The sequence below is a fragment of the Capnocytophaga sp. oral taxon 902 genome (assembly GCF_013394735.1).
GTDB lineage: Bacteria > Bacteroidota > Bacteroidia > Flavobacteriales > Flavobacteriaceae > Capnocytophaga > Capnocytophaga ochracea.
The window spans coordinates 1,521,883-1,637,225 of the sequence record NZ_CP058261.1 but is presented as its reverse complement, the minus strand read 5'-3'; the positions used below and the strand labels follow the sequence as shown (position 1 = coordinate 1,637,225).

Annotated in this window: 91 protein-coding genes, 1 tRNA gene and 5 pseudogenes (2 of these 97 only partly in view); 65 read left to right on the top strand and 32 right to left on the bottom strand. The window is 41.3% G+C overall.

Annotated elements, in window-relative coordinates; all coding sequences use genetic code 11:
* From rimO to HW278_RS06900, 22 genes and pseudogenes are all read left to right on the top strand, one after another.
* Positions 1–1,154, top strand: the 3' portion of a protein-coding gene (rimO, locus tag HW278_RS07000; protein ID WP_178977376.1) for a 30S ribosomal protein S12 methylthiotransferase RimO. The gene continues 148 nt to the left of window position 1, outside the view; 1,154 of the gene's 1,302 nt are visible here — the last part of the coding sequence; the start codon falls outside the window, past its left edge; its stop codon occupies positions 1,152–1,154.
* Between the two features lie 62 nt (positions 1,155–1,216).
* The gene (locus HW278_RS06995; protein WP_178977375.1) at positions 1,217–2,764 is read left to right on the top strand and encodes a type I restriction-modification system subunit M; all 1,548 of its coding nucleotides are present in this window, start codon (positions 1,217–1,219) and stop codon (positions 2,762–2,764) included.
* Between the two features lie 9 nt (positions 2,765–2,773).
* Entirely contained in the window at positions 2,774–3,799 is a 1,026-nt protein-coding gene (locus HW278_RS06990; protein WP_178977374.1) for a virulence RhuM family protein, read from the top strand.
* Positions 3,800–3,801: 2 nt separating this feature from the next.
* Entirely contained in the window at positions 3,802–4,992 is a 1,191-nt protein-coding gene (locus HW278_RS06985) for a restriction endonuclease subunit S (RefSeq protein WP_178977373.1), read from the top strand.
* A gap of 131 nt (positions 4,993–5,123) precedes the next feature.
* Positions 5,124–8,228, top strand: coding sequence for a type I restriction endonuclease subunit R (locus HW278_RS06980; protein WP_178977372.1), 3,105 nt, complete (start codon positions 5,124–5,126; stop codon positions 8,226–8,228).
* Between the two features lie 51 nt (positions 8,229–8,279).
* Positions 8,280–8,846, top strand: a complete 567-nt coding sequence (gene pth, locus HW278_RS06975; RefSeq protein ID WP_016478424.1) for an aminoacyl-tRNA hydrolase — start codon at positions 8,280–8,282, stop codon at positions 8,844–8,846.
* Between the two features lie 16 nt (positions 8,847–8,862).
* The gene (locus HW278_RS06970) at positions 8,863–9,321 is read left to right on the top strand and encodes a CopD family protein (RefSeq protein WP_178977371.1); all 459 of its coding nucleotides are present in this window, start codon (positions 8,863–8,865) and stop codon (positions 9,319–9,321) included.
* Positions 9,322–10,096: 775 nt separating this feature from the next.
* A complete protein-coding gene (locus HW278_RS06965; RefSeq protein ID WP_178977370.1) occupies positions 10,097–13,381 on the top strand; it encodes a SusC/RagA family TonB-linked outer membrane protein in 3,285 nt (1,094 codons plus the stop codon).
* Between the two features lie 12 nt (positions 13,382–13,393).
* Positions 13,394–15,142 carry a RagB/SusD family nutrient uptake outer membrane protein gene (locus tag HW278_RS06960; protein WP_178977369.1) on the top strand — a complete coding sequence of 583 codons (1,749 nt, stop codon included), beginning with the start codon at positions 13,394–13,396 and terminating at the stop codon, positions 15,140–15,142.
* Positions 15,143–15,282: 140 nt separating this feature from the next.
* Positions 15,283–18,036 carry a SusC/RagA family TonB-linked outer membrane protein gene (locus tag HW278_RS06955; RefSeq protein WP_048745699.1) on the top strand — a complete coding sequence of 918 codons (2,754 nt, stop codon included), beginning with the start codon at positions 15,283–15,285 and terminating at the stop codon, positions 18,034–18,036.
* A gap of 4 nt (positions 18,037–18,040) precedes the next feature.
* Positions 18,041–19,741: a RagB/SusD family nutrient uptake outer membrane protein gene (locus HW278_RS06950; RefSeq protein WP_048745697.1), complete on the top strand. Its 1,701-nt coding sequence runs from the start codon at positions 18,041–18,043 to the stop codon at positions 19,739–19,741.
* Positions 19,742–19,873: 132 nt separating this feature from the next.
* Positions 19,874–21,430 (top strand): DUF1735 domain-containing protein, encoded by a 1,557-nt coding sequence (locus HW278_RS06945; protein ID WP_048745718.1) that lies wholly within the window; start codon positions 19,874–19,876, stop codon positions 21,428–21,430.
* Between the two features lie 32 nt (positions 21,431–21,462).
* Positions 21,463–22,251: a glycoside hydrolase family 16 protein gene (locus tag HW278_RS06940; protein WP_009411015.1), complete on the top strand. Its 789-nt coding sequence runs from the start codon at positions 21,463–21,465 to the stop codon at positions 22,249–22,251.
* Complete coding sequence (galA, locus tag HW278_RS06935) at positions 22,252–24,708, top strand: beta-galactosidase GalA (protein ID WP_178977368.1); 2,457 nt, start codon at positions 22,252–22,254, stop codon at positions 24,706–24,708.
* 713 nt (positions 24,709–25,421) lie between these two features.
* The gene (locus HW278_RS06930; RefSeq protein ID WP_178977367.1) at positions 25,422–25,910 is read left to right on the top strand and encodes a hypothetical protein; all 489 of its coding nucleotides are present in this window, start codon (positions 25,422–25,424) and stop codon (positions 25,908–25,910) included.
* Positions 25,911–26,111: 201 nt separating this feature from the next.
* Entirely contained in the window at positions 26,112–26,501 is a 390-nt protein-coding gene (locus HW278_RS06925) for a hypothetical protein (protein WP_178977366.1), read from the top strand.
* Between the two features lie 93 nt (positions 26,502–26,594).
* The gene (locus HW278_RS06920) at positions 26,595–28,007 is read left to right on the top strand and encodes a cellulase family glycosylhydrolase (protein ID WP_178977365.1); all 1,413 of its coding nucleotides are present in this window, start codon (positions 26,595–26,597) and stop codon (positions 28,005–28,007) included.
* 146 nt (positions 28,008–28,153) lie between these two features.
* Positions 28,154–30,466: a beta-glucosidase BglX gene (bglX, locus tag HW278_RS06915; RefSeq protein WP_178977364.1), complete on the top strand. Its 2,313-nt coding sequence runs from the start codon at positions 28,154–28,156 to the stop codon at positions 30,464–30,466.
* Positions 30,467–30,490: 24 nt separating this feature from the next.
* On the top strand, positions 30,491–33,550 hold the full coding sequence (locus HW278_RS06910) for a glycoside hydrolase family 2 TIM barrel-domain containing protein (protein WP_178977363.1): 3,060 nt from the start codon (positions 30,491–30,493) through the stop codon (positions 33,548–33,550).
* A gap of 513 nt (positions 33,551–34,063) precedes the next feature.
* Positions 34,064–34,187 (top strand): annotated as a pseudogene (locus HW278_RS12895) (phosphinothricin acetyltransferase).
* Positions 34,188–34,320: 133 nt separating this feature from the next.
* Complete coding sequence (locus HW278_RS06905; protein ID WP_178977362.1) at positions 34,321–38,364, top strand: two-component regulator propeller domain-containing protein; 4,044 nt, start codon at positions 34,321–34,323, stop codon at positions 38,362–38,364.
* 52 nt (positions 38,365–38,416) lie between these two features.
* Entirely contained in the window at positions 38,417–38,815 is a 399-nt protein-coding gene (locus HW278_RS06900; RefSeq protein WP_178977361.1) for a transposase, read from the top strand.
* A 149-nt stretch (positions 38,816–38,964) separates the two neighbouring features.
* On the opposite strand, the gene HW278_RS06895 is transcribed toward HW278_RS06900, so the two are convergent.
* From HW278_RS06895 to HW278_RS12550, 5 genes are all read right to left on the bottom strand, one after another.
* Positions 38,965–40,512 carry a DUF4301 family protein gene (locus HW278_RS06895; RefSeq protein WP_009410612.1) on the bottom strand — a complete coding sequence of 516 codons (1,548 nt, stop codon included), beginning with the start codon at positions 40,510–40,512 and terminating at the stop codon, positions 38,965–38,967.
* A 382-nt stretch (positions 40,513–40,894) separates the two neighbouring features.
* On the bottom strand, positions 40,895–41,086 hold the full coding sequence (locus tag HW278_RS06890; RefSeq protein WP_106096018.1) for a hypothetical protein: 192 nt from the start codon (positions 41,084–41,086) through the stop codon (positions 40,895–40,897).
* Between the two features lie 145 nt (positions 41,087–41,231).
* Positions 41,232–41,363: a hypothetical protein gene (locus tag HW278_RS06885; RefSeq protein ID WP_009419051.1), complete on the bottom strand. Its 132-nt coding sequence runs from the start codon at positions 41,361–41,363 to the stop codon at positions 41,232–41,234.
* 27 nt (positions 41,364–41,390) lie between these two features.
* Entirely contained in the window at positions 41,391–41,513 is a 123-nt protein-coding gene (locus HW278_RS12555; RefSeq protein WP_255493548.1) for a hypothetical protein, read from the bottom strand.
* 71 nt (positions 41,514–41,584) lie between these two features.
* Positions 41,585–41,710, bottom strand: coding sequence for a hypothetical protein (locus tag HW278_RS12550; protein WP_255493547.1), 126 nt, complete (start codon positions 41,708–41,710; stop codon positions 41,585–41,587).
* Positions 41,711–42,307: 597 nt separating this feature from the next.
* Here HW278_RS12550 and HW278_RS12545 point away from each other — a divergent pair.
* The 5 genes and pseudogenes from HW278_RS12545 to HW278_RS06865 all read left to right on the top strand — a co-directional run bounded on the left by HW278_RS12545 (position 42,308) and on the right by HW278_RS06865 (position 48,270).
* A complete protein-coding gene (locus HW278_RS12545) occupies positions 42,308–42,421 on the top strand; it encodes a phosphinothricin acetyltransferase (protein WP_255493546.1) in 114 nt (37 codons plus the stop codon).
* Positions 42,422–42,815: 394 nt separating this feature from the next.
* Entirely contained in the window at positions 42,816–43,499 is a 684-nt protein-coding gene (locus HW278_RS06880; RefSeq protein ID WP_178977360.1) for a hypothetical protein, read from the top strand.
* A gap of 33 nt (positions 43,500–43,532) precedes the next feature.
* On the top strand, positions 43,533–44,387 hold the full coding sequence (locus HW278_RS06875) for a prephenate dehydratase (protein WP_178977359.1): 855 nt from the start codon (positions 43,533–43,535) through the stop codon (positions 44,385–44,387).
* A gap of 124 nt (positions 44,388–44,511) precedes the next feature.
* Complete coding sequence (locus tag HW278_RS06870) at positions 44,512–46,725, top strand: S9 family peptidase (RefSeq protein WP_178977358.1); 2,214 nt, start codon at positions 44,512–44,514, stop codon at positions 46,723–46,725.
* A 115-nt stretch (positions 46,726–46,840) separates the two neighbouring features.
* Positions 46,841–48,270: pseudogene (locus HW278_RS06865) on the top strand (peptide MFS transporter).
* A 521-nt stretch (positions 48,271–48,791) separates the two neighbouring features.
* On the opposite strand, the gene HW278_RS06860 reads toward HW278_RS06865, so the two are convergent.
* The 4 genes from HW278_RS06860 to hutH form a co-directional block, all read right to left on the bottom strand.
* Positions 48,792–49,145, bottom strand: coding sequence for a transposase (locus tag HW278_RS06860; protein ID WP_255493545.1), 354 nt, complete (start codon positions 49,143–49,145; stop codon positions 48,792–48,794).
* Between the two features lie 52 nt (positions 49,146–49,197).
* The gene (gene fabG / locus HW278_RS06855; protein ID WP_002674825.1) at positions 49,198–49,932 is read right to left on the bottom strand and encodes a 3-oxoacyl-ACP reductase FabG; all 735 of its coding nucleotides are present in this window, start codon (positions 49,930–49,932) and stop codon (positions 49,198–49,200) included.
* Positions 49,933–50,105: 173 nt separating this feature from the next.
* Positions 50,106–50,465 (bottom strand): four helix bundle protein, encoded by a 360-nt coding sequence (locus HW278_RS06850; protein WP_002674823.1) that lies wholly within the window; start codon positions 50,463–50,465, stop codon positions 50,106–50,108.
* Between the two features lie 173 nt (positions 50,466–50,638).
* Positions 50,639–52,153: a histidine ammonia-lyase gene (gene hutH / locus HW278_RS06845; RefSeq protein ID WP_178977357.1), complete on the bottom strand. Its 1,515-nt coding sequence runs from the start codon at positions 52,151–52,153 to the stop codon at positions 50,639–50,641.
* A gap of 1,088 nt (positions 52,154–53,241) precedes the next feature.
* Here hutH and HW278_RS06840 point away from each other — a divergent pair.
* The 10 genes from HW278_RS06840 to HW278_RS06795 all read left to right on the top strand — a co-directional run bounded on the left by HW278_RS06840 (position 53,242) and on the right by HW278_RS06795 (position 64,863).
* Positions 53,242–56,085 (top strand): triple tyrosine motif-containing protein, encoded by a 2,844-nt coding sequence (locus tag HW278_RS06840; protein WP_178977356.1) that lies wholly within the window; start codon positions 53,242–53,244, stop codon positions 56,083–56,085.
* 130 nt (positions 56,086–56,215) lie between these two features.
* Positions 56,216–56,692 carry a hypothetical protein gene (locus HW278_RS06835; protein ID WP_111971945.1) on the top strand — a complete coding sequence of 159 codons (477 nt, stop codon included), beginning with the start codon at positions 56,216–56,218 and terminating at the stop codon, positions 56,690–56,692.
* Between the two features lie 36 nt (positions 56,693–56,728).
* Positions 56,729–58,600, top strand: coding sequence for a tRNA uridine-5-carboxymethylaminomethyl(34) synthesis enzyme MnmG (gene mnmG, locus HW278_RS06830; RefSeq protein ID WP_178977355.1), 1,872 nt, complete (start codon positions 56,729–56,731; stop codon positions 58,598–58,600).
* A 224-nt stretch (positions 58,601–58,824) separates the two neighbouring features.
* Entirely contained in the window at positions 58,825–59,067 is a 243-nt protein-coding gene (locus tag HW278_RS06825) for a ferrous iron transport protein A (protein ID WP_178958191.1), read from the top strand.
* A gap of 40 nt (positions 59,068–59,107) precedes the next feature.
* The gene (gene feoB / locus HW278_RS06820; RefSeq protein ID WP_178977354.1) at positions 59,108–61,105 is read left to right on the top strand and encodes a ferrous iron transporter B; all 1,998 of its coding nucleotides are present in this window, start codon (positions 59,108–59,110) and stop codon (positions 61,103–61,105) included.
* 70 nt (positions 61,106–61,175) lie between these two features.
* Positions 61,176–61,931 (top strand): patatin-like phospholipase family protein, encoded by a 756-nt coding sequence (locus HW278_RS06815; protein ID WP_009410826.1) that lies wholly within the window; start codon positions 61,176–61,178, stop codon positions 61,929–61,931.
* Between the two features lie 48 nt (positions 61,932–61,979).
* Positions 61,980–62,579: a MotA/TolQ/ExbB proton channel family protein gene (locus HW278_RS06810; protein WP_009419083.1), complete on the top strand. Its 600-nt coding sequence runs from the start codon at positions 61,980–61,982 to the stop codon at positions 62,577–62,579.
* Positions 62,576–62,923, top strand: a complete 348-nt coding sequence (locus HW278_RS06805; protein WP_002674860.1) for a DUF2149 domain-containing protein — start codon at positions 62,576–62,578, stop codon at positions 62,921–62,923. The genes HW278_RS06810 and HW278_RS06805 overlap by 4 nt, the downstream gene beginning before the upstream one ends.
* 22 nt (positions 62,924–62,945) lie before the next feature.
* The gene (locus HW278_RS06800) at positions 62,946–64,100 is read left to right on the top strand and encodes a serine hydrolase domain-containing protein (RefSeq protein WP_016478481.1); all 1,155 of its coding nucleotides are present in this window, start codon (positions 62,946–62,948) and stop codon (positions 64,098–64,100) included.
* 43 nt (positions 64,101–64,143) lie between these two features.
* On the top strand, positions 64,144–64,863 hold the full coding sequence (locus HW278_RS06795; RefSeq protein WP_002674865.1) for a 3'-5' exonuclease: 720 nt from the start codon (positions 64,144–64,146) through the stop codon (positions 64,861–64,863).
* Between the two features lie 9 nt (positions 64,864–64,872).
* Here the strand turns inward: HW278_RS06795 and tsaB are convergent, their stop codons facing one another.
* The 7 genes from tsaB to HW278_RS06760 all read right to left on the bottom strand — a co-directional run bounded on the left by tsaB (position 64,873) and on the right by HW278_RS06760 (position 70,578).
* Positions 64,873–65,508 (bottom strand): tRNA (adenosine(37)-N6)-threonylcarbamoyltransferase complex dimerization subunit type 1 TsaB, encoded by a 636-nt coding sequence (gene tsaB / locus HW278_RS06790; RefSeq protein WP_178977353.1) that lies wholly within the window; start codon positions 65,506–65,508, stop codon positions 64,873–64,875.
* Positions 65,509–65,559: 51 nt separating this feature from the next.
* Entirely contained in the window at positions 65,560–66,237 is a 678-nt protein-coding gene (gene rsmI / locus HW278_RS06785) for a 16S rRNA (cytidine(1402)-2'-O)-methyltransferase (protein ID WP_009410831.1), read from the bottom strand.
* The gene (locus HW278_RS06780) at positions 66,237–67,109 is read right to left on the bottom strand and encodes a hypothetical protein (protein ID WP_178977352.1); all 873 of its coding nucleotides are present in this window, start codon (positions 67,107–67,109) and stop codon (positions 66,237–66,239) included. Before HW278_RS06780 ends, rsmI begins: the two co-directional genes overlap by 1 nt.
* Positions 67,110–67,228: 119 nt before the next feature.
* A complete protein-coding gene (locus HW278_RS06775) occupies positions 67,229–68,119 on the bottom strand; it encodes a fructose bisphosphate aldolase (RefSeq protein ID WP_002674876.1) in 891 nt (296 codons plus the stop codon).
* A gap of 978 nt (positions 68,120–69,097) precedes the next feature.
* Positions 69,098–69,646 carry an AAA family ATPase gene (locus HW278_RS06770; protein ID WP_178977351.1) on the bottom strand — a complete coding sequence of 183 codons (549 nt, stop codon included), beginning with the start codon at positions 69,644–69,646 and terminating at the stop codon, positions 69,098–69,100.
* Complete coding sequence (gene pnuC, locus HW278_RS06765; RefSeq protein ID WP_178977350.1) at positions 69,610–70,281, bottom strand: nicotinamide riboside transporter PnuC; 672 nt, start codon at positions 70,279–70,281, stop codon at positions 69,610–69,612. Before pnuC ends, HW278_RS06770 begins: the two co-directional genes overlap by 37 nt.
* Positions 70,282–70,317: 36 nt before the next feature.
* On the bottom strand, positions 70,318–70,578 hold the full coding sequence (locus HW278_RS06760; protein ID WP_002674885.1) for a thiamine-binding protein: 261 nt from the start codon (positions 70,576–70,578) through the stop codon (positions 70,318–70,320).
* A gap of 253 nt (positions 70,579–70,831) precedes the next feature.
* Between HW278_RS06760 and polA the strand changes: the two genes are divergently transcribed.
* From polA to HW278_RS06740, 4 genes are read left to right on the top strand one after another with little or no spacing between them, the layout of a single operon-like run.
* On the top strand, positions 70,832–73,630 hold the full coding sequence (gene polA / locus HW278_RS06755; protein WP_178977349.1) for a DNA polymerase I: 2,799 nt from the start codon (positions 70,832–70,834) through the stop codon (positions 73,628–73,630).
* A 13-nt stretch (positions 73,631–73,643) separates the two neighbouring features.
* Positions 73,644–74,480: an EcoRI family type II restriction endonuclease gene (locus HW278_RS06750; protein WP_002676698.1), complete on the top strand. Its 837-nt coding sequence runs from the start codon at positions 73,644–73,646 to the stop codon at positions 74,478–74,480.
* A 4-nt stretch (positions 74,481–74,484) separates the two neighbouring features.
* Positions 74,485–75,450: an adenine-specific methyltransferase EcoRI family protein gene (locus HW278_RS06745; protein WP_002674891.1), complete on the top strand. Its 966-nt coding sequence runs from the start codon at positions 74,485–74,487 to the stop codon at positions 75,448–75,450.
* A 17-nt stretch (positions 75,451–75,467) separates the two neighbouring features.
* Positions 75,468–75,986, top strand: coding sequence for a methyltransferase (locus tag HW278_RS06740; RefSeq protein ID WP_178977348.1), 519 nt, complete (start codon positions 75,468–75,470; stop codon positions 75,984–75,986).
* Between the two features lie 217 nt (positions 75,987–76,203).
* On the opposite strand, the gene HW278_RS06735 is transcribed toward HW278_RS06740, so the two are convergent.
* From HW278_RS06735 to HW278_RS06710, 6 genes are all read right to left on the bottom strand, one after another.
* Positions 76,204–77,283, bottom strand: a complete 1,080-nt coding sequence (locus HW278_RS06735) for an HlyD family secretion protein (RefSeq protein ID WP_178977347.1) — start codon at positions 77,281–77,283, stop codon at positions 76,204–76,206.
* 236 nt (positions 77,284–77,519) lie between these two features.
* Positions 77,520–77,939: an ATP-binding cassette domain-containing protein gene (locus HW278_RS06730; protein ID WP_255493543.1), complete on the bottom strand. Its 420-nt coding sequence runs from the start codon at positions 77,937–77,939 to the stop codon at positions 77,520–77,522.
* On the bottom strand, positions 77,920–78,828 hold the full coding sequence (locus HW278_RS06725; RefSeq protein ID WP_178977346.1) for an ABC transporter permease: 909 nt from the start codon (positions 78,826–78,828) through the stop codon (positions 77,920–77,922). Before HW278_RS06725 ends, HW278_RS06730 begins: the two co-directional genes overlap by 20 nt.
* Before the next feature lie 62 nt (positions 78,829–78,890).
* A complete protein-coding gene (locus tag HW278_RS06720) occupies positions 78,891–79,706 on the bottom strand; it encodes a carboxypeptidase-like regulatory domain-containing protein (protein WP_178977345.1) in 816 nt (271 codons plus the stop codon).
* Between the two features lie 49 nt (positions 79,707–79,755).
* Positions 79,756–80,826 (bottom strand): hypothetical protein, encoded by a 1,071-nt coding sequence (locus HW278_RS06715; RefSeq protein WP_178977344.1) that lies wholly within the window; start codon positions 80,824–80,826, stop codon positions 79,756–79,758.
* Between the two features lie 54 nt (positions 80,827–80,880).
* Positions 80,881–81,114, bottom strand: a complete 234-nt coding sequence (locus tag HW278_RS06710) for a bacteriocin (RefSeq protein ID WP_220389371.1) — start codon at positions 81,112–81,114, stop codon at positions 80,881–80,883.
* 217 nt (positions 81,115–81,331) lie between these two features.
* Here HW278_RS06710 and HW278_RS06705 point away from each other — a divergent pair, with 217 nt between their 5' ends.
* The 4 genes from HW278_RS06705 (at position 81,332) to HW278_RS06690 (ending at position 84,657) form a co-directional block, all read left to right on the top strand.
* Positions 81,332–81,679, top strand: coding sequence for a transposase (locus HW278_RS06705; RefSeq protein WP_255493542.1), 348 nt, complete (start codon positions 81,332–81,334; stop codon positions 81,677–81,679).
* Positions 81,680–81,777: 98 nt separating this feature from the next.
* Positions 81,778–82,023 carry a hypothetical protein gene (locus tag HW278_RS06700; protein ID WP_178977341.1) on the top strand — a complete coding sequence of 82 codons (246 nt, stop codon included), beginning with the start codon at positions 81,778–81,780 and terminating at the stop codon, positions 82,021–82,023.
* A gap of 9 nt (positions 82,024–82,032) precedes the next feature.
* The gene (locus tag HW278_RS06695; RefSeq protein ID WP_157466295.1) at positions 82,033–82,491 is read left to right on the top strand and encodes an integrase core domain-containing protein; all 459 of its coding nucleotides are present in this window, start codon (positions 82,033–82,035) and stop codon (positions 82,489–82,491) included.
* 99 nt (positions 82,492–82,590) lie between these two features.
* Complete coding sequence (locus HW278_RS06690) at positions 82,591–84,657, top strand: beta-galactosidase (protein ID WP_178977340.1); 2,067 nt, start codon at positions 82,591–82,593, stop codon at positions 84,655–84,657.
* Between the two features lie 70 nt (positions 84,658–84,727).
* On the opposite strand, the gene HW278_RS06685 is transcribed toward HW278_RS06690, so the two are convergent.
* From HW278_RS06685 to HW278_RS06675, 3 genes are read right to left on the bottom strand one after another with little or no spacing between them, the layout of a single operon-like run.
* A complete protein-coding gene (locus HW278_RS06685) occupies positions 84,728–85,060 on the bottom strand; it encodes a MerR family transcriptional regulator (protein WP_009411004.1) in 333 nt (110 codons plus the stop codon).
* Between the two features lie 15 nt (positions 85,061–85,075).
* Positions 85,076–85,855: a DUF695 domain-containing protein gene (locus HW278_RS06680; protein ID WP_178977339.1), complete on the bottom strand. Its 780-nt coding sequence runs from the start codon at positions 85,853–85,855 to the stop codon at positions 85,076–85,078.
* Between the two features lie 36 nt (positions 85,856–85,891).
* Complete coding sequence (locus HW278_RS06675) at positions 85,892–86,866, bottom strand: M23 family metallopeptidase (protein ID WP_002675822.1); 975 nt, start codon at positions 86,864–86,866, stop codon at positions 85,892–85,894.
* Positions 86,867–86,995: 129 nt separating this feature from the next.
* Here HW278_RS06675 and HW278_RS06670 point away from each other — a divergent pair, with 129 nt between their 5' ends.
* A complete protein-coding gene (locus tag HW278_RS06670) occupies positions 86,996–87,238 on the top strand; it encodes a twin-arginine translocase TatA/TatE family subunit (RefSeq protein WP_178977338.1) in 243 nt (80 codons plus the stop codon).
* Between the two features lie 426 nt (positions 87,239–87,664).
* Here HW278_RS06670 and HW278_RS06665 read toward each other — a convergent pair whose 3' ends face one another.
* From HW278_RS06665 to HW278_RS06655, 3 genes are all read right to left on the bottom strand, one after another.
* Positions 87,665–88,585, bottom strand: a complete 921-nt coding sequence (locus HW278_RS06665) for an acyl transferase (protein ID WP_178977337.1) — start codon at positions 88,583–88,585, stop codon at positions 87,665–87,667.
* Positions 88,586–88,787: 202 nt separating this feature from the next.
* Positions 88,788–89,300, bottom strand: a complete 513-nt coding sequence (locus tag HW278_RS06660) for a DnaJ domain-containing protein (protein WP_053581452.1) — start codon at positions 89,298–89,300, stop codon at positions 88,788–88,790.
* Positions 89,300–89,707, bottom strand: a complete 408-nt coding sequence (locus HW278_RS06655) for a hypothetical protein (RefSeq protein WP_178977336.1) — start codon at positions 89,705–89,707, stop codon at positions 89,300–89,302. Before HW278_RS06655 ends, HW278_RS06660 begins: the two co-directional genes overlap by 1 nt.
* A gap of 757 nt (positions 89,708–90,464) precedes the next feature.
* Between HW278_RS06655 and HW278_RS06650 the strand changes: the two genes are divergently transcribed.
* From HW278_RS06650 to HW278_RS06620, 7 genes and pseudogenes are all read left to right on the top strand, one after another.
* Entirely contained in the window at positions 90,465–91,184 is a 720-nt protein-coding gene (locus tag HW278_RS06650) for a tRNA1(Val) (adenine(37)-N6)-methyltransferase (RefSeq protein ID WP_178977335.1), read from the top strand.
* A gap of 285 nt (positions 91,185–91,469) precedes the next feature.
* Positions 91,470–92,492 carry a hypothetical protein gene (locus HW278_RS06645; protein ID WP_178977334.1) on the top strand — a complete coding sequence of 341 codons (1,023 nt, stop codon included), beginning with the start codon at positions 91,470–91,472 and terminating at the stop codon, positions 92,490–92,492.
* 45 nt (positions 92,493–92,537) lie between these two features.
* On the top strand, positions 92,538–93,686 hold the full coding sequence (locus tag HW278_RS06640) for a hypothetical protein (RefSeq protein WP_178977333.1): 1,149 nt from the start codon (positions 92,538–92,540) through the stop codon (positions 93,684–93,686).
* An 86-nt stretch (positions 93,687–93,772) separates the two neighbouring features.
* On the top strand, positions 93,773–94,042 hold the full coding sequence (locus HW278_RS06635; RefSeq protein ID WP_178977332.1) for a glutaredoxin-2 domain protein: 270 nt from the start codon (positions 93,773–93,775) through the stop codon (positions 94,040–94,042).
* Positions 94,039–94,474, top strand: a pseudogene (locus HW278_RS06630) (PIN domain-containing protein). Before HW278_RS06635 ends, HW278_RS06630 begins: the two are co-directional and overlap by 4 nt.
* 229 nt (positions 94,475–94,703) lie before the next feature.
* Entirely contained in the window at positions 94,704–95,663 is a 960-nt protein-coding gene (locus tag HW278_RS06625; protein WP_255493530.1) for an IS30 family transposase, read from the top strand.
* A 110-nt stretch (positions 95,664–95,773) separates the two neighbouring features.
* Positions 95,774–99,669, top strand: a pseudogene (locus HW278_RS06620) (DEAD/DEAH box helicase).
* Between the two features lie 105 nt (positions 99,670–99,774).
* Here the strand turns inward: HW278_RS06620 and rplT are convergent.
* The 4 genes from rplT to thrS form a co-directional block, all read right to left on the bottom strand.
* The gene (rplT, locus tag HW278_RS06615) at positions 99,775–100,119 is read right to left on the bottom strand and encodes a 50S ribosomal protein L20 (RefSeq protein WP_002674637.1); all 345 of its coding nucleotides are present in this window, start codon (positions 100,117–100,119) and stop codon (positions 99,775–99,777) included.
* Positions 100,120–100,218: 99 nt separating this feature from the next.
* Positions 100,219–100,416: a 50S ribosomal protein L35 gene (gene rpmI / locus HW278_RS06610; protein ID WP_002674635.1), complete on the bottom strand. Its 198-nt coding sequence runs from the start codon at positions 100,414–100,416 to the stop codon at positions 100,219–100,221.
* 120 nt (positions 100,417–100,536) lie between these two features.
* Positions 100,537–101,034 carry a translation initiation factor IF-3 gene (gene infC, locus HW278_RS06605; RefSeq protein WP_106096058.1) on the bottom strand — a complete coding sequence of 166 codons (498 nt, stop codon included), beginning with the start codon at positions 101,032–101,034 and terminating at the stop codon, positions 100,537–100,539.
* A 91-nt stretch (positions 101,035–101,125) separates the two neighbouring features.
* On the bottom strand, positions 101,126–103,069 hold the full coding sequence (gene thrS, locus HW278_RS06600; RefSeq protein ID WP_178977331.1) for a threonine--tRNA ligase: 1,944 nt from the start codon (positions 103,067–103,069) through the stop codon (positions 101,126–101,128).
* Positions 103,070–103,346: 277 nt separating this feature from the next.
* On the opposite strand from thrS, the gene HW278_RS06595 reads away from it, so the two are divergent.
* From HW278_RS06595 to HW278_RS06545, 12 genes and pseudogenes are all read left to right on the top strand, one after another.
* Entirely contained in the window at positions 103,347–104,573 is a 1,227-nt protein-coding gene (locus HW278_RS06595) for an IS4 family transposase (RefSeq protein ID WP_178977050.1), read from the top strand.
* Between the two features lie 464 nt (positions 104,574–105,037).
* Positions 105,038–105,180 (top strand): annotated as a pseudogene (locus tag HW278_RS12535) (phosphinothricin acetyltransferase).
* 242 nt (positions 105,181–105,422) lie between these two features.
* A tRNA-Leu gene (locus HW278_RS06590) sits at positions 105,423–105,504 on the top strand.
* A 171-nt stretch (positions 105,505–105,675) separates the two neighbouring features.
* The gene (locus HW278_RS06585; RefSeq protein WP_178977330.1) at positions 105,676–106,953 is read left to right on the top strand and encodes a Na+/H+ antiporter NhaC family protein; all 1,278 of its coding nucleotides are present in this window, start codon (positions 105,676–105,678) and stop codon (positions 106,951–106,953) included.
* Between the two features lie 226 nt (positions 106,954–107,179).
* Positions 107,180–109,144 carry an alpha amylase C-terminal domain-containing protein gene (locus HW278_RS06580; RefSeq protein ID WP_178977329.1) on the top strand — a complete coding sequence of 655 codons (1,965 nt, stop codon included), beginning with the start codon at positions 107,180–107,182 and terminating at the stop codon, positions 109,142–109,144.
* A 75-nt stretch (positions 109,145–109,219) separates the two neighbouring features.
* Positions 109,220–109,597 carry a four helix bundle protein gene (locus HW278_RS06575; protein ID WP_009420544.1) on the top strand — a complete coding sequence of 126 codons (378 nt, stop codon included), beginning with the start codon at positions 109,220–109,222 and terminating at the stop codon, positions 109,595–109,597.
* A 61-nt stretch (positions 109,598–109,658) separates the two neighbouring features.
* Positions 109,659–111,614 carry a glycogen debranching enzyme N-terminal domain-containing protein gene (locus HW278_RS06570; protein WP_178977328.1) on the top strand — a complete coding sequence of 652 codons (1,956 nt, stop codon included), beginning with the start codon at positions 109,659–109,661 and terminating at the stop codon, positions 111,612–111,614.
* A 117-nt stretch (positions 111,615–111,731) separates the two neighbouring features.
* Entirely contained in the window at positions 111,732–111,986 is a 255-nt protein-coding gene (locus HW278_RS06565) for a DUF4377 domain-containing protein (RefSeq protein ID WP_255493536.1), read from the top strand.
* 55 nt (positions 111,987–112,041) lie between these two features.
* Positions 112,042–113,331, top strand: a complete 1,290-nt coding sequence (locus tag HW278_RS06560) for a glycosyltransferase family 4 protein (RefSeq protein ID WP_015782205.1) — start codon at positions 112,042–112,044, stop codon at positions 113,329–113,331.
* 11 nt (positions 113,332–113,342) lie between these two features.
* Positions 113,343–114,593, top strand: coding sequence for a glycoside hydrolase family 57 protein (locus HW278_RS06555; RefSeq protein WP_178977326.1), 1,251 nt, complete (start codon positions 113,343–113,345; stop codon positions 114,591–114,593).
* A gap of 184 nt (positions 114,594–114,777) precedes the next feature.
* Complete coding sequence (locus HW278_RS06550) at positions 114,778–115,008, top strand: hypothetical protein (RefSeq protein WP_178977325.1); 231 nt, start codon at positions 114,778–114,780, stop codon at positions 115,006–115,008.
* 97 nt (positions 115,009–115,105) lie between these two features.
* A protein-coding gene (locus HW278_RS06545; protein WP_178977324.1) for a hypothetical protein crosses the window boundary here: on the top strand, positions 115,106–115,343 show its beginning. It continues 386 nt past the right edge of the window; only the first 238 of its 624 coding nucleotides appear in the window; the start codon lies at positions 115,106–115,108; the stop codon falls past the right edge of the window.

The following is a 115,343-nucleotide window of genomic DNA, read 5'->3' as shown; positions in this document are numbered from 1 at the left end:
TTAACACTTGTGGGTTTATCAACAATGCCAAAGAGGAGAGTATCAACACTATTTTGGACTATGTACAACAGAAAGAAGCCGGATTGGTAGATAAGGTGTTTGTAATGGGGTGTCTCTCTGAACGCTATAAACCCGATTTGGAGAAAGAAATCCCTGATGTAGACCAATACTTCGGTACCAGTGAGCTACCTGCCCTCTTGAAAGTACTCGGCGCCGACTATAAACACGAGCTCATAGGCGAGCGCCTCACTACTACCCCTAAGAACTACGCCTATCTGAAAATATCGGAAGGTTGCGATCGCCCTTGTAGCTTTTGTGCAATTCCGCTAATGCGCGGGGCGCACCTATCGACCCCTATTGAAGCTCTCGTAACCGAAGCGGAGAAGCTGGCTGCCAAAGGGGTGAAAGAACTTATACTCATCGCCCAAGATATTACTTACTACGGTCTCGACCTCTACAAGAAACGCGCCCTTGCCGACCTACTGCGTGTCCTTGTGAAAGTCGAAGGCATCGAGTGGATACGCATACACTATGCATTCCCTACCGGCTTCCCGATGGACGTATTGGAGGTGATGAAGACTGAACCTAAAATCTGCAACTATTTAGACATTCCGCTTCAACATATTTCTGACTCTATCCTCGCAAGTATGAAGCGCGGTACTACTCAAGCGAAGACTACTAAACTGCTGAAAAAGTTCCGCGAAGCAATACCCGAAATGGCTATACGCACTACCCTTATTGTGGGGTACCCAGGAGAAACGGAAGAAGACTTCCAGAAACTAAAAGACTTTGTAAAAGAAATGCGCTTCGACCGTTTGGGTTGTTTTACTTACAGTCACGAGGAAAATACTACCGCCTATGCGCTCGAAGACGATGTGCCGGAAGAAGTAAAGCTTGCACGTGCTAACGAGATTATGGAGATACAATCGCAAATATCGTGGGAGCTCAACCAAGAGAAACTAGGGAAGAGTTTTCGTTGCCTTATCGACCGCAAAGAGGGCAACTACTTTGTAGGTCGCACCGAATACGACTCGCCCGATGTAGACAACGAGGTGCTTATCGATGCTAAAAAACACTATGTAAAGATAGGTGATTTTACAGATGTAAAGATTATTGATGCTACCGATTACGATTTGTATGGAGAGCCGTGCTAATCAACAAATCAGCTAATTCGCAAATTATTATTACCTTTGCACCTATGAAAATAGGTAATATAATGACAAGTATCAAGCAAAGAGAAGAAATACAAGCCACAATTTGGAAAATAGCCAACGAAGTACGCGGAGCAGTAGATGGGTGGGACTTTAAACAGTTTGTGTTAGGAACCCTCTTTTACCGCTTTATCAGTGAGAATTTCACGAACTACATTGAAGCAGGCGACGAGAGTGTGCATTATGCCCAGATGCGTGATGAAGAAATTTCTCCCGAAATAAAAGACGATGCTACCAAAACCAAAGGCTACTTCATCTATCCCAGTCAGCTGTTTACGAATATAGCCAAAAATGCGAATAGCAATTCCAATCTCAATACCGATTTAGCCACTATCTTCTCAGCTATCGAAAGCTCTGCCAATGGCTACCCCTCTGAGACTGACATCAAAGGACTGTTTGCCGACTTCGATACTACCTCCAACCGCCTTGGCAATACCGTTGAGGAAAAAAACAAACGACTTGCGGCTGTGATTAACGGAGTGGCAGGACTTAGTTTTGGCGATTTCGAAAACCACCAAATCGACCTCTTTGGCGATGCTTATGAGTTCCTCATCTCTAACTATGCTGCCAATGCAGGCAAATCGGGCGGGGAGTTCTTTACCCCTCAGAATGTATCAAAACTCATTGCGCAGTTGGCATTGTTAGGACAAACTTCAGTAAATAAGATTTACGACCCTGCTTGTGGGTCGGGCTCTCTGCTACTACAAGCTAAAAAACACTTCGATGACTACCAGATAGAAGAAGGCTTTTTTGGGCAAGAAATCAATCATACTACCTACAACTTGGCGCGTATGAATATGTTCTTGCACAATATCAACTACGATAAATTCAATATTGCCTTAGGCGATACGCTTATCAACCCTTGTTTTGGTGATGAAAAACCTTTTGATGCCATCGTTTCCAATCCTCCTTATTCGGTGAACTGGATAGGTAGCGACGACCCTACCCTTATCAACGACGACCGTTTTGCACCAGCAGGTGTATTAGCCCCAAAATCTAAAGCCGACTTTGCCTTTGTATTGCATTCCCTCAGCTACCTTTCGGCTAAAGGGCGTGCCGCTATTGTCTGCTTCCCCGGTATCTTTTACCGCGGAGGCGCCGAGCAGAAAATACGCAAATACCTCATCGATAACAACTATGTAGAAACCGTTATCGCCCTACCGCCCAACCTCTTCTACGGCACCAGCATTGCCGTGAATATATTGGTGCTTTCCAAACACAAACCCGATACCCGAACCCAATTTATAGATGCCAGTGGTGAGGACTTTTTTAAGAAAGAAACTAATAACAACGTACTTACTGATGACCATATAGCGCGTATTGTTAGCATTTTTGCTGACAAAGAGGCAGTACCTTACACCGCTGTGCAGGTAGACAACCAGCAGATAGCCGAAAATGACTACAATCTATCCGTTAGTTCGTATGTAGAAGCGAAGGACACCCGTGAGGTGATAGATATTCAGCAACTCAACGCCGAAGTAGCGCAAACCGTAGTGCGGATTAATGAGCTGAGGGCGGATATAGAGGAGATTATTAGAGAAATAGAAAACTAATTGATAAATATGGAAGCGCAAAAAGAAGAAATCATACTTTATCAGCGTGAAGATGGTGCTGTACAAATAGATGTAAGGGTAGAGGGGGAGACTGTTTGGCTCACACAAGAACAGATGGCCACATTGTTTGGAAAGGGACGCACCACTATAACAGAGCATATCTCTCATATTTTTGAGGAAGGAGAATTGGATGAAAAAGTGGTATGTCGGAATTTCCGACATACCACTCAACACGGTGCTATAGAAGGAAAAACTCAAGAAAGAGAAGTAAAATATTACAATTTAGAGGTGGTTATTTCTGTGGGTTATCGTGTTCGTTCTGTACAAGGAACACGCTTTAGACAATGGGCTACTGAGAGGTTAAAAGAATACATTGTAAAAGGTTTTACAATGGATGATGAACGACTAAAAGGCAATGGAGGAGGAAATTACTGGAAAGAGCTTCTCAATAGAATACGTGATATCCGCTCAAGTGAAAAGGCGCTATACCGTCAAGTGCTCGATTTGTATGCTACCAGTAGGGATTACAACCCTAAAAGTGAAATAACCCTTACTTTTTTTAAAATAGTACAAAACAAACTGCATTATGCCTGTAGCGAGCAAACATCGGCTGAACTGATCTATAGCAGAGCAGATAGTACTAAGGATTTTATGGGGCTTACGACTTTTAAAGGAGCTTTGCCTACCCTAAACGAGGCTAAAATAGCAAAGAATTATCTTACAGAAGAAGAACTATTCCGCTTAAACCGTCTTGTTTCTGCCTTTTTTGATTTAGCAGAGCTTAAAGCACAAACACAAAGCCCCATGTATATGCAAGATTGGGTAGATGAATTAGATAAATTTTCAGCCAATTACGGCAAAGGAGTATTGAAAGGAGCAGGGACTATTAGCCACGAACAGGCGGAGCAGAAAGCAATACAAGAATACCGAGCTTATGAAGCCCGCACACTATCGCCTATAGAACAATCCTATTTAGAGAGTTTAAAAGCATTGGAGAAAAACACAGCTAAGCTATTGAAAACAAAACACAAATAACAATGACACAAGAACCAAAAATATTCCCTTATATAGCCCGCCTCCTACAAGGCGCTGAAGTGGTATGGAAACCGCTGGGAGAGGTAGCGGAATTGAAGAGAGGTACTACTATAACTAAGAAAACCTCAAATGAAGGAATATATCCTGTTATTTCTGGGGGACAACAACCAGCATACTATATTGATCAATTCAATCGAGACGGAGAAACAATCACAGTTGCTGGTTCGGGAGCTTATGCAGGTTTTGTAATGTATTGGAATGAGCCTATTTTTGTAGGAGATGCCTTTTCAGTTAAAGCAGATGAAAAGCAAGTCTTACCTCGCTTTATATATCACTTTTTATTAAGTATCCAAGAAAAGATACATGATTTAAAGTCAGGAGGAGGTGTGCCTCATGTATATGCAAAAGATGTAGCTCGTTTTGTTATCCCTCTTCCTCCTCTTTCTGTTCAGCAAGAGATTGTTCGTATTTTGGACAAGTTCACCCAGCTGGAGGCGGAGCTGGAGGCGGAGCTGGAGGCGGAGCTGGACTGCCGCAAGCGGCAGTATGAATACTATCGCAATAAGTTGTTGACTTTCAATGAGATAGGGGGGGGTACTGAGATAGTTTGGAAAACGCTGGGAGAAGTAGGCACTTTTATACGGGGCAATGGATTACAGAAGAAAGATTTTGTAGAAACAGGTATAGGCTGTATTCATTACGGGCAAATCTATACTTATTATGGCATAAAAGCCTCTGAAACTATTTCGTACGTAACAGAAGACTTGGCTAAAAGCTTAAGAAAAGCCTCTCATAATGATTTGATTATTGCAGGAGTAAGTGAGAATATAGAAGATGTTTGTAAATGTGTTGTTTGGGAAGGAGAAGAGGATATTTGCGTAAGTGGTGATACCTTTATTTTTAAAACAGACCAAAATCCTCATTACATAGGACATCTATTGAGAATGGATAATTTTTTAAACTATAAAAGGAAGAATGCTATTGGTGCAAAAGTAACCCGACTACAAGCGGGAAGTTTGCCTAAATATACTATTCCTCTCCCCCCATTAGAAGAGCAACAACGTATCGCCAACATTCTCGATAAGTTCGATACTTTGGTCAATTCTATCAGCGAGGGGCTGCCTAAAGAAATAGCCCTACGCAGAAAACAATACGAGTATTATAGGGAGAAATTATTGTCGTTCCCCTCGTAGGGGTCAATGGTAATTGATCCTAAATATTGAGGAAGGATTGTTGTTTGAAGGCGAATTGCCTCACATACTCAGCTGCGCCAGCTCGCTGACTTTGCCCTTACAGATAAGATAAAATAAATTATAATCATATTATGACCTACAACACTATCGCCGAAACACAAAACTACATCGTTTTAGACAATTATACTAAGCTCTCTAAAGTGAGTGAAGCACCCGCTACTTACCAAAGCGAGAATGCTTTAGAACGCGAATTTATAGAGGATTTGGTAGAACAAGGCTATGAATACCTGCCACAGCTTACTACCCCCGCAGCACTCTTGAATAATGTGCGCACACAGCTACAAAACCTCAACAGCGTAATCTTTACCGATGCCGAATGGGCACGCTTTGTAGAGGAATATTTAGATGCCCCCAGCGATAACTTGGTAGAAAAATCGCGCAAACTGCACCGCGATTATATCTACGACTTTGTGTTCGACGATGGGCATATACAAAATATCTATTTGGTAGATAAGAAAAATATCATTCGCAATAAGGTACAGGTCATCAACCAGTTCGAACAGAAAGGCTCTCACGCCAATCGTTATGATGTAACGATTTTAGTGAATGGGTTGCCCTTAGTGCAAATCGAACTCAAAAAACGAGGGGTGGCTATCCGTGAGGCGTTCAACCAAGTGCATCGCTATAGCAAAGAGAGTTTCAACAGCGAGAGTTCTCTGTACAAATACCTACAACTCTTTGTCATTTCCAACGGTACCGATACCCGCTATTTTGCTAATACCGTAAAGCGTAATAAAAACAGTTTCGACTTTACGATGAATTGGGCAAAAGCCGATAATACGCTCATCAAAGACCTTAAGGATTTTACCGCTACTTTCTTCCAGAAAAACACTTTATTACAAGTGCTACTCACCTATTCCGTGCTTGATGTAAGCGACACACTATTAGTGATGCGCCCCTACCAAATAGCCGCTACCGAGCGACTGCTCTGGAAGATAAAAAGTGCCTATCAGGCTAAGCACTGGAGCTCTCTTGAGGGAGGTGGTTATATATGGCACACTACAGGTTCGGGCAAAACACTCACTAGCTTTAAGGCTGCCCAATTGGCTACCCAGCTCGATTTTATCGATAAAGTGTTCTTTGTGGTAGACCGCAAAGATTTGGACTATCAAACGATGAAGGAGTACCAACGATTTTCGCCCGACAGTGTAAATGGCTCAGGTAGTACTGCTGGACTCAAACAGAATTTAACTAAGAACGACCATAAAATTATTGTTACTACTATCCAGAAACTCAACAACCTGATGAGGAGTGAAGAGCATTTGCCGGTATACGACCAGCAAGTTGTCTTCATCTTCGATGAGGCACACCGTTCACAATTTGGTGAAGCGCAAAAGAACCTTAAAAAGAAGTTCAAAAAGTACTACCAATTTGGTTTTACAGGCACCCCTATTTTCCCCGACAATGCCTTGGGAAGCGAAACTACTGCCAGCGTGTTTGGTCGCGAACTGCACGCCTACGTAATTACCGATGCCATTCGCGATGAAAAAGTACTGAAATTCAAAGTAGATTACAACGATGTACGTCCACAATTTAAGGGTATAGAAACCGAGCAAGATGAAGCTAAACTCAGTGCTGCCGAAAACAAACGCCTCTTGCTACACCCCGAACGTATTAGGGAAATATCTACGTACATTTTGCGCAATTTCCGCCTCAAAACCCACAGGAATGAGGGCAGTAATAAGGGCTTCAATGCGATGTTTGCCGTTAGTAGTGTAGAGGCTGCCAAATGCTACTACCAAGAGCTCAACGCCTTGCAAAAAGATAGCGACCGACCGCTTAAGATAGCGACTATCTTTTCTTATACTGCCAATGAAGAACAAAATGCTATAGGCGACATTACCGACGAAACTTTCGAACCTTCCGCTATGGACGTCAGTGCCAAAGAGTTTTTGGAAAAAGTCATTACCGACTATAATGCGATGTTTAAAACAAGTTTTTCATTAGAAAGCAAATCGTTTGAAAACTACTATCGCGATTTGAGTAACCGTGTGAAAAATCAAGAAGTCGACCTGATGATAGTAGTGGGTATGTTCCTCACAGGTTTTGATGCCCCTATGCTCAATACGTTGTTTGTAGACAAAAACTTGCGCTATCACGGACTTTTGCAGGCTTATTCTCGCACTAATCGCATCTACAACAGCACTAAGAGCTTTGGTAATATCGTTACTTTCCGCGATTTAGAAAAAGCTACCATCGATGCTATTACCCTTTTCGGCGATAAGAGCACCAAGAATGTAATCCTCGAAAAAAGCTACCAAGAGTATCTTGAGGGCTTTACTGATATCATTACTGGTAAAGCTTGCCGAGGCTATAACGAAATTGTAAAAGAACTAAAAGAACAATTCCCCGACCCCGATGAAATTCACACTACAGCCGATAAGAAAGCCTTTGTAAAGCTTTTTGGTGAATATTTGCAGGTGGAAAACATCTTGCAAAACTATGATGAATTTGCCCATCTCAAAGCGCTACAAACGATTGATAAAAACGACCCTGAAGCGTTAAAAGCCTTTGCCGAGGAGCATTTCCTAACCGAAGAACAAGTCGCTTCTATGGTACAATTAGAGGTACTCAAAGACCGATTAGTGCAAGATTATAAATCTACTTATAACGATATACGTGATTGGGTGAGCAAGGAACGCGAGAACAAAGAGCAAGAAAAACAGTTAATTGACTGGGAAGAGGTGGTTTTTGAAGTAGATTTGCTCAAATCTCAAGAAATAGACCTCGATTATATCCTCGAACTCATCTTAGAACACCACAAAAAGAACAAAAACAAAGAGGCTTTAGTAGAGGAAGTGCGTCGCATTATCCGTGCCAGCATAGGTAACCGTGCCAAGGAAAGCCTTATAGTAGATTTTATCAACGAAACTAATTTAGATACTATTGACGACAAACCGACTATCATAGCAGCGTTCTTCACTTATGCTCAAGAGAGACAAAAAGCTGAAGCTGCCGAGCTAATCGCAGAAGAAAACCTAAACGAAGAAGCTGCTAAACGATATATACAGCTATCTCTAAAACGTGAATACGCCAGCGAAAATGGCACTGACCTCAATAGCATTTTGCCTAAAATGAGTCCGTTAAATCCACAATATCGAACCAAAAAACAAACTGTCTTTCGCAAAATAGCTGCTTTTGTAGAAAAGTACAAAGGCGTAGGAGGTGAATTGTAATTTTATAATTCACAAATCAGCTAATTTACAAATTATTATTACCTTTGCACTATGAAGAAATATTTAATCGCCTGCCTCGGCAATATAGGGGCTGAATACGCCAACACTCGTCATAATATAGGATTCCTTGTAGCCGACACATTGGTGAAAGACCATAATGCTTCTTTTACGACTCAGAAGCTTGGTGACCTCGCCGAAATTAAAGTGAAAGGGCGTACCTTTATATTGTTGAAACCCTCCACGTATATGAACCTCAGCGGTAAAGCAGTGCGCTACTGGATGGAAAAAGAGAACATTCCTTTGGAAAACCTCTTGGTCATTTGCGATGACCTAAATATCCCGTTTGGCACTATCCGAATCAAAGGCAAAGGTAGCGACGGAGGTCACAACGGACTTAAAGATATACAAGCCCAACTGAACACCCAACAATATGCACGTTTGCGTTTTGGTATTAGCAGTAATTTTGAATCGGGCAAGCAAATAGACTATGTACTCGGTGAGTGGACTCCCGAAGAGCAAACCCTCCTCCCCGAACGCTTAGAAAAATGTGCCGAAGCCGTCCTTTCTTTTGGCTTAGCAGGGCTTAATATCACAATGAACACCTTTAATAACAAGTAACCCCTGACCCCTAACTATGTACACACATCACCTCATTCTCATTCTGCACCTCATTGCTGCCACTATTTGGGTAGGCGGACACTTAGTATTGGCTATCGGCTATTTGCCAAAAGCTCTTAAACGCAAAGATTTCAGCTATATAGGCAATTTCGAGAAGACTTACGAGCCTATCGGAATGCCCTCACTTGCCGTATTAGTTATCACAGGTATTTTGATGGCTTACGACTACAACGCTGGTTTCAGTTCTTGGTTTTCATTCGCTACTCCTATTGAGCGCGTGGTATCGCTGAAACTCACTTGCTTGCTCACCTCTATTTGTTTTGCTATTTCGGCACAAACGCGCGTTTTGCCCAAACTGCGCAAAGGTCAGCTCAACAAGTTGTCTGAAATGGCGGTGCATATTATCTGTGTTACTCTTATAGGGGTAGTAATGGTAGTACTGGGTAGTTTAGTAAGAATAGGAGGAATACAATAATATTAGAGGGCTAACTAATAAACTTCCATTAGCCCTCTTTTCTTTAAGATTTAAACGCGGATTGTTTCTCTTCAAACTTCCCGACTAGTTAAATTCTGCTTTTACCCCTCTTAACTTTCCATTTTCACTCACACCTAAGGTTTTTAGCTGATTCCGATTATAAACCAATTGTCGAAGTCAGTTGTTATGGGTTACACCAGCTCTTTAAGTTGCATTTTTGTATCATAACAAAAAAAATCTCTCTTCTTTATACAGCTTCCTATCAGCTAACCCCACCCACTTTATTCTTATCTTTTGCCTGAATTACCTCTTCCGAACCTCTTCAATTTTCTCCGTCTCCGTTTACTAATCTGTTAATTTTCTAATTCTCTCATTTTCTAATTTGCTAATTTTTTCTCACCCTCGATTGGTTTTAGTAACATTCTAAACTCAATCAGTGTTCATTTAGTATTCAATTAATCTTCGGTTAGTCTCCATTGTAGACCCACTGTAGACCCACTGTAGACCCACTGTAGAGCCACTAAAGACCCACTATTTGTTCATTTATTTTAAAATATGTAATATTGCACTTGTTAAAGAAAAAAGTATTTTGTTATAAACCTTTGATAAACACAATATAACAAATACCTAAACATTTCCTTTACTTTAATATTTCTTACAGTAGATAGAATTTGATAAATAAACGAAAAGAAATGATAACAACCCTTTAACTATAACACCCTACCTTTGCCCCAACGAAATAAGACATTTTCCATATAACTAAAATTCCAAAATTATGGATAGATTACATTCATACAAAACCAGACTACTGATGCTCGCTTGGCTGTTCGGACTATGCGTAGGAGCACAATCCCTGTTTGCCCAAACAGTAAAAGGGAAAGTAGTTGATGAAGACAATATGCCTCTGATGGGTGCTACCGTATTGGAAGCAGGTACTAAAAACGGCGTAACCTCCGATTTCGACGGTAACTTCCAACTCAGCTTGAAGAACGAAAATGCTACCTTAGAAATATCCTTTATGGGATATAAGAGTACCAAAGTACAGGTGCAAAACCGCAACAGCATCACCGTAAAGCTCTTGCCCGAAACCACCGAACTAAAAGAAGTGGTGGTGGTAGGGTATGGTACCCAAAAGAAGGAAACGGTAACAGGTGCTATTTCTTCTGTCAAAGGAAATAAACTCGTAGAAAATGCAGTTGCCAACGTCTCCAATGCGCTAGTTGGGCGTATGCCAGGGATTACTTCCACTCAGTCCAGTGGTGAGCCTGGTAGGAACGCTACTACCATTCGTATTCGTGGGGTGAGTACCTTCAATGCAAGTAGCCAAGAACCTTTGGTGGTAGTAGATGGTATCCAAAGCTCTATGAATGCCGTAAATGCGATGGACCCTTACGAAATTGAAAGTATTAACTTACTGAAAGACGCTTCGGCAACAGCTGTCTATGGTGTGAAAGGTGCTAACGGGGTGGTAGTAGTAACTACCAAAAGAGGTCGCTCTGGCGCTCCTAAGGTGAGTCTTACTTATAACTTTGGTATGAGTCAGCTGGCTACTCAGTTAGACCTGCTCAGTTCTTATGATTATGCGCGTTTCCGCAACGAAGCTATTCGCAATGACAACGACCCAAGTAACTTCGATAAGCTGTTCAGTGAAAGTGGTTTTCACAACGAGTTGTGGAAGTTCAAGAACAATCGCGACTATACGCCTCAAGAGGTGGAAGCGATGAACCTCACTCCTGAACAAAAACAAGCCCTGCTAAATAGCCCTGCGCTGTATTACACCAGTCATAACTATTTCAAAGAGGCTTTTGGCGGGGTATCTCCTCAAACGCAATTCAACCTAAACGTATCAGGGGGAAGTGAGAAAACGCGTTACTTTACTTCTTTGGGGTATTTCTATCAAGGAGGTACTTTCAAAGAAACTAACTACCACAACGCCGATGTAAACTCTAAATACCAGCGTTACAACTTCCGCTCTAACTTCGATTTTGAACTTACCGACCGCACCAACCTCACACTCGACCTCGCTGCTGTATCTTCAAAGGTAGGAGGCATTTTAGGTAGTGAGCAAGACGGCGATGTAAACAGCGAAACAGCCCGCAAAAAGTCGATGTTAGTGCATATCTTGGCGAATACGCCTTTTGCAGGTCCTGGTATTGTAGATGGGCGTTTAATCGATGGATATGTAGATGGTGTAAATCCTTTAGTAGGTAAAGGAGGTACAGGTTATTCGGTGTTGTCTAGCTTGCTCTGGCGACCTTACCTTACTACCTATCAAACCGACTTGAACCTAAACTTAAAACTGAAACACAAACTCGATTATATCACTCAGGGTCTTTCTATTTCGGGTACTTTTTCTTACAACGATTTGTATAGAAAAGGTGTGAAAAGAGAACGCTCTATCCCTTCGTATAGCGTAACTCGCAACCCTAAAAACCCTGCTGAACTACTCTTCTTTGGCGGCAGACTCAAACACACTACCCTTACCGACCGCTTTAAATCAAGCAAGTGGCGTCGCCTCTATTTTGAAGTAGCTACTAACTACGACCGCTCTTTCGGAAAACACAATATCACTGCCTTACTTTTGGCTAACGGACAAAAAACGTATGACCCTGGTTTTGAGTTTAACGTACCTGCTAGTATTATGGGGCTCGCAGGTAGGGTTACTTACGATTACGATCGCCGTTACCTTATTGAAGGTAATATGGGGTATAATGGTACCGAAAATTTCGCTCCTGGCAAACGCTTCGGGTTCTTCCCTGCCTTCTCATTGGGTTGGGTAGTTACGAACGAAAAGTTCTTCCCTAAAAACAATATTGTTACTTACTTAAAGCTCAGAGGTTCTTATGGCGAAGTAGGGAATGACCAAGTAGGTGGTCGCCGTTTTCTATACTTGCCTAGTACTTGGGGCTATGGCTATGAAGGCTATCGCAACGATGGTTATGGTGCAGGAGGTTACTATTTCGGTAGTAGTGATGGTACTACCAAAGACCCTTTCTATACCGGTGCTTGGGAAACTCGTGTAGGGAACCCCAATGTTACTTGGGAACGCGCCAAAAAAAGCAATGCGGGTATCGACCTGAATATGTTTAAAGATAGGCTTACTATCAATACCGATGTATTCCAAGAAAAACGCGACAACATCTTGTGGAACAGAGGTACAGTGCCTGGTATTGTAGGTTCTGACCTTCCTGCGAGCAATATAGGTAAGGTAACCAATAAAGGTTACGAAATACAAGTGCACTGGGGCGACAAGATAGGCGATTTCACTTATGGCATTGGGGGGAATGTATCCTATGCCAAAAACAAAATAGACTACCGCGATGAGCCTAACAACCCTCACCCTTGGATGAATGAAACGGGCTATTCTATCGGGCAGTATAGAGGTTATCTCACCAATGGTTTCTACAACACTTGGCAAGAGGTAATGCAACGCCCTTATTCGCGTTTTGATGGCAATAAAGTGCAACCTGGTGACCTCCGTTATGTAGATGTGAATGGCGATGGCGTTATCGACGAGAAAGACCGCGTGCCTATTGGTTATGCAAACTTCCCTCGCTATACTTTTGGGGCAAACCTCAACGTAGGTTACAAAGGATTTGAAATATCGGTGTTGTTCACCGGTACGGCTCAAGGTTCTATGCCTTTGGATTTCTATACGCGCAACCCTTTCTATATGGGTACAGGGGCTGCTTTCCAACATCAGTATGACGGACGTTGGACTCCTGAGAAAGCTCAAAACGGCATTACCCCTACTTTCCCACGGGCTTCTATGCGCACCGGTGATAATATCAACGGATTGTTTAGCGACTTCTGGTTGCTCTCTACCGACCATATCAAGCTGAAAAACATAGAAGTAAGTTATCTCTTGCAAAAGAAAATGTGGTTGGATAAAGCAGGTATCTCATCGGTGAAACTATCGGTGAGCGGTAACAACCTCTATACGTGGTCTAAAATGCACGATGGTTACGACCCCGAACAACAAGATTCTAACGGCGCTGCCTCTGGATATCTCTACCCTATGACCCGCACTTATAGCGTAGGGCTCAACGTTCAATTTTAAAAAATACAACCAATGAAAAAGCTCATTTATACCACCTTAATCCTTGTCTTTTTCTCACAAGTATTTTCTTGTAAGTTAGAAGACCACTTCCTCGAAAAGAGTTTAGGAAGCGATGTGAATGTCGATTCTATCTTTTCGAGCAAACAGAAATCTCTCTCGGCTATTGCCCAAGCCTATGCGATGAGCCTGCAATCAGGTATTACGTTGCGTTACGACAATGGGCGCATTAGCGGACTGAAAGCGGGAACGCTCTCTCACCTATCGGGAGAAGTGAACGATGTGAAATTCAGTTGGGAAGACACCTATAAAATTCAACGTTCTGGAATGGTAGCCAGCGACTCCGATGGCAAAGCATTGAGTTCCGATGGTTTTGTGTTCAACTACCAATCTATCCGTCAGTGCTATTTGGTGATTGAGAACATCGATAAAGTCCCCGATCTTACTGAGGTACAAAAGAAAGGTATCAAAGCCGAAATGTATACTCTCATCGCCTACCGATATGAGGAGATGTTCAAACGTTATGGCGGGGTTCCTATTATAGAGGGTACACTTTCAGTAGATTCCGACCTGAATATTCCTCGCGCTACTTTGCGCGTTACCTTAGACCACATTATTGCCCTTTGCAACAAAGCTATTCCCGACCTGCCCGATAGCTACAACGCTTCGGAAAAAGGACGTGTAACCAAAGGTATACCAATGTGTATCAAAGCCGAAGCATTGATGTACGCCGCGCGTCCGCTGTTCAATAGCAATACGCCTTATATGAGTTTGGGTGGCAATAACAACCTAATTTGCTTTGGCTCACACGATGCTTCGTTATGGCAACAAGCCATAGAGGCTAATGAGCAAGTGATACGCTGGGCAACTGCCAATGGTTATCAAATCATCAATACGGGCAACCCCTTAGCCGATTACGGTACAGCGGTAGCAACCCCTAACAACCGAGAAGTGCTCCTCGCCTTTAAATCACAAAACTTTATAGAGGCTTACAACCCTCACAGCCAACCAGGAGGAGCAAATTCTATGAGTTACTTGCAACTTACCCAATACTACAAAACTGATGGAACTGACCAAACGTGGACGGGTGAAAACTGGGAAAGCTACGCTACTTATGTGAACAAGTGCAATGAGTTAGAAGCCCGCTTTAAAGCCTCAGCAGCGATTGCAGGACAACAAGCGTGGAACAACCCGAGTTCGCATTATTGGTCAAGTGAGAGTTTGGCAAATGCGTCTACTTGGGAAAAGAGAGCAGGCAGTGAAGGCGCAGGACGCCGTGTAAAATTCTTCTATATGGCTGATACCCGCGATTGGTTTGAATTCCCTTTGTACCGTTTGGCTGAGTTCTATTTGAATCTCGCCGAAGCCTATAACGAAGCAGGCAATCCTGCTCAGGCTTTGCAAAACCTAAACGTTATTCGCTCGCGTGCAGGGCTACCAAATGTTACTGAAACAGGACAAGAGGCTTTGCGCAAACTCATACAAAGAGAGTGGGCGGTAGAGTTCTACGAAGAAAATCACCGTTACTTTGATGTAAAACACTGGAAACTCACCGATATTGCCAATGGTATCATTGGAGGGGAAAAGAAAGGAGTAGTTTTTGAATACGCCCCAGGAAAATCGGAGGGGTGGAATGCGTGGGATTACGCTTCTTATGCTGTGAAGCCTGTCTATACAGGGTATTGGGACAACAGTCAGTACTTAGAGCCTTTCCCTCAATCGGAAGTGAACAAAGGCTACTTGATACAAAACCCTGGTTATTGATATAAATAAAAGAAATTCACCATAAGGTGAAAATTCGTGAGATTATACAATATAAAGGATTTTTATACTGAATACAATTCGTGAGATTCGTGGGAAGCAAAAAAAATATCCTAAACTCACGTGTAATAAAAACAACTGAAATGAAATATAAACATAACATATTATTTTGTAGCCTTGTGGGCTGTATGCTTTGGGCAGGTGCTGTGCAGGCACAAAGCCCTCTGAACGTACCCGAAGAATTGTCTACGCTTTCTACCTCATCAGTAAAAGGAGAACAACTCTTGAAAATGCCCACAACTAACTTTACCAACAGTTTGTTTGGGTTGCTACCTGGACTCACTGTATTGCAAGGCGGAGGAATGGACAATGCCAGCCTAAATATCCGCGGGTTGGGTTCTTACAACTACCCTTCGGTTACCTATTTTATCGATGGTTACCAAAGTGATTTTATACTGCTATCGCCTTCCGAAATCGAGTCGATTACGGTTTTGAAAGATGCGGCTGCCTTAGCACCATTTGGTATGAAAGGAGCGCACGGCATCGTGTGGATTACCACCAAACGCGGTACAGAAGGCAAGCCTGTGGTAGGGGTAGATTTCCAAACAGGCGTACAAATGCCTACGGTACTGAGCAAACCGCTATCGGCTACCGAGTATGCTCAGCTATACAACGAGGCTTACAGTAACGATGCAGGTGCTTGGACGAGCTTTTACAATATTCCTAACGATGTGAAATACAACACCGATTGGTACGACAAAGTGCTCAAAAAGTCGGCTTTGTTTGATAGGCAAGATGTGAGCATACGCGGAGGCTCAGCTACTACTAAGTATTTTGTGCTATTAGGGCACGCCGGCAACAGTGGTTTGTACGCCTCTAAGAACGACGATTCGCATTCCAGCGGAAGGTTCGACCAATATCTCGTAAAGGCAAATTTAGACTTCAGTATGCTCAAAATATTTGAAGGAAATGTAAATATCAACGGACGTATAGAAGACCGTAAATCGCCTAATTACAACGAGTATAAGCTCTGGCAAAACTTGGCGAGCTATCCTAATATCATTTATCCGGCGCAAAACTCCAATGGGTCGTTCCCTGGTACAGCCATCCACCCCGATAACCCTTACGCTTCTATCCGAGCCTTAGGTATCAAAACCCTACACGACCGCACTTTAGGGGCTAATTTCAACCTAAAAGAGAAATTAGACTTCATCACCCCTGGTTTATACATACAACAAGGCGTATCGCTCAGTTCGTGGACACGAGGCACACGCATTGTAAGCAGAGATTACACTCGTATGTTTAATGGGGTAGCACAAACCACCCATCGCGATAGCAACTACAAAGTAAACGACGACTGGGGTACCAACCAATGGAACCGTTTGCAGTTTCTGTTGGGTGCAGGTTATGCCCGTGAGTTTGGACAAAACACTTTCCAAACAGTAGTAAACTACCTTCAATACGTTTATAATATAGACGACAATCTCAACGGAAAAGCGGGTTTGAACAACAACTACGCCTATCAGAACATCGGCGGACGTGTGTTCTACGATTGGAACGAACGCGTATCAGCAGAATTTGGTTTTGCTTTCGGTGGCTCGGATAACTACAAGAAAGGTAATCGCTTTGGTTTTTATCACGCCCTTTCAGCAGCTTATCAGGTTTTCAATGAGCAACACCCTTCGGCGAATGCCAATATCAATCGGTTGAAATTGCGCGCTTCAGTAGGTAGTACTGGTAATGATGTGTACAACGAAGGTCGCTACTTATACGAACGCTATTACGGTTCTTACGGAGGAGGCGGTTTTGCCACAGGAAACGACGACCCGTCGTGGCATAGTGCTATCGGACTAAAATACGTACCTAATGAGCGTATATTTGCCGAAAAAGCCTATAAGTACAACATAGGCGTGGAAGCTAAATTCTTTAACAAATGGGACGTGATGATAGATGCTTTCCTTAACAAACACGAAGGTATTATCACCCCTGATTACAGTATTTCAAGTGTCTTTGGGGCTACCCCTCCCTATAAAAATATAGGAAAGGTAACTAACCGAGGTTTTGAAGTGAGTACACTTTACAGCAATGCAGCAGGAAAACTCACTTATAGTATAGGCGCTAATGCTTCGTATGCTAAAAACAAAATAGACTATATGGCTGAGTACGATGCTAGTAGTGAGAGTTCAGCTCAAACAGGCAGACCTATTGGCACGCGCTTTGGCTATGAAGCTGCTGGCTTTTACGATATAAACGATTTTGACAGCAATGGCAACCTGCTACCTTCACTCCCTAAACCTTCCTTTGGAAACGTTGCCCCTGGTGATGTGAAATACCGCGACTTAAATGGTGACAACCGTATAGACCCTGCCGATAAAACCGAAATAGGCAAAAGCTACCTCCCTACACTCACTTATGCTGGTACGCTCAACCTCGGTTATGAAGGATTTGACCTTGGCGTGCTCGTGCAAGGAGTACAAGGCAGAGAGGTGAATTTATTAGACGATGCGCGCCAAAAAACGGTTGCTTTCGAGAACAACGGCAATGTGTATGCTATCGCCAAAAACCGCTGGGCTTACTATCCTGCACAAGGCATCGATACCCGTAGCAGCGCCCAGTACCCACGTTTGTCGTTATTGAGCAACAACAATAACACCCAGCCTTCCACCTTGTGGATAAAGAAAGCTAATTACCTAAGAGTACGCTATATAGAGTTAGGTTACAGCGTTCCTAAACGAATGCTCGACGAGATAGGCGTTAGCAAATTGCGCATTTACGTAAATGCTGCCAATCCGTTTACTTTCTCATCACTGCTTACCGATTATGACTTAGACCCCGAAGTGTTATCGGGTTACCCTGCCCTCAAATCGGTTACTATGGGTGTGTCTTTAAAGTTTTAAACAAATGAACTACCGAAAATATATCGCTATGTTAAAGAGTAATAAACCGAGCAGAACAATCTTTGCAGTGAGCTGCATTGCGCTGATGAGTACACTCATCGGGTGTAATGTGTTAGACACCAAAGAAGATATTTACGATACCGACGAGCAGATAAAAACCAATTACCAAGTGTTGTACGACTTTGGTTATGCTGCCTATACACGTTTGCAAAACCGCTTTGATGCCATCGATGGCAATCTGTTTGCGGCAGTGAGCGACGAGGCTGAATATACGCTTTCGCCTTCAAACACTCAAGTTTTTAACGAAGGAAGCTGGAATAGCACCAACAACCCCGATAATACGTATGCTTACAACTACGAAGGCATACAAGCGGCTACTTATTTCTTGGAAAAATTCCCTAACTATGCTTCTTTCTTAAAGCAGAACCGCAACCTTATCACTCAAAACGACATCAACAACTACAATCGCGATGTGAAGAGCATAAGGGCTTTGCGCTTTGAAAACCGCGTGTTGCGTGCTTATTTCTATTTCGAACTACTGAAACGCTACGGAGGGGTGCCTCTTGTAAAAACAACGCTTTCCGCCGATAGTAACACGCTTTTGCCTCGCAACACAGTGGACGAGGTAGTGAACTATATCGTGAGTGAAATCGATGCTTCCAAAGATAGCTTGATTACCAATTGGGGAAGAGATTTTGATATTGGCTTAGATGGGCGTATTACCAAAGGTGCTGCCTTAGCCCTCAAATCCAGAGTGTTGCTTTATGCGGCGAGTCCGTTGTACAACCCCACTAACGATGTAAACAAGTGGAAAGCAGCTGCCAGTGCGGCTAATGAGCTTATCAGCTTAAATCTCTACAGCCTTGATAATAGTTACCGCGATTTGTTCCTTGGTGACAGAAGCGCGAAAAGCTCTGAAACCATTTTTGCTATTCGCCAAAGTGCCACCAATGATTTAGAAAGGAAAAACTACCCTATTGGCAGTGCAGGAGGTAATAGTGGCATCACGCCTTCACATAATTTGGTAAGTGCTTATGAGTACAAAGGCACCCCCGACCCTAATGATATATACGCCAATCGCGACCCTCGACTCGGTTATACGATAGTAACCAACAACAGTCAGTGGAATGGACGTACAATAGAAATATACGCAGGTGGCGCTGACAACTACAACGCCAAAAACGCTTCACGCACGGGCTACTACCTCAAAAAGTTTTTGAACGACAACCTCGATTTAGTACAAGACGAGAAAAGACTCCGCTCTTGGATAGTCTTCCGCTTGGCTGAAATTTACCTCAACTATGCCGAGGCGATGAACGAAGCCTACGGACCCGATGCTAACAACGGTTATGCACTCACTGCTAAAGAGGCTATCAATTTGGTGAGAGGCAGAACGGGTGTGGAAATGCCTGCGATTACTACAGCATCAAAAGAGGAGTTCAGAGAAAAAGTAAAACACGAACGCCGTATAGAACTCGCCTTTGAAGAACACCGCTATTGGGATTTGCGCCGTTGGAAAGACGCTACTACCGTGCTCAATGAGCCACTTACTGGAGTGCAAGCTACTAAAAACGGCAATCATTTTAGCTATCAAGTAAAAGAAGTAGAAAAGCGCACTTTTACCGAAAAGATGTACTCCTACCCTATTCCTCACAGCGAAATTAATAAATCTAACGGAATTGTAAAACAAAACCCAGGTTGGTAGTGACAAGTGACGAATGACGAAATACATCAATTTGATAAAATAATTGAATAACAAACCTCACCGCTTTTGCGGATTCCCTCCCCTTCCCTTGGGGGAGGGGGAGAAGGAGGGGGTGAGGACAATCTCTTATATATGAAAACAAAAAACATTACATTATTGCTACTCCTATTCGTAGCCTTCATCGCTTGTAAAAAAGACGATGTATTTGAAGACCCTGGTATAAACAATATCTATATGCCACAAGCCTCCTTGAACAACGGAGGTAATGAATACAATGTGCCTTTCGGCGGAAACTCCGAAAACTACACTTTCGACGAGACTACCAAGAAATTGAAAATAGTGCTCGGCGTGAAGAACTCTGGTCTCTCTACCGATGGCTTTGCTGTAAAAGTAAAAGTTGACGCACAAGCTACTAATGCTTATGTAGAAAAGTACAAAAACGAGGAGAAAAAACCGGCTGTAGTACTACCCGAAGGCTCTTACACATTGCCTGAAAGCGTAAGCGTTGCATCTGGTAAAAGTGAAGAATCGTTTTACTTGGACGTAGATGTGCAAAAGCTCCTTACCGACCACTCCGATTACTACAAGAATCGCATCGCTTTGGCAGTAAGCATTTATGGCAATGAGAGAATCCTCCAAAACAAAGCAACTACTATTGTAGTGATTGACGGGGCGAAGTTTTTGCCTACTCCACCTGAACCTCCTAAGCCTCCTGTGGAAAATATGCTCAAAAAAGACGCTTGGAAGATTCTAAAACAAAGTATAGACGGAAAAATTACAGCCGATGCTAAGATTAATATCGTAGATGGTAATATCCAATACTCATCTGGTAAAGTGGGTGGCAAGTTCAACCACGTGATTTATCAACCGGTAAACGTAGAAAAAGGACAGACTTACACTTACGATATGCACGTGGAAATCAAAGGAAAAGCGTGGGGTTGGATACAAGCGTATGTGAGTGAACACGAACCCGAAGAAGGCAAAGACTTCGGCGATGGCAAGGTATTAGAGCTCCAAAACAACATCACCTCTCCTATGAGTGGTTCATTTGCCGAACTTTCAGCTATCCAAGACCAAAAGACCTATACCGCTGGTAAAACCGGCACACTCTACTTTGTAATAAAGATAGGTAGCTGGGATAATAATTTCGAGGATTTAGCCCTCTCTGATATCGTATTCAAGAAAGATAATAGTCCTAAGCCTCCTAAACCTCCGGTAGAGACTAGCATCAAAAAAGACGCTTGGAAAATACTATTGCAAGGCATCAATGGAGGTCTTTCAGAAAAAGCTGATATCACCATTACCGACGGTAATATTCATTACACTTCGGGCACCGAAGGAAAGATGTTCAACCACGTAATTTATCAGCCTATTGAAGTAAGCGGAGGAGAAACTTATACTTACGATATGACACTCACTGCCAAAGGCAAAGCGTGGGGCTGGATACAAGTGTATATAAGTCAGTGGGAACCTGAAGAAGGCAAAGACTTCAACGACGGTAAGGTGTTTGACCTATCGGGAGAAATCAAAACGCCTAAAAGCGGACTGATGTCGGAATTAGCTTCAGGTGAAAAGACCTATACAGCTACTAAAACAGGTAAATTATACTTTGTGATAAAGATAGGTAGCTGGGATAACAATTACGAAGACTTAACTTTTTCAGATATCTTTATCAAAAAAGCGCCTTAAATGAATATATTAAATAGACAAATAAAAAACATATGAAAAACGCAACAACCTTTAGTTTTATTACAATGTTATTGTGCGGGCTTACAGCCTGTAACAAATCGGGAGGAGACGCTCCTATTGAAGACAACCCTATGCCTGAAACCCCTACTGAATGGGTGTTAGACTTCCAAGACAACTTCGATGGCAATGCCTTAAACACAGATAATTGGGCTGTGTATGACAATGAATACCTCGAAAAAGAAGGTAAACTCAAACCTGAGAATACGCGCCGTACCTATGCCATAGAAGTGAAAGACGGCTTCTTGAATTGCCTTATCGACAAAGATTATAAACGCGAAGGAATGTTTATAACAGGTGGAATAGCTCATAAAAAGAACTACAAATACGGTAAGTTTGAGTTCAGAATACGTATGGACGAAGACCCTCATAAGTCTTCCAGCGGTTTAGGACTTACTTGGCCTGAAAGTGAAAAATGGCCTGACGATGGCGAAAACGACATCTATGAAACAAATCACGAGGACAACGCTTGGAATACCTATATCCATTATGCAGTATCTGGTAAAGACCAACAGTATCAACAGAGCTTCCGCAACTACAGCAAAACCGATTGGCATATTGTAGCAATGGAATGGGCTCCTGAGTACATAAAGATTTACATCGACGGTAAACTTGAATGGACTCTTAAAGACCCTATAGCAATGGCTAAAGCACCTCACCATTTATGCTTTCAAACTGAAAAAGACATTAACAAACCTTTTACCAAACAACTCAAACTACAAGTAGATTGGGTAAAGGTATACAAATATGTACCTAAAAAGTAAATGAGATATCCATACAAGTTTCTTCCCTTTCTCATCGGTATGCTCCTATGGCTTGCTCACCCCATCTATGGGCAAGCCATTAGGGAGCATATATTGTTAGATAACGGTTGGAAATTCAGCTTAGGGCACGCTACCGACCCTACTAAAGATTTGTATTACCGTGTATATAACGACTTCTCAAAAACACTTTCCAAAGGCATTAACTTTTCGAGCATAGACTACGACGATAGCGCGTGGCAAACCGTAGACCTCCCTCACGATTGGGCAGTAACTCTCCCTTTCAGTGAAAAAGGTGATTGGTCACACGGATATAAAGCCTTAGGCAGTACCTTCCCCGAGCATAGTATCGGTTGGTATAGAAAAACCTTTGACCTCAGCAAATCCGAAGCGAGCAAACGCATCGAACTGCAATTCGACGGTATTTTTAGAGACAGTAGGTGTTGGGTAAATGGCATTTATGTAGGGCATCACCTCAGCGGGTATACAGGAATAAAGTACGATATTACGGATTTGGTGTATTTTGGCAAACCAAACGTGATTACCATAAGAGTAGACGCTACCCAAAACGAAGGTTGGTTTTACGAAGGGGCAGGTATCTATCGGCACGTGTGGCTAAACTCTTACAACTCTGTTCACTCTTCCCCCGAAGAGGTTTTCATCTATACCAAAAGCATTGGCAAACAAGCCGAAATGTACGCCGAAGCTACTGTGCATAACCGAGAGACAAGCTCACAAACTTTTCAGGTGGAATGGGCTATTCTTAACCGTGAAAAGAAAGTAATAGCTACTCACAAATCTGCAAATACTACTTTTGCCCCTAACGAAAAAGTAACTGTAAAGAGTAACCTTAACATTCCTAATGCACAGCTTTGGGACACTGAGCACCCCTTTCTGTACACCTTAACAACGAAAATCATTTCCAACGGAAAGACCACCGACCTTATTCACACCCGCTTTGGGGTGCGCACTTTTAGTTATCAACCCGACGGCTTTTACCTCAACGACAAAAAAATGAAAATAAAAGGCGTGTGCGTACATCAAGACCACGCCGGCGTAGGTACTGCACTATTAGACGAATTGCAGTATTATCGTATCGGGTTACTCAAAGCAATGGGTGCCAATGCTTACCGCACTGCTCATCACCCTCATAGCCCTGCCGTGCTACAAGCCTGCGACAGTTTGGGTTTATTAGTAATGGACGAAACCCGACTCTTAAACAGCGGGCGAGAATACCGTCAACAATTTGAAGACCTTATCAGGCGCGACCGCAATCACGCTAGCGTCTTTATGTGGTGTATCGGGAATGAAGAAGAAAAAATACAAAGTACCGAAACTGGAGAGCGCATCGCTCGTACGTTGGTGAGTTTACAACAGCATTTAGACCCTTCACGCGTGAGCACTTATGGCGCCAACGTAGGTAATGAAAATGAAGGCGTGAGTGTTGCCATACCCGTACGAGGCTTCAATTACAACCTCTATGGGCTTACCGATTATGAGAAAGCGCACCCCAATCAACCTATCATCGGTACCGAAGTAGCCAGCACCGTGGGTACTCGAGGGGTGTATCTGCCGGAAATAGTGCTCGACAAAGCCGGGGGGTACAGTGGTCATTTTGTAGCCGATACCCTACGCGCTTACCTGCTCGACCAAGACAAGAGTTACCCCAGTTGGGCATCACAAGCACAGCAATGGTACAGCACGACTGCTAACGACCCTCGTTTTATGGGAGGTTTCGTATGGACGGGCTTCGACTATCGCGGAGAGCCTACCCCCTTTGCGTGGCCTAATATCAGTTCGCATTTTGGGGTAATGGACGTGTGTGGTTTCCCTAAGAACGTGTATTACTACTACAAAGCCCATTGGAGTGAATCGCCTGTATTACACATAGCCCCTCATTGGAATCTGAACCTGCCCCAAAACACTGTGGTAAAAGTGTGGGTATATAGCAATACCGAAGAAGTGGAACTTTTCTTGAACGGAAAGACACTCGGCAAACAAAAAACACCTGCTTTTGGACACTTATATTGGGAAGTACCCTACGAAAAAGGTACGCTGAAAGCGGTAGGCACTAAGAATGGGAAGCGGATTATCTCCGAAATAACTACTACCGAGAAACCTTTTGCGATTGTGCTTTCTCCTCATAAAACACAACTGAAAGCCGGTAAGCAAGATGCCGTAGTAGTGAACGTGAGTGTAGTAGATAAAAAAGGACGTGAAGTACCCAATGCCGATGCCCTTATACAGTTTCAGCTTACAGGAGATGCTCGCATTATAGGAGTAGGGAACGGCGACCCCAGCTCGCACGAGAAAGATACTTTTGCCGAAGGAGAGCGTGTAGAGCGCAAACTTTTCAATGGCAAATGCCAAGTGATTATCCGCTCAGGTGAAAAAGGCGGAAAGGTACAACTACGCGCTACAAGTAACGGACTGAAAGAAGCGGTGGTGAGAATGAATTAAGGTAAAAGGTAAAGCCTGCGAGGGTTCACAGCTGGGTATGTCAGTAAAAAGTAAGTTAAGGTTTGAACGAAGAATAAATAAAGGGAAAAACTGACTTAGAGAGAAAAGAGAGAGAGCATATTGCTGTATTGACAAATATTTTATAACTTTGTGGTGTGAATTAGCAGATTAGGAAATGAGAAAATTAGAAAATGGGTAGTGATAAAAAGGGGGGTTGACAGGTATAACTTGTAGGACAAATCAGGCTGGTTAGGATTTTCGGAAGGAAACGAAGGTTTTCAGAAGGAGGCTAAGAGACTTTTTGATGAAAAAGGGCTATGAGAAGGGTGGGGTTAGCTTATAGAGAGCTTATAGGAAGCTTATACGAATCTTGGACGATTGGTATAGAAAGGGTATATAAGTAGTTGACTCATAGTATAATACAGCGATGCAAAAAATGGTAAAAACGAGGTTTCGAGGCGAAAGAAAGAGGAAGAGGCACTAGGCCTTAGGCCATAGGCACTAGGAGGGAGTATGATGGAAAAGGGAAGTAATAACGAGAGGCGAATGATGAATAACGAGAGTAATGTGGTGAAAACATCTCCCTATATACATACTCGGCTGTTGCCGACAATTCCGAAAGAGGACTTTCTGCCAAAGAGTATTTTTATAATAGAAAATGCTTTGGTGCAGGAATTGAAAAGAATAATAAGTAATCTTAAAAACAATTATATATGAAGACAAAAGCATATTTAGCAATGTTGTTATTGGTGATAACAGCTTGCAGTTGTTCTAAAACAGAAGAGGAAACAATATTTCCTGAGGCTGTAATGGTTAAGAGTTTTGCGACTGTAGCAAATACACCTGAGCATAGTTTTGTGAATTTTGCCCTTACCCAAGATGGTTACCGAGTTGTGCAAAATAAAGAAGCCCTACAAGCGCTCTTTCCTAATACTGACCTCAGTACTATAAAGGAATTTAAGGATATTGATTTCGGTACACAGACTCTTATCATAGGAAGAAAGGGGCTTTCTGAGGTGACACAGGCGAAATGTAGGTTTAGCAAGAAAAACAATAATAGCTACGTGCTTACGGTAGACCTCGACTTACTTGGACTATTTGGACCTGTAGTGTTATACTACGGTGCGATAGTACAAAAACTACCTGAAAACGCTACTGTAACCGTAGAAGTGTTGCCTCTTGAAGTGAACAAAGATATTTAGGCACGAGGTCGTAGCAAGACAGGTGGAAAAATTAGAGAATTAGGAAATTTGGAAATGAGCAAATGAGGGTGTGAGTCACACGGGATTATTAGCAGATTTGTCGGAGGGACTCTGAGAGGCTCACGCGAAGAACCTGCCTGCTTTCTGTACGATTGAATTTCGTAAGACAAATAAAAACACGACTTATAAAAATAAAGCATTATGGAAACAAAAACGTTTTTAGCACTACTGTTATTGGTAATAGTGGGGTGCGGTTGCTCAAAAAAAGAGACTCCTCCACAAGAAGATTGTGGGTGCAATAGTCCTACTGTTTGGACTATTAAAGAATCTCTTGAAGAAGAAATAAGTTATGCAAACAATCAAAATACTTATTATCCTAACACATTTTGGATAGGCAAGGGGTTTCATTTTTTTATAGTTTGCAATGAGGATATTTTTCCTCAAAAAATCAGAGATTTAAAATATAAGGAAGAGGGCACTACTATAAAAGTAAAAATTCAAGGAGAGGTAAAAACTCTTTGTAAAAAATGGATTCACCCAGCAATTTATAGTTATAATCATATTACTTTAACTAAAATAGAAGTGTTATAAAACGACTCTCATAAAACAATAAGTAATAAAAAAGACTATTACATATGAAAACAAAAACGTTTTTAAAACTTGTTACCTATTACTTGATTTAAAATGAACATAACCCTATATAAAACACTAAGAAACGCTTTGTTTTTAATGCTTTGCCTAAGCAGTCCGCTATGTTTGGCACAAGCAAATATAACGGTGAGCAAAACCCACCCGCGCTATTTTGAAAAAAATGGTGCGACGTGGATTCCTATTAGCACCAATTATCTACCATCGCATAATTTTGAAGAGGTAGAAAAGTACTTTAAACACTTTGCCGAGAATGGTGGAAATGCAATGCGCATTTGGATAAGTACTGAGTTCTTAGAAATAGAAGACCAAAGGGAAGGGAAATACAATCCCGAGAAGTTAGTGCGTATAGAACAGTTGCTACAACTTGCAGAAAAGTATCATATTTATATCAAATTCACCCTACATCACTTGCGTACTATCTCTAATAACATCTCACCTGAGGCTTCTTGGTGTAACAGCTATTCACTAGCTACCAAGTTCAAGAATGTAAGCGAGTATGTAAGTACTAAAAAAGGCAAAAAGTCCTACTTAAAACGCCTCAGAGCGATTGCTAAAAAATGCCAAAACCACCCGTATGTATATGGTTGGGAGTTGTGGAACGAAATGGATTCAGCAGTACCCGAAGCAGAGTGGCTACCTTTTACCAAAGAGATGCTCGGTAAGGTGAAAAAGTTATGCCCTGAGCAATTGGTTACCCAAACCTTAGGCAGTATGCACGCCCCTTATATGGACGACTACTACAAGAAGCTGGCAGTAATACCTGACAACGAGTTTTTGAGCATTCACCGTTATTTAGACGAGGGCGACAAGTGGCATCAATACCCGATAGTGAAAGGAGCTGTGAGTGCTTTAGCAACCGATGCCGTAGCTATGGGCTTGACATTTACGAAAAACGACCCCAAGCCTGTTATCATCAATGAGATAGGAGCTGTAAACCCTAACCACGCAGGACCTTCGTCGCTTTATCCGAAAGACACAGAGGGCATTTTGTTACACGATTTTATCTTTGCACCTTTCTTTGGAGGTAGTGCAGGTTCGGGCAATACTTGGCATTGGGATCATTACATAGAGCCTAACCAACTGTGGTATCACTTTGGACGTTTCAAAAACGCTATTGAAGGAATTGACCCCGTGAAAGAAGCGATGCAACCCTTCTATTTCAAAAGAAATGCTGTAGCCTGTTACGGACTAAAAGGCAAAACAAAAACGATATTGTGGTGCAGAGACCTAACTAACAATTGGAAAACAGAGCTACGTGAGGGGCGTCCTGCCCAAATGAAACGAGATTTCGAAATACCACTCAACCTTATAAATATAAAATATACTCATTACAGTGTTTACGACCCTTGGACGGATAAATGGGAACGACATATGCCTATGTATGACGGAAAGGCATTGATTCCAGCCTTCAAGCGTTCGATAGTAGTGGTATTAGAAAACCCATAGCATCTTCCTGTCTTCTTTCCTTAGTTTTCTTATTGCCCTGATAGATGAGCAAAGGGCAAAATTATAAAAACAAAGCAATATGTAATTCTCATTTTAAGGGAAGGTACAGGCAGGAAGGTGTTTTTTATAAAAACGTTAATGTATCTATGAGATATAGCAAACACATCTTTAAAACGCTTATTTCGTTACTTATGATAGGTTGCGCAACACCCGCTATCCTAAAATCTGATAATGAAAAACTCACCCAAAAGAGTTTCAGTGGCGATAAACACATAGAACAGCGTGTAGATTCGGTACTGCGTTTGATGACTCTTGAAGAAAAAATCGGACAAATGACGCAATTCTCAGCCGATTGGTCGGTTACAGGCCCTGTAATGGCTGATAAGTACCAACCTTACCTCGAAAAAGGCTTGGTAGGAAGTATTTTTAACGCTACTTCGGTTGTAGGTATACGAAAATTGCAAAAAATAGCGGTAGAACAAACACGTTTGGGTATTCCTATCCTCTTTGGTCAAGATGTGATACACGGCTATAAAACTATCTTTCCCATTCCGTTAGCTGAATCTTGCTCGTGGGATTTGGCTTTGATGCGCAAAACAGCTGAACTCGCTGCCCGTGAAGCTACTGCCGATGGTATTAACTGGACGTTTGCTCCTATGGTAGATATTACCCGCGATGCTCGTTGGGGACGCGCAATGGAAGGCGCAGGCGAAGACCCTTATTTAGGAAGCCTTATTGCCGAAGCGCGCGTAAAAGGATTTCAAGGGGGAGACAATTGGCAAACGTTGAGTAGCCCTCACACACTTTTAGCTTGTGGTAAACACTTCGCCGGCTATGGAGCTGCCGAATCAGGCAAGGACTATAATACAGCTGAACTCTCTATGCACACCTTGCGCAATGTATATTTACCTCCTTATGAGGCGACCCTAAACGCAGGGGTGGGCAGTATAATGGCTTCTTTGAACGAGATAAACGGAGTGCCTGCCACCGCCTACAAGTGGTTACTTACAGAGGTACTTCGCAAAGAATGGGGTTTTAACGGCTTGTTAGTGAGTGATTACACAGGCATTAACGAGTTGGTGCGACACGGGGTAGCCAAAGATGATAAACAAGCGGCAAACCTCTCAGCCAATGCAGGAATAGAAATGGATATGAATGGGGCAACCTTTATTAAATACCTTAGTGCCTTAGTGAAAGAAGGCAAAGTAACCGAAGCTCAAATTGATAAAGCAGTAAGGCATATATTGGAAATGAAGTTCCTTTTAGGTCTTTTTGATGACCCCTACCGATACTTAGATGAAACCCGTGCCAAAGAAAATACTTTTACTGAGGAATATCTGAAAGTAGCGCGACAAGCTGTTGCTTCCTCAGTAGTACTCTTGAAAAATGAAGCTGAAGTATTACCCATCAAAAAAGATAGCGGTAAAACGATTGCTGTAATAGGGCCTATGATGAACAACACAAGTGATATCAACGGCAGTTGGACGTGCTTAGGTGACGGCAAACAAAGCGTGAGTTTACTCACAGGGCTTACCGAGAAATACAAGGGTACAAACGTAAAACTTCTCTATGCCGAAGGCTGTGGTTTTACAACTATTTCAACAGAACAACTCAAAGAAGCGGTTGCTATAGCTCGCAAAGCTGATAGGGTATTAGTGGCCGTAGGTGAACAGAGCAGCTGGTCAGGAGAATCGGCGGTGCGCACCGATATTCGTTTGCCTCAAGCACAACGCCAATTGCTCGAAGCACTAAAAGCCATAAACAAGCCCATAGCTATCATTACTTTTAGCGAACGACCGCTCGACCTTTCTTGGGAAAACGAGAATGTACAAGCTATTTTGCAAGCGTGGTTTCCTGGTACGCAAGGAGGCTATGGCATTGCCGATGTGATAGCAGGCGATGTAAATCCTTCGGGGCAATTAACGATGTCTTTCCCCCGCAGTGTAGGACAAATCCCTATTTACTACAACTACAAGAGTACAGGGCGACCTGTATATACAAACAATGAAGAAGTAGACCACCGCCCTCATTATAACGCAGGATATTTGGATAGTTCCATTACGCCTCTTTATCCTTTTGGGTATGGACTCAGTTACACTACCTTTGCTATTAATAATGTGCATCTGAATAAAAAAAGTATCAAACGCTATAACGATAGCATTATAGTAAATGCCTCTGTGCAGAATACAGGAACAACCGAGGGCGAAATAGTGGTACAACTCTATACCCGACAGTTAGTAGCAAGTGTTAGCCGCCCCGTAAAGGAATTGAAAGGGTTTCAGAAAATCCCTCTCAAAGCAGGTGAAAGCAAACAAGTCCATTTTGAACTGCCTTCCGAAGCTCTTGCCTTTTACGGCATCAATGGAAAAAAGGACACTGAGCCCAGCGAGTGCTTGCTGTGGGTGGGCTTACATTCTGCCGATAATAATAACGAACAACATTTTACAATAGAAGAATAACAAACCATAAAATAGTAAACGATTATGAGAATACAACGTACCTTATTCTTATCAGTACTTGCCTTGGCGAGTAGCCTCAGCATAGCGCAAACCCACGATTGGGAAAACTTAGCAGTAAGCAGTATCAACACCGAAAAAAGCCATAGCCACTATGAGCCGGCTGGAAAAGTACTTCTCAACGGCAATTGGCAGTTTGCCTACTTCAAGCACCCTTCACAAGTGCCTGCCGATTTCTTTTTGGGCAAAGGCATTACCCAATGGGACGCTATAAAAGTGCCTTCAAATTGGCAACTGCAAAGCAACCGATATGACCCTCCTGTTTTTACCAATATCAAATATCCGTTTGCAATGAACCCTCCTTACACTCCTAAGGACTACAACCCTACGGGAGTGTATAGAACGCAATTCTCTTTGCCCAGCAAATGGAAAGGCGAACAGGTATTTATTCACTTTGCGGGAGTGCAATCGGCGATGGAGTTGTTCATCAATGGTAAGCAAGTGGGCTATCACGAAGATGCAATGCTACCTGCCGAGTTCAACATCACTCCTTACCTAAAAAAAGGCAAAAACGAGCTGTATGTAGAAGTCTTGAACTGGTCGGACGGCAGTTATATAGAAGACCAAGACTTTTGGCGACTCAGCGGTATTTATCGCGATGTATACCTCTTTGCTACCCCCGAGCTGCGTATGCGTGACTTTTCGGTTTATCCTCAGCTCGATGCGCAATACCGCGATGCTACCTTGCAGGTGCAAGTAGAGGTACAGAATTTAGGCGAAAAAGTAAGTGATGCCCTTGTGGTACAAACCACTCTTAAAGACAGCAAAGGCAATGTGATAGGCACTGAAAAAGCCTCTATTGCGGATATTGCTGCGGGAAAAGAAGCTACCGTTAGTGCCCAAATAGCTGTAAAAAATCCGTTGAAATGGACTGCCGAAACCCCTAACCTCTACAAAGTGGAACTCAGTTTGCTCACCGCCAAAGGCAAAGTATTACAATCGTTTACTCAAAATGTAGGGTTCAGGAAAGTTGAACTAACAAACGGATTGCTCCTTGTGAATGGCAAGCCTGTGAAGTTTAAAGGAGTGAACCGCCACGAGTTCGACCCTTATAACGGTCGCACCATCACCCGCCAATCGATGATTGACGATATTATCCTGATGAAAACGCACAACATCAATGCGGTGCGCACCTCTCACTACCCCAATCAGCCTGAGTGGTATACCCTCTGCGACGAATATGGATTATATGTGGTAGACGAAGCTAATATCGAGAGCCACGGATTGTGGGAGAGTGGCTACTATATAGGCGAACGCCCCGAATGGCAAAAGGACATCGTGGAGCGCAATGTGAATATGGTTGCTCGCGACAAGAACCACCCTTGTATTATCTATTGGTCGATGGGGAATGAATCGGGTTGGGGCAAGAACTTTGATGCAGCTTACGAAGCGATAAAAGCCCTCGACCCTCAAAAGCGCCCCGTGCACTACGAATCCAAAAACCCTGCTTATGCAGGCGTGCTCTCGCATTACGATATCATCTCTAATATGTACACCGAGCTCAACCACCTGAACAATCTCTTTACCGAAGACCCTAAACGCCCTGTGATTATTTGCGAATATGCCCATTCTATGGGTAACAGCTTAGGCAACTTCCGCAAGTATTGGGAGCTTTTTGCTACCAATGAGCGCTACCAAGGTGGTTTTACGTGGGACTGGAAAGATCAAGCGTTGCGTTGCAAAGATAAGAACGGCAAAGAGTATTGGAACATCATCAATCATATCGACAAGGCGAATGTGAACGACGGATTGGTTAATGCCACAGGCGTTCCTCAACCGGAAATGCACGAACTGAAAAAGGTATATCAGTATTTCAATGTAAAGGATATTGATATCAACACAGGTTTGGTGCTCATCAGCAATAGCAACTACTTTGTAAATAGCGACGAGGTGTATTTGCAATGGGAACTTATCGAGAATGGCAAGCCTATCGCTAATGGGGTAATCAACGATTTGAATATCGCCTCACAAAGCCAAAGAGCCTTACAAATACCTTTCGAAACAAAATTAGTACAAAACGGCAAGGAATACTTTATGAATTTCCGTTTTAAGAATAAAAAGGCTACTGCTTGGTCTTCAAAAGATTTTGAAGTAGCCAAAGAACAACTCGCTTTTCCTAACCGTGTTGAGAGAGAACTCATCAAGCCCTCCGATAAAAAACTAACCTTTACTGACGAAGCGACAAACTTCACCGTAAAAGGCGACAATTTTACAGTCGTATTCAGCAAAAAAACGGGCGGTTTAAGTCAATTTACGCATAAAGGGAAAAACCTACTTTCAGAAGCGATGGTGCCCTCTTTTTGGCGTGTGCCTACCGATAACGATGAAGGTGGTTTTGAACAATCATATGCCTCAGCTTGGCGCAAAGCGGGATTAAAAGAAGCTGCGGTAACAGCTACCGAAATGAAAGCTACGCCCATAGGGGAAACCCGAGTGAAGATAGTAGCACACAACCGCACTGAAACCAAAGCGGGCAATATCAGCCAACAAGTAACTTACCTCATCAATGGAGACGGACGTATAGATATCAGCACAAATGTGGAAGTACCTGCCTCTGTGCCTCCTTTGGCAAGAGTGGGAATGCTCCTAACACTTGACAAGAGTTTTAACAAAGTGGAATGGTACGGCAAAGGTCCTTATGAAACTTATGCCGATAGAAAAGAATCGGCTTTTGTGGGTATTCACAGCGGTGCAGTAAAGGATATGCACTTCCCTTATGTAATGCCTTCTGAAAACGGCAACCATATCGATACCCGTTGGCTCAAACTCCTTTCGGGTACTACCGAATTGTACATCAGTGCTCCTAAACTCTTTAATTTCAACGTGCAAGACTATTCGGATGACGCGCTGAACCAATCCAAAGAAACCCAAGAACTGCGCCGTGGAGACCACACTTATTTGCACATCGATGAGGCTCAAATGGGTGTAGGAGGAGACGACAGCTGGTCGCCACGTGTACATAAAGAATTTTTGCTCAACCAACCGTATTATCATTACGAATTTAGTATTCAGGTAGGGGGGAAATGAGGAGGCCTTAGGCCTTAGGCCATAGGCACTAGGAAAGCGACGGTCATTATCGTTATATAAAAATTCTCTTAGTTTTGTATAAACACCCCCTTGGCACATACTCCGCTCTCGCGAGGCACATACCCAGCTACGCCAGCTTGCTGGCTATCTTCAAAGGGGAGTGTAGGGACGGAAAAGAGAAATTAGCAAATGGGAGGATTGAGTCGTACGGAAGGAAACGGAAAAGTTCGGAAGAAGGTTAAGGGGGATTTTGGTGAAAAAAGGCTGTAAGGAGGGTGGGGTTAGCTTATAGAGAGCTTATAGGAAGCTTATACGAATCTTGGACGATTGGTATAGGAAGGGTGTATAAGTAGTTGATTTATACTGCAATACAACAGTGCCAAAAATAGTAAAATCGGGGTTTCGAGGCGAAAGAAAGAGGAAGAGGCACTAGGCCTTAGGCCATAGGCAATAGGGGATAACCTCCCCCTTTACACATACCCAGCTGTCGCTGGCTACCTTCAAAGGAGAAAATTGTGGCGAGTCATTTATTCGGTAAGCCCCCGAACCCCCGAAGGGGGACAAGCTGGAAAAAGAGACAAACCTCCCCTTTACACATACCCAGCTGTCGCTGGCTACCTTCAAAGGGGGAATGTAGTGATGAAAAATTGAAAGAAAAGACGAATGAACGAGAGGCGAATGACGAAGGCAGACTTCCTTTAAAGAGGGAATGTAATGAAGGAAAAGGGAATTAGTAAATTAGAAAATTTGGGAATTAGCAAATTTGAAAAATGAGGAGACTACTCTACATAATATGGGTGTTATTTCCTGCGTTGCTCTCAGCGCAGGACTGGGCGTATCTATCCAAAATCACCACCCACAACGGATTGGTAAGCAATGAGGTAACCAGTATGTTACAGGACTCAAAAGGCTTTATATGGATAGGCACTGATGACGGTTTGCACAAGTTTGATGGCTATGATATCACTGTGTATAAACACAATAGCACCCAGAAGAACAGCCTTGCAGGGAACTCTATCAGGTGTTTGTTTGAAGACAGTCAGCACAACCTTTGGATTGGCTTAAAAGGTGAAGGACTCAGCAAACTGAACCTGCGCACGGGTATCTTCACCACCTACAAACATCAAAAAGGCAGTAAAAGCCTTAGCTATAACGATGTAGCGGGCATAGTAGAGGACGAGGCGGGTATGATTTGGATAGCCGTAGACCGTGGTGGACTGGATATGCTCAACCCCAAAACAGGTGTTTTCACTCATTACGACATCCGAGAAAAAGGCACTTCCAAACCTCTGAATAACGCCCTTACGGGTATGGTAGCTACCAATGGCACGCTCATACTCAGTTCGTGGGGTGGCGGGGTGTACTGTTTTAACCGCAAGGAAAAACAATTTGAGCTACACCCTTACTGGCATACAAACGGCACTGATGAGAAGGTATGCAAGCACATTTTCAACCTCTACAAAGACCCAGAAGGCACTGTTTGGGTATCATCGGCTCACGGTGGTTTGTATAGCTTAAATGAAAAAACGAAAAACTACCAACGTTATGCCGTATGCGACGCGACCCATTGCACGCACAATGTGAACGTGCTTTCGGTAGCCGATGACGGTCAGCACAACATTTGGATAGAGACCAACGAGGGCATCAAACTCCTCAACAAAAACACTCACACCATTACCGACTTGCAAAACCCGCAACTCGCTAATGAAAGTGTGAATCACATCTACCGAGATAAAAGCCAACTGATGTGGGTGAGTACTGCCTCAGGGATTTACTATTTTAGCCCTACCCCTACCCAATTCAAATGGGTGAGGTACAAGAATTTTCTTTCAGAAAAACAAGTGCGCGCTATCTTTAAAGACAGCAAAGGCAACCTCTGGATAGGTGGCTTAAACCATATTGATAAACTCAACCCCGACAGAAAGACACTCACTGCTTTTAGCAACCAGTCCTACAACCCCAATACCCAGCTCTATCAGGCTTTTTGTGAAGATGCTGAAGGCAATATTTGGATAGGCAACTACGCCAATTACCTCATTAAGTACAACCCTTCGTCTAATAGTTTTAGTCAAGTGCCCATTCCAGTGGCTACCGGTACGAACTACACCTACCGCAACGTCTATCAAATTACCAAAGATTGGGATAATTCCTTTTGGCTTGCTACCGAGTTGGGGGCAATTAACTACCAGCCCGCTACGGGTGTTTTTACTCCCCTATTCGAAAGTAAAAACATTATCTACCCCGAAGATAAAACCCACGTAATTCACCGCGACCAAGACCTCCTTTTGTGGGTAGGCACCGAAAAAGGCTTGCGTTGTTACACCCGCGACCTAAAACTCAAACACACCTATACAGCCCTAAAAAACAACACACACGCCCTGAGCAACGACTTTATTACGGCTATCCACGAGAGCAAGGACGGCACCTTGTGGATAGGCACTAAAGGAGGGCTACACAAGTTCGACAAGAAAACCGAGCGCTTTGAACTCATTCGCCGTAAAGGCACCGACTATGGCGACCCTATTTTCGGTTTGGCAGAAGACGATAAGGGCAATCTGTGGATGAGTACCCCTTCGGCAGTACTGAAATACACCTCAAAAAGCCAACAGTTCCAAGTGTTCAACGAGTACGACGGATTGCAAAATTCAGGCTTTCAATTAGGGGCTTTTGCACAAGCCAAAGACGGCGAGTTGCTCATTGGAGGAAAAGACGGTTTTAATACTTTCTATCCTCAACAGCTTACTCTTAACCAAACCAAACCCAAAGTAGTAATTTCCGATTTTCAAATATTCAACAAATCGGTACGACCAGAAGAAAGAGGGGTGCTCTCCGAAGTGATAGATGAGACCCAAAGCATTCATCTCAAACATTGGCAATCAGTAATATCATTCCGTTTTTCGGCATTGAACTACCGCGCTTCTTTCAAAAACCAATACGCCTATATGCTCGAAGGTTTCGACAGCGATTGGATTTACGATGCTTCTGAGCGCATCGCTACTTATACAAACCTCAACCCAGGGACTTACATTTTTAAAGTAAAAGCCACTAACAACGACGGGGTGTGGAGCGAAAAACCTACTACGATTAAGATAGTAGTAGCCCCTCCGCTTTGGCGAACAACTTGGGCTTATATCCTCTATGCCTTACTGGGAGTGGGCTTGCTTGTGCTTATTGTGAAGTATTACACCATCAAGGAAAGAGACAAGCAGAACCTGCGTATCTCGCAATTGGAAGCCCAGCGTATGTACGAAATCAACGAGATGAAAACCAACTTTTTCTCTAATATCTCTCACGAGTTCAAAACACCGCTTTCGCTGATTGTAGGTCCGCTAAACCAAATGGTAGATGATGAGAATTCTCCTAAGCAGCACAAAGAGAAATATACAATGATGTTGCGCAACGCCCAAAAACTGATGCGCCTCATCAACCAATTACTCGATTTTAGAAAGTTAGAAAAGAACAAATTAGAGCTGAATTTACAATACGACGATGTAGTGAAATTTGTAAAAGGAGTGAGTGAAACCTTTGCTTATCTGGCTTTAGAAAAACAAATACAATACACTATCAAGAGTACAATGCCCAGCTTGTGGATGCCTTTTGATGCCGATAAATTAGACAAAATTCTCTACAATCTCATCGGGAATGCCTTCCAATACACCCCCGAAAAAGGTGCAATCACGGTGCTCATTGCCACTGTGGTGCAAAATCAGCAGAAGTTTTTGCAAATCAAGATAGCCGATACAGGCATTGGCATCTCCAAAGAAGAACAAAAACAGCTCTTTACCGCTTTCTTGCAAGGCAAACGCCAAAAAGAACTCCACAACGAGGGGGCTGGCTTAGGGCTCGCCTTCACCAAAGACCTCGTCGACCTACACCAAGGACATATAGAGGTAGAAAGTGAAGAAAAACAAGGGGCTACCTTCACGGTATTGTTGCCTATTTTAGATGTGCCACAACTCCACGACGAGGCGTCTATCACCTTGCAACAGATAGACACTACCCAAGCAGTAAAAGAAATAGCTCCGCAAGAAAATGCAACCGACAAGGAAGAGACTATTTTGGTAGTGGAAGACAACGACGATATGCGCGATTATATACAGCACATTCTCAACGAGCATTTCCACGTACTATTGGCACGCGACGGCGAAGAGGGCTTAGAATTGGCTATTACCCATATCCCCGACCTTATCGTATCGGATATTATGATGCCCAAACGCGATGGCATTTCAATGGTAAAAGAACTGCGCGCTAACGAAAAAACAAACCATATCCCTATCATTCTGCTCACTGCCTTAGACAAAGAATCGCAAGTGGTAGAGGGGTACAGTTTGGGTGTGGAAGACTATATCACCAAACCTTTTTCGGCTAAAATACTCAGCAAGCGCATCGAAAATATACTGCTTTCGCGCAAGAAGCTGTGGGAACAGTACAGCTCCTCATCTGACCTAAATGTATACCGCGAAAAACTCATCGGGCAACCTTGGAAAAAAGAGTTTGTAGATAAAGTGAACAACATTGTAATGGAACACCTCAGCGACCCTGAGTTTGGTATCGATGCCCTCGCCGATGCCCTAAATATGAGCACCAACCAACTCTTCAAAAAGGTAAAAGCCATTATGAACACCACCCCTTACAACGTGATTGTACAAATACGTATGACCGCCGCTGCCCAACTGATGAAGCAAGGCAATTTGAATATTTCGGAAGTAGCCTATAAGGTGGGTTACCAAGAGCTATCGAATTTCAGTCGCTCGTTTAAGAAGTTCTACAATGTCTCACCGAGAGAGTATTTGAAAGGGGAAAGTGAAATGTGAAGCGTATATGTCATATCCTGAAATAGGTTTACACTAAAAACCATAAAAAGATATGACAAAAGGAAGGAAAGAAACAGTTCGGTACAGTGATTGCTTTAAGTTGAGTATCGTAGAAGAGATTGAGAGAAACGGATTGAGTATTGAAAACTACCGACGCAAGTACGGCATTGGAGGAAGTACAACGATTCAAAAATGGCTCAAAAAGTATGGTAAAAATCACTTATTAAATAAAATAGTACGCGTGGAAACAATCGATGAAATCAGGGAGCTTCAAGCTCTTAAAAAGGAGTTAAAAGCCCTTAAAGAGGCTTTTGCTGAAACGACTTTAGAGAATAAAGTTTATAAGACTTATTTTCAAATTCTTGGTCAGGAAACAGGAATGGGCGATGAAATAAAAAAAAAGTTAGAATCAGGTGTACTTTCAAAAGGTAGCTTAATGAAAAAAATTTGACTAATAAAACAATAATTAATTATGACAACCTTTTTTAGGACGTGACAAAAAAATAAAAGGTAAAAAGTTATTACACAAAAAGCGTTGGCAAAGGTGGTAGCACGACCTTTGCCAACGCTTTCTTAATAATATCAATTGTTAATAAAGAATTATCCTTGGTGAGTTTTCTTCAATAAATCGTTTACTACTTTTACGGGGTTGAAGGTGATGATAGGTACTTCTACGAAAAGGGTAATCCAGTGAGCCATTGAGCCGTTCCACAAACCAGGGAGTTCCAATGCTTTTAGCGGTCTGCCCATAAAGGTTTTGGAAGTTATAAAGGCTTGGTTAGGATCTACGTACTGTTGTAAATCGAATTTCTCGCCTTTGTAGTTCTTCGTGCCACAAACCAAATCTACGGGGTTAAAGTGAGTAGATTGCTGGAAAATTTCTTTTTGTTTGGCATCTGCCATATTCACCTGTGCAGATTCGATGATTTGTAAACTATAACCTTCACCATCTTTCACCCAGAAAGGACCTCCACCGGGTTCTCCTTCGTTCTTCACCATTCCGCATACGCGTATAGGGCGATTCAGTTGCTCTTTGATGAACTCCATAGCATATTGACGGCGGAATTTATAGAGATAATCGGGAACGGAGATATTGATTTCTTTGAGGAAATCGAGGATATGCTTAATCTCTTTCTTCTTAATCTTATCATTATCTATACGATGTAAGATTTTAAACACTTCGTCTTGTACTTCACATAGTTTTCCGGCGAGCGCTTCTTTGTAAAACACGGTCTCATCGGTATACTTTTTCACTACCACATTATCAATATTCTTGATGAAGATGATGTCGGCATCGATATCGTTGAGGTTGCTGAGTAGCGCTCCGTGCCCCGCAGGGCGAAAGACTAAATTACCTTCTTCGTCGCGGAAAAACTCATTATCTTCGGTTACCGAAATTGTATCAGTACTTGGTTTTTGGTAAGAGAAAGTTACATCGAAAGTAATGTTATAGCGCTCTTCGAGTATAGGTTTGATATGGTTGAGTTCCTTATAAAAAGCTTCGGTATGCTGCTCGGTGATGGTGAAGTGTAGGTGTGCTACTTCCTCATCGGAGGCATAAAGTACTGCTTCGCGGAAGTGCTCTTCAAAAGGAGTGGCGATTTTCTCGGAATGCTTATGGAAAGGTAATAATCCCTTAGGCATATTGCCATAGCCCAACCCTTCTTCATTGAGAAGCGTATTGACGATGATGTGTTTTTGGATATCTTCGTTTAGTGAGGAAAAGTCGGGGTGATTTTTATCAATAGCAGCTTTTAAGATAGGATAAAAGGCAAAGCGTTCGAGACCTTCGAAGAAGGTTTTAACTTCTTTGTTACCTGTTCTATTGACATAAGCTATAAATGACTCACGATCGGGTTCGAAATCGTCTCGGAAAGCGAAAAGAGCTTTAAACATACGGGTAGCCGCACCAGAGGCAGGAACGAATTTGAGGATAGTGTTACCGCGCTTTCGTTTTTGGTAAATAGCAGCGTACTTGGCGGCTTCTTCTTTGCTGAGCGGAATAATACCATCGTCTATCACAGCGGCTTTATACAGTTGTATAGGAGGAATTCCTTGTTTGAATTGCGCTATTTGGGCATCGAGTATTTCTTCGGAGATCCCTTTTTTAATGAGCAATTGGCGGTCTTTTTCTGTTAATTCATTCATAATATAATAGTTTCGTTTAACATTCTAAAACTTACGATTGTTTTAGAGGACAAAGATATAAACAAAAAAAGATAAAAGCAAATAAAAAGCAAAAAAAGTTTTTGGAAGATAAAAGATAAAATTTATGACAGCTGAGTATGTGGCAAATTAGAGAATTAGAGAATTAGAAAATGAGAAAATTAGAAAATGAGAAAATTAGAAAATGAGAGAATTAGGGAATGAGAGAATGAGGAAATGAGAGAATGAGGAAATGAGAGAATGAGGAAATGAGAGAATGAAGAAATGAGAGAATGAGGAAATGAGAGAATGAAGAAATGGAGCGTGAGCTTGTAGCTCACGCTGACGAAGGGACTCGGAGGAGCGAGCTATACGAGCATTCTTATTATTTAGTTTTTGAAATCATAGATTCTTCTGTAGCTATATCGGCTTTTGCGCGGTCTCTTCCTATTTGGAAGCCTATGGTAAGGAGTATTGCTATCGCCCAAATAATAGAGAGCACCAAGCGCCTTTCTTTATTTTTCTCGCGATAAGCACTGGCTAAAAAGATACATAAAAATACAATAACTAACCACATAATATAAGGGTTTAATGAGAGATATAATACAAAAATTCGCCTGTAGCTTTCCCTAATCTATAAATAAAAAAAAAGGATAAGATAACAGCTACAAGGGTTAGTTTTTTGTCACTAAGAATAAGGCGACGGACTGAGGTAAGAAAATTCATAAGTCTTTCTGGATATTCCCTACAAATTCTCCTAAGGCATAAAAAACGCCATATAAGAACCACCATAGTAGAATGGCTAAGAATATCATTTTGGGTATGGATACTGTTTCTGATTCTTTTGTTTTCATATTACAAACGAGTATTAATGTTAATAACTATTGTCCGAACAATCCTTCAAGGAACCCTTGTTTGGCGGAAGCCCAGTTGTTGTACAGATAGGCGATTGCCATTAGTATTAGGAAAGCGCCTATAATTCGGTTGGGTTTTGATTTTTTCATATGCTTATTATTAAAATGCAAATTAAGGAAAATGTTGGGAGAGCCATCACATACAGGCATTATAAAAATCATCAGCGTTGTTTACCTTTTTCATACCCCTCATAAAAAGAGTTTAATAGACTGTCGATGTCTTGTGCTAAGAGAGCAACTAAAAGAGCTATAACTATTACAATTAAGATTTTTGTACGTGTTTTCATAACGTATGTGATTAAAATTCGGTACAAAGGTAGTGAATTATTATTTATAAAACAAAAATAATGATGCCAATAATACTAAAAATGTCAATAATGCCAGAAATACTGATAATTAACTTTGTCAAAGGTCGTAGGTGCGAGCCGCACGGGCTGTTAAATTAGCAGATTAGCAAATGTGGAAATTAGGAAATTAGGAAATTAGAAAATGAATAGTGATAAAAATCATTTTTTGACAGGTCAGACTTGTTGGACAAATTGGATAGGTTAGAGAGAGCGGAAGGAAACGGAGAAGTTCGGAAGAGAGTTAGGAGAAATTTTGGTGAAAAAAGGGTGTAAGGAGGGTGGGGTTAGCTTATAGAGAGCTTATAGGAAGCTTATACGAATCTTGGACGATTGGTATAGAAAGGGTGTGTAAAAAGTTGATTCATAGTATAATACAGCGACACAAAAAACGGTAAAAACGGGGTTTCGAGGCGAAAGAAAAGGGAATAGGTGATAGGCCTTAGGCCATAGGCACTAGGAGGGAGTATGACGGAAAATCAAAAAAAACCTCCCCCTTTACATATACTTTGCTCTCGCGGACTTCCGTCCAAAGGGGGAATGTGGCGAGTCATTTATTTGGTAAGCCCCCGAACCCCCGAAGGGGGACAAGCTGGAAAAGGTGACAAACCTCCTCCCTTATACACACTTTGCTCTCGCGGGGCACATACCTAACTATTGTTGGCTACCTTCAAAAAAGGGGAATTAGTGACGGAAAAAAATAATGAAACATCCCCTAGCCCCCTTCAAAGGGGGAGTGTAGTGACGGGGAAGCGAAAGAAACCTCTTTCCTTACACATACTCCGCTCTAGCAGTGCACATATTCAGCTATTGCTGGCTACCTTCAAAGGGGGAATATGGCGACGGAAAAGGGAAGAAATGACGAGGGACGAATGACGAGAGGATATCTGTTAGGAAGCGTTTTCGTAGAAAAAAGAACTATGCAAACAGGGATTGTGTAGGATATATAACGAATGTTAGAGCTTACAGTGCTGGGGGTGAGAAAATATTTATGGGTGAATTGCTAATTGATAATTATTTTCTATCTTTGCCGAAAATTTACCCATTTATGAATGTAAGATTTACTATACTCACTACCACAATGTTTGCCCTAATGGCTTGTAATAACGGGCAACAGGAAATAGCTGTTGCCGAAGATGCTCTTGCTAACACTCAGAAAGCTGAGGAAGCACGCGATAAGAGCAACGAAAGAAATCCGTTTGGTGCGGGTGGGGCGAATTTTTCTAACAACGTATCGCTACCAGCTACACAGCAAGGAGTAAAGCTCAATCCGCCTCACGGAGAGCCAGGACACCGTTGTGATATAGCCGTGGGGGCTCCGCTACCCAACGACGGCAATGTGATAGCCCAAACGCAAACACAAGCACAGCCTGTGAGCAGTGCCGATGCTAAGCCCGTAGTTTCGGGAGGTATGCCACAAGTGCAACAGGTGCAGGTGGCACAACCTCAGACACAGCAAGGGGTGGCGACGAAGGGACAGAAACTGAATCCGCCTCACGGGCAACCAGGGCACCGTTGTGATATACCGGTGGGCGCTCCGCTGAACAGTAAGCCTGTGAAACAGCAAGCACCAGCTACGCCTAAAACGGTAGAACAACAAATAGTTATCGACCCAAAAATGGCACAACAACACACGGGGACTACTGAACCGGGCTTTTCAGGGAAGCCTAATCCGCCTCACGGGCAACCGGGACACCGCTGTGATATAGCAGTAGGAGCGATATTGCCATAAAAAGAGGCGCAAGGGGTGATTTTTAATATGTAAATGAGTGAAAAAATAGCAATACAGGGTATCAAAGGTTCGTTTCACTATCAGACGGGTGAGAGTTACTTTGGCAAAGATATAGAGGTACTGGAATGTCGTACTTTTGATGCGGTAGTGAAAGCACTGCTGAAAGGCGATGCTAACTGGGGCGTGATGGCTATTGAGAATAGCATTGCAGGAGCAATATTACCTAATTATGCGCTTATAGACCGCCATAACCTGCATATTACAGGGGAGCACTATATGAACATACAGCACCACTTGATGGCACTAGAAGGGCAACGCTTGGAGGATATTACTGAGGTGCATTCGCACTATATGGCACTGTTGCAGTGTAAGGATTTCTTTCACGATTATCCTGATATACGACTGGTAGAATCTCCTGATACAGCTGAGGCAGCACGACAGATACACTTGCAACAACTCAAAGGGGTGGCGGCTATTGCTTCGGCATCGGCTTCTGAGCTCTACGGCTTGCCTATTATTGCGGAAAGCATACAAACCATTAAGCGTAATGCTACCCGCTTTGTGGTACTCAAAACAACTGATGCACACCTGCCCAAAAGAGATATCAATAAGGCAACGCTTAAATTCCAGGTGTATGACAAGAGTGGTAGTTTGGCAACGGTGCTGAACGTGTTACGCGATTACGATATGAATATGACTAAAATACAGTCGTTGCCTGTAATAGAGACTCCTTGGAAATACGCATTCTTTGTAGATGTGGTGTTTGATAGCTATGCCCGATACCAACAAGCGATGCAACTTTTGGATATTATGACAGAAGAGCTAAAAGTATTAGGGGAATATGAAAATCGGTTGAACAGTGAGAGCTATTCAAAATCAATCATATAGAAAATAAATATAAAAAAACAGATTAAAAGATAGCTTCTATATCAAAAATATTGACTAATATTGACCGCGAAATTAATAATCAATGGTTAGAGGTTAATGATAAATGACAAAAGACTAATTAGAAATGGCGAATTATGAATTACAAAAGGTGGCTGTATTTAGACGCAATAGAGTGCACCAATACTTACATACCCAGCTTTTGTTGGCTTTATTTCTTAGCTTTTACTTGTTATCTGCACAGTCTATTTCTTTAGAGAATATCTGGACGCAACACGCTTTTTACCCCGAACGTATGTACAACTTGAAGGCACTGAAGAAAACCCCACAATATACAGTGCTCGAATATAACCGTGACAAACATATTCAGGAAATTAACCTTTACGACTTTGCGACGCTCAGCAAAGTACAAACTCTCTTTGAAACTAATGAAAGGGTGAATAGGATTGAAAGCTATGAGTTTTCTCCTGATGAGAAAAAGCTCCTTATCGCTACCCGAAAAGAGGATATCTACCGACATTCGTTTATAGCCGATTATTTTCTGTACGACCTCGCCACTGGCGACCTTAAAAAAGTGAGCGATAAGCGCATACAAGTCCCCACTTTTTCACCTAACGGTAAGCAATTGGCTTTTGTATACGAAAACAACTTGTACTTATACGACCTTACGACGGGTGCAGAAACCCAAATCACTACCGACGGACAGAAGAACGCTATCATTAACGGTACTGCTGATTGGGTGTACGAAGAAGAGTTCGGGATTGTGCGATTGTTTGCTTGGAATGCCGATGGTACACAATTAGCATTTATACGTTCGGATGAGCGTAAAGTACCTGAGTTTTCAATGGACATCTACGGTTACGACCTCTATCCTACACCTTATACTTTCAAATATCCCAAAGCAGGGGAAGCTAATTCGGCGGTGAGTTTGCACATCTATACTGTGGCTGATAAATCGGTGGCTGAAATACTCTTGAAAGCCTATTATATCCCACGTTTGCAATGGACAAACGACCCTCATAAGCTGACGGTACAAACTCTCAATCGCCACCAAAACGATTGGCAACTTTTACAAGTGGATAGCCAGACGAAGGCGACGACTTCCTTAGTGAAGGAAACCAGCGCGACTTATGTAAGCATCAACAAGGATATACTATTTTTACCCGATAATAGTTTTATTTACCAATCGGAGAAAGATGGGAATAACCATTTTTACTACTGCAATGCCAAAGGAAAATTAGTACGCCAGCTCACGCGTGGTAACTGGGAAGTAACCGATTGTTATGGCTACGACCCTAAAACCCAGCAGTTGTTCTACCAATCTACCCAGACGGGCTCTACCCGCCGAGGACTCTATGCGGTAAACCTCAAAGGCAAAGCCCCTCGCGCGCTTTCTACTGAGGCAGGAACAAACAAAGGCACATTCAGTGGGGATTATACAATGTATATTCACGCTTTTGCCAATGCTACTACGCCTCCACGCTATACGCTAAACGATACCAAAAGTGGCAAGCAACTCAAAGAAATTGTTACCAATACCGAATACGCCCAACGATTGAAAGCCTATAATTTGCCCGAAAAAGAGTTTATGGAACTGAAAACTGCTAAGGGTACTTTCAACGCTTATATGCTCAAACCTAAGGATTTCGACCCTAAAAAGCAATATCCGCTCTTGATGTACCAATACTCAGGACCAGGTTCACAAGAAGTCGCCGACCAATGGTGGGATATGAACGACTTTTGGCACGCAATGCTCACCCAAAAAGGTTATATAGTGCTATGTGTAGACGGCAGAGGCACAGGTTACAAAGGAGCAGATTTTAAGAAATGTACCTATCAGCAACTGGGTAAATACGAAGTTGAAGACCAAGCTGATATCGCTCAGCTCGTAGGGGCTTATACTTATATAGATAAGAGCAGAATAGGGATATGGGGTTGGAGTTTTGGCGGATTTATGTCGTCTAACTGTTTGTTTCAAAAAGGCGATATATTCAAGATGGCGATAGCAGTAGCCCCTGTTACCAATTGGCGTTTTTACGATACTATTTACACCGAGCGTTTTATGCGCACCCCCCAAGAGAACGCAAAAGGTTACGACGAAAATTCACCGTTGTTTCACGCTGCCAAACTCAAAGGTAAATACTTGCTCATTCACGGTAGTGCCGACGATAATGTACACGTGCAAAACGCAATGGTGCTCATCAATACCTTGGTGAGTTTGCAAAAAGATTTTGATTGGTTAATTTACCCCGATAAGAATCACGGTATTTACGACAACACAGGTAGCACACGCTATCAGTTATATACAAAAATGACGAATTTTATCATAGAAAATTTATAAACAAAGCCCCCGTTCCCCCGAAGGGGGACAATCTGTAAAAGAAAAACTTTACTGGATTAAAAATATTTAATGTAGAATTTTAATTTATAAACAAACTTTTTAATTTATTAAATAAATGGATACAAACGTAGAAAATGCGAAAAAGAAGCACCCTAAGGGGCTTTATTTGGTGTTCCTAACAGGTATGTGGGAGCGTTTCAGTTACTATGGAATGCGTGGTATTTTGATGTTATACCTCACCAAAACTTTCTTAGAAGGAGGCCTTGCCTTTGACAAAAGTACAGCGAGTCTTATCTATGGCTTTGCTACAGGACTTACCTATTTCACTCCACTGATTGGCGGTTGGATAGCCGATAACTTTTTAGGACAACGCAGGGCAGTATTGTTAGGGGGCTCATAATGTTCTTCGGTGAGTTCGTATTATTTGCTTTGGATCGTCAGACCTTTTTTCCTAATATATACCCGCACTTAGGAATTTATTTAGGGCTTTTCTTGCTTATTATTGGTAATGGGTTCTTCAAACCAAATATCTCTGCCCTTGTAGGGGGATTGTACGAACCTGGTGATAAACGTTTAGACTCGGCTTTCTCGATTTTCTATATGGGTATTAACTTAGGGGCTTTCTTAGCACCACTCATTACTGGATTTCTTACTGATAATATTTTCGCCAAAAATGTTATTAATCCAGAAACAGGACAAATAATAATGTCTTACGGTTATAGATATGGATTCTTGGCAGCTGCTATCGGTATGCTTATAGGAGAGTTGATATTTGTTTTCTTTGCACAGAAATACTTAGGCGACCTTGGATTGCAACCAAAAGGTGGTAAGAAAAAAATACAAGAACTTTCGGAAGCCGAAGTGCAAAAACCACTTACCAAAGAAGAAAAAGAGCGTATTGCTGTTATCTTTATCTATTTCTTCTTTGCAATCTTCTTTTTTGCAGGATTTGAGCAAGCGGGCTCTTCGCTTACCCTTTATACCGATAACTATATCAACAGGACGGTGATGGGCTTTGAAATTCCTACTGCTTGGTTCCAATCAGTAAATCCATTGTTTATTGTATTATTAGCACCGGTATTTGCATCGTTTTGGGGTACTAAAATGGGACAACGTCTTACTACTCCGTTTAAAATGGGAATGGGAATGATACTCTTAGGGGTAGGGTTCTTCTTTATGCTTGGTGCTGTTTACGAGCGCGGTGGCTCTATAGGGGTAGACCCTAAAGATATAGCAGTGAAAGCGAGCTTGGCCTGGTTGGTGCTTACTTACCTTACTCATACCATTGGTGAGTTGTGTTTATCACCCGTAGGACTTTCTACGGTTACAAAACTTTCACCTCCGCGTTTAGCAGGACTTATGATGGGTGTTTGGATGATGGCTGCTTTCTTCGCCAATGCAGCAGGAGGAGTGATTGCTTCTTACGTAGAGAAACTTGGGGCAAGCGTAGTATTTGCTGCGGTTTCAGGATTTGTAATCCTCTGCGGTTTAGGAATGATACTCCTTAACAAGAAACTTCAAGCGATGATGCACGGAGTAAAATAGTGCGAGCGTGTGAGCCACACAAGTGCGTACGAACCGTATAAGTTATATAAAAAAGGCTGTCCTAAAATAGGACAGCCTTTTTTGTTATATATATCCAGAGTTGTCGGACGATTCGGACTTGCCAGAGGGAAGTAAGACGAGATTGATGGCTTTATTGGAGAAAGCTGAGGGAATAGAAAGGTATCGGAAAAGAACGGAAGAAGGGAGGGAGAGTCGTACGAGTATAACTCCTCTTCCTTTGAATAAGTAAATCATTATTATTCAATATCATAAAAAACTTATTTCTCCCTATTTTTGCTACCTGATGTATCTTATCTGATAACATATAATAAAGCTTCTTTCCTCCTATCTTGGGCAGTTCTCGACGTATTTCCTGTACCATCTCAATAATTATACTCTCACTGAGTGCTACCTCCTTAAACGATTTAACTGCTTTATAATGAGCTTGTCTGCTAATACCAAAACACTTGCAAAGAGCGCTTATCTTTTCTGTTTTGGAAAGTACTTCAATAACTCTTGTTCTAACTTTTTTTTATTTCATCGCCCATTCCTGTTTCCTGACCAAGAATTTGAAAATAAGTCTTATAAACTTTATTCTCTAAAGTCGTTTCAGCAAAAGCCTCTTTAAGGGCTTTTAACTCCTTTTTAAGAGCTTGAAGCTCCCCGATTTCATCAATTGTTTCCACGCGTACTATTTTATTTAATAAGTGATTTTTACCATACTTTTTGAGCCATTTTTGAATCGTTGTACTTCCTCCAATGCCGTACTTACGTCGGCAGTTTGCAATACTCAATCCGTTTCTCTCAATCTCTTCTACGATACTTAACTTAAAGCAATCACTGTACCGAACTGTTTCTTTCCTCCCTTTTGTCATATCTTTTTATGGTTTTTAGTGTAAACCTATTTCAGGATATGACAGTTTTTACCTAACTATACACTCCCCCGTTGATATTAATCACTTCTCCGGTGATATACGAAGCTTTTTTAGAGACTAAAAACGATACGAGGTCAGCTACTTCTTCGGCTTCCCCAAAACGACCTACCGGTATAAGCTTCACGAGGTCTTCTTCGTTGAGCGAAGAGGTCATATCAGTGCGTATAAACCCAGGAGCAATGGCATTCACGGTAATGTGTCTTTTGGCTACTTCTTGCGCCAAGGCTTTGGTAGCCGCAATAATCGCTCCTTTGGCAGCCGAATAGTTGGTTTGCCCTGCGGTTCCCTTCACTCCCGATACCGACGAGATGTTGATAATACGTCCATAACGATGGCGTAACATCTTTTGGATAAAGAAATTAGTAACATTGTAGAAGCCGTCGAGGGTAGTGGAAATCACTTTGCTCCAATCCTCTTGGGGCATCCACATAAAGAGCCCATCGCGGTTAATACCCGCATTGTTCACAATCACTTCTACCACGGCATCTTTATTGTCGTGTTGCCATTTGGTAAGGGCTTCGGTAGTACTTTGGTGGTCAGATACGTCAAAGCGTATAATCTCTCCTTCACGTCCTAATTTCTTGATGTGATTGAGGGTTTCAAGTGCAGCAACCTCATTGCTTTGGTAAGCAATGAGTAAATGATAATCGGTGTCTTGTGCGAGCTTTTCGCATATAGCACGCCCTATACCTCGCGAACCTCCTGTAATAATAGCATACTTTCTCATTTTATTTAGGTAAGAGGTAAGAAGTAAGAGATAAGAGGAATAGAGACTCTTATTTTACTGAATACACTCTTGTTTAATATTTGTTATTGATTTATTATTGATTGAATTTATATATTGATTTAAGTAATCTATTTTCTACCTAAAACCGTCCTACTTTTCTTACCTCTTATCTCTTATCTATTTAACTTCTCTTTTGTGGTTTTTACCGTTTGTGCAAGCATTTTAATGATTTCATCACAGTCTGCGTGAATATTATTATACTCTGTAGTTGTTAAATATTGTGCTCTATAAAGGAGCTCTAACCAATAATCTGTTTCAGCAGCTTCTTTTAAGGCTATGCTTGCTTTATTCAAATAGTCAGCATCAGAGATAGCAAATTCTTGTTCTGCTAAATTAGCACCAATACTTGTTCCTGACCTCAATATCTGTTTAGATATTACATATTCTCTTTTTTGCTCTTTCAGATATTCATATAGGTGTATAATTCTTAAAGCAAAATCCTTTGATTTATTTCTTACTATACTAGTTCTCATTTTGTTTAGGTAAGAGGTAAGAAGTAAGAGATAAGAGGGGTAGGGGCTCTTATTTTACTGAATACACTCTTGTTTAATATTTGTTATTGATTTATTATTGATTGAATTTATATATTGATTTAAGTAATCTATTTTCTACCTAAAACCGTCCTACATTTCTTACCTCTTACCTCTTATCTCTTATCTTTTAAAAAGTTGGTGACTTCCTTCAAGTAAGTATAAAACACCAAATCTTCCTTAAAGAACGGTATAATCTCTCTTATTTCCCTATACCATTCTTTTGTAGTGCTCGAAAGCTCGTCATAACAGCCCAAGATATCGATAGCCTGCGCAATGGTGATAGCCTCAATAGCAAGCACCTGAAAAGCGTTCTCTATCACCTTGCGGGTGAGCGTTGCGGCATTGGTGCCCATACTCACTATATCCTGATTGTCGTTGTTGTTCGGGATACTATGCACATACATCGAGGTAGAGAGGGTTTGGTTTTCGGCAGTGGTAGAAGTAGCGGTAAACTGTACTCCTTGCATACCGAAGTTAAAGCCCAGTTTCCCTGCGTTCACAAATGGTGGCAATAGCTCGTTGATTTTGGGGTTCAATAGGTAGTTGAGTTGTCGCTCAGCAAGCATTGTCATACGGGTAACTACCAGTTTAAGCTTGTCCATTTCAAGGGATATATAATCGCCGTGGAAGTTACCCCCGTGATATACCTGCTGGGTAGGCACATCTACTATTGGGTTGTCGTTAGCCGAGTTCAGTTCCTCTTCTACGATGCGCTCAGTATGCGCAATGGTGTCGTATACAGCCCCGAGTATCTGTGGCACACAGCGTAAGGAGTAGTATTCTTGCACCTTTTCTTTAAATACAGTTTCGTTGTGTTGCCCTTTGTAAAGATGTTCTGCACGCTTGCGGGTGCGCTTGCTGTCGTGCAAGAAGTCGCGCATCATTCGGGCGATTTCTTTTTGCCCAGTATGTTGTTTGGCGTTGTTTAATTCAGATGAAAAATGGTCGTCATAAGTCTGTACTAGCTCGTTGATAGCCGTTGTGAACTTCACTGTCCAATCCAATAGCTTTTGTGCGTAATATACATTCACCCCTGCCAAGCCCGTCATTACCGATGTGCCGTTCATCAGCGAAAGTCCTTCGCGTAAGTGTATTTGTAGCGGTTTGAGTCCCACTTCGGCAAATACTTCAGCCGTAGGTCTGCGCACGCCTTTGTAGAACACTTCTCCTTCGCCTATGAGCACTAAGGCGAGATGGGCTAACTGCACAAGGTCGCCACTAGCTCCCACGCCTCCGTGTTGGAAGATAAGCGGGGTAATGCGGTAGTTCAATAGGTCGCGCATCAGTTCAATTGCCTCTATATGTACCCCCGATTTGCCTAACGACAAGCTCGTAAGTCTACACAATATAGCTGCACGCACGGTTTCTTCATCAAACACCTCCCCTAAGCCCGAACTATGACTGCGGATAAGGTTGTATTGCAACTGCAATTGGTCTTCTTTTTCAATGCGATATTGCGCCATCGGTCCAAAGCCCGTATTCACGCCATAGATGATTTTGTTCTCTGCAAAGTCTTTTAAGAAAGCATAACTCTCTTCAATGAGGACTTTAGCTTCTTTGCTAATAGCCACTTCTTTCTTATCAAAAACGATATCTTTAAAATCGCTGTAAGTACGTAATGTTTTCATTGTTTTTAGTTATTAATATAAATCAAGTTTTGTGTTATGTCGTAGGGGCAAAGTCAGCGAGCTGGCACAGCTGAGTATGTGAGGCAATTCGCCTTATCAAGGCAATTCTCTCCATTAGTAATCTGGCGACAAAGATAATAACTAATTTGTAAATTAGCAAAATTTAGTACTTAGTTTTTAGTTATCAGTGATGTCCTGAGCCTCTCCGAGAATTTCTGAGAACTCCGATTAACTACACACCCTCATTTTCTAATTCTCTAATTTTCCAACTGCTCGTGTAGCTCTCACCTCGTCGTACTACGACCCTTAGTAAAATTGATACACTGATAATCAGTCGCTTTTTTCAGTATATTGTAGGGGGCGATTTGCAAAACGCCCTCTAAAAACAAGCCTATTGAGTCGTAATCTATTTTTGTTTGACTATAATATCTGTTCAATATATACGATACTGATTTACAATTGTATTTGTATTATAATCTGTGTGTAGTTTGCGAGCTGGCATAGCAGAATATGTGTCTAAAGGCAACTTGTTGCTTATTTGTTTGATTTGTAAAGAATTGTAAGATTTCTGTAGCGTAAGCTACACTTTTCTTACATCGGATTCACCTTAGTTATTTTATGTCCGACAAATCTAACCAGTTGCCAATGATATTAGCAGATAGTAGCACTATAAGCTCAACTAATCTTCGATTATAATTTGATTAATCATCATTGTAGACCCACGGTAGACCCACGGTAGACCCACTGTAGAGCCACTGTAGAGCCACTGTAGACCCACTGTAGAGCCACTCATCGTTCACCCTACCTTTATCTTACCCCTGCTCTACCTCCTGACAAACCTTGTCTTTCACCCTAATAGCTATCACTACTTTTTACTCCCACCTAAATTATTTATCTTTTTAATCGATTTTTCTTTTATTCTCTCATTTCCTCATTTCCTCATTTTCTAATTTCCTCATTTCCTCATTTTCTAATTTCCTCATTTCCTCATTTTCTAATTTTCTAATTTCCCTCATATCTTTTACCTATCCAATGCACCTTATTTAATTTTTTTTCGTACCTTTGTCGCTCACTATTGTGCGATAGATATGAAGCACTTCATCATCTTACTTATCATTCTTTTGGGGCATTTCCCCACCACAACAGCTCAAAATCAGGACTTGCCTTTTGTCCCACCTATCTATAACTACTCTCAAACTCAATACAAGGCAGGCTTGCAAAATTGGCAAATAAGCCAATGCAAAACGGGCGTCCTCTACGTGGCTAATAACCAAGGGCTACTTACTTTCGACGGACAGGTATGGCAACTCCACTACCTGCCCCAGAAAAGAATAGCCCGTTCTGTTCTTGCCGATAATAACGATTCCAAACTGCGCGTCTATGTAGGCTCTTTCGAAGAGTTTGGCTACTTCCAGCGCAATGCTCAAAACCAATTGGTCTACACTTCTCTAAAAGACCAACTCAAAGATTACCGCTTTCACAACGATGAAGTCTGGCGCATATTCAAGCATCAAGATAAAATTTACTTCCAAACTTTCTCCTCCTATTTTGTGTTCGACGGCAACCAAGTACGCGCCTTCAACCCTAAACCCGCCCCTTTTGCAATGTTCTCCGACGGCAATACCCTCTATATGCAAGGTGTAAATGCCGACTTTTACACCATCGACCCTCAACATCGCCTCCACCAAAAACTCTCTACTAACAGCTTAGGAGGATTGGTAATCGCTACTATCCCCTATCAAAAAGAACTCCTTCTGGTAACCGACAAGAATGGCTTGTTCTTTTTCAACCCTCAAACCGACCAGTTGCGCAAGTTCACTACCGATATCGACTCCCTATTACCCTCCATTAGGCTGAACCGTGCGCTCATTACCAATGAAGGTAACCTCATCTTAGGAAGCCTTTCCGAAGGTTTGTATGCTATCAATGTCAGCACAGGTAAAGTCCTGTGGCATATCCACAAGAAAAACGGACTGAACAATAACACCGTACTCGGGCTTTATGAAGATATCCAGCACAACCTCTGGGTAGCCTTAGACAACGGTATTGCTATGATTGAAATCCCTAGCAAACTCCGCTTCTTAAATTTAAATGGCGATGTAGAGCTCATCAGCGATATGGCTGAGCAAGGCAACTCTTATTACTTAGCCTCTAATAAAGGGGTCTTTTCCCTTACTAACGGAAAACTCAACAAACTGCCCAACTTCTCAAGCCAAGTGTGGTTCGTAAAGCAGTTCGACCACCAGTTATTTGTAGGACATAACAAAGGAGTCTCCGAACTCGTAGGTGATCAATTACGTCCCCTCAGCAATGTAGGTGTCGGAGGTATGGATTTAAAGAAGGGAACGATTCACGGTCAGGAGGTGCTCGTCGGCTCTTCGTATTCTGTACTTACTATTTACAAGAGAGACAAAGCCGGCAGGTGGGAGCCCTCACATATCGTCGATGGCTTTTTCGACCTTACTTATCGCATCGAAATAGACCCTATGGGCAACATATGGACGAATCACATCTATAAAGGCGTCTGCAAACTTTCACTTACCGAAGACCTAAAAAAGGTGAAACACAAAACAGTGTTCAGTAAACCTAAAACCAAAGAAGCCCTTCGCCTCCTCAAAATACGCGGAAAAGTAGTCTTTGCCGACGGCTCTCAATTCTACTACTACAACGAAGATAAAGAAGAAATTGTACCTTATACTATCCTCAATGAACAACTCCCTCAGCTCACCAAAACCCGCAATATAGTACCCGTAAACGATAATCGGTTCTGGTTTATCACTGCCACCGATTACTTTTTAGTTTCCTTTGCCGATGGTCAATACAAAATAACCGAAAAGATTGCTTTCGATGAGCTCCAACACCCCACCACCGAAGACCGCGCCTCAGTATTCGTGTCCTCCGATGGTGCTTCTTTCTTTTGTTTAGACGGTAGTATCGCCCGTTATACTGATAATGCCCCTCAAACCACCTACCCCTATAATCTCAGCCTAAAAAGCCTCCGCTCCTACGACCGCGATACCGACCAATATCTTTTGGAAGAAATTACCGCCAATCCTTCTTTCCCTTACGCCAAAAACAATTTGGTGTTCCAATTTCAGTATCCCAATTTTAGTAAAGAACATTACCAACTGTGGTACGTCTTAGAAGGATATGACAAGCGGTGGACGCAAGCCGACCCCGATTTTAGCATCAGCTATCAAAATCTCCCCCCTGGTAAATACAGGCTCAAGGTAAAAGTGCTCAACGAACTAAACAAAGAGCTCTCCCTCTATTCCCTCCCGTTTCAAATCACCACCCCTTGGTATAAAAGCCTTTGGGCTTATATATTCTATTTTGTCAGCTTCATCGGGGTAAGTATTGTAGTAACAGCTATCTACTTTCGTTATAAAATGAAGAAAAAAGAGCGTTCCTTCTTGCGTGAAAGAATACGTCGCCAACGCCTGCTCGAGTCACGCGAACAAGAAGTAACTAAACTCCAAAACCAAATGCTCGCCAACCAGTTAGAGTACAAGAGTAAGGCTCTTGCCGAAGCCACTATGCTAAACATCAGGCGCGACGAGTTCCTTACCAATCTGATAGTAGAGCTCGAACAACTAATGGACAACCAGAAAGTAAGTAAAGCCAAAAGTCATCTTATTTTGCAACATATCCGCGAGAATATCTCAGAAGAAGACCAATGGGCAGTATTCCAAGAAAACTTCGATATGATTCACAAGAACTTCTTCAAGAATCTCAAAGAGCGTTTTCCTTCACTCACCACCACCGATTTGCGCATTTGCGTACTGATAAGGCTTAATTACACAACCAAAGAAATCGCCACTATGCAAGGTGTATCTATTCGTGGGGTTGAAACTGCCCGTTACCGTATCCGCAAAAAACTCAACCTTTCCGAAACCGATAACCTGTACGACTTTTTTGTAAAATTCCAGTAAAAAACTAAGGGAAATGTGAAACGGTTGTAAAATGATATTTAGAAAGAGAAAAAATGTTATTTTTTGCGTATCATTTTTTAGTTATGATTTTATTTTGTACCTTTGCACACTTAAAAGAGTTTGAATTGTTATGCCAAGAATCTATTACAGAGAGAGGAAACTACACGGTCACCCATTAAAGAACGAGGTGATTACCGTTGATTTATTCAATAAAATCATACAACTCAGTGCTTTCATTCCCGAAGATGCCTTGCAGATTTTTGAGCTTCCTCAGAAAACATCGTCGTGGGCTTTCTGGAACAACACCAAAGGTTTTAAGTATGCTGTAGTGTGGAATACTGAAAAACCTCACACTACCTATGAATATGGAGATTTTTATCTACCGAAATCTATTGTGTTCTTTGATGAAAAAGACGCTTATTTTCCTTCTGATTATTATTTTATTGTAAATATAGACAACCAATTGGAACTGAGTCATAGTAGGGCAGGAGCTGATACCACTTGGTATGAACAACCTCAGTTACGCAGTAAAGTAACTAATCCTAAACTCATCAAACGCTTCGAAAAGAGTATCAAAGAACTGTATAAACTTCTAAAGAAAAATTAGCAAATTAGCAGATTAGCACATTTGCAAATTAGACAAATGTTTACAACTGAATATGATGTGATAGTAGTGGGCGGAGGACACGCAGGTGCTGAAGCTGCCGCTGCGGCTGCCAATATGGGAGCCAGCACACTACTGATTACTATGAACTTACAGCATATCGCCCAAATGAGCTGTAACCCTGCTGTAGGAGGTATTGCCAAAGGGCAGATAGTACGCGAAATAGATGCCTTGGGTGGCTATATGGGGATTATCACTGATAAAACCGCTATTCAATTTAAAATGCTCAACCAATCGAAGGGTCCTGCTATGTGGAGTCCGCGTGCACAATCTGACCGTATGCGTTTTTCAGAAGCGTGGCGATTACAGTTGGAAAGTCTGCCTACACTTGATTTCTTTCAAGGAATGGTAAACGACCTTCTGATAGAGAAAGACAAAGTAGTAGGAGTACGCACTTCGTTGGGGATTACTATCAAAGCGAAGAGTGTAGTGCTCACCAATGGTACTTTCTTGAACGGAGTGATGCACATAGGGCTGAAACAGTTTGGCGGAGGGCGTGCAGGTGAACCCGCAGCATACGGCATCACCGAGTGCCTCGTACAACACGGTTTTGAGGCGGGACGTATGAAAACAGGTACGCCTCCACGTGTAGATGCACGTTCGCTTGATTTCAGTAAGATGATTCCTCAACCGGGCGATGAGCATCCACAAAAGTTTTCTTTCTCTGCTGAAACACAGCCACTCGCAGTGCAAAAAGACTGCTATATGACGTACACCAGCGAGCGCGTACATAATATATTGCGCACAGGCTTCGATCGTTCGCCTATGTTTCAGGGCATTATCCACGGGGTAGGACCGCGCTATTGCCCTTCGATAGAAGATAAAATAAATCGTTTTGCCGACAAAGACCATCATCAGCTGTTTGTAGAGCCCGAAGGCTGGCATACCGTAGAGATGTACGTGAACGGCTTTTCGACTTCTTTGCCCGAAGAAGTGCAATACGCTGCCCTGAGTCAGGTAGCAGGTTTTGAGAAGGTGAAGTTTTTCCGCCCAGGGTATGCGATAGAGTACGACTATTTTCCGCCTACCCAGCTGAAACATACGCTTGAAACGAAACTTATAGAAAACTTATACTTCGCGGGGCAAATCAACGGAACTACAGGCTATGAAGAAGCCGCTGCACAAGGACTAATGGCTGGCGTGAATGCGGTACTGAAAATACGCGAGCGAGCTCCTTTTGTACTGAAACGCGACGAGGCTTATATAGGAGTTTTGATTGATGACCTCATCACCAAAGGCACCGAAGAGCCCTATCGTATGTTTACCTCACGTGCTGAATACCGCACCCTCTTGCGACAAGACAATGCTGACAGACGATTGACTCCGTTAGGGTATGAAATAGGTACTGTAAGTGAAGCGCGCTATCGTGCGTGGGAAGCCAAAGAACGCAAGGTGAGTGGATTTATCACTTATATAAAGGAATTGAGTGTTACCCCCGAAGAGGTAAACCCTATACTCGAAAAATACGAGTCATCACCAATGAAACAAGGCGACAAGCTCCAAAAGGTACTTTCTCGCCCAGATGTAACTCTTGCTGACTTTGAGGCTATAGACCGTATTGCCGAATATATAAAGAATAACGAACTTAACGAAGAAGAGAAAACCTGTGCGGAAGTGGAGGTGAAATACGCCGGCTATATAGAAAAAGAGCGCAATAATGCTGATAAACTCAACCGCTTGGAGAGCGTGCGTATTCCCGACAACTTTGATTACGACAAGATAGTATCGCTCTCGTTTGAAGGGCGCGAGAAGCTGAAAAAGATACGCCCTGTTACTCTTTCGCAAGCCTCGCGCATCAGTGGGGTATCGCCAGCGGATATTAGTGTATTACTGATATATATGGGAAGGTAATTGGTGTGAGGTCGTAGCACGACAGGCGGCAGTGAGCCATACAGACGATTGCAAAATAAAGGAATCGAGAAGGGAAGATTAACTTAGAGCCTAAACATTTAGCGTAATGCGGTGTTTAGGTTTTTGTTTTATTGACATTATGCTTATTAAAGGCACTTATGGTATTGTAGAATTAAAATTATTTACTACCTTTGCACTCAAAATCATTCTAAATAATAATCGTTATGGAAGAAGTGCGCAACCGTGCTTGTACTGTTGCCGAGCTAAAGAAGGGCGAAAAAGGGATTATACAAGACTTTGATATTACTAAAATACCTCAAAAACTCATTGATTTAGGTTGTTATGCGGGCAGTGAAGTGGAGGTACTCCAAAAAGCTACTTTTGGCGACCCTATCTATATCCGTATGAATGAGGCATATCTTTCGATTAGAAAGGATATGGCAGAGAATATTCAATTAGCAAATTAGGTGCAAGCTGCACAAGCAATTTAATTAGCAAATTAACAAATTGGCAAATTTAAAAATCGCCCTTGTGGGCAACCCTAATACCGGTAAAACTTCGCTCTTCAATGCACTGACGGGCTTGAACCAAAAGGTAGGCAATTACCCTGGTATTACCGTGGAAAAAAAAATAGGATACTGCAAGCTTTCCGATACCCAGCAAGCCGAAATCATAGACTTGCCGGGTGCCTATAGTCTCAACCCAAGCTCGGAAGACGAGCACGTGGCTGTAAATGTGCTTACACATAACTCTGAGCCTCATTACCCTGATGTGGTGGTAGTGGTATGTGAGGTGAGTAACCTCAAGCAAAATCTCTTGCTCTTTACCCAAGTAAAAGACCTTGGTTTGCCTACGATACTTGTTATCAATATGGTAGACCAGATGTGTAAAAAGGGTATCAGTATTGAGGTGGAAAAATTAGCGCAAGCTTTGCAGACGAAAGTTGTCCTCACCAGCACTCGCAAAGGCGAAGGGCTTACGGAGCTGAAAGAAGCGATTGTAAATTATCAACAACTGTCGCTCACTCCTTGTGTGGATATCTCTCGCTTAGAGGTGATGACTTTTGGCACGTCGGAAAGTGAGCAACGACGCAAACAGCAAAAAGAAACGATACTTCGCTATCAGTTTATCAACAAAATACTGAAAGAGACGTATACGGTAGACCAGCGCAAAGCACAGACGCTTCGCGCACGTCTCGACCGCTTCCTCATACACCCCTTCTTTGGCTATGTGGTGTTTGCTGCGATACTCTTGCTTATCTTCCAAGCAGTATTTACTTGGTCGAGCTATCCGATGGATTGGATAGAAAACGGTTTCAATGTTTTTGGGGAATGGCTTGCTACTAAACTACCTGCTGGTGCACTTAGCGAATTACTAATAGAGGGTATCCTACCAGGAATCGCAGGTATTACGGTGTTTATCCCCCAAATAGCTGTACTCTTCACCTTGATTGCCCTATTGGAAGAAAGTGGCTATATGAGTAGGGTGGTGTTCTTGATGGACAATGTAATGCGTCGTTTTGGGCTTAGTGGTAAGAGTGTTGTTCCTCTGATTTCGGGAGCAGCTTGTGCCGTACCTGCCGTGATGATTGCCCGCAATATTGAGAATTGGAAAGAACGCCTAATCACCATACTTGTTACTCCGTTTATGACCTGTTCGGCGCGTTTGCCTGTATATCTCATCATCATTAACTTGGTAATCCCAGACGGTGATTTTTGCTGGATTAGCTATAAAGCGTGGACCTTCTTTGCGATGTACTTTTTGGGCTTTGCGGTAGCTTTGCTCTCGGCTTTCATCTTAGACAAAGTACTGAAGATGCACAAGAACAACAGTTTCTTTATCGCAGAAATTCCCGATTATAAAATTCCGCTTTTGCGTAATGTATGCCTCACTGTATACGAGAAGACCAAAGGCTTTGTAATAGGAGCAGGGAAGTTCATTTTAGCAATTTCGATACTTTTGTGGTTCTTAGGGTCTCACGGAGTAGGAGAAAAGTACAACAGCATAGAGGCTACCGCCGAGCAGTTGGCACAAACTCACCAGTGGACTGCCGAGCAGAAAGCACATTACATAGAAGCCCAAAGTCTTGAATACTCGTTTTTGGGTTACATAGGCAAAGGAATAGAGCCCGTATTTCGCCCGCTGGGCTACGATTGGAAAATCAGTATAGGGGTAGTAGCTTCGTTTGCAGCGCGAGAGGTGTTCATTAGTACCCTATCAACGGTTTATAGTTTAGGAAAAGATTTGGATACCGAAGGTGAAGAGGGCGAACGTACTATCTTGGCAAAAATGCGCGCTGAAGTACGTCCTGATGGTACGCCTGTATACACACTTGGCACCGGTATTTCGCTCTTGCTCTATTACGCTTTTGCAATGCAGTGCCTTAGCACTGTTGCCGTAGTGCGCAAAGAGACCAATAGCTGGAAATGGACAGCTATCCAATGGATATTTATGACGGGAATTGCCTACGTGAGTGCAATGCTGGCATTTATTTTAATTAGATAATTAGCTAATTAGCAGAATGCCCCCGTTCCCCCGAAGGGGGACAATCCGTAAAGACGATAATCGACAAATAATGAAGTTAGGTTTAGTATTTTCAGGTGGCGGGGTGCGCGCTTTGGCACACGCTGGATTGTTGAAGGCTTTGGAAGAAAAAGGCTTGCAACCCTCAATTATTTCGGGTACCAGTGGTGGAGCACTCATCGGGGCACTCTACGCTTGTGGGGTAAAGCCCGAGGATATGGTGCATTTTTTTAAAGAAACACCTGTGTTCAAATGGTCGATGCTCACTTTTAAAAAAGTGGGATTAGTAGATAGTGCTAAATATACTAAGTTCTTTAAAAAACAATTCCAGTGTCCGACTTTTGAAGACTTGCGATTGCCATTAGTGGTAACAGCTACCAATCTGCTGAACGGTAAAGTACAGTATTTTAGCAAAGGAGAGCTTATTCAGCCCCTCATTGCGTCGTCGGCATTACCGCCTTACTTCTCACCGGTGAGAATAGGAGACAGTTTATATTGCGATGGTGGACTGCTGAACAACTTCCCTATAGAACCCCTTAAAGACCGATGCGATAGAATTATAGGGAGCTTTGTGAATCCGCTAGAAACGATTACCGAGAAGGAGCTCAGCAACTCGTTCCAGTTTATGCAACGCATTTACAACATCACTATGGATGGCAATTATAACCGCAAGTTTAAAAAATGTGACTACTTACTACTACATAACCTCAGCAATGTAGGCGTACTCGATACTAAAAAGCTCGATCAAGCCTTCGAATATGGATACGAACAAACAATTACCAAATTAGCTGATTTGTCAGTTAGCTAATGAGTAGAGGCAAACATTGACAAATTACTAAATTAAGACATTAACTTTATGAGTGAGATTTCTAAAATTCTATTCTTGGTATCGGATAGTTTGCTGATACCCGACATTATCGTACTCTTGGTACTTTTTGTGCGCGCTTTATTATTGGTAGGCAGTTTCTACAACCGTTTCATCACTAAATACAAAAACGACAAACAGCTGAATGAAGCTATCAGGACGCTCACACCCGAAAGCGCAGAACAGCTTAAAGCTCTATTGCCTGCACGCGATAACGCTCTTTACACTCAATACTTGCGTGATATTCTTAGCCATATACCCGACGAGGCATATTACGACTATATGATTTCCAACTTCGAGAATGAAGGCGAAAAAGACATAGCCACCTCTAAGCTGTTGGCAAAAGTAGGTCCCGTTTTGGGGCTCATCGGTACGCTTATTGCTATGAGTCCGGCGCTTACAGGGCTCTCCACCGGAGACATTTCTAAGATGGCAAGTAATATGCAAGTAGTATTTGCCACTACTGTTGTAGGCTTAGTGATTAGTTTAGTAGGGTTGGTAACTTTGCAGTTCAAACAACGCTGGTATAGCAAAGAAATCAACAACCTTGAATACGTAAGTAGAGTATTAACTCAACCCGCAAGACAATGAAAACAAACCGACGCATATCCCGACTCAAAGACGATGATGCCGACCCGCTAAGTGTAGTGGTAAATCTTTTTGACGTGGCAATGGTCTTTGCCGTTGCCTTAATGGTATCGATGGTGATGAACCTGAATATGGCCGATTTCTTTTCGGGTGAAGATTTTACCATTGTAAAGAAGAAAGGTGATGATATGGAAATCCTTCGTCGTGAAGGACAGAAAATCACTAAATATAAAACTGTAGAAGGTGCAACCCCCGACGCTTCTACCACTCAGAAAAAAGGTAAACGCCTCGGGGTAATGTACGAAACCGAGAATGGCGAAACTATATTGTTGCCTGATGAAGAATAAGCATAAATAAACCCTATTAAATATGAAAAAGTTTCTCATTAATTTCGTTGTTGTACTGCTACTACTCATAGGAACCCTTTACGTGGCGGGCTATGGTTATATTCTCAAAGCAGTAGTGGTGGTCTACGGCACGGGGCATACTACTACTTTCCTTGATGATTATACCTATTTTGACAATCGTACAATTGCTAAAAGTCCTACTCCTCAGCCTTGGCCACTTTCAGCGGATTACAACAAAATACCCGAAACCCCCGAACTACAAAATGCTCACAAAAAATACGGAACGGTAGCTTTCCTTATCATCAAAGGTGATAGTATATGGCACGAACAGTATTTTGAAGGCTATAATACTGAGAGTAAGAGCAATTCGTTTTCTATGGCAAAAAGCTATGTCTCGGCGCTCTTGGGCAGGGCTATTGCCGATGGTTATATCAAGAGTCTCGACCAAAAAGTAAGCGATTTCTTTCCTGAATACAAAAAAGGCTTCGGAGCCCAGCTTACGGTAGGCGACCTCTCGTCTATGGCATCAGGACTTGACTGGGACGAGGCGTATTACAATCCGTTTTCTATTACAACTCGTGCTTATTTTGATAAACATTTTAGAGAAAAGATGCTCCAACTGAGGATTGTTTCTCCTCCTGGGAAAGCCTATAAATACCTCAGTGGAAATACTTTCCTTTTGGGAATGGTATTGGAGAAAGCTACAAAGAAGACCCTTACTCAGTATCTCACCGAGAGCTTATGGCAACCGATGGGTTGTGAGAGCGATGCTCTTTGGCAATTAGACAGTAAAGAAAGCGGACTCGAAAAAGCGTATTGTTGTATTGCTTCGAATGCACGTGATTTTGCCCGCCTCGGGAAACTCTATCGAGATAATGGTAAGTGGAATGGCAAACAGCTATTAGACTCTACCTTTGTGGCGACTTCCGTACAACCGCGCTTTGCCGAGAGTCCAGAATACGGCTATGGTTGGTGGTTATTAGACTATAAAGATACCCATTTCTTTATGATGCGCGGACATTTGGGACAATACGTAATTGTAAATCCTACTGATAAAGTCATCATTGTGCGTTTAGGACATCGCACTGCCGATACTTCTCCTGAAGGCAGTAAGTTTACTCAAGACATTTATGATTATATAGATGAGGCATATAAAGTTTTAGGTGTTAGAGGGTAGTAGAGTAATGAGACTTTAAATTAATAGTTGAATTTCAGTAAAAATGCTTAACAAGATTAATCTTGAAGATATTCTCTTCTTAGATATAGAAACGGTACCGCTCTATGAACAACACGCTGAGCTTTCGGCTTTAGAACAAGAACTGTGGGAGGAAAAGACACGTTATCAGCGGAAAGATGAGTTTACTGCTGAAGAATTTTACGACCGTGCAGGTATTTGGGCGGAGTTTGGGAAGATTGTATGTATATCAGTAGGCTACTTTTCTTTTCGGTATCAGCAACGCACTTTTAGGGTTACCTCGTTTGTGGGAGAGGAAGAAGTGTTGTTAAAAGATTTTGTACGTTTGGTAGAAGAACACTTTTCACGCGTTAATAAATTGTTTTGTGCTCATAACGGCAAAGAGTTTGACTTTCCTTACCTTTCGCGACGTATGATTATCAATGGTATTCCTATTCCTCAAAAACTACAACTCTTTGGCAAGAAACCTTGGGAAATTCCACATCTCGATACCCTTGAACTATGGAAATTTGGTGATTATAAACACTTCACTTCGCTGAAGCTCTTGGCTCATATTTTGGGCATTCCTTCGCCTAAAGACGATATTAATGGTAGCGAAGTGCGTGATGTGTTCTACAATGAAGGTGATGTAGACCGTATTGCTACTTATTGTGAAAAAGATACTATTACAGTAGCCCAAATACTGCTACGTTTCCGGAACGAAGAGCTTCTAACCGATGATGAAATCCTAATTGTAGGGCATTAACTTTTACTTCTATTTTAAATACTGAGGTTCAAAATAAGCAATATCTTCAAAGTCTTGTTTTGTATATTTTTCTATAGCAAACCGAAGCATATCTTTTGCCTCAGGGAAGGCATTGGGTATAAATACAGCATTATGATGCTTACAGATAGTAGCAAACTTCGTACTACCATCACCTAAAAAAGTTACTTTACCCCTATTTAGTTCTTCTTGATAACTATGCTCATCGAGGATTTTAGCTTCAGTAGGACTCACAAACTGATAAGCACTATTAAGCACGGCGCTATACACCTCCATACGGCGTGCATCGAGCATAGGGATAATACAATTGCCCTGAGCTTGGTGAGCGAGGATTTGCAAGGTAGGAATAGCAATTAAAGGTTTCTCCAAAGCAAAACAAAGACCCTTGGCAGTAGCAATACCAATGCGCAAACCTGTATAAGAGCCTGCGCCAGCACTTACGGCTATAGCATCAACCGCAAAAAGGGGTAAGGAGGCTTGTTGCATTACGTCTTCAATGAAGAGATGTAAGTTTTCGGAATGAGTAAACTTGCCTGCATTCTCAGATCTTTCAGCAAGAATATGATTGTCTTTTGATAGGGCTACCGAGCAATTGAGCCCTGAAGTTTCTATGTGAAGGATAATCATTTTTGTTGTATTTTTCAACTTAGGGGGAATGTGTGACGCAAAAGCGACTGTTTATTTTTCACTTTTCCCAGAAACAATTAGAACTATTTCTCCTTTAATATTCTTATCTTTATAATAGTCTAAAAGTTGTTGGAGGGTGCCACGTTGGGTCTCTTCGTGTAGCTTAGTGAGCTCACGTGAGAGACTCGCAGGACGGTCGGTACCGAAAGTGGTAATAAAGTCAGTGAGGGTTTTGAGCAATTTATGTGGGGAGATGTAAAAAATCATCGTTTTGGTTTCAGTTGTGAGCTGAGAGAGGCGCGTTTGTCGTCCTTTTTTATCGGGAAGGAAGCCTTCGAAGGTAAAACGGTCGTTAGGCAGACCACTGTTCACCAAGGCAGGCACAAAGGCTGTAGCTCCTGGTAAGCATTCTACATCTACTCCCTCAGTAAGGCAAGCACGTGTAAGCAAGAAACCGGGATCGGAAATGGCAGGTGTTCCTGCATCGGTGATGAGTGCTACGGTAGTACCCCCTTTGATGCGCTGTACCCAACCGTCTACCACTTTGTGCTCGTTGAACAGGTGATAACTTTGCATAGGGGTATGGATATCGTAGTGTTTGAGGAGCTTACTACTGGTGCGCGTATCTTCGGCTAAGATGATATCAACCTCTTTAAGCAAACGGAGTGCTCGCAAGGTTATATCTTCGAGATTGCCTATGGGGGTAGGAATGAGATAGAGTTTGCTCATTACACTTCAAAGCGTTTGAGGAGGAGAGAAAGGAAGCGTTCTTCGTATTCCTCTTTGTCTTTCCAATAGTTGTAAGTAGGTTTTATTTCTTGTTCTAAGTATAAAACAGCATCTTGCATTGTATTGAGTTCTCCGATATGTTTTACAACTTTGTTATATTCGCTTTCACTACCAAGGAAGAGTTTTTGTACAAAAGCTAATTTATCATTCAAACCTATTTGAGCATTTTTACCTAACTTATCGTTAAGAGATTGTACGGGTTTTATATTCTCATCAGTTTCTTTTCTATCGAATACTGTGTTCTTAGACTGAGAGATAAACTCTTCTAAGGAAGGGGATTGCTTTAAGATACGTTGTTCATCGGTGTACTGAGGTTGCTCAATAAACTGTTCGGGCTGTGTTACTTGCTGAGGTTGCTCGATAGCAAAATCTATTTGAGATGTTTCTACTCTTTTAGGTTGTTCCACAGGTACTGCCCATTCAGGTTCGGGCTGATGTACTTCTACTTGGGGTTGCGCTATTTTTGTAGTTTGTTTTTGAACGGGTTTTGGTTCCATTGCTACAAACGAAGCTTTTTCTTTTGTTTGTCCTTTTGCAGCAATAGGTTGCACTTCGGTAGCTTCTACTTTGATGTCGAAAATATCTTTTTCTTGATTTTCATCAATGAAATTAGATACTTTTTTCATCATTGAGTTTTTTCGGTTTTCATTAGCACCTAAGTCTTGATAATATTTATCAACGAAACTCAATATAGTGATTTTTTCAGCTAATTTATGAGCCTGTCTATTGAGTTCTATGAGGTTAAGTTTCCCTTGTTTAGCAATAATTTCGGTAGCGAGAGCTACTAAACTTTGTTCTAATTCTTCTTTCATAGATTGCTATTCTTTAGTTAAGATGTGGCAAAGATATAAAATATTTTTGAATAATAAAGAAATAACAAAAAAACAGACTGCTCCAGAAAATCTTTTTGGAGCAGTCTGTTTTTTTTTGATTACTTAATTGAAGCTTCGTAAATACCTTCGATAGTGTGAGTTAAAGTATCGTTGAACTGAGCATCGGTTTGCTGAGCTGAGAGTCCTTCGGTAAGTGCTCTTGAGAAACTGGCGATTACGCCTTTGTTTTCGGCGAGGATATCATTGGCTTTCTCTCTTGGGTAACCTCCTGAAAGGGCGACTACACGCACTACACGAGGGTGCTTGGTGAACTCTTTGTAGAGATTGTTAATAGTTGGCAAAGAGAGTTTGAGCATCACGTTGAAAGTATCGGGGAGGGCATCGAGGTGTTTTCTTATCTCGTCGCGCAAGATAGCTTCGGCAGGTGATTTATCGGGGATATTGATATCTACTTCGGGCTCTATAATAGGCACGAGTCCTGCTTTTACGATTTGTTTAGCTATCTCAAACTGCTGTTTTACCACTCGTGCAATACCCTCAGGAGAGGCTTTTTTAATGACTGAACGCATTTTGGTTCCGAAGATATGGCGCTCATTGGCACGCTCTAAGAGTTCTGTAAGACCGCTTATAGGTTTCATCAGTTGAACACCATCGGCGTCTAAGCTTTCTAAGCCTTTATCGACTTTTAGGAAGGGGACTATGTGTTTTTCTTCCCAGAGATAATCGGCGGTGTATTTACCGTCGATTTTTCTATCCATTGTCTGTTCGAAAAGGATAGCACCGATAATTTTATGGCTGTTAAAAGCGGGGCTTTTGATGATGCGGGTACGCATTTGGTGAATGAGGTCAAACATTTGGTCTTCATTGCTATATTGGTCTTCATTCACACCGTAAAGTTTAAGGGCTTTTGGGGTACTACCGCCACTTTGGTCGAGGGCTGCGATAAAGCCCTTGCCATCTTTCATTTGTTTGAGTTGTTCTTTTTTCATAGTGTGTTACTGTTTAAAAGATAGTACAAAGGTACGAAATATTTTTTAATTGACAAAAATTAATAATACTGGAAATGGCAATAATGCGAGCCACACGGCGGGAAAAATTAGAAAATTAGCAAATTAGGAAATGAGAGAATGAGAGAATGAGGAAATTTGGAAATGAGAAAATGGAGTGTTAGGTTGTATTAGAGAAATGAGGCTGTGCCTCAGAAATTAAACAAATTTTAAACAAAATCAAGGCTACGCCTTGTAAACCAGCGGAGGTATTGTCAGTTTATTCAACTTTGGCAAAGTTTTAAACTTTGCCAAAGTTTGAGATGAAAAAGCGATGTGTTGGGACTGTTAGGAGGATTCGGAAGAAAACGGAGAAGTTCGGAAGAGGAGAGGGAGGGATTTTGGAGAAAAAAGGCTATGAGGAGGGTGGGGTTAGCTTATAGAGAGCTTATAGGAAGCTTATACGAATCTTGGACGATTGGTATAGAAAGGGTATATAAATAGTTGACTCATAATATAATACAACAAGGCAAAAAATGGTAAAAACGGGGTTTCGAGGCGAAAGAAAGAGAATCCTCACCCCGTCCCTCTCCCAAGGAGAGGGGGAATGTGGTGACGGAAAGGAGAAGGGATAATTAGAGAATTGGCAAATTAGAAAATTAGTAAATGGGAAAGTGTGAGGGCTTAGGGCATAGGCAATAAGGGAAAAACATCTTCAAAGGGGGAATGTGGCAACCAAAGGGAAACTATTGAAGGGTTCGGAGAGGCTCAAAAGGGGAGAACCAAAGACAAAGAGAGCTATATTAACTTTGGCAAAGTTTGAAACTTTGCCAAAGTATAGTGATAACAAACATCTCTCTAACTCGCTTTAAATGGGGAATGTAGTGATGGAGAAAAAAGGGAATGTAGGGACGAAAATAGTTGTTTGGCGGGGAGGACTCGTAGGAAGGAGGTCGGATAGAGGGGGCTTGTGAGAAGATGTTATGCGGTTAGTATTTTGGTGCATTGGGCGATGCGTTCCTCTAAGGAGCCTTTTAGGATATGGTATTGTATGCTGTGAGCGTTCAGATGTTGTTCAAAAAAAGCAAATACGCTCTCGCGCTCGTGGGGTTTATCGCGGAGGTCGTCGGGTTGCCAAGGGACATCTACATAAGTGAGAAAAAGGGTGTGGTAATGATGTGTGAGGGCTGCGCGCTCTATTTGTGGGTTGCATTTGCCATAGTAAAGGTAAGAATAGACCATTAGTTCGAGCAGACAGGTGTCGCAGAACAAATATTCATTGGCTTGCTGGATACGTTTGTTTTCGAGAGAAACTTGTCCGTGAGCGATGGGTAGGAGGTCGTCCCACGTGCAAGTGAGGTGCTGAGTGTCCCACTTGTGTTGCAAGTAAGTGCGCATATACTCCTCAGCCCATACGGTTTGGAACTGATAGGCAAGGGTACGACTGAGAGTGGTTTTGCCGGTGCACTCAGGACCTACAAAGGCGATACGCTTTATCGGGCTGTCTCGTTGCGCAAGTGTTGTTTCCATTCTCTATAGCCCATAATGGCAATAATGGTGAATAAAAAGTACTGAAAGGAGGTGAAGAGCATTCCTTTTTTGAGGTAGAGAGGTACTGAAATGAGGTCGCCGAGAATCCAAAAGACCCAGTTTTCTACTTTGCGTTTTGCCATTAGCCACATTCCTATCAAGAAAATGGAGGTGGTAAAGACATCGACATATTCGGTAGGGAGGAAGTTGTGGAATCCTAAGGAGATTCCCTGCATAGAAAAGTTGTTTTTGATGTAAGGTTTCAGGTAGTATACCGCAGTGACGAAAGCCAAGCTAAAAACACCTAAAAGAGTACAGATTTGCCAATCGCGACGGGTGGTAGCGGAGATAGTAATCACATTGTCTTGGGCGTTCTTTGCCCATAGTATCCACCCGTAGATACTCATCGCTGTATAATAGGCATTGATAAGCATATCGCCCCACAGCACGTAGTGCCATAGCAGGTATACAAATAACACCGTGCTGATGATACCCGTAGGGTATACCCATATATTTCCTTTTTTAGCTAGCCAAACACTGAGGAACCCAAAGAACACACCTATGATTTCTAAAACCACTAAATGAGTAGGGACTCCTTGATACTGACTAAAAAACCAATTGAAAAACGCTTCCATATCAGATACTCAGTTACGCTTGCTCGCTGGCTTTACTTAGAAGAAAGGTTTATACTCGTGGCGGTCGGACTTTACGATTTTCACGTACATCAGTCCGCGTTCTACTAAGTCGAGGGCTTCTTCTATCTCGGTGGTGAGAACATTCATCACTTGGGTATACTCGCCATAGACTTGGGTACTGAGAGGGTTTTCTTGTACGATGAGCCCAGAGGCGCGCAGTTTCTTGATAAAGTGAATGATAGGACGCTCGTAATCGTCTTGCAACGGGCTAAAAGTAAGTTCAACAGATACTTTCATAATGGTGAATGATTAATTATTAAAGGTTAATTTATATTCGGGACAAAAGTACAAATAAAATGGGAAATTACAATTATTTTACTACCTTTGCGCAAAAATATGTATCTCTTTCAGCCAAAAGAGTACCCCCTTTTTTACCTATATTGAGTGAAGATAAAATGAACTAAAAACACCCTTCGAAAAGGGAATTAGCGAATTTAAGAGGGAGTATGCTCGATGTTTTTGGCTTAATGGAGGATAAATTATTTAATGAATGAAAAAACGGCTTTTCCTACTCGATGCTTATGCCCTTATTTTTAGGGGTTATTACGCTTTTATCAAGAATCCGCGTATCAACTCCAAAGGGTTGAACACGTCGGCTATTTTGGGCTTTATGAACTCTCTTTTAGAAGTAATTAAAAAAGAGAAGCCCGACCACCTTGCTGTGGCTTTCGACAAGGGAGGAAGTGTGGAGCGCACGGAACTCTTTGCCGACTATAAAGCCAATCGGGAGGAAACGCCCGAAGCCATTCGGTTAGCAATCCCGTATATTCACGAAATCTTGAAAGCCTTGCATATTCCTATCATCGAAAAAGAAGGTTATGAGGCTGACGATATCATCGGGACACTCTCTAAACAAGCTGAAAAGCAGAACTACCAAGTGTATATGGTAACACCCGATAAGGACTATGCACAACTTGTGAGTGATAATATCTTTATATACCGACCTTCGCGCGGAGGTAACGATGTGGAGATTTGGGGCGTAAAAGAAGTACAAGAGAAATTTGAGGTACAAAATCCTTTGCAGGTAATAGACTTCCTCGGAATGATGGGTGATGCGGTAGACAATATACCTGGACTCCCAGGAGTAGGCGAGAAGACCGCTAAAAAGCTACTTGCCGACTTTGGCTCTATGGAAAACCTTCTCGCCCATACTGACCAGCTGAAAGGCAAACTGCGCGAGAATATAGAGAGCAACAAGGAAAAAGGAATCCTCTCTAAACAGTTGGCTACCATTATGCTGGACGTGCCTGTAACGTTTGATGAAGAAGACTTTGCGATGTCCGAACCCGATTTTGAAGCGGTAGGGAGGATATTTGAAGAGTTAGAATTTCGTCAGTTATTACAGAACTTTCTCAGAACGTATCAGCCCCAGATGCCAACAACACCCCCGCCACTTACAGGGAATAAGCCCACAGAGGGGCAGTTAAGTCTCTTTACGCAAGGCGACCTATTTGCCCAACCGCAGGTAATGAGCGAGAAGAAGAACAGCACTAACACACCTCACTTCTACCAATTAGCCGATACCCCAATGGCGCAACAACTGCTCTTGCAGAATTTATTGCAACAAACCGAAGTGTGTTTTGATACCGAAACGACCAGTGTGAACGCCCTGGAAGCCGAATTGGTAGGGATTTCTTTCTGCTGGTCGGCTCATAAAGGTTATTACGTACCTTTCCCTACTGATAAACCAGCAACAACAAAACTGCTTGAAACTTTCCGTCCGTTCTTTGAAAATGAGCGTATTGGTAAGGTAGGTCAGAATTTGAAATACGACCTTAAAGTATTGCAAAACTACAACATTGAGGTGCGAGGCGCACTCTTCGATACGATGATAGCCCACTATCTGCTGAATCCAGATATGCGCCATAATATGGATATCCTCAGTGAAACCTATTTGAACTATACCCCTATTGCTATTGAGAGTTTGATAGGTAAAGGTAAGGCGCAACGCTCTATGCGTACCGTTCCACTCGACCAAGTGAAGGAATACGCCGTGGAAGATGCTGATGTTACGTGGCAACTCAAAAACGTATTTAAGGAGGAAATGCCCAAAGTGAATGCCGAGAAAATCTATACTGATTTGGAAGCGCCTTTGATAAAAGTGTTAGCCGCTATGGAACGCGAAGGAGTGAATCTCGATGTACCTTTCTTAAAAGAATACGCTAAGACCTTAGATGCCGATATTGCACAACTCGAAGCCACTATAGCCGAGCAGGCAGGGGAAAATTTCAATTTGGCATCGCCGAAACAGTTAGGAGATATTCTTTTTGAAAAACTGAAAATTGACAGCAAACCTAAGAAGACAAAAACAGGTCAGTATGCTACTTCCGAAGAAGTATTAGCCCCCTTTGCTTCTAAGCATAAGATAGTAGCCGATATACTTGAATGGCGACAAGTGCAGAAGCTGAAATCTACTTATGTAGATGCTTTGCCTTTGGAGGTGAACAAACTTACCGGTCGTGTACACACTACCTATATGCAAACGGTAGCTGCGACGGGTAGATTGAGCAGTAATAATCCTAACTTGCAGAATATTCCTATCCGCACTCCTCGCGGTCAGCAGGTGCGCAAGGCGTTCATCGCACGCAATCCTGATTATGTGCTTCTCTCTGCCGACTATTCGCAAATAGAGCTTCGCATCATCGCTGCCCTGAGCGAAGAACATAATATGATTGACTCATTCCTCCGCAATGAGGATATTCACCGTTCCACAGCTGCCAAAGTGTTCCACGTGCCTTTGGAAGAGGTAACTCGCGAACAGCGTAGTCACGCCAAGACAGTGAACTTTGGGATTATCTATGGTGTATCGGCTTTTGGGCTCTCGGCTCAAACCAATTTGAGTCGTTCAGAGAGTAAGGAATTGATAGACACTTATTACGCTACGTATCCCAATCTGCGAAACTATATCAGTAAGCAAATACAATTTGCTCAAGAACACGGCTATGTAGAGACCGTATTAGGAAGGCGTCGCTATCTACCCGATATTCACTCTCGTAACCAAGTAGTGCGCGGAGCAGCTGAGCGCAACGCTGTGAATGCCCCGATACAGGGCTCGGCTGCGGATATCATCAAAATTGCGATGATACGCATACAACACGAGTTGATTCGCCAACAACTTCAAACCCGTATGCTCTTGCAAGTACACGATGAGTTAGTGTTTGATGTACCTAAAACAGAGCTCAATATCGTTAAGCCTCTCATTAAAGAAGCGATGGAGAGCGCTTTTACTCTTGCTGTTCCCCTTGTGGCAGACTTAGGGGTAGGGGATAACTGGCTCGATGCACATTAACAAACGATGTAATATGTCTAAAAAGAATCAAACAAACCGATTAACTGCCCAACATAAAGAATCAAAAGGGGTAATGGGTATATTTACTGATGAAGCCAAGCTACACGATATAGCAGTAAGTCAGATTTCTCAACTTGTAATGACACAGCTTCAAAAGGATTTTCCATTACTCTCTTTTCGATATAGAACAAGTGTAAAAAAAGAAGAAATAAACAAGGCTTTAAGAAAAATAGATATGGCTTTAGGGCAAACGCTCTTTGTACCTAATGCAAGTATCATTCCCGATGGTGGGTTGATAGAAGTAAAAGATGATAAAGAAAATTGGAGAATTATCTTAGTATCAGAAGCTAAACATCAAGGCAAAGATATCGAAAATATCAAAGCAGGAAAATTAGTAGGAACAAAAAATGATCAAGATTTAATGGCAGCTGGGAATGCTATAGAAAGAGCTCATAAAAATATAGCTGAAATTGCTAATTTGATGTTGGCAGAGTCTCATTTTCCTTACGTATTATTTTTAGAAGGGTCTAATTTTTTAACAGAAACTATTAGGGTGGAACGACCTGACGGACGAATAATAATACTTGAATATAATTCAGGAATGTTAAATAGATTAGATCGATTAACTTCCGCAAATTACGGAATGCCTATTAATACTAATCTTTGTGAAAACAAATTTGTAACACATAAAGATAAAACTATTATGTTACAAGCTACTTCTATATATACACAAGGAAATGGTGAAAAATGGAACTCTCAAGAAATGTTTGATGTGATGCTTGAAATCTCAAAAACATCTCTTAAAGTATTAGGGAGTGAATTGTTCAATCAATTAACCCAAAGTAAATAGAATAATGGCACGAAAAGCGACAAATAACTTATTACAGAAAGCTAAAAAATTAAAAAATGATGAGTTTTATACGCAAATTCAAGATATAGAAAGAGAATTACAGTATTACAAAAATCATTTTGAAGGGAAAATAGTGTATTGTAATTGCGATGATCCTTATACAAGTAACTTTTTTAAATATTTTGTTTCAAACTTTAAAGAATTAAAACTTAAAAAAGTGATAGCTTCCTGCTTTAAAGAACAAACGCCTAACTTATTTTCTACGAAAGAAATAGGGAAAGCTTTTTTTGCTGAATATGAAGGAGAAAAAATAGCTGTTTCTTACTTTAAAGGGGATGGTGACTTTCGCAGTGCTGAATGTATAGCACTCTTAAAACAATCGGATATTGTGGTTACCAATCCTCCTTTTTCGCTCTTTAGAGAATATGTGGCTCAATTAGTGAAGTATGACAAGAAGTTTTTAATTATAGGCAATATTAATGCGATTACTTATAAAGAGATATTCAAACTCATTCAGGAAAATAAAGCGTGGTTGGGAGTTCATTTAGGTAGAGGTATTTCCGGCTTTATAGTGCCTGAACACTATGAACTTTATGGTACTGAAACACAAATAGACACTTTGGGCAATAGAATAGTGTCTCCTAACAATTGTTTATGGCTCACTAATTTAGATAACTTTAAACGTCACGAAGAGATAGTGCTTACCAAAAGGTATTTAGGTAATGAAAACAATTATCCTCAATACGATAATTATAATGGTATTCATATCGATAAAACTGAAAATATACCATCAGATTACACGGGCTATATGGGAGTGCCAATAACTTTTCTACACAAATTCAATCCTAATCAGTTTGAGATTGTGAAATTTAGAAAAGGAGATGATGAAAAGGATTTGTCAATAAACGGTAAATACCCTTATTTTAGAATATTAGTAAGGAATAAACGTTATTCCCTTGTTAATTGTTAATTCTCAATTCTTAATTTATGTACAAAACCCTTCCTAAAAAACGCTATCAAAAAACCTTGAGTATTCTCAAGCGATATGCTCCTCAGGGGAGTACAATCCTCGATATAGGGGTAGAAAATCCTTTTTCAACGATTATGAAAGAGGAAGGTTATACGGTGCTTAATACTACCGGTCAGGATTTAGATTTCGAGGCAAATACCCTTCAGAATTTTCAAGCCGATTTCACTACCGCTTTAGAGATTTTAGAACACTTGGTAAACCCTTTGGCTGTACTGCAAAATGTTCCTACAGATAAAATATTGATTACAGTACCTTTGCGACTTTGGTTTGCCAAAGCTTACCGCAATACGTCTGACCCTCGCGACTGTCATTATCACGAGTTTGAAGATTGGCAATTAGATATGCTGGTAGAGAAAGCGGGCTTTCGTATTATTTATAGAGAGAAATGGACACACCCTGTGAAGAAGTTAGGTTTACGTCCGTTATTGCGATATTTTACGAATAGATACTATGCCGTGGTTGCAGAGAGGAAATAATGGTTTAATCTGCCTTCGGGAGAGAAATTGAACAAATTGCAACAAATCAAACAAGCTATAGCACGACAGATAGGAGCGAGCTAGACGGATTTATCACAGATGATTCTTTTTGTAAAACATCATTGTTCCACGGATTGGCTCAGCTTTAGCTGAGGAATTTCACGGAACAGTAATGAAAAGGCAATTGTAAATTAATATTGTATATATTGAACTGACGTTAAATTATATTAGGATTGAACCAGTCGTCGGTGCGGTCGAAGAGGAGTTGCCAAAGGGTGCGATTGGTAAGATAGAAGCGAGCTGTAAAACTCATTCCTTTACCTATATTACCACGATAGCCATTTTTCAGTTGTAAATAACCTTTGCTGATTCCACAGCGTATTTTAAATAAGCCTTCGCCTGTTTGCTCATTTACTACTAAGTTTTTATCTATTTCCTTTACACTACCGTTGAGCAACCCCCATTGGTTATAATTATAAGTGTCTATTTGAAAGCGTACGTTTTGCGAGGGGTGTATAAAACCGATGTCTTTTGGAGAGACTAAACACTCGGCTATGAGGTTTTGTTCGGGAGAGATAGTAGCAATAGATTGCCCTTGAGAGAGAAAGTTGCCTTGACGAATGCCTTTGTACTGTGCAATAGTACCTGTGATGGGTGCTATTACCACATAGTTTTGTTGTTCTTGGCTGAGGCGCTTTTCGTCTGATTGCAATGACTGCAATTTACGTTCTACTTCTATACGCTGTGCTTGCCATTGTGCATATTGTTGTTGCTGGGTACTTTGCACTTGGCGCAAGAGTTCTTCGTGACGATAGTATATTTTTTCATACTCAGCCTTAGCAATTACATCTTTACTAAAAAGCTGATTGGCACGATTGAGTTCCTTTTTAGCTAAGGATAATTGCACTTGCAACTGACCTATTCTTTCCAAAAAAGCAGCTCTTTCTTGGGCGTATTGTGGTGTTTGCAGGGGTGCATTTTTGTGAGAGACTAATGCAGTAAGGTCTTGTAATTGTGCGTTGTAGTCTTGCTGTTGAGTACTGACAAGTTGTTGCTGTGTATTTAATAGTTCTGTAGTGATGATGAGCAAGGTATCACCTTTTTGGACGTTTTGGTTGTTTTGAGAGAGAAAGCACTTTACTACCCTACCACTTGTAGGAGCAGTAAGTTCTGTATCCTCGAAATTAGAACGTATCACCCCGCGTGCCGATACTGATATAGGCACTTTGATAAAGGGCAGAGCAACCACTATTGCTGTGAGGAGCAGGAGGATAGTAAGGTAAATAGGGTGTTTCATTATAAATAATTTTTAGCCTAAAAAAGTTTTATAAACTTAAAAAATCTTCAATTTTATTAAGATTTGAGGGTAAAAAGATTTGTGCATTCCCCTCGTGTAATAAGTATATTTCTTTGCAATCGGATAAGGTTTCTAAAATATGAGAGGCGAACAGTACGATATGAGTCTCTGATAGTTTTTTTAGCAATTTTTTGATTTGAAGTACCGAAGTAATATCTAAACCGCTAAAAGGTTCATCAAATATGTAGAGGGTGTAGGGCTTTTGTAATACGGCATTGAAATACACTTTTTTTTCGCATTCCTGTGGAAAGCTCTTTGATGAGTAGAGTTTTATTTACTTCAAAAGGCATTGTGTTTTGTGGTTTTATATCCAATAGCAAGCTGTAAAACTTATAAAACTCTTCTACGGTAAGGTGCTCGTATAAATAAGGTTCGGTAGGGAGAAAACCGATTTGTTGAGGCATTAAAGGTTGTTGCTGATAGCTTACTTCTCCTTTGAAAGGTGTTAAACTATACAAACATTTGAAAAAAGTAGTTTTTCCTGCACCATTTTTACCTACTACCCCATAGAGTCCGTTTTGAGGAATAGAAAGTTGTATGTTTTTGAGAATTAGTTTGTCAGAATAACTTTTTTCTTTAATGAGAATGTTGAGCATATTGCTGTCTTTTTATGGTTTGTAGAGCTAAATGACAAAAATAAGGTATTGCTATCACTGGAATGATATAAATAACACCTATACTTACGGCTAACAAAGCAAAAGTTTGCCATAAAGAATTGTTCCAAAAGGCGTATTTGGTAAGAACTCCTAAGGTAGGAACACTGATATACAAAGGAAAGACTTCTGTATATTGCCAGTGAAAACAAATGATGTAAGTGATGAAAACAGGTGCAAAAAGAAAGGATATATTGAATATTCCTGCTTTGAGTTGGTGTAATAAATAGTCTTTTCCTCGATAGGCTGAAACATTCATATGGGCTTTAAACTCTCTTTCAAAATAAGGAATACAACCTATGAAAGCGACAATAGCTAAGGCAAAAAGAGCTAAGTTAGGGTTTTGATAAACAGCTCCTATAATGATGAGTGCAATAGCTATAGGTAGCCCTAAGATAAGTTTATACTTGCGAAAAGCAATATGCCAAAAAGGGTCGGCGAGAGAGAATGGATATTTTAGGGTGAAGTTTTTCTGAGGTAAACAACCTATGAGCACAAAGGATAATGATATGGCAACCGCTGTTATAAAATCCTTTTTTAAGAGTATAAGAACGAGAAAAGGGAGGTTTTCGATTACGTATTCAGTAATGATAATCGCTCTATAATGTGAATGTACTTTTAATAATGATAAATCTTTTCGATTATTATGATACATAAAACTTCCTAAGGGTAAACTCCAGAGTGCATATTGCCAACTTTCATAATGCAGATAAAGTGCATATAAGGCATAGCATAATACTCCTAACAGCAACCCAATGGTTAAGATATCTCCTTTTGGGAAAAGTTTTCGGTAATAGATATAGGTTAGATAGAGCGAAGTGCGTAGCCACATAGTGTTTATAATTTGGCTACAAAAGTAAAACTTTATTTTGAAAAAACAAGAAATAGAAAAGTTTATTCTACGACTTCGTATTCATACCCTTTTATGGCAAAAGAAAGTCCTGCACCCAAAGGAATTTTTTCAAAAGTAGTATCGTAGCGTGCATAGCCTAAAGAACGTGAAGCTGGAAAAACAATGCGAGCTTTTTCCTCTCCTTGTATGTCTATAGGTTGTAATTCTATCCATATTTTTCCTTTTGGGATAGGAACTCTGAATTTCTCTACTACATCTATTTTACTTTCAGTTTTAGGAATGGTGATATAGATAGGTTTTTCAGTCAAAGGAATCATTTCTTGATTGTTCATCTGAAAAAAGTTTAGGCGAAAGACCGCTTTTTCAGTGTTATTTTTGATACAAGTAATATGAAATTCAGTAGCAACCCAATTGGTTTTAAGATTCACAAAATCACCAATAGTTTCAGGAAATTCCTCTTGCGTTTTCATATCTTCAGGCGTATAATATAGGATAGCCCCTACAAAGCGAATTCCTTTTCCCTTTAGAGTTTTTAGCTGCTTTGTTTTTGCTGAAACATCTATAGGTGCAAGCATTATTTCCTTTTCTGTAAGGACAATAGGTTTGTCATTCTGAAAGTCTTTTACACAGATAGCCCTTCTTTCATAACTAATATGTGAAAAGTAAATACTATCAGTAGGCTTGGGTTGTAACTTTTCTAAGGAGAAATTGCCGTGTGCATCACTAATTGTACCTTTGTGAGTGCCTACAATACCGATGTTTACGTATTCGATGGGTGTGCCATTATTGGATACTATTTTGCTTTGAGCAAATGCAGTGAGAGTAAAGAGAAATAATAATAACGTTGTTAGTTTCATATTTAATTACAATTAAGTTTTACTACAAAATAATTTATGTAAAGGAAAGCTACTTATTTTTCTCAGGTAAAAGAACCAAATCTTTTTCTAAAAGACTTTCAAAAGGCAAGGATAGCTGTAGAGGAGTTTGTTTGTTCTTAAAATATGTTGTATTAAAAGAATGAAAAAAATTACCAAAATCGCTTTTAAGAGTTACATTTTTCACTTCGGATTTATTCTTTTCTTCCTTTAAGAAAGGATATATCTCAAAAATATTTGTTAAAGAAATTGCGTCTTTTTTGAATGTGGTTTTTATATCAATCAGACAACGATATATACTAAAATCTGTACTATTAATTGCTTCAAAATCTATACTTGCAGGGAATTTTTCGTAGACATCTTTATGCTTAATTACATTTGTTCTTCCAGCAAAAGAGCCCCTAATACTATCCTTTGGGAATAAGGCATTCAAATAACAGGTGTATTCATTATTCTTTTTTTCTATATTTCCTGCGCCTTCTTGTTGACGATAAACAATGCTATACTGTTGCTCATTTTTCTTTTTCAGAGAATAATTTTTATCCAAAGGGAAATGCTCATTAGCAATAAAGTCGAACAAACCATTATTTCCCATAAAGAGAGGACTTTTTTTAAGAACTTGTAATTTTTTGCTTTTTGTGTTTTCGTAAGCTTTAATAGCAATAATGTTATATTGTAATTTATTTCCTTTTTTAGGAAGATAGAAATCTATCCAACCTTCTGTATAATATATTGGAATGCTATCAGCATATTGATAAGTGCGAATATAACACTTTAACAAAATATAATCAGGTTGTTGTTTGCTAAGAATAACCTCTGGCAATTCATAGATTTTATGAGATAATAATATTTCTTGTTTTTCTTTTAAATTTTTTACATTTAACTTTTTAGATTCATAGGAAAGGTGGGACGTATAAACAATATCTGATGAATTAGATATGTTTACTTGTCCTTTATCATTAGAAATTCCCTTAATCTCACCTTTGCTATTTTCTATAACGACAGCTGAAATAGGGTAATGAGTAAGGCTATCTAAAAGTGTGATGTTTTGAGCTTTTACAGCTCCAATATAAAAAAGTAAAAGATATAAGATATTTTTCATAAATTAGAAATGAAGAGCAAAGGCTCCTAGAAGCCTTTACTCTAAATAATAGGTTTAAAAAACTTTTAATCCAAAAAGATAAAGATGGGTATTATGGCGAATACCATCTAAAACACCTGTGAGTTCAAAGAAAGGGTATCCATCTCCTTCTCCTCCTTCAACTTTTCTTAATTCCTTAGAATTAAGTTCTTGAAAACCTTTAAAACTGTCAAGTTTCTTCACTCCTTGAGCTTCTACTTGTTGGGTTCTTTTTAAATTCATCTTTCTTAAAAATTTAAAATTAAACATAGTTATTTGAGTATTTTTAAGCTATGCGCACTTACTTTAAAATCTCGGGGCAAAGATATGGCGGTTTTGGTGAAGTTGTTATGCGTGAGACGCATATTATAATTAATTTACAATTTTTAACAATGTGTCATATCCTGAAATAGGTTTACACTAAAAACCATAAAAAGATATGACAATAAGGAGGAAAGAAACAGTTCGGTACAGTGATTGCTTTAAGTTGAGTATCGTAGAAGAGATTGAGAGAAACGGATTGAGTATTGAAAACTGCCGACGCAAGTACGGCATTGGAGGAAGTACAACGATTCAAAAATGGCTCAAAAAGTATGGTAAAAATCACTTATTAAATAAAATAGTACGCGTGGAAACAATCGATGAAATCAGGGAGCTTCAAGCTCTTAAAAAGGAGTTAAAAGCCCTTAAAGAGGCTTTTGCTGAAACGACTTTAGAGAATAAAGTTTATAAGACTTATTTTCAAATTCTTGGTCAGGAAACAGGAATGGGCGATGAAATAAAAAAAAAGTTAGAACAAGAGTTATTGAAGTACTTTCCAAAACAGAAAAGATAAGCGCTCTTTGCAAGTGTTTTGATATTAGCAGACAAGCTCATTATAAAGCAGTTAAATCGTTTAAGGAGGTAGCGCTCAGAGAGAGTATAATTATTGAGATGGTACAGAAAATACGTCGAGAACTGCCCAAGATAGGAGGAAAGAAGCTTTATTATATGTTATCAGATAAGATACATCAAGTAGCAAAAATAGGGAGAGATAAGTTTTTTATGATATTGAATAATAATGATTTACTTATTCAAAGGAAGAGGAGTTATGCCCGTACGACCTATTCTAATCATTCTTTTAGAAAGTGGACAAATCTTGTTAAAGATGTAGAAGTGAGTGCTAAAAATCAAGTATGAGTAAGTGATATAACTTATATTCGCACCTTAGAAGGTTTTAGGTATTTATCGCTTATAACTGATTTATATTCAAGAAGGATAGTGGGATATTGGTTAAGTAATAGTCTATCTATTGAAGGGTGTTTAGAGGCTTTGAAGAAGGCTTTAAAAGGGAAGAAAAAGTCAGAGTCTTTAATACATCATTCGGATAGAGGAGTTCAATATTGTTGCAAAGAGTATATATTGTTATTGCAAAAAGAGCACATTCAAATTAGTATGACTCAGGAGAATCACTGTTATGAAAATGCTCACGCGGAGCGTATCAATGGGATTCTCAAGCAAGAGTTTAATTTAGGAGTTACTTTTAATACTGAACAACAAGCTCTTAGTGCGGTATGTTCGGCTATAAAGACATATAATCAAAAACGTCCTCACTATGCATTGAACTTAAAAACTCCTGATCAGGTGTACTTTCAAAAGGTAGCTTAATGAGAAAAATATTACTAATAAAACAATAATTAATTATGACAACCTTTTTTAGGACGTGACAAAAAGGTAATTTGATAAGTTTTCTAAAAGAAAAGATAAGTGGATAAACTCTTTATCTCCTTACCTTTGCAACACAAAATGTACCACCAAAAAAGTATTTGTATGTTTTTAAGAAGTTATATATGGCTTTTATTAGTTGGGATTGCCTCCATCACTACCACTGTGAAAGCGCAACCCTATGTATCACCCATTGGTGCACAAGTGTTTATCGAACCTGGTCAGAGTGATGAGGAGATAAATACTTGGTTCAAACTCCTCAGCGAGCACCAAATGAACTGTTGTCGCATTCGTATGTTTGAGAACTATATGAAGCGCCCCGACGGTACTTGGGATTTCTCGCTGTTCGACAAGGCTTTTAAAGCAGCAGAGCGGTACAATGTAAAGATTGTAGGCACGCTCTTCCCCGCTGCCCTCGACAATTCATTAGGTGGCTTTAAGCACCCTTATTCGCAGTCGCATCTACAAGAAATTGCTACCTATATCAAGCAAGTAGTAACCCATTTCAAAACCTCTCCTGCCCTCTATGGTTGGGTGCTGATGAACGAACCTGGCACTGGGGGGTGGGTGCCTAACGACGCTTTTGCCAATACCCAAAAAAGTGAATGGCTCAAAACACTACAGCCTACTGCCTACAACAGCAAAGGCTACCCACGAATAGTAGATTTTACCCCTCAACAATTCTTGCTACATTACAACACTTGGTACCTGCAATGGATTGCCAACGAGGTAAAAAAATACGACCCTAACGCCTATTTGCACGTCAATTCTCACCAAATATTCAGCAATATTGCCGAATACAACTTCCCCGCTTGGCGCAACTTCCTCAATTCGTTAGGCGCTTCTGCTCACCCCAGTTGGCATTACACTATGTTTCACAGAAATCAGTACGGTACAGCTTTGGGGGCAAATTGCGCTATCATACGTTCGGGAGCAGGCGAATTGCCTTTTTGGGTAACCGAATTACAAGGAGGCAACAACACTTATAGCGGTTATAAAGCCTTCTGCCCTACCAAAGAAGAAATCACCCAATGGCTGTGGACGAGCATTGGCAATGGAGCTGAACACATCTTATTTTGGTGCTTAAACCCTCGTGCTGTGGGTGATGAAGCAGGTGAATGGGCGCTCGTAGATTTCCAAAACCAACCTACCGACCGACTCACTGCTGCCTCCGAAGTCGCCAAAACACTCCGAAAAATCAACAGCAGCAAATTTAAACCCGTAGTAGCCAACATTCATATCCTCTATACCCGCGAAACACTTTGGGTAGAAAAGAAAGCGCAACTAAATGATAATACCAACAATGATTACGAGGGCAGAAACACGGGAGGAGCTATGAAATCGGCGTTTGCAATGTATGAAACCCTACTTGAAAACGGCATCAATAGTCAGTTTCAGTGCTTTGATGAGTTCAACTGGAACAAACCCTCTTACAAAGGCGAAACGATTATTTTATCAGGACAAATAAGCCTCCCATCGCGTTATTGGGAACCCCTGCGCAACTTTGTACGCAATGGTGGCAAACTGATAATGGAAGGGCTCAGTACGTTCTACGACGAAAATATGTTAGCCCTACATCACACAGGATTTCCGCTACAAGATGTATTGGGAGGAGCGCTGAAAGAAGTAAAATGCCTCCCTACCGATTTCAGTGTAAATTACCAAAACGCACCCCTGCCCGTCCACCTTTGGAAAGGAAGTATCTACAATACCCAAGGACAAATAGTCGCCCAAGAAGGAAATAGTGTGTTGGCAACGCGACATCGCTTTGTAAGGGGAGAGACCTTTTGGTTTCCATCGCTATTGGGGTTGGGCGCTTTGCGCAGTGGCAAAGGGGAAGCACTTTCGCATTTGCTACTCGCCGAAGTGCAAGCGGCAGTCCCTTTTCAGTTTGAAACTTACCAAAAAGGAGTGCAAATGTATACAATGCAAAAAGGTAATCAATATCTTACGATACTCATTAACAAACGCCCACAAGCTACCACAGTAGCATTGCGTTGCCCCAAAGGAGTAAATCCTTCGGTCGTTTTTGCGGATAAGGGAGGAAGTGCAACAGCTAATACCGCACGCCTATCCTCTGAAGAAACGCTGGTGATTCTTTGGAAATAGATACAAATTAATATTGATGTTTTTTCCTAAAAAAGCTGTACGAGTATAGTTACATCGTACAGCTTTTTTGTTATTCAAGATTTTCTTTGATATCGATAAGCATTTGCTTTACACGCTCTAACTTTGTAACCACATCAAGGTTTGTAAGAGGTTTCTGCTTGTCTTCTTTAAGACGTTGACGCGCCCCTTCAAGGGTGTAGCCTTGTTCTTTTACCAAATGATAGATGAGCTGGAGTTTCTTAACATCATCGGGAGAGAATTTCCTGCTTCCCGAACTTGTCTTTCTCGGGCTGATAATAGAAAATTCCTTTTCCCAAAAGCGAATAAGAGAAGCATTCACATTGAAAGCCTTGGCTATTTCTCCTATGGTGTAATACAGTTTATCGGGTAATACAATATCCATTTCTCTAAGAAATTATCAGTTATCAGTTACATTCACACAGCCCCAGCCGTCGTATTCTCCTTCAAAAGAAGAAGCGAGCTCTATCAGTTCCCATACGATATTATTGATATCTAACGGACTATCCTCACGTGTGGCTTCGACGGTGTAAGGAAAAGTATGACCTTCGGATTTTCGTTCCTCTACTGTTTTCTCATCACTCAAACGCACTTTATAGCCTTTTTCGGCTACTTTCTCGGCAAAACCTTGTTGTTGTGCCTCACTTTTGAAGTAGATAAAATGGTCGATTTCACGAGGCACTTCCATCTTATCTCCTTTCTTCTCAAGTTGCATTAGCACTTTTCTGTTCTGCATCGTTTGATAAGAAAACTCATCAGGATAAAGAAAGTCGAAATAATCTTCCCATTGGGCATCTTCAGCGGTATTATATCCCGATTTATACCCCTCAAAAGCTTGTAACGCTTCTTCGCAAGTCTGTGCTAAAACTTCCGCATTATTACAGTAAAACCAAAGCTCTAAAAAGCCTTGGGATTTTACCACACCTGCCAATACTGCTCCTGTGGCTTCGGCTTTCTCGCTTATGGCATCTTCTATATCACAGAGTATAGGATATTCCTCCTTTGAAGGAAATCCATCAGGAGTAGGGTTTTGCATTTCTATATAAAACTGTAAACGTTGCGATAAGCCTTCGAGAGGAGCAAGCTCAAACAAGGCTAAATTGGTGCGTATAGAAGCTGGGACGCCTTCGATATGGCACATAAAGAAATCCCAATTCTGGGGAAGATTATGGTGAGTCATATGGGTTTAATTAACAAAATACTATTTCCAATCATCTTAGTCAAGCGATTGATTTTCTTGGGTAGAAACGTGTAGCATCTCGGTGTATTCGCTCGGGGTGAGGTTGCCATAATAGAAGTGTATCGGGTTGATGTGTTCGCCGTTTTTTATCACTTCGTAGTGCAAGTGTGGAGCTTCGGAGCGACCGGTACTTCCTACCCTTCCTATGAGGTCGCCACGCTTGACGTGTTGTCCTGCACGCACATTGTAAGCCGAAAGGTGTCCGTAGAGAGTTACATAGCCATAACCGTGGTCGATGCGAATGTGATTACCATAACCTGAGGCATTGCTATCGGCACGTGCTACTACACCATCGCCCGCAGCATATACAGGAGTGCCTTGGGGTGCAGTGAAGTCCATACCATAATGGAACTTACGCGCTTTGGTAAAAGGGTCGATACGCCAACCATAACCCGATGCCATATGCTTTAAATCTTTATTATTAATAGGTTGAATGGCAGGAATAGAAGACAAAAATTTTTCCTTTGCCTTAGAAAGTTTAGCAATCTCATCTAACGATTTTGACTGTACGACCAACTGTTTTCGCAATATGTCTAAGCGTTTGTTTGTATTGGCAACAAGTTTGGAGTTTCCGTATTTTTCGAGGTTTTTATAGCGGTTAGGGTCTTTGAGGCTTTTGCGAACACTATCGGGGATAATAGGAGCATTGAAGTAAAGGCGGTACATATTATTATCGCGTTCTTCAAGGTCGGCAAGCACATCTTCCGCCAATTCCATCTTTTTGTTCAGGATTTGGTAGTTGGTTTCATAGGTTTTAATCTCGCGTGCTAATACCACCTCGCGGGGGGTGAAAAACAAGCGCGAGTTAATCATTATAAAAGAGAATAAAATCCCGAAGAGTGCAGCAGCTGTAAGAAAAATCAAAGCATTGCGCACCTTTGTACGCTTTCGGGAGAGGATGCGTTTATACGAGAGCGTATCGGGGTCGTAATAATATTTTACCTTTTTCATACGGGCAAAAGTATAAAAAAAATATGATATTTGCTGTTTTATGACAAAAAAAATGTAATTTTGCAGTGAATAGTCTATAGGCAGTAGACCATAGGCCATAGTGTTAATTATCAATTGTTAATTGATTTTATGGGTTTTTCAGAAATTATATTCATACTCTTTATGGTTTTAATCCTTTTTGGAGCTGATAAGCTCCCTAGTATTGCGCGGGGTTTAGGAAAGGCAATGCGCCAATTGCGCGATGCTACCGATGAGATTAAAACTGAAATACAACGCGGTGCTGAAAAGGCAGGTGTAGATACTAAAATTGTAGAAGAGACTCAAAAAGAAATTGAAAAACTGAAAGATTCGATAGGGAAATTGGAAAATTAGATGTAAGGCCTTAGGCCACAGGCCACAGGCACTAGGAATGCGACGTAAAAGCGATAGGTAGGGAGGATTTTTGTTAATCGGATAGGGTGTTCACATTTAGAAGCCTACCTCCATTCCTCACATACTCTGCTCTCGCAGACTTTCCGAAGAGAAGGGGGCAAGCCGCAAAAGCGACTTTTTGAGTAAAAAATCTTATACTTCTTATTTTTATAGATTTTATTCTCAAGATATAGGTTGTTGTTTTGAACTTCTAAAATATTGAATTTCTATAAAAACATTGTCATTGCTTGTAACCATACCGAGGTTTCCTTGCTCTTTTGAGAGCGCAATGGCTTTGAGGTCTTCAGGGTGCGAGCCGCACGGGCAATAAACTTTGCCAAAGGTGCGAGCCGCACAGGCAACTTTGGCAAAGTGTAGCGACGCAAATTAGCTAATGAGTAAATTGCAACCTCTAATATCGGCGTTGTCGAAGCGTCCTAATACTTCAAAAGTACCATCGGGGTATAGTTTTCCTAAATCTTGAGTAGCAATAAAACTACACGACTCTCTATTAGCCAAATCGATGATATTAAGTCCGCCGGTTTTGCCAGTAGGCAAATAGCTCAGCGCATCATTCGTATCGCGTATAAGGACTTTTAGCCAAGGTACACACTTATAAATCCCCTTACCCACAGAATAGGCTTGCGAGAGCAGTTCGGTCATTCCGTATTCGGAGTGAATCATTTCGACACCAAAGCCTTTGCAGAGGAGCGCGTGCAATTCTTCGCGCACGAGTTCTTTGCGACGACCTTTCATACCTCCTGTTTCCATTACAATCGTATTTTTTAAAGAGAAAGTATGCTCGGTTATAAGGTCGAGTAACGCAAAGGATACCCCTATGAGCAGTACTTTCTTGCCCGAAGCATCAAGGGTTTGCAAACGCTCGGCTAAGCGGTCGTATTCGTTGAGATAAAAACCACTGTACTCACTACCTGAGCGCTCAATAAGGTCGGCTACCATAGTGATGAGGGAAGAGCCGGTGCGTTCTAAATACGAGGGAAGAAGGGCTAAAACTACATAATCTTCAACGTTGCCATAGAAATGTTCAAAGCCTTCACGGAAGCTTTGTTCATACAAGCTAAGGTCTTTCACATAGTGTCGGGAGGTTTGTGCGCCTGTTGTACCACTGCTGGTGAAGATTTGCTGGTGAGGCGCGCTCCCACAATACACTTTTTCAGTTTTAAAACATTCGATAGGAAGAAAAGGTATTTTTTCGAGTGTGTTTACCTTATTAGGAAGGCAGTTCAATAGGGTACAAAAGCGGTGGTATACCTCGTTGTTTTCGTATTGATAACGAAAAGTATTCAAGGCAACAGCTGTAAAATCTATGTTTGCTGATAGTTGAATTTTGTCGTTCGTTAAAGTGAAGTATCGCTTGGGCTATAGAAATTAATCAAAAAAATTAAGTTTTTGCCTCATTGATAGACTTTATCAAAGGCTTAGCACTTCGACAAAGTGTATATCGCAAATTTTATTGATTATCCAATTTATATTTATCAACTGAGCTTAATTAAGGCAAAAGTCCTTTTAGAAGACCGAAAGAAGGGTTTAGCAAGATGGTGCTTAGAATGATGACAAGGACTACAAGCACAATTTTCACCCAAGAGGAGTACTGTTTTTTGGGAGACGCTAAGAAAGTGTCGTACTCTTTTCGGGTTTTTACGGTAGCGATTTTCTGTTCGAAATAAATATCTATCAAAGAGGGCAAATCCTTTACGGTACGAGCTTTTGAGGAGGCGCTATTTTTTTGTGAGGTTTTCTTTTTAGCTTGTTTTTTGGGTTCTTCGGTTTTCTTTTGTCCTTTTAACTCGGCGGCGAGGTCGGCGTCGTAGTCTTTACGACTTTCGGGGTCGGAAAGGACTGCGTAAGCTTCTTGTAGGCTTTTAAATTTTTCGGCAAAGAAATCGTCGCCCTGATGTTTATCGGGGTGATAGGCTTTTGCGAGCTTTTTGTAGGCGTCGCGTATTTGGTCGTCAGAAGCCTTTTGGCTAACTCCTAATATTTCGTAGTAATCCTTTAACATTATAATCTTGGTTTTTGAGAGGTGTTATCGTGGCTTTCCCAGCCGATGAGTTTGTTATTTTGGAATGTGAGGGTAAGGGTTTTGTAGTGCCAACGTTCGGTAGTAGAGCCTTTGAATCCTGCACTTTGGACTTCTAACGGTTTACCGAGCGCCATTTTCACCAAAAAGTCGGGCATACCTTCGGTATATACGCCTTTTTCGACGGAACTTGTGGTGGGCTCACCGTATTCACTTTTGATGAGCTCCATAATTCTGTCTTTGGTATATTCTTCGTCTACCAAAGCATTTTGCCATTTTTGGCGTTTTTCTTCAATGGATTTTTCTCTTTTTAAGTTGGTAGTTGCCTGCATTACAAGTATATAAATGAGGTAGGCTACGCTTATTGCGAGAATAGAATAATATATCATTGTATGCTTATTTTATTATATAATTCTTCACTGAGGGTGCAAAACTACAAAAACAATTTTTAATATACAAATTGGGAAATTAGAAAATTAAATGTGAGGCCTCAGGCCATAGGCCACAGGCACTAGGAATGGCGACGAAAAAGCGATAGATGTGAGACCTCAGGCCATAGGCCATAGGCACTAGGAATGGTGACGAAAAAGCGATAGATGTGAGACCTCAGGCCATAGGCAGGAGGAAAATTAGAAAATTGGGAAATTAGAGAATTAGGAAATGATGGTGCGAGCCGCACGGGTAGTTTTTAAAAAGAATAAAATAGGGATTTTCAAAAAGAAAAATATACTATGATATAGGTAGCTTATACGAACCTTGAACGAATCTTGGACGATTGGTATAGTATAAAAGGTGCTTTTTTGAAAGGTGGAAATCTATAAAAAGGAGATTCTATGGTAATATATTCTGCTTTGCTGGTAGATGAGAAGAATATATTTCCTATGTGACTAGTACCAACTCTGAAAGTCAAAAAAATATTCAGAAGGGGGTTGCTGATTGGTAATTATTTTGTATCTTTGCTTGAATTAAAAAAAAGAGGTTGAAAAAGGGGTAGAACGACTTTTTTGTATTAAAAACGGGAAGATTATGAGTGAAATCATAAAAAATCAAGAGACTTTTGTCAGTTTTTAACAGAAAAGAGAATAGGAGTCAACCGGAGTATCTGTGAAAAGCTCTGATAACCTAGGAGGAAGGAGCAAAGAGAATATGATATTTAAGTTTAAGCAATTTAACGTAAAGCAAGCACAAAGTGCGATGAAGATAGGCACTGATGGAGTGCTATTGGGGGCGTGGACGCCTATTGAGAATCCTAAAAGTATACTGGATATTGGGGCGGGAACGGGCTTATTGTCGCTAATGTTAGCTCAACGCTCTGACGCTCCTGTGATTGATGCCGTGGAAATAGACGAAAAAGCCTATATAGAATGTACGGAGAACTTCGAAGAGAGCCAATGGGGCGACCGCTTGTTTTGCTATCACGTTTCGTTTCAGGAATTTGCTTTGGAGATAGATGAAGTGTACGACCTTATTATCTCTAATCCGCCTTTCTATACCGCTAATTATAAAACAGCTGAAAAAGCGCGCAACACGGCTCGGTTTACTGATACGCTTTCGTTTTCGGAGCTCTTAGAAGGGGTAAGCAAATTACTGACGGACGAGGGTATTTTTAGTGTTATTTTGCCTTATAGCGAAACCGAAGGGTTTATCGCTCTTGCGTCGGGTTATGGTCTTTTTCCTCAGAAAATCACTCATACGCGGGGCAATGCTACGGCTGAACTAAAACGGAGTATGCTACTACTGAGTAGAAAAGAGCTCTCCTCCTACCCTATCGATGTGCTTATTATTGAGAAGGAACGTGGGGTTTATACTGAGGCGTACAAGTCGCTCACAAAGGATTTTTATTTAAATTTAGGAAATAGAAATTAGGGTTGAGCTATAAGGAGATAAGCTAACAATTAAATAGAAATCATTAACAATTAATATTTCTTATTTGCTCCTATCTTTTACTTTTAACCTACTTTGACCGAAAGTAAGGCGAAACTAAGGTGTTAGGAAACTGAATATCAATAGGAAAAAGAGGTTCTAAGAAATACTGAAGAAAAATGTTGAAAATGTAAAATGATTAAAAAAAACTGCAAAATTAGTATATTACTGAATTAGGCAATTCAGTTAATTATTCTTATCTTTGCTCTCTAAATAATAAACTCTAAAATGCTTAAATTCATTGCCTTTTTCGTCTCTTGCTTTACCTTTGCCCAACCTACTATTAAGGATATGATTGCCAAAGACTCCCTGCTCTATGCCGTCACAACTGACGGTAAAATCAAGTGCTGGAATCTTTCTACCGAAAAGAAAAAGACTGTAACTCATAATTCAAGATTTACTTTTACGGCAATCGGTTCGGACAAACAACAAAACGTAGTAGTAGGCACGAACGACGGTAAACTCTTCACCCTTTCTGATAAAGGTTTGCAATTACTGCACGCAATGCAAAAGCCTTATACTATAGAACATATTGTTTTCAATTCGCAAAACGAACCTTATCTCATTATCCGCAATGCGCTCTACGCACCACTTACCCAAACTTATTGGACAGCCTTTCCGCAGCAGACCACTGTAGGTATTAGGATAGAAAAGCGCGCAAAAGAGTTCTTTCGCTTTCCTTCTTGCGTGTTCGTTGATGCGCACGACGTGATTTGGATGACCAATTTTTATGGTGAATTTGGCGGTAGCTTCCAATTGTTCGATAGCAAGGAACGCAAACCTCTTAACCGCTCTATCGAAAACCTTGAGCTAGGATTGTTTTTCTCACAGAGCATTTTCAGTGATGGCAAAACCGATGCCGTGTATATTGCTTCGGGCTTACAACATCTCATCAACTCAAGCGATATTTTTAAGATAGACAATTACACTGCCGAGAAAATACTCAATGATGATGATTTTGACCTAAACAACCGTCTTTTTATAGGAGCTTCCACCATTGACCCTGTGACCCAAACGCTCTATATTGCCACCCAAAAGGGTATTTACAAAACCTTTTTATCTGAAAGCGGAAAAATAGGCAACTTAGAACTGCTCTGCGAACCTAAGCTTCGCTGGGAGAGAGAGCCCTTGGCTATGGGTGCTAAAATGGCGATAAAGAAGTTGTTACTTGTGAGAGGCAAATTGCTGTTCCTCACCTCCCAAAATGGGATAGGGGTTTTCGAGAACGGAAATATCAGCTACTTGAAGTAAAAGATTGTCTATTATTTATTATTTTTGCGCAAAAATAATCACACTATGATAGTACCCATAGGAAAATTCAGACTTTCCCTTACGGGAGAAAACAGCCACACCGTAAATATATCCGCTGGACAAGGGGGCTTTAGCATTGCTCCTAAAAAGATGGGCGAAAAAGCTGATGCCTACGTTGATGCCGATACGCCTATACAATGGACGGCTTTTAACGGTTTGGAAGTACCCGCAGGAGGTAACTGGCCTCGCGGTTTCTATTACATAGGCAACGATAGTAGTTTTATAGAATGGTCAAAACGACACGAGATTGAAAATTTTGTTTGGAAGTTACTCGCTCCTGCTTCAGTAGATTTTACTAATGCTCAAATAAGACACTTATCTGTGCATAACAACGGATTCGAGTTTTCTATCAAGCTCGATAATACATACTTGCGAAGTGTTGTTCTTGGGGGGAATCCGGATAAGATAACAATAGAAAGCACTATGGGGGTAAAGAATATTACTTTTGGTATTGAGACTGATAAGAAGAGTAATGAGCCTGTCGTTCTGCCTCACTTTCCTGCTTTGAAAGACATCGAGAGGATTGAAATAAGTATGCCTATAATAGGGCAAGCGTTTGACTGCGGGAGTCTGTTACAGTTCAAACAGCTTAAAAGTGTAACTTTATGGGGAAGCCTTTGCAACTTTGAGGCTTTGGCACAGATACCCCAGCTTACTGCTATAGGGGTGCGCTACTGCCCTGATATGACGGGCTTCCCACCGCTGAGCACGTGGAAAGATCTCAATTATTTTATTGTTTGGAATGCCGAAGAACTCACGGGCAAGCGCCTGAAAGAAGAGCTGAAAGAGGTAAACAAGACTCATAGTTTTGAGTATGCTTCGGTATCGCAGTTGCGCAAGAAAACGTGGTTTGCCACCGAGTACAATATTCCATTTACTAATTGGGAAGGCAAAAACGGACGTGAAGCGATGAAAGCCTACAAAGCTGCGCTCAAAGCTATTAAAAAGGCTAAAGATGAAAAAGAGGCTAAAGGGTTTTTAGTAGCGCTTATGCAGGTGATAAACAACCTGCCTAACATCGAAACTGAAGAACGTGCCGATACCGCTGAAGCTCTACAGCAGTTGGCTGCCTGCGCTCCTTTTACAATTAAAGAAGAGAAGGTGCAAGAGTGGTTTGAGGAGTATATAGATTAGAAAAGAAGCTAGAAAGACCTTCAGAAGAAACCTTTTTGTTAATTGATAAAAGTTTTATATTTTTGCCTCAAAAAATACAGAATATTATGACTTATACTCTTACTATTACCAGTGATAGCCCAATGGCGATGAGCTTTATAAAGTACGCAAAAAGTCTTGACTTTGTAAAGGTTACCAAAACAAAAGAGGCTAAAAAAGTAATACCCGCAACAACTGAAGAAGTTGAAGAAGACGAGTACGGTATTCCAATTAAATACCGTGATAAAATTATGGCAATGTCTAAAGAATCTAATAAAAACATCGCACGTCGTTGGGACGAAGACCTTGCAAAATTAGAAGAAAAACAAGCTATATGATAGTAATTTCGGACACCAACATTATTTATAGCTGTTTCTATAAACCAAAAGGAGTTATAGCTACCATATTGAGTGATAAAAAGAAAACAATTCAGTTTACCGCCCCTGACTATCTTTTAGATGAGGTAGAAAAGCACTTGCCTGAAATTATGAAAGACAATCATTTGTCTAAACAACAAGCAAGTGCCCTTCTCAAAGAATTTATACAGAATATTACTTTTTTCAAAGTTAAAGATATTCCAAAGGAATATATAAACAAAGCTAAAGATATAGCACAATCAATAGACCCTGATGACTATCCTTTTATTGCACTTCACCTTGAGAAAGGACATAAAATCTGGACTTGCGACTTAAAGTTTAAAAGAAAAGGGATACGACATTTGTGTAACAACCAAAGACCTTAAAGCTAAACGCTACAAGAAGAGAACTTAAAAACAACAATAGCTTCATATCACAAACAAAACTTGCCGTGCTACGACTGCTACGCTAAGATTATGTAAGTTCCACTAATAATTGCAATTTTAAGTAGTAATTTTTAGTAAAACTTTTATTTTTCAGAGGGTTTTGCCTCTAAGGGGCAACCCTCTGAAAAATAAAAAAAGAGAAAAAACTATAAAAGTCTTTTCTCTTTCAAAATAAATGCTTTTCTTTGTAAATGACAATGAAAGAATATAAGCATTTAAATTTGGTGCAAAGGTCGGTAATTTCTGCTTTAAAAGCAAGCGGAATCAAACAAAAAGATATTGCTCTTTATGCAGAGTGTAATCCCTCTACCGTCAGTCGAGAGCTGTCAAGAAACAAAACAAAGACAGGAAAATACAGTCCAAAAGTAGCTCAAGAAATCTCAGAAGAGCGTAAAGAACGTTTTAGGAAAGAACGTAAATTTACTAAAGAAATGAAAGTTTTTGTTATTAAGCATATCACTGAAGAACAGTGGTCTGTTGAGCAAATTGTAGGGTATTGTAAAAAAAATAGAATACCAATGGTTGGAAAAACAACTATCTATAATTTCATTCACCAAGACAAAGAAAACGGAGGCGAACTATACAAACACACTCGTCATCAGCTTAAGCATAGAAGTAGAGCATTGTACACTTGTAAAAAGAAAGTAGAAGATAAAAAGTCTATTGAAGAACGTCCTGAGGTTATAAGTCAGAAAACAGAGTTTGGACACTGGGAAATAGATTTAATTGTAGGAGCAGGAAATAAAGGAGCGATACTTACATTGGTTGAAATGACTACTAAAATGTTATTTATGAAAAAGTTAAAAGAAGGAAAGAAAGCTAAATCATTAGCAGATGAACTTATAGATATGACCTTGCCTTACAAAAACTATATAAAGACAATTACTGCTGACAATGGTAATGAATTTTCTGATTTTAAGCGAGTTGAAAAGAAATTGAACCTACAATTTTTCTTTGCTCATCCTTATAGTTCTTGGGAGCGAGGTCTTAGTGAACACACCAATGGTCTTGTACGGCAATACATACCTAAAAATACTGATTTTAAAAATATTACAGATAAAGAAATTAAAGAATATCAATATAAAATTAATAATAGACCAAGAAAAGTATTAGATTTTGAAAAACCTAAAGATTTATTCTATCAGAAAGTAATCTGAAAAATTGCACTTGATGGTGGAATGGGCGTTACTTATTTGTTAATGAGTGTACTTGCTTATCTACTAATTATACACTACCTTTGCCTCGTTATTTTAGCATTTCACAGAAGATGAACCAAGAAGTATTTACTGCTCTGCAAAACAAACTGAAAGTGGGTAACCGTCGTGGCGTGCACCTCAATGCACTTCCTGGTGCTTCGCGCTACAAGTTTGATATCGCACGTCTCTCGGCTATATTCAAGAGCTTGCCCGAACGCTTTATTCTCGACTTACTCACTTTACGCAACCTCAACTTTTCGTTTTCTATTCACGATACCGAAAGTACGGATATAGATATCCCCCGTTCCCCCAAGGGGGACAAGCCTCTAAAAATATACCTAAAGAACGTGAGGCTATCTTAGAAAAACTTGTAGATAGTATCGAAAACCTGATGTTCCAAAGCGAGGTTATCACTTCCGAAAAAGGGGTGAACACACTCGGCTTTGGCTTCCCCATACTGTTGCGCCGCGATATGGGCGACGGACAACTAACGGTGGCACCTATCCTAATTTGGTCGGTGAAGATAAAGCCTGCTACCCAAATGAATACGTGGGTGATAAGCCGCAATGAGGAAGATCCTATCTACCTAAATGAGGTGCTCATCAACCACCTGCAAAACGATTCGGGCGTAAGCCTTAAACCTATCCCCGACGAGATGCTGGAAGATGGCAAAATCGATAAACCTGAACTGCTCTCTCTTTGCTCGGATATCCTCAACCAACTGAAAGTTACCCAAAACTTGGATTTCCTGCTGAACAACTATACCGAAATTCTTCCCCTAAAAACCAAAGTGGAGTACGAGGAACTTTTGCCTAACAAGGGTGATGCTTTTATAGAAAAAAGCGGTATCCTCTCCCTCTTTGAAGTGCAAAAGCAGAATATCATCAACGATTACGAATCGCTGAAAAAGGAATTTGTGCCTTTGCAGACAACAGCCAACGAACAATTCCAATCGCTAAGTGCTATTGAAACCGACCCCTCTCAACAATTGATTTTGGAATCGCTGAAAAGTCAGCAGAAAATACTTATTCAAGGTCCCCCAGGTACGGGCAAGAGCCAAACGCTCACGGCGATTCTCATCAATGCTTTGGAAAACAAACAGAAAACATTAGTAGTCTGCGAGAAACAAACAGCCCTCGAAGTGCTCTACAACGCCTTGAAAAACAAAGGTTTGGGCAGGTATTGTACAATGATAAAAGATGCTATTGCCGACCGTAGGTTCATTGTTGATGCTGTGCGTAACCATATTGATAATGCCGAGTTTAAAAAAGAAACACCAGCCTTCCTCGAAAATCTCCTTGCCGAACAAGTGCAAGCAATGCGCAAAATCACAACGGATATCAATGCTATTCACCACAAACTCAACCAACTGCTCCTCAACCAACTGTCGTGGACAGATGTAATGGCGGAGTTAATGCGTTACGAAACTGATAGAGAAGACCTTGACCTCTCGGCTTTTTCGTTTCAGTTTACCGATGAAGAGTTTGCCTCTCTCGCTCTCCTTTGGCAACAAGGTGAGGCGCTCTATCAGCGGTATGCGCCTTACGCTCAAAATCATTTGTTAAACCCCAAAAAACTCACCGCTACCAATCTGTTTAACACCCAACAACAACTCGCCGAAGCCTTCAAGCAATACGCCCAGCAGTGGGAGGTTATCCAGCAGCAGGTAGCTGTTTATAAAGCCTATTACTTGCACAAACGCAAAGAAGAATTTATACAACAGTTGGATACCTTAGCGCAATATCGCAATGATTATGAGCTGATTACCGCTACCCTCTCCCCCACTTCACCTGTGTATCGACCAGAGGTCACCAAAGGATTCTTCTATAAACTCTCAGCACTCTTTTCTGCCGAGAAAAAGCAGGTGCTGAAAACCCAAAAACGCTTGCAAGAACTCTGTACTGCAATTAAAGCGCTCAGTTTGCATCGCAATTTTTCGTCGATTGCTATTTCGGATAACTTATTACTCAACAAAACTGTTATCGCCGAGTACACTCCTGCTATTGCTCAAGCGCAAACCGATTTCGACAGCAAAGCCAATGCTGATTTTGCTGCCTTAGACCTGCTGAATTACTACGAACGCTCGTTTGTGAATACCGATTTAGACAAGCTCATAAGCGAAGTAAAATCGCTTAAAAACCGTATAGAAGCTGATAATTGGCTCGACACTATCAATTTTGGCAATACCTTTGCCGAGTTTGAAGCCTTTATCACCCGCAGTTTAGCGACTTACAACAGCTATCAAGCCGACCCTGCACAGCCTTTGGTAACACAGTATGAGTGGTTTGCATTCTTCCAATCGCTCAACGATTTCCAAGAGCGCATTGTTTTATCACTTACCAAAGTAACCCATTGGGAAGCTTCCTTCCTCTACGCCTATTACACCTTGCTCTTGCAACGAAATGCCGATGATACGCTAAACTTCAACGAGCGCGATTATGCCGATTTTAAAAAGAAAGTACACTACTTCGCCTCTGCCCAAAAAGATTTTATCGAGGGCTACTGGAATACCCAGCAACGCAAAGCTGTAAAAACGTTTGAAGAGACCAACAAAGAGCTCACTGTGGCAAACCTCTACAACAAGCGCAAAAGTGAAAAACACAACCGACTTACCTTGAGACAAATAGCGATGAAGGACACTGACCTCTTTACGAGTTTCTTCCCTATTATCCTCACCACCCCCGATGCTTGTTGCAATCTGTTTGAGGGTAAGAATTTCTATTTCGACAATGTAGTGTTTGACGAGGCGAGTCAGCTGAAACTTGAAGACAACCTGCCGGCTATGCTCAAAGGCAAGACAATTATCATTGCAGGTGATGAACACCAAATGCCTCCGTCTAACTATTTTAGCAAAGTATTCGACGGTAGTGCTGAAGATGAGGACGACAACGAGGAAGAAGATGAAGTACTCACCTACAAAAATGCGATGCTAAACATAGAGTCGCTCTTGGATTACGCTTTGGAATACCAATTCAGTAAGAACCATTTAGATTTTCACTATCGTTCTAAACACCCTTATCTGATTGATTTTTCTAACCACGCTTTCTACAACGCCCGATTGCGTCCGCTACCCAGCACCGAAAATCGTATCCCTATCCATTTTACTCAGGTAAATGGCACTTTCGATGAGCATATCAACCGTGAGGAAGCCGCCGAAGTGTTGCGTATCCTCTCACAAATAGAGCCTCGTCCTGACGGTAGTTACCCATCGGTAGGGATTGCGACTTTCAATATCACCCAGCGCAACTACATACGCAAACAGATACTCCAAAAGCAAAACGACCCTACTCAAACGGCTTTCCGCGAGAAAATCAACGCCTTAGAACAAGCAGGACTCTTTATCAAGAACTTGGAAAACATACAAGGTGACGAGCGCGATATCATCATCTTATCGGTAACTTATGGCAAGAAGAAAGGCGGCAAGTTCGTACAGAGTTTTGGTCCGCTGAACTTCTCCAAAGGCTACAAACTGCTGAACGTGATTATCACCCGCGCCAAGGAACAGATATACGTGTGCAACTCTATCCCCGAAGAATTGTTAGCCACCTATAAAGAGGCTTTAGCGCAAGAAGGCACTAACAACCGCCGCGCTGTGCTCTACGCCTACCTCGCCTACGCCCGTGCTGTAAGCGACGGCAATGATGCCCTTCGCCGTGAAATCCTATCGGAACTCGACCTCTACGGACACAAACACACCGATATCGACCAGCAAAGTAAAAGTGCTTTCAAAGAACAAACCTACCGTCAGCTCAAAGAAAAATACCCCGACCAGCGTATTACAATGGACTACGAGTTTGGGGGTTATACTATCGATATTTTGTTAGAGCCCAAAGAAGGCAAGCCTGTAGCTGTAGAATGCCTCAGCAAACCTCTTTACAACAACGATTTAGCCTATTTAGAAGACCTGCACAAAGAAAAAATATTGCTCAACGCCGGCTTTGACTACAAAAGAAAATGGGCGAAATGAGTGCACAGGCAGGTGGAATATCAGAAAGACCGTAACAAGAAAAATAAAAAAGCGACTCCTAAGGAGTCGCTTTTTCTATACGGAATTATATCTTTAGTTAAACGTTTATTTTACTTTTTCTACAATAGCTTTGAACGCTTCGGGGTGGTTCATTGCCAAATCGGCAAGAACTTTACGGTTGAGCTGGATATCAGCTGCTTTAAGTTTACCCATAAATTGAGAGTAAGACAATCCGTGCAAGCGAGCTCCTGCGTTGATACGCACAATCCACAAAGCGCGGAAGGTTCTCTTCTTGTTACGGCGGTCGCGGTAAGCGTACTGCATTGCTTTCTCAACAGCGTTTTTGGCTACCGTCCAAACGTTTTTTCTGCGGCCAAAGAAACCTTTGGCTTGCTTCATTATTTTTTTTCTACGAGCTCTACGAGCTACAGCATTTACTGATCTTGGCATAAATTCCTTTTTTTAATTTTTGTAGCAGGTGGTTTGTGCTTAAAACAAACGCTTAGGGGTACCTACTCCACGGTTATTAATTTCCTACTATTTAAACAATTATTTTAAGCCTAATTGTTTCTTCACGCTTGCTTCGTCGTTAGAGTGAACGAGCGTAGCGTGGGTGAGTGCTAACTTGCGTTTTTTAGCTTTCTTAGTTAAGATGTGGCTTTTGAACGCGTGTTTTCTCTTGATTTTACCAGAGCCGGTGAGCTTGAAGCGCTTTTTAGCTCCAGATTTAGTTTTAATTTTTGGCATTTGCTTAGATTTTTATTGATATAATTCCGTCCTCCCCTGCCCCTCCCAAGGAGGGGAGTTATGGGAGTTTATTTTTGCCCTCATTTTTATCCTCCCCTTGGGGGAGGGTTAGGGAGGGGATTATTTTTTCTTGGGTAAGGGTGCGAGGAACATCGTCATACGTTTTCCTTCGAGTTTAGGCATTTGTTCTACTTTGCCATAGTCTTCGAGGTCGGTGGCGAGGCGCAAGAGGAGAATTTCCCCTTGGTCTTTATAGATGATAGAACGACCTTTGAAGAATACGTAGGCTTTTACTTTGGAGCCTTCTTTGAGGAACTTCTCGCCGTGTTTCTTCTTAAACTCATAGTCGTGGTCATCGGTTTGAGGGCCGAAGCGAATTTCCTTAATTACTACTTTGGTAGCTTTGGCTTTCATCTCTTTCTCACGCTTTTTTTGTTCATAAAGGAATTTCTTATAATCGATTACTTTACAAACAGGAGGCGTGGCGTTTGGTGAAATTTCCACCAAATCGAGTTCTAATTCATTAGCAATTTCTAATGCTTTGCGAGTGGGGTATACGCCTCCTTCGACGTTTTCCCCTACCAAACGCACCTCAGGAACGCGGATGTCGCGATTGATACGATGAGGTTGTTTGTCATCTCTGCCCGGTGTGTTACTTTTTTTTATGATGGCTATTTAAATTTAAAATTACTTTCACTATTCTAATTTGCTAATTAGCAAATTGTTTAATTGACTTAGCGACTTCGTCGTTGATGAGTTTAGCAAAGGCTTCTACGCTCATACTTCCTAAATCCTCACCACCGCGTTTGCGCACTGATACGGTGCCTTCTTTCTCTTCATTTTCGCCTACAATGAGCATATACGGGATTTTTTGGGTTTCGGCTTCGCGTATTTTTTTGCCCATAGTTTCAGCACGATTGTCTATCAGGGTGCGAATATCGGAATTTTCTAACAATCTCAAAACTTTTTGAGCATAATTTTCATATTTTTCGCTCAAAGATAGTACGATAGCTTGACTCGGGTTGAGCCATAATGGGAAGTTTCCGGCGGTGTGTTCCAATAAAATGGCTACAAAACGTTCCATACTTCCGAAAGGCGCACGGTGAATCATTACAGGGCGGTGCATTTCATTATCAGCGCCTTTATACCAAAGGTCGAAACGCTCTGGGAGGTTGTAATCTACCTGAATGGTACCCAATTGCCAGCTTCTGCCTAAGGCATCTTTCACCATAAAGTCGAGTTTAGGGCCATAGAAAGCGGCTTCACCTGTTTCGATTACATAGCTCAAACCTTTTTCTTTCGCAGCGTTGATGATGGCATTTTCGGCTTTTGCCCAATTCTCATCACTACCGATGTACTTGGTAGGATTTTCGGGGTCGCGCAACGATACTTGTGCGGTAAAATTGTCGAATCCAAGAGAACCAAATACATAGAGCACCAAATCGATTACGTGTTTGAACTCGTCGTCTAACTGTTCAGGAGTACAGAAGATGTGTGCATCATCTTGGGTAAAGCAACGCACACGGGTTAAACCGTGTAACTCGCCACTTTGTTCATAGCGATATACTGTACCAAACTCGGCGAAACGTTTTGGCAAATCTTTATAACTCCAAGGGTGTGAGTTGTATATCTCGCAGTGATGCGGACAGTTCATCGGTTTTAGTAAATACTCCTCGCCTTCGTTAGGGGTGGCAATGGGTTGGAAACTATCTTTCCCGTATTTATCCCAGTGACCTGAGGTTACATATAAATTCTTATGACCGATATGTGGGGTAACTACCTGCTCGTAACCGGCTTGTTTTTGGGCTTTGCGCAAGAAGGCTTCGAGGCGTTCGCGCAAGGTAGCTCCTTTGGGTAACCAGAGAGGTAAGCCTTGTCCTACCTTGTTAGAGAAGGTAAAGAGTTCGAGTTCTTTACCGAGCTTGCGGTGGTCGCGTTTTTTAGCTTCTTCAAGCAGTTCGAGATATTCGGTGAGTTCTTTTTGTTTAGGGAATGAGATACCATACACGCGGGTAAGTTGTGGGTTGTGCTCATCACCACGCCAATAAGCCCCAGCAGCGCTGAGTACTTTTACGGCTTTTACAAAGCCTGTGTTGGGGATATGCCCCCCACGACAAAGGTCGGTGAAGGTGCTGTGGTCGCAGAAGGTAATCGTACCATCTTCGAGGGCTTCGATGAGTTCGGTTTTGTACTCATTTTTGCCTGCGTAGTACGACAAGGCTTCGGCTTTGCTCACAGGGCGCATTTTGAAAGGGTGTTTGCCACGAGCGATTTCCAAGAATTTAGCTTCGATAGCAGGGAAATCTTTTTCGGAAATAGGTTTGCCGTTGAAATCGACATCGTAATAGAAACCATTAGCGATGGCAGGACCTATGGTGAGCTTGATGCCGGGGTAGAGCTCTTCGAGCGCTTGTGCCAAGATGTGCGCTGAGGAGTGCCAGAAAGCTTTTTTACCTTCGGGACTATCCCAAGTGTATAATATTAAACTACCGTCGGTCGTCAGGGGGGTAACGGTTTCTATGGTTTTGCCATTGAAGCTGGCAGAAAGGACGTTACGCGCCAGTCCCTCGCTGATAGAGGCTGCGATTTCGGCGGGAGTAATCCCACTTTGGTACTCTTTTACAGAGCCGTCGGGTAGTGTGATTTTAATCATTTTTTTGTTGTTGAAAATTGGTGTTGTTGTGTTAGAAAGTGCAAAAGTACAAAATAATTAGTAATTGACAATAAATAATGAAGAAAAATATTTAGAAAATGAGGTGAATGCCGATAATACCAGAAATACCAATAATACCAATAATACCGGAAATACCAGTAATCAACTTTGCCAAAGTTTGAAACCAAAACTGTAAGGAAGATTTATAAAGCACTGATTTTTAACTATGTTTTTTTGTAGGAATACTGTGTAAGTATTATCTTTGCAAAAAAAAGTTATGACCACTATAATAAAGAATAGAAAAAGAATTTCAAATATCTTTTCTAAGATAGAAGATAAAGAGTTAGAATTTCTTGTAAAAGAAACAGGAGTCGATAAATATAGCAAAAAACTTAAAGGAATAGAAATATTTAAGTTGCTAATTTTCGGTGCTTTGACAGATGATAGAGCTAGTCTAAGAACCTTTGAAAACTTTTATATCACAAATTTCTTTAAAATGATTGCTAAGATATCACTTACTAAAGTCATATCACACAGTAGCATTGCAGAAAGGATTGCTAAAATAAATGTAGTTTTCTTTGAAAGACTTTTTGCTTATTGCGTAAAGAAGTATGCACCTTTTTTAGAAGAAGGAATTACTTCTAAAATAAGTAGTTATGATTCTACAATAGTGAGTATCTCATCCAAACTACTCCATTTAGGAATGCAAAATGGACAGAAGAATAAAAAAGATGAGCAAGGAAAGCTAAGCTTAAAATTCACCATTGGATTTTCAAACTTACCATTCAAGTGTAAAATTCATCACCAGCAAGAAATGATAAGTGAAGATTTAGCACTTGGTGATATTCTCAAGGAACATACTGCTAATAAGGAAGATATAGCAGTGTTCGACAGAGGAATGAAAGACAGAAAGGTAATGGATGAGCTTTCAGATGAGCAGACTCAATATTTTGTCACCCGAATTTACAAAGACTCAAAGTATATTTTAGCAGAAGGGAGTCAAGTAAAGAAATTAGCTGAGCAAGATGAGCATCTGCGCTTAATTAGCAGTCAGAAAGTACATCTTTTCACTAAAAGTCAAAGGAGGACAAAAAATACCTTTCGTTTGATAGAGGGTAGACTGCTAAAGAAGGATGAGAAGAGAGGAGAAATTAAAGAAGAGAAGATACTGTTTTTAAGTAACTTAACCGATGATTTTAGTGATGAGCAAATAGCCGGAATTTATAGAAATCGTTGGAAGATAGAGCAGTATTTTCGTTTCATAAAACAAGAGCTTAACTTTAAACATTTCTTTTCAAGAAATCTCAATGGTATACAAGTGATGATGTATGTAATATTAATAGCATCAATATTACTATTGACATACATAAAAGAAGAAGGATTGAAAGGCTATAAAATCCCTAAAAGGCGATTTTGTTATGGTTTACAAGATGAAATAATTAAAGAAATTGTAATCCATTGCGGAGGAGATCCTTCAAAAATGTATTCTTATTCAGATAGTTAAAAATGTTCCTTACAACCTTAGTTTGAAACTTTGGCAAAGTGTGTACCCCTAAAAGTGACATATCTGAGCTATCGGAAGGAAACGGAAAAGTTCGGAAGAGAGCTGAGAGAAGTTTTGGTGAAAAAAGGGTGTAAGATGGGTGGGGTTAGCTTATAGAGAGCTTATAGGAAGCTTATACGAATCTTGGACGATTGGTATAGGAAGGGTATATAAATAGTTGATTCATAATATAATACAACAAGGCTAAAAATGTTAAAAACGGGATTTCGAGGCGAAAGAAAAGGGAAGAGGTGATAGGCCTTAGGGCATAGGCAATAGGGGGAGTGTGACAGAAAAAGGGAGAGATAATTAGATAATTAGCAAATTAGAAAATTAGTAAATGGGGAAGTGTGAGGTCTTAGGTCATAGATAATAAGGGGAAAGTGTAATAGAAACCTCCCCCTAGCCCCCTTCAATGGCGAGTCATTTATTTGGTAAGCCCCCGAACCCCGAAGGGGGACAAGCTGGAAAAGGAAACAAACCTCCCCTTTTACACATACTCCGCTCTCGCGATACACATACCCAGCTGTCGCTGGCTACCTTCAAAGGGGTAATTAATGACGAATGACGAATGACGAATGACGAAGGAAATGTGATGAAGATCTCTTGCTGGCTACCTTTAAAGGGGAATGTAGTGACGGAAAGGGGAAGGCAAGATGAAGGAATGATTTTTGGTTGATAAATTTAACTGATAATTAATGTATTGGTGGGGCTAAGGTGAGATTGAGGATAAAAAAACACGGAAAAAATTTGCAGTTAAAAAAAACTGTTGTACTTTTGCGCCGTCAATCATTGAAACGTTCATCATTTGCGGGTGTGGTGAAATTGGTAGACACGCTAGACTTAGGATCTAGTGCTTCACGGCGTGGGGGTTCGAGTCCCTTCACCCGCACAAGAGCCTTAATTCATCAGTAGTGAATTAAGGCTTTTTTATTTTTATATAAAGGAGATTGGCAAGTGTTAGTATAAAGCCCCCGAGCCCCCGAAGGGGGACAATCTGCAAAAGCGAAGGGGGGAAGGGACACAAAAGTGATTTTGATTTGCTATAAAACAGACAATAACTATGCAGAAAACAACTATCATCAGTATTATTCCTCTACTCGTATTCGTAGCATTATTTTTAGGTAGTGGCTTGTATTTCGACAACTTCTACTCGCTACCTGCTCCTATTATTGCACTTTTTTCGGTGGTAGTGGCTTTGCTTATCTACCGAGCTCCTATGAAAGAGAAAATAGTATTGTTCTTTAAAGGGGCGGGTGATAGCAATGTGCTACAAATGTGTATGATTGCACTTTTGGCTGGGGCATTTGCTTCGGTGGCAAATGCTTTGGGAAGTACGCATAGTATTGTGAATATGGGTATGTATTACATCTCGCCAGAGTATTTCCCGGTAGGGATTTTTATCATTGCATCGTTTCTTTCATTTGCTACGGGCACTTCGGTGGGTACTATTATGACGCTTTCGCCGATAGTGTTTGACCTTGCCACCCAAAGCCAGTCGAATACGGCACTCATAGGCGCATCACTGCTATCGGGTGCGATGTTTGGCGATAACCTATCTCTTATTTCGGACACGACGATTGCCGCCACACAGTCGGTTGGATGTCAGATGAACGAAAAAATGAAGGCGAATGCTAAAGTTGCGATACCAATGGCGATTCTGGCGGTTATCATACTGCTGTTCATAGGAAACCCTGACGCCGAAAATTACCTTCACAATCAGTTGTATAGCGATTTTAACGCTGTGCTTATTTTGCCTTATGTGGCAGTGGTGATAATTGCGCTTTTTGGGGTAAACGTATTTGTGTCGCTTTTCTTAGGTATTCTTATCTCGGGGGTGATAGGGTTTGCGTACGGCAAGTTTCATTTCTTGCAGTTTGCTACCGACATTCACAAAGGTTTTATGGGAATGGCTGATACCTTCTTCTTATACTTTATCATAGGAGGATTGGCGTTTTTGGTAGAGCATTTTGGCGGGATTCGGTTTTTGATGAACCTCATTACTCAGCGCATCAAAAGTGGCTCGTCGGCTCTTTTAGGGATGGGCTTTTTGGTGACAGTAGCCGATGTGTGCGTGGCGAATAACACGGTGGCTATTCTCATCGCTTCGAAGACGAGCAAAACGATTGCTGAACAGTTTAAAATACCATTGCGCAGTGTGGCATCGGTATTGGATATCTTCTCTTGTTATGCGCAGGGGCTTATCCCGTATGGAGCGCAGGTAATTGCCCTATACAAATTTGCCGATACGATAGATTACCCCCAGCTGGTGATGTATGCTATTTACTTACATTTACTGCTGATAGGCACTTTGGGGTATATTTATGTGGGTAAAAAGTAATAAAAAAGTTGTTTTTATACAGCATTAACAGTGATGTCTTCTACTTTATAAGTGTTTGTATTCTATTAAACTACATAAGTTTATCATAACAGACTATAAAATTATTGTAAAATAATTGCAAAAAAATTTGCAATTATCAAAATATTGTTTTAATTTTACGGCGAATTTAATTGACTTACCTAAAAGCCAATCTTTTGACTTTTCCGTAGCCAGAATACCAAACCTTATGAACGACCCACTATTGCTACCATACCTCCCTGTTATTCAGGGAAGGCATCAGCACTTTATCGATGTCCTTCATAGAGTGCAAGGGGACGCTAAGTGCCTGGCTGATGCTTGTAATTCGCACCTCTACTACGGTCTGCACCGTACTCATACAGAATGGGTGCTACGCGAGTGGGCTCCAAATGCAACGGCTATCTTTCTTCTTTGTGATAGCAACGACTGGCAAAAAAACAAACACTATTCTTTCACTAAACTAAACGACCAAGACTGGGAATTGCGTCTTCCTGCTAATATCCTCCGCCACGAAATGCTCTACAAACTACTTGTGGAATGGGAAGGAGGCAGTGGCGAACGCCTCCCCTCACATACTACCCGCGCTGTGCAGGACGATTATACCAAGGTGTTTTCCGCCCAAGTGTGGTGTCCCGAGCACCCCTACCACTGGCAATACCCGCGCCCCAAAGCTGTTCCACACCCGCTTATCTACGAAGCACATATAGGGATGAGTACCGAGCACCAGCGCGTAAGTACTTTTATAGAGTTCCGCCTCTATGTGCTACCTCGTATCGCAGCTTTGGGCTATAACACCCTCCAGCTGATGGCAATACAAGAACACCCTTACTACGGTTCTTTTGGCTATCAGGTGGCTAACTTCTTTGCGGTGAGTTCACGCTTTGGCACCCCCGAAGAACTCAAAGAACTCATCGATGCTACCCACGGCTTGGGCATACGTGTACTGCTTGATATTGTACACTCGCATTCGGTAAGCAACGAGGCAGAAGGGCTCAGCCTCTTCGACGGTACCGACTATCTTTACTTCCACCGCGGTGAGCGCGGTAAACACCCTGCTTGGGACTCCCGCTGTTTTGACTATGGTAAGCCCCAAGTACTGAATTTTTTACTTTCTAACTGTAAGTATTGGTTAGAAGAATATCGCTTCGACGGTTTCCGCTTCGACGGCGTTACCAGTATGATTTATTACGATCACGGTTTGGGCAAAGCCTTTACCAATTATAGTTTCTATTATGATGGCAATGAGGACGACGACGCTTTGGTGTATCTCACTATGGCTAACCAACTTATTCACGAGCTCTACCCCGAAGCGCTGACCATTGCCGAAGAGATGAGCGGATTGCCTGGTCTTGCCTCGCCTATTGCTGAAAAAGGCATAGGCTTCGATTACAAGCTGAGTATGGGTATTCCCGATTATTGGATTAAGCTCCTCAAAGAAGTCCCCGATGAGCAGTGGCACGTAGGCAATATCTATTACGAATTGACTAACAAACGCGCCGAAGAGCGCACCATCAGTTATGCCGAAAGCCACGACCAAGCCCTCGTAGGTGATAAAACGATTTTTTTCTGGCTCACTGATAAGGAAGTGTATACGGGTATGAGCGTGTTCGACCACAGTCTCATCATCGACCGTGCGATGGCTTTGCACAAGATGATACGTTTGGTAACTCTTGGTACCGCAGGTGGGGGATACCTCAACTTTATGGGCAACGAATGGGGACACCCTGAGTGGATTGACTTTCCGCGTGCTGGCAACAACTGGAGTTATGCCCACGCACGCAGGCTATGGAGTTTGGTAGACGACTCTAACCTGAAGTTTAAATACCTCAACGCTTTTGATAGCGCGATGATACACTTTGCCACCGAAAGTAAGTTCCTAGACCGAGAACCTCATATATTGGTGCGCGACATCGAGCGACAGCTACTCATATTCGAGCGGAGTGGGTACTTATTTGTTTTCAGTTTTAACCCCACTACCTCCTACACCGATTATCAGTTTGATGTGCCAGCAGGTAAATACACAACGGTACTGAATACTGATAACCCCGCCTTTGGAGGTGATAACCGCATCGATGAAAGCGTAGAGCATTTTACGCAGTACACCGGCAAGGAGAATTTGCTATCGTTGTATATACCAGCGAGAATTGGAATAGTATTAAAAATTGACAATTGATAATTGACAATTGGTTGTGAGCCAGATTATGTTAATTATTAATTGTGATTACTATTAATCATCTATTGAAAAATTATGAAAAACAATATTGTTAAAGAAAAGTCCTTTGATTTTGCTATTCGCATTGTAAAACTTACAAGAATATTACAAGAAGATAAAAGAGAATTTGTAATCAGTAAACAATTGTTGCGTTGTGCTACTTCAGTAGGTGCTTGTGTAAGAGAATCAGAACACGCTGAAAGTGATAGTGATTTCATACATAAATTACAAATAGGACTCAAAGAAGCTAACGAAACTGAATATTGGTTAGATCTATTATATGCAACTCAATATCTTAATGAGAAAGAATATGAATCAATAATAGCTAACTGCAAAGAAATATTAAAACTACTCATTTCAATAATTAAAACTAAGAAAGAAAACACCAAAAAGGAAAGTTCTAATAAAAACTAATAATCACACCCTTTTGACAATTGACATTGTCAATTGTCAATTATTAATTGTTAATTGAAATATGAGTTATTTATCATTCAAAAAAGACCAACTTATTAATCTTGAATACTCTCTGGATAGAGAGTTTCTCGGTACGAACCGAGGGGGAGGCTACTGCTCCTCTACTCTCGTTTTTTGCAATACCCGTAAATACCACGGGCTACTGGTAGTGCCTATTGAAAAGTTCAGAGGCAAAAACTACGTGATGCTCTCCTCCTTAGATGAAAGTATCATTCAGCACGGACGCGATTTCAATTTCGGCGTTCATAAATACGAAGGTACCTATGAACCGCGCGGGCATAAGTATATCGTAGATATTTCCTACGAAAAAGCTTTTACCGTTACTTACCAAGTAGGTGGTGTACTGCTGAAAAAAGAAATCTTGATGATGCACAATGCTCCCCAAGTATTGATACGCTATACGCTACTAGAAGCCCATTCGGCTACCCTTTTGCGCCTAAACCCTCTCTTGGCTTTCCGCGATATACATTCTCTTAGCAAGCAAAACCCCGTAGCCAACACCCAAGCCGAAGCAGTAGGCGGTGGCGTGCGTGTAAAACTATACCCAGAGTTTCCTTATCTCTATATGCAACTCAGCAAATCCGCTAATTTTGGTGGTGGGGCTTATTGGAACAACAACATCTATTATACCAAAGAAAAAGAACGCGGGTATGACTACCAAGAAGACCTCCTAAGTGTAGGAGCTTTTGAGGTGAGCCTCAAGAAAGGCGAAAGCATCGTCTTTTCAGCCAGCTTAGAGGAAGCTAATCCTAAGAACCTCGCTAAGGATTTTACCAAGCACCTTAAAGAGCGCGCCGACCGCAATTCGTTTGAAGAATGCTTGCAGTACGCCGCCTCTCAGTTTATTATTCACAAGGCAGGCGAAACCCGTATCAAGGCAGGTTATCACTGGTTCGACAGCAATATGCGCGACACTTTTATTGCCTTGCCAGGTATTGCTCTATCGGGCAGTACAGCCAAGATATTTGAAGACGTGCTCACCTCTACTCAAAAATACTTCTACGAAGGGCTTTTTGCTAAGGAAATCAGTACGCACAATATACACCCTGAATATGATGCCGACACCTCGTTGTGGTTCTTTTGGACGCTTCAACAGTATGAAAAGGAAACTATTAAGAGTAAGAAACAAATTTGGAAGGAGTATGGCGATACAATCAAAAGTATCTTAAACGCCTACAAGCAAGGCATTCATAAGAATATCCGTATGGAAGTTAATGGACTTATATGGAGTGATGACCTTACACGTCCGCTTACGTGGTTTGATGCGCAAAGCGATTACGGTGCTATCGTGCCACGCAACGGTTATGTAGTAGAAGTGAATGCCCTCTGGTATAATGCCGTGTGTTACGCCCTTGCCTTAGCAGAAGAGGCAAAAGATAAAACTTTCCTCGGCGAGTGGTTTACGCTACCTGAAACCATCGAAAAGAGCTTTGTAGAGACTTTTTGGATAGAAGACAAGAAATACCTTGCCGACTATGCCAACCGCACAAATAAAAACACCGATGTACGCCCTAATCAGCTCATCGTTTGTGCTCTCGACTATGCTCCCATAAACGAGAAGACTAAGAAGAGAGTATTGGACATTGTTACCCAAGAGTTGCTCACCCCTCGCGGGTTGCGCAGTTTATCTCCTCAAAACCCTCGTTATGAAGGCGTGAGTGTAGGCAATGTATATGCGCGAGACAAAGCCACCTTCAACGGGTCAGCACACCCTTGGTTTATTGGGTTCTATATAGAGGCTTATCTGAAAATCTTTGGAGCACAGTACCTGCCAGAAGCGCAAGCTATCTTGGAAAACTTTGAAGAAGAGCTCAACGAACACGGCGTATGTACTATATCGGCTATTTACGACGGCAATCCACCATTCCACTCACGCGGTTGTATTGCCAAAGCTAAGAATGTAGCTGAGATATTACGTGCTCAATGGCTACTGAGCCAGATGCCTGCAACACTTTGAGAAAGTTATTTTAATATGATAAGAAATATTTTAATATTATTGATATGTGTCTTGTGCTGTTCTTGCCTTAGTAAAGAAAGTGATTACACCAATAATGGAGTTAAAGAAATACAAAAAGTGACACTTACAATTACAGGAGAAATGGGAGAAGCCTTTAGTTGGCCTGAAGTGAAATTCGAATGTTTTAAAGCACTAATAGGTAATAAAGAACTTTGTTTTGGCAACAACCAAATAAAAGGTATTACCCTTGAAAAAGGTTATAAATATCAGTTGAAAGTCAAGAGAATCATCTATGACTACCCTATTCAAGATGGTAACCTGCCCGATGATTATGAGTTAATCAGCATCATCTCAAAAGAAAAATTAGAATAACGCTCTTCTTGCTCCCTGCGTGGGAGGGGATCGGGGAAGGAATAAATAAAAGCATATGAAGAAAGCAAGAGTATTAATGTTTGGATGGGAATTTCCCCCTCATATCAGTGGGGGATTAGGAACAGCCTGCTTGGGTATAGCCCAAGGATTGGCTAAAAACGGCGTAAAAGTGCTGTTTGTGATGCCAAAAGCTTCCGGTGATGAGGACGGCAATGTGGCTAAGATTATCAACGCTAGCGATGTAGAGATGTTGCAAAACGCTGAAAAGATTGAAGATTTCTGGAAACACATCAATTTTATGGAGATAGGTTCGAACCTCGTGCCTTACCTGGACCCCGAAACCTTCGCCCGCGAACGTGATGCTTACCTCAAAGAAGGCGAACACCGCGAGCGCATTTCGTATCATAACAAATTTCAGTTTTCAGGCAAATACGGTGCAAATCTGATGGAAGAGGTCTACCGCTACGCCTTAGTAGCGGGCACAGTTGCCCAACGCTATGAGTTCGACGTGATTCACGCCCACGACTGGCTTACCTATAGTGCGGGTATCATCGCCAAAAAGATTTCCGGCAAACCCCTTATCGTACACGTGCACGCTACCGAATACGACCGTGGGGGCGAGTATAACCGCAACACATTGGTCTACGACATCGAAAAACGCGGTATGGAAGCTGCCGATAGAGTAGTAACCGTGAGCAACTGGACGCGCAATATCGTCATTGAAAAATACGGTATCCCTGCCGAGAAGGTGATTACTGTGCACAATGCAGTAGACTTTAAAGCCGAAACTGATGCCAAAGAAGAACGCGGTATCAAGGATAAAATCGTTACTTTCTTAGGGCGTATCACCTTGCAAAAGGGTCCTGAATACTTCGTTGAGGCAGCTGCAAAAGTGATGAAACGTATGCCTAACGTACGCTTTGTAATGGCAGGTAGTGGCGAGAAAATGAACCCCTTAGTGCGCCGTGTTGCACAATTGGGATTGGGAACCCGCTTCCACTTCACAGGTTTCCTCAGAGGTAACGACGTACAGCGTATGTTTCAATACAGCGATGTGTATGTGATGCCCTCAGTATCTGAGCCCTTTGGGATTTCTCCTTTGGAAGCAATGCGCTCAGGAGTACCTACTATCATCTCCAAACAATCGGGAGTGGCTGAGGTACTCCACCACGCTATCAAAGTAGACTATTGGGATATCAACGCCCTTGCCGATGCTATTTATGGCATTTTGGCTTACCCCACCCTCGCTCACTATATGCAACGTGAAGGGTACGACGAGGTAAACCAACTGAAATGGGAAAAAGCTTCCTTGAAACTTAAAAACATTTACGAATCTTTAATATAAAATAACCAACGATGAAAAAGTCAATTTGTATCTATTTCCAAATCCATCACCCCGAACGTCTTAGAAAGTATCAATTCTTCGACATCGGCAAGAAACATAATTACTTCGATAATTACGCCAATCGATCTGAGCTTGAAGATTTGGCTGAGCATTGCTATCTACCTGCTAACGCCTTGCTCTTGGAGCTTATCAATAAATACAAAGGCAAGTTCAAAGTAGCTTTTTCTATCACAGGAAGTGCTATCGACCAGCTCGAAATGCACACTCCTGAGGTGATACGCTCTTTCCAAGAACTCGCCCAAACCGGTAGTGTAGAGTTTTTGGCAGAAACTTATTCCCACTCTTTGGCTTCGCTTTCCGATGATACCGATGAGTTCGAACAACAAGTAAAACGACATACTACGGCTATCAAACAGCTCTTTGGCAAGAAGCCTGTAACTTTTCGCAACACCTCTCTCATCTATTCCGATGCCATAGGCGAACGCGTCGCAAAACTCGGGTTCAAGACGATGCTCACCGATGGAGCCAAGCACGTATTGGGTTGGAAGAGTCCAAACTTTGTCTACAAAAACGCTATCGACGAAAACCTCAACCTTTTGCTCAAAAACAGCAAACTCAGTGATGATATCGCCATACGCTTTTCCGATAGAAATTGGAGTGAATACCCACTCACTTCCGAAAAGTATATCAGTTGGGTGAAAAACAGCTTGCAAGATAGCGAGGTGCTCAACCTCTTTATGAACTACGAGGTAATAGGCTATTACAACAACGCCCAAAGCGGTATTTTCGACTTCTTGCGCTACTTCATCACCTATATGATGGAAGACGATAACTATGAGTTCTTATTGCCTAAGGAAGTAGCCAAAAAGCATCCTGCTAAAGATGTCTTGCCTGTGCCCTACCCTATTTCTTGGACAGACGAAGAGCGCGATACCACCTCTTGGTTGGGTAACGAGTTGCAAAAAGAAGCCTTCCGAGAGCTCTTTAAGATACAACCAGAAGTAAGAAAGAAAAAGAACGCCGACCTAATAGACGATTATACTCGTCTGCAAGCCAGTGAGCACTTTTATTTTATGCGCACTAAGCTCTTTTCAGGTGCCGATTATCACAAGTACCGCTTACCCTACGATTCGCCCTACGAAGCCTTCATCAACTATATGAACGTGCTCAGCGATTTCATCGAAAGATGCAAACCACACGAGCAAGAAGAGGTGCAACCTGCACAAGTAACAAAGAAAAAGAGGCAGACAAGGAAAAAGTGAAAAGTCACTTTTCAGTCCCCTTCTCCCCCTATTTAAGAGAAGTCAGCCAGCTGGCGTAGCTGAGTATGTGAAAGGGGGGAGAGGTTACCCTCTTTTGAGAAACGCTACCCCTCGAAACCTATGCCCTATGGCGTGTGACCTAAGCACTAAAAGAAAGTTTAATAATAATTTAAAAGCAGACAAGATGAAAAATGTAAAAACAAGGAAAGACAATTTCTTTGAAGAGATTGTCGCTGAAGAACTGAAAGAACTGTCTGGAACCAATAAAGTTGCCGAGACGAACCCCGACGAGATGCCCACAGGACATCTAAGTAGCGAAGAGTTTCTCTACACCACCCCTTTTAACGAGAAAAACTCACAGCTCTCCAAGAATGCCGACAACGACTTAGTAGAAAACATTATTTACACTCCTTAAATAAAAAGCCCCTCGCTCACGCGAGGGGCTTTTTTGCTCTTTCTCAAATTTGCTATTTTGCTATTTTGTACTACCTTTGCAAAAAAAGAAGAATACAATGCGTTTTTTGAGTTATATCATAGCTTTTTTCACTCACCCCATCTGGTTCCCTATCTACGGAGCTATGGTGGTGCTTTTTAATATCCCTTTCCCTCTCCCTGTAGAGCAAATGAAGGTTACGTGGCTATTATTACTGATAGTTACCATTGCTATCCCTACACTCATCTACCTCATCTTGTTTGTAATAGGCTGGTTGCAGAACCCTTTTATCATTCCGTTAGAAAAACAAAAATGGC

Excerpts from the sequence above, each read along its gene's own strand:
- HW278_RS06955 (WP_048745699.1), top strand. The coding sequence starts at position 15,283 with ATGAAATATAAACATAACATATTATTTTGTAGCCTTGTGGGCTGTATG.
- HW278_RS06995 (WP_178977375.1), top strand. The coding sequence starts at position 1,217 with ATGACAAGTATCAAGCAAAGAGAAGAAATACAAGCCACAATTTGGAAA.
- HW278_RS06805 (WP_002674860.1), top strand. The coding sequence starts at position 62,576 with ATGAAAACAAACCGACGCATATCCCGACTCAAAGACGATGATGCCGAC.
- HW278_RS06655 (WP_178977336.1), bottom strand. The coding sequence starts at position 89,707 with ATGATATATTATTCTATTCTCGCAATAAGCGTAGCCTACCTCATTTAT.
- HW278_RS06770 (WP_178977351.1), bottom strand. The coding sequence starts at position 69,646 with ATGGAAACAACACTTGCGCAACGAGACAGCCCGATAAAGCGTATCGCC.
- tsaB (WP_178977353.1), bottom strand. The coding sequence starts at position 65,508 with ATGATTATCCTTCACATAGAAACTTCAGGGCTCAATTGCTCGGTAGCC.
- polA (WP_178977349.1), top strand. The coding sequence starts at position 70,832 with ATGAAAAAACGGCTTTTCCTACTCGATGCTTATGCCCTTATTTTTAGG.
- HW278_RS06925 (WP_178977366.1), top strand. The coding sequence starts at position 26,112 with ATGGAAACAAAAACGTTTTTAGCACTACTGTTATTGGTAATAGTGGGG.
- HW278_RS06885 (WP_009419051.1), bottom strand. The coding sequence starts at position 41,363 with ATGAAAACAAAAGAATCAGAAACAGTATCCATACCCAAAATGATATTC.
- HW278_RS06825 (WP_178958191.1), top strand. The coding sequence starts at position 58,825 with ATGGAAGAAGTGCGCAACCGTGCTTGTACTGTTGCCGAGCTAAAGAAG.
- HW278_RS06585 (WP_178977330.1), top strand. The coding sequence starts at position 105,676 with ATGCAGAAAACAACTATCATCAGTATTATTCCTCTACTCGTATTCGTA.
- HW278_RS06900 (WP_178977361.1), top strand. The coding sequence starts at position 38,417 with ATGACAAAAGGAAGGAAAGAAACAGTTCGGTACAGTGATTGCTTTAAG.
- HW278_RS06625 (WP_255493530.1), top strand. The coding sequence starts at position 94,704 with ATGAAAGAATATAAGCATTTAAATTTGGTGCAAAGGTCGGTAATTTCT.
- HW278_RS06980 (WP_178977372.1), top strand. The coding sequence starts at position 5,124 with ATGACCTACAACACTATCGCCGAAACACAAAACTACATCGTTTTAGAC.
- HW278_RS12545 (WP_255493546.1), top strand. The coding sequence starts at position 42,308 with ATGTGGCGAGTCATTTATTTGGTAAGCCCCCGAACCCCCGAAGGGGGA.
- HW278_RS06730 (WP_255493543.1), bottom strand. The coding sequence starts at position 77,939 with ATGCTCAACATTCTCATTAAAGAAAAAAGTTATTCTGACAAACTAATT.
- HW278_RS06960 (WP_178977369.1), top strand. The coding sequence starts at position 13,394 with ATGAAAAAGCTCATTTATACCACCTTAATCCTTGTCTTTTTCTCACAA.
- HW278_RS12550 (WP_255493547.1), bottom strand. The coding sequence starts at position 41,710 with ATGAAAACACGTACAAAAATCTTAATTGTAATAGTTATAGCTCTTTTA.
- HW278_RS06760 (WP_002674885.1), bottom strand. The coding sequence starts at position 70,578 with ATGAAAGTATCTGTTGAACTTACTTTTAGCCCGTTGCAAGACGATTAC.
- HW278_RS06910 (WP_178977363.1), top strand. The coding sequence starts at position 30,491 with ATGAGAATACAACGTACCTTATTCTTATCAGTACTTGCCTTGGCGAGT.
- thrS (WP_178977331.1), bottom strand. The coding sequence starts at position 103,069 with ATGATTAAAATCACACTACCCGACGGCTCTGTAAAAGAGTACCAAAGT.
- HW278_RS06650 (WP_178977335.1), top strand. The coding sequence starts at position 90,465 with ATGATATTTAAGTTTAAGCAATTTAACGTAAAGCAAGCACAAAGTGCG.
- HW278_RS06570 (WP_178977328.1), top strand. The coding sequence starts at position 109,659 with ATGAGTTATTTATCATTCAAAAAAGACCAACTTATTAATCTTGAATAC.
- HW278_RS06780 (WP_178977352.1), bottom strand. The coding sequence starts at position 67,109 with ATGAAAGAAGAATTAGAACAAAGTTTAGTAGCTCTCGCTACCGAAATT.
- HW278_RS06750 (WP_002676698.1), top strand. The coding sequence starts at position 73,644 with ATGTCTAAAAAGAATCAAACAAACCGATTAACTGCCCAACATAAAGAA.
- HW278_RS06740 (WP_178977348.1), top strand. The coding sequence starts at position 75,468 with ATGTACAAAACCCTTCCTAAAAAACGCTATCAAAAAACCTTGAGTATT.
- HW278_RS06850 (WP_002674823.1), bottom strand. The coding sequence starts at position 50,465 with ATGAGAACTAGTATAGTAAGAAATAAATCAAAGGATTTTGCTTTAAGA.
- HW278_RS06940 (WP_009411015.1), top strand. The coding sequence starts at position 21,463 with ATGAAAAACGCAACAACCTTTAGTTTTATTACAATGTTATTGTGCGGG.
- mnmG (WP_178977355.1), top strand. The coding sequence starts at position 56,729 with ATGTTTACAACTGAATATGATGTGATAGTAGTGGGCGGAGGACACGCA.
- HW278_RS06775 (WP_002674876.1), bottom strand. The coding sequence starts at position 68,119 with ATGAAAAAAGAACAACTCAAACAAATGAAAGATGGCAAGGGCTTTATC.
- HW278_RS06575 (WP_009420544.1), top strand. The coding sequence starts at position 109,220 with ATGAAAAACAATATTGTTAAAGAAAAGTCCTTTGATTTTGCTATTCGC.
- HW278_RS06580 (WP_178977329.1), top strand. The coding sequence starts at position 107,180 with ATGAACGACCCACTATTGCTACCATACCTCCCTGTTATTCAGGGAAGG.
- HW278_RS06720 (WP_178977345.1), bottom strand. The coding sequence starts at position 79,706 with ATGAAACTAACAACGTTATTATTATTTCTCTTTACTCTCACTGCATTT.
- pnuC (WP_178977350.1), bottom strand. The coding sequence starts at position 70,281 with ATGGAAGCGTTTTTCAATTGGTTTTTTAGTCAGTATCAAGGAGTCCCT.
- HW278_RS06700 (WP_178977341.1), top strand. The coding sequence starts at position 81,778 with ATGGTACAGAAAATACGTCGAGAACTGCCCAAGATAGGAGGAAAGAAG.
- HW278_RS06725 (WP_178977346.1), bottom strand. The coding sequence starts at position 78,828 with ATGTGGCTACGCACTTCGCTCTATCTAACCTATATCTATTACCGAAAA.
- HW278_RS06660 (WP_053581452.1), bottom strand. The coding sequence starts at position 89,300 with ATGTTAAAGGATTACTACGAAATATTAGGAGTTAGCCAAAAGGCTTCT.
- HW278_RS06685 (WP_009411004.1), bottom strand. The coding sequence starts at position 85,060 with ATGGATATTGTATTACCCGATAAACTGTATTACACCATAGGAGAAATA.
- galA (WP_178977368.1), top strand. The coding sequence starts at position 22,252 with ATGAGATATCCATACAAGTTTCTTCCCTTTCTCATCGGTATGCTCCTA.
- pth (WP_016478424.1), top strand. The coding sequence starts at position 8,280 with ATGAAGAAATATTTAATCGCCTGCCTCGGCAATATAGGGGCTGAATAC.
- HW278_RS06835 (WP_111971945.1), top strand. The coding sequence starts at position 56,216 with ATGCCAAGAATCTATTACAGAGAGAGGAAACTACACGGTCACCCATTA.
- HW278_RS06930 (WP_178977367.1), top strand. The coding sequence starts at position 25,422 with ATGAAGACAAAAGCATATTTAGCAATGTTGTTATTGGTGATAACAGCT.
- rplT (WP_002674637.1), bottom strand. The coding sequence starts at position 100,119 with ATGCCAAGATCAGTAAATGCTGTAGCTCGTAGAGCTCGTAGAAAAAAA.
- rsmI (WP_009410831.1), bottom strand. The coding sequence starts at position 66,237 with ATGAGCAAACTCTATCTCATTCCTACCCCCATAGGCAATCTCGAAGAT.
- HW278_RS06800 (WP_016478481.1), top strand. The coding sequence starts at position 62,946 with ATGAAAAAGTTTCTCATTAATTTCGTTGTTGTACTGCTACTACTCATA.
- HW278_RS06635 (WP_178977332.1), top strand. The coding sequence starts at position 93,773 with ATGACTTATACTCTTACTATTACCAGTGATAGCCCAATGGCGATGAGC.
- HW278_RS06990 (WP_178977374.1), top strand. The coding sequence starts at position 2,774 with ATGGAAGCGCAAAAAGAAGAAATCATACTTTATCAGCGTGAAGATGGT.
- HW278_RS06675 (WP_002675822.1), bottom strand. The coding sequence starts at position 86,866 with ATGAAAAAGGTAAAATATTATTACGACCCCGATACGCTCTCGTATAAA.
- fabG (WP_002674825.1), bottom strand. The coding sequence starts at position 49,932 with ATGAGAAAGTATGCTATTATTACAGGAGGTTCGCGAGGTATAGGGCGT.
- bglX (WP_178977364.1), top strand. The coding sequence starts at position 28,154 with ATGAGATATAGCAAACACATCTTTAAAACGCTTATTTCGTTACTTATG.
- HW278_RS06640 (WP_178977333.1), top strand. The coding sequence starts at position 92,538 with ATGATAGTACCCATAGGAAAATTCAGACTTTCCCTTACGGGAGAAAAC.
- HW278_RS06920 (WP_178977365.1), top strand. The coding sequence starts at position 26,595 with ATGAACATAACCCTATATAAAACACTAAGAAACGCTTTGTTTTTAATG.
- HW278_RS06815 (WP_009410826.1), top strand. The coding sequence starts at position 61,176 with ATGAAGTTAGGTTTAGTATTTTCAGGTGGCGGGGTGCGCGCTTTGGCA.
- rpmI (WP_002674635.1), bottom strand. The coding sequence starts at position 100,416 with ATGCCAAAAATTAAAACTAAATCTGGAGCTAAAAAGCGCTTCAAGCTC.
- HW278_RS06890 (WP_106096018.1), bottom strand. The coding sequence starts at position 41,086 with ATGTGGTTAGTTATTGTATTTTTATGTATCTTTTTAGCCAGTGCTTAT.
- HW278_RS06950 (WP_048745697.1), top strand. The coding sequence starts at position 18,041 with ATGAACTACCGAAAATATATCGCTATGTTAAAGAGTAATAAACCGAGC.
- HW278_RS06795 (WP_002674865.1), top strand. The coding sequence starts at position 64,144 with ATGCTTAACAAGATTAATCTTGAAGATATTCTCTTCTTAGATATAGAA.
- HW278_RS06965 (WP_178977370.1), top strand. The coding sequence starts at position 10,097 with ATGGATAGATTACATTCATACAAAACCAGACTACTGATGCTCGCTTGG.
- HW278_RS06895 (WP_009410612.1), bottom strand. The coding sequence starts at position 40,512 with ATGAATGAATTAACAGAAAAAGACCGCCAATTGCTCATTAAAAAAGGG.
- HW278_RS06945 (WP_048745718.1), top strand. The coding sequence starts at position 19,874 with ATGAAAACAAAAAACATTACATTATTGCTACTCCTATTCGTAGCCTTC.
- HW278_RS06710 (WP_220389371.1), bottom strand. The coding sequence starts at position 81,114 with ATGTTTAATTTTAAATTTTTAAGAAAGATGAATTTAAAAAGAACCCAA.
- HW278_RS06880 (WP_178977360.1), top strand. The coding sequence starts at position 42,816 with ATGAATGTAAGATTTACTATACTCACTACCACAATGTTTGCCCTAATG.
- HW278_RS06860 (WP_255493545.1), bottom strand. The coding sequence starts at position 49,145 with ATGACAAAAGGGAGGAAAGAAACAGTTCGGTACAGTGATTGCTTTAAG.
- HW278_RS06870 (WP_178977358.1), top strand. The coding sequence starts at position 44,512 with ATGGCGAATTATGAATTACAAAAGGTGGCTGTATTTAGACGCAATAGA.
- HW278_RS06810 (WP_009419083.1), top strand. The coding sequence starts at position 61,980 with ATGAGTGAGATTTCTAAAATTCTATTCTTGGTATCGGATAGTTTGCTG.
- HW278_RS06595 (WP_178977050.1), top strand. The coding sequence starts at position 103,347 with ATGACCACTATAATAAAGAATAGAAAAAGAATTTCAAATATCTTTTCT.
- HW278_RS06680 (WP_178977339.1), bottom strand. The coding sequence starts at position 85,855 with ATGACTCACCATAATCTTCCCCAGAATTGGGATTTCTTTATGTGCCAT.
- HW278_RS06840 (WP_178977356.1), top strand. The coding sequence starts at position 53,242 with ATGAAGCACTTCATCATCTTACTTATCATTCTTTTGGGGCATTTCCCC.
- HW278_RS06555 (WP_178977326.1), top strand. The coding sequence starts at position 113,343 with ATGAAAAAGTCAATTTGTATCTATTTCCAAATCCATCACCCCGAACGT.
- HW278_RS06670 (WP_178977338.1), top strand. The coding sequence starts at position 86,996 with ATGGGTTTTTCAGAAATTATATTCATACTCTTTATGGTTTTAATCCTT.
- hutH (WP_178977357.1), bottom strand. The coding sequence starts at position 52,153 with ATGAAAACATTACGTACTTACAGCGATTTTAAAGATATCGTTTTTGAT.
- HW278_RS12555 (WP_255493548.1), bottom strand. The coding sequence starts at position 41,513 with ATGAAAAAATCAAAACCCAACCGAATTATAGGCGCTTTCCTAATACTA.
- HW278_RS06905 (WP_178977362.1), top strand. The coding sequence starts at position 34,321 with ATGAGGAGACTACTCTACATAATATGGGTGTTATTTCCTGCGTTGCTC.
- HW278_RS06645 (WP_178977334.1), top strand. The coding sequence starts at position 91,470 with ATGCTTAAATTCATTGCCTTTTTCGTCTCTTGCTTTACCTTTGCCCAA.
- HW278_RS06985 (WP_178977373.1), top strand. The coding sequence starts at position 3,802 with ATGACACAAGAACCAAAAATATTCCCTTATATAGCCCGCCTCCTACAA.
- HW278_RS06715 (WP_178977344.1), bottom strand. The coding sequence starts at position 80,826 with ATGAAAAATATCTTATATCTTTTACTTTTTTATATTGGAGCTGTAAAA.
- HW278_RS06560 (WP_015782205.1), top strand. The coding sequence starts at position 112,042 with ATGAAGAAAGCAAGAGTATTAATGTTTGGATGGGAATTTCCCCCTCAT.
- HW278_RS06550 (WP_178977325.1), top strand. The coding sequence starts at position 114,778 with ATGAAAAATGTAAAAACAAGGAAAGACAATTTCTTTGAAGAGATTGTC.
- HW278_RS06735 (WP_178977347.1), bottom strand. The coding sequence starts at position 77,283 with ATGAAACACCCTATTTACCTTACTATCCTCCTGCTCCTCACAGCAATA.
- HW278_RS06875 (WP_178977359.1), top strand. The coding sequence starts at position 43,533 with ATGAGTGAAAAAATAGCAATACAGGGTATCAAAGGTTCGTTTCACTAT.
- HW278_RS06745 (WP_002674891.1), top strand. The coding sequence starts at position 74,485 with ATGGCACGAAAAGCGACAAATAACTTATTACAGAAAGCTAAAAAATTA.
- HW278_RS06970 (WP_178977371.1), top strand. The coding sequence starts at position 8,863 with ATGTACACACATCACCTCATTCTCATTCTGCACCTCATTGCTGCCACT.